The sequence below is a fragment of the Pseudomonas sp. MF6396 genome, from assembly GCF_002018915.1.
Lineage (GTDB): Bacteria > Pseudomonadota > Gammaproteobacteria > Pseudomonadales > Pseudomonadaceae > Aquipseudomonas > Aquipseudomonas palmensis.
In genome coordinates this window covers 1-92,517 of the sequence record NZ_MVOK01000025.1, presented here as the reverse complement: position 1 = coordinate 92,517, position 92,517 = coordinate 1, and the positions used below count along the sequence as shown (strand labels likewise).

The following is a 92,517-nucleotide window of genomic DNA, read 5'->3' as shown; positions in this document are numbered from 1 at the left end:
TTCCTCAGAGTCTGTCAAGCGTTTATTTTGAAGTTTTTCGTTTCACTTCAAACACTTGACTCGCTTCGATCTCTCGTAGCGGGAGGCGAATTCTACAGCGTTACAACCTGCTGTCAACCACCTTTTTTCACCGCTGACGATCTTTCGATCGAAGCACCTCCAGCCTGACCTGAAACGTCCAACTCACTGATATTCAAGGAGTTTTTCGTTCCTGCTACGCTGGAAGTGGGGCGAAGTATAAAGACTTCTGGAAACCCGTCAAGCGCTATTCGCAATAAATCTGTCACATCGGTCAAAAACGCTGAAAAACAAAAGAGGGAGGCCTTGCGGCCTCCCTCCTTTCAGCCCGACCTCAAAGGCTTGGGAATGCGAACTGCGATGCTTCATGGCTGGCGCGCTGCGGCCAACGCTGGGTGATCGCCTTGCGCCGGGTATAGAAGCGCACGCCATCCGGGCCGTAGGCATGCAGGTCGCCAAACAGCGAGCGCTTCCAGCCACCGAAGCTGTGATAGGCCACCGGCACCGGCAACGGAACGTTGACCCCCACCATGCCCACTTCGATCTCGTCGCAGAACAGACGCGCCGCTTCCCCATCACGGGTGAAGATGCAGGTGCCGTTGCCGTATTCATGATCGTTGATCAACTGCATGGCCTGCTCGAGGCTGTTCACCCGTACCACACACAGCACCGGGCCGAAGATCTCTTCCTTATAGATACGCGTCTCGGGGCTGACCCGATCGAACAGCGTACCGCCCACGAAGTAACCTTGCTCATGCCCCGCAACACTGTAGCCGCGGCCGTCCACCACCAATTCGGCACCGGCAGCCAGGCCGTCATCGATATAGCCAACCACCTTGTCGCGCGCAGCCGCAGTCACCAGCGGCCCCATGTCCAGACCGCAACTGGTACCGGCACCGATCTTCAGCGCCTTGATCTGCGGCACCAGCTTGGCCACCAGTGCATCGGCCACCTGGTCACCCACGCACACCGCTACCGAGATTGCCATGCAGCGTTCACCGCACGAACCGTACGCCGCGCCCATCAGTGCGCTGACCGCGTTGTCCAGGTCGGCATCGGGCATCAGCACCGCGTGGTTCTTCGCACCACCCAGCGCCTGCACACGCTTGCCACGACGAGTGCCCTCGGCATAGATGTACTCGGCAATCGGCGTGGAGCCCACAAAGCTCAGCGCCTTGACCTCTGGGGCTTCGATCAGCGCGTCCACCGCCACCTTGTCGCCATGCACCACGTTCAGCACGCCCTTGGGCAAGCCGGCTTCCAGCAACAGCTGGGCAATGAACAGCGACGAGCTCGGATCGCGCTCGGACGGTTTGAGAATGAAGCAGTTGCCACAGGCAATCGCCAGCGGGTACATCCACAGCGGCACCATGGCCGGGAAGTTGAACGGGGTGATCCCCGCAACGATGCCCAGCGGCTGGAAGTCGGACCATGCATCGATGTTCGGGCCCACGTTGCGGCTGTATTCGCCTTTGAGCACTTCGGGGGCAGCGCAGGCGAACTCGACGTTCTCGATACCGCGCTTGAGTTCACCCGCCGCATCCTCGAGGGTCTTGCCATGCTCTTCGCTGATCATCTGCGCAATGCGCGACTCGTTCTGCTCAAGCAGTTGCTTGAAGCGAAACATCACCTGGGCCCGCTTGGCCGGCGGGGTATTGCGCCAGGCCGGGAATGCCGACTTGGCCGAATCGATGGCCTGCTGCACGGTTTCCCGGCTGGCCAGCGCCACCTTGCGTACCGCCTGGCCGGTGGACGGGTTGAACACATCGGCGGTGCGCTCACCGCTTGAAACCATTTCACCGTGGATCAGATGCTGAACAATGCTCATGCAGAACTCCAGAAAGGGGGTTCAGGCGCGGCACCGCGCGCCTGCTTATATAAAGAGAGGGATCAGCCGACCTGGTTGATCGCTTCGCCCACCGCATCGAACAGGCGATCCAGTTCTTGCGGGGTGGTGTTGAAAGTCGGGCCGAACTGCAGGGTGTCGCCGCCGTAGCGAACATAGAAGCCGGCGTTCCACAGCTTCATGGCGATCTCGAACGGACGCACGATGGCATCCCCGTCCCGCGCGGCAATCTGGATGGCACCGGCCAGGCCGTAGTTGCGAATGTCGACGATGTTCTTCGCGCCCTTGACTCCGTGCAGCACACGTTCGAAATGCGGTGCCAGGTCGGCAGCCGACTGCACCAGGTTCTCCTTCTCCAGCAGGTCGAGTGCAGCCAGGCCGGCAGCGCAGGCAACCGGGTGCGCGGAGTAGGTGTAGCCGTGCGGGAATTCGACCGCGTATTCCGGGGTCGGCTGGTTCATGAAGGTCTGGTAGATCTCGCTGCTGGCGATCACCGCGCCCATCGGGATGGCGCCGTTGGTAACCTGCTTGGCGATACACATCAGGTCGGGCGTCACACCAAAGGCGTCGGCACCGAACATGGCACCCATACGGCCAAAACCGGTGATCACTTCGTCGAAGATCAGCAGAATGTTGTGCTGGTCGCAGATCTCGCGCAGGCGCTTGAGGTAGCCCTTGGGCGGTGGCAGTACACCGGCGGAGCCGGCCAGCGGCTCGACGATCAGTGCCGCGATGTTCGACGCATCGTGCAGCTCGATCAGCTTGAGCATCTCGTCGGCCAGGGCGATACCGCCCTCCTCCGGCATCCCCTTGCTGAATGCGTTGCCCGGCAGCAGGGTGTGCGGGATATGGTCCACATCCAGCAACTGGCCGAACATCTTGCGGTTGCCGTTGACGCCGCCCAGGCTGGTGCCGGCGATGTTCACGCCGTGGTAGCCACGGGCACGGCCGATCAGCTTGGTCTTGGTCGCCTGGCCTTTGAGGCGCCAGTAGGCACGCACCATCTTCAGCGCGGTATCGGCGCATTCGGAACCGGAGTTGGTATAGAAGACGTGGTTCAGGTTGCCCGGGGTCAGGTCGGTGATCTTCTCGGCCAGCTGGAACGACAGCGGGTGGCCGAACTGGAAGGCCGGCGAATAATCCAGCACACCCAGCTGACGCGACACCGCTTCCTGAATCTGCTTGCGGGTATGCCCGGCGCCGCAGGTCCACAGCCCCGACAGCGCATCATAGATCTTGCGCCCCTTGTCATCCGTCAGGTAGCTGCCTTCGGCGGCGACGATCAGGCGCGGGTCGCGCTGAAAGTTGCGGTTGGCGGTATAGGGCATCCAGTGCGCATCCAGCTTGAGCTGGCTGGCAAGGCCGAGGGGAGCGTTTTCAGGCAGATTCATGGGACAAACCTCGCAAGGCAATGAGCAACATGAGGGAGGCAAACGTTGTTGCAGCTAAGTTGTCACGGGGATAAAGTCTGAAAAAGCCTACTTTTCTAATCTTCAGTTAGCTGGACACTAAACTATGAGCCGTCGCCCGGAGCCGCTTGCGCAGGTCAGTGATTTCGACATCCGTCTGTTGAAAATCTACCGCAGCGTGGTGGAATGCGGCGGCTTCTCCGCAGCCGAGAACGTGCTGGGCATCGGCCGCTCGGCCATCAGCCAGCAGATGAGCGACCTGGAGCAACGCCTGGGCCTGCGCCTGTGCCAGCGCGGCCGTGCCGGGTTCTCGCTGACCGAAGAGGGCCGCGAGGTGTACCAGAGCGCCCTGCAACTGCTCGGCGCGCTGGAAAGCTTTCGCACCGAGGTCAACGGCCTGCACCAGCACTTGCGCGGCGAGCTGAACATCGGCCTCACCGACAACCTGGTGACGCTGCCGCACATGCGCATCACCCATGCCCTGGCGCAGCTCAAGGACCGGGGGCCGGAGGTACGCATCCAGATCCGCATGATCGCTCCCAGCCAGGTCGAACAGGGCGTGCTCGACGGCAGCCTGCACGTCGGCGTGGTCCCCCAGACCAGCCCGCTGTCGGGGCTCGAGTACCAGCCACTGTACAGTGAGCGCTCACTGCTCTATTGCGCGGTCGGGCACCCGCTGTTCTATGCCGATGACCGCCAGCTGGACGACGACCGCCTCAACAGCCAGGACGCGATCGCCCCCACCTTCCGCCTGCCGGCCGAGATCCAGGCCCAGTATCAGGACCTGCACTGCACCGCCAGCGCCTCGGACCGCGAAGGCATGGCGTTCCTGATTCTTACCGGGCGCTACATCGGCTACCTGCCCGACCACTACGCCAACGCCTGGGTACAGCAGGGGCGCCTGCGCGCCCTCAAACCCGACGAACGCTTCTATGACCTGAGCCTGTGCTGGGTTACCCGCAAGGGACGGCGCCCGCACCTGGTGCTCGAGAGCTTCCTGGACAGCCTGGCGGCCACCCGCTGATGCGGTTTATCGGCTTTTTCGCCGATGAGCGCTTGCCCGCCTGCCACGGCTGGGTTATCAGTGCATGTGCCACACTACCCCGCTCTGTCCGGAATCGCCCATGACCTTCGAAGTCCCCGCACACCGCCTCCAGGCTGCCAGGCCTGCCGGCCGTATCCGCCAGAAGAACGAGCAGGCCATCATCCAGGCTGCCGAAGACGAGTTCGCCCGTCATGGCTTCAAGGGCACCAGCATGAACACCATCGCGCTGAACGCCGGGCTGCCCAAGGCCAACCTGCACTATTACTTCACCAACAAGCTGGGCCTGTACGTGGCGGTGCTGAGCAACATCATCGAGTTGTGGGACAGCACCTTCAACACCCTGAGTGCCGACGACGACCCGGCCGAGGCGCTGAGCCGCTACATTCGCGCCAAGATGGAGTTCTCGCGGCGCAACCCGCAGGCCTCGCGGATCTTCGCCATGGAGATCATCAGCGGCGGCCAGTGCCTGACCGACTACTTCAGCCAGGACTACCGCGACTGGTTCAAGGGCCGGGCCGCCGTGTTCGAAAGCTGGATGAATGCCGGCAAGATGGACCGCCTCGACCCGGTACACCTGATCTTCCTGCTCTGGGGCAGCACCCAGCACTATGCCGACTTCTCCACACAGATCTGCCAGGTAACCGGCCGCAGCCGCCTGACCAAGCAGGACATGGAAGACGCCAGCAACAACCTTATCCACATCATCCTCAAAGGCTGTGGCCTGACCCCACCGAACTGAACCCTGCTTATGCCTTTTACCCTGTTGGACACTTGCGAGTTTCGCGAAGAGATCCGCAAGAGCCGCTTCATCACCCTGGCCGGCCCCATCAGCAGCCCGGCCGAGGCCCAGGCCTTCATCGAACGGCACAGCGACCTGGCCGCCACCCACAACTGCTGGGCCTGGAAACTGGGGGCGCAGTACCGCAGCAGCGACGACGGCGAACCCGGCGGTACGGCCGGGCGCCCGATCCTGGCGGCCATCGAGGCGCAGGACTGCGACCAGGTAGTGGTGCTGGTGATTCGCTGGTACGGCGGCATTCAGCTGGGCACCGGTGGACTGGCCCGGGCCTATGGCGGTGGCGCCAACAAGTGCCTGCAACAGGCCGAAAAGCGCCTGCTGGTAAGCCGTGTCGAGCTGCACTGCAGTTGCGCATTCAGCGAACTGGCCCTGCTCAAGCTACGCGTCGCCGAAGCCGACGGCCTGGTGATGGACGAGCAGTTCACCGCCAACGGTGTCGACCTGTTGCTGGCGCTTGGCGAGGAGCAGATCGAACCGGTGCAACGACAACTGGCCGACCTGAGCCGCGGGCGCATTCTGCTCGAACGGCGCTGACACTTGCCCACATCCACTGTGGGCCCGGCTGTGGATAACCTCTTAGCACTCGGCTGCAGCCCTTCTGGATCAAGGCTCACAGAGAAACGATCATATTTTGATCAAGGTTTGATGACAGGCCATCAAGCGGCGTCGAATCAGTGACTTATCCCCAGCCAGGTGTCCTTTAGGGCCGGCTCCATGGCCACAGAACCGTGCCTGGCGCTTGCACACAAATACTGTGGAGCAAGCTGTGGATAAACCGTGAGCGCCTGCGCCAAAGGCCTGCCGGCCAATGCTCAGCGTCGATTGATCATTTTATGAGCAGCCTCCAGGCCATGCTACGCTGCGTATCCTCTGCCCACCTGTACGGAGTTATCCCATGACCGCCCCCAAAACCGCACTGATCATTGGCGCATCCCGTGGCCTGGGCCTTGGCCTTGTGCAGCGCCTGCGCGAGCAGGGCTGGAACGTGACCGCCACCGTTCGGGACCCTGCCAAGGCCCCTGCGCTGGCCGCGGTGCCCGGCGTACAGGTCGAGACCCTGGAAATGAACAGCACCGATCAGCTCGATGCACTGCAGGCGCGCCTCAAGGGTCAGACCTTCGACCTGCTGTTCGTCAATGCGGGGGTCAAGGGCCCTGATGACCAGAACCCGGAGCGGGTACAACTGGCGGATATCGGCGAACTGTTCATGACCAACAGCGTCGCGCCGATTCGCGTGGCGCAGCGCTTGAGCCCGCAGCTCAACGACAAGGGTGGGGTCATCGCCTTCATGAGCTCGGTGCTGGGCAGCGTGAGCATCCCCGACGCGCCCGACCTGGCCCTGTACAAGGCCAGCAAGGCTGCGCTCAATTCCATGATCAACAGCTTCGTCGTGCAGCTGGGCGACACCGGCCTGACCGTGCTGGCCATGCACCCGGGCTGGGTCCAGACCGACATGGGCGGCGAAGGCGCTGAAATCGACGTGCCTACCAGCACGGGCGGGATGGTTGAACAGGTCACCCTCAACAGCGGCAAGGGTGGCCTGCATTTCATCAACTACAAGGGCGAGAAACTGATCTGGTGATCTGACGCGCGGTGGGTGTAGACTCGGCCCTTCGCCCACCGCGGCGGACCTGGATCAGCAGACAGGGCAACACTGAGCTGGCTAACCTGAACCCACTTTCAGAGGAGCCGGCACCATGCCTGCGACCCGTATCTGGTTGAAAAACCCGCTTGCCATCTTTACCGCCAACACCCTCGACGCCCGTGGCGGCCTGGTGCTCGAAGGCGGCATCATCCGCGAAGTCCTCGGCCTCGGCCAAACCCCCGCCACACCTTGCCAGCAAACCTTCGATGCCCGTGAGCACGTGGTACTGCCAGGCCTGATCAACACCCACCACCACTTCTACCAGACCCTTACCCGTGCCTGGGCTCCGGTGGTCAACCAGCCGCTGTTCCCCTGGCTCAAGACGCTGTACCCGGTGTGGGCCCGGCTCACCCCGGCCAAGCTGGAGCTGGCGACCCAGGTAGCCCTGGCCGAACTGCTGCTGTCGGGCTGCACCACCGCTGCCGACCACCACTACCTGTTCCCCGACGGCCTGGAAAACGCCATCGACGTACAAGTGGAGAGTGTGCGCAAACTCGGCATGCGCGCCATGCTCACCCGCGGTTCCATGAGCCTGGGTGAAGCCGATGGTGGCCTGCCACCGCAGCAGACGGTGCAGCAGGGCGAGGTGATCCTGGCCGACAGCCAACGACTTATCCACAGTTACCACGAGCGTGACGCGGGCGCGCAGATCCAGATCGCCCTGGCCCCCTGCTCACCGTTCTCGGTCACGCCCGAAATCATGCGCGCCAGCGCGACCCTGGCCCAAGAGCTGGACGTGCGCCTGCACACGCACCTGGCCGAAACCCTCGACGAGGAGGACTTCTGCCTGCAGCGCTTTGGCCTGCGTACCGTCGACTATCTGGACAGTGTCGGCTGGCTCGGCCCGCGCACCTGGCTGGCCCACGGCATCCACTTCAACCCCGACGAGATTGCCCGCCTGGGCGCTGCCGGCACCGGCATCTGCCATTGCCCCAGCTCCAACATGCGCCTGGCATCGGGCATCTGCCCCACCGTGGATCTGACCGACGCGGGTGCGCCAGTGGGCCTGGGTGTGGATGGCTCGGCCTCCAACGATGCGTCCAACATGATCCTCGAAACCCGCCAGGCCCTGTACCTGCAGCGCCTGCGCTACGGTGCCGAGGCCATCACCCCCGAGCGCGTGCTGGGCTGGGCCACACGAGGTTCGGCGCAACTGCTGGGGCGCGACGACATCGGCGAGCTGGCCGTGGGCAAGCAGGCCGACCTGGCCCTGTTCAAGCTGGATGAACTGCGTTTTTCCGGCAGCCATGATCCGCTCTCGGCCCTGCTGCTGTGCGGTGCCGACCGGGCCGACCGAGTGATGGTCGGCGGCCGGTGGCGAGTGATCGATGGCCAGATCGAAGGGCTGGACGTGAAGGGCCTGATCGCCGATCACCGCCAGGCCGCCGCGCAACTGATCGCCGGCTAGGCAGCTACAGGCCCAGCAGCGCCAGCATGATGAACGTGGCGAACAGCACGAAGTGGGTCATGCCCTCGATCGCGTTGGTTTCGCCATCGTTCAGGTTGATGGCGCTGACGATCAGCGTGATGAAGATCATCACCGTCTGCACCGGGGTCATGGCCATCTGGAACGGCTGACCGGTGTACAGGGCCATGGCCTCCATCAGCGGCACGGTGAGGATCACCGTCGACAGCGAGGCCCCCAGGGCGATATTGACCACCGATTGCATGCGGTTGGCCAGCGCCGCGCGCAATGCGGTGAGAATCTCCGGCGCGGCAGAGATGGCCGCTACCACGATTGCCGTCAGTACCGGCGGTGCTCCGCTGCCCTCCAGGCCATAGTCCAGGGTCTTGGACATGACTTCGGCCAGCAGGCCGATCACCACCACCCCCGAAATCAGAATCGCGATCGATCGCGCCTTGTGGCCGCCCGGCGTCCCTGCCACCGGGTCGCGGCGTTTCTTCTGCGGGTAGCTGTAGCTGAAAAAGTAGCTGTGCGGCCCCACCTGCATGCGCAGAAACAGCGTATACAGCACCACCATCGCGCCGATGGTGAAGGCCGAATACAGATGCCACTGGGCTTCGGGGATGAACTCGGGCACCACCATCGACACGCCCATCGCGGTCATGATCATCACGCTGTAGGTGCGTGCCGAATCGTCGTTGTAGCTCTGCTCGCCGTGCTTGAGCCCGCCCATCAACGCGGCCAGGCCCAGGATCCCGTTGATATCGAGCATCACCGCCGAGTAGATGGTGTCGCGCACCAGCGTCGGCGAAGCCTCATTGCTCATCATGATGGCCAGGATCACCACCTCCACCAAGACCGCCGACAGGGTCAGGATCATGGTGCCGTAGGGGTCGCCGACCTTTTCCGCCAGCAGCTCGGCATGCTGTGCAACCCGCATCGAGGCGCACACGATCGCCCCCACCAGCGCGAACCCGGCCAACAACGCCACGCCATGGCCGTGCCCCAGCAACAACGGCTCCAATGGCCAGGCCAGCAGGGCGGTCACCACGGCCAGCAGCAAGAGCTTTTCCTGGGTCAGTAGCTTGAGCATCGGCGGCCTTGAACAGAAGGGGTGTGGCTAGAGACTGTAGCTGCTGTGGAAGGTTTCCTGCTGCCGGACCATCCGGCCAGGTTTCGCGCCGCCCCTCGTCAACCGCTGTAGAATGGCGCGCAACCGCACCTTGATGAGAACACGCTATGTACGACTGGCTTAACGCGCTGCCCAAGGCAGAATTGCACCTGCACCTGGAGGGATCGCTCGAGCCCGAACTGCTGTTCGCTCTGGCCGAACGCAATGGCATCGCCCTGCCCTGGAACGATGTGGAGGCCCTGCGCGCGGCCTATGCGTTCAACAACCTGCAGGAGTTCCTCGACCTGTACTACCAGGGCGCCGACGTGCTGCGCACCGAGCAGGACTTCTACGATCTTACCTGGGCCTACCTGCTGCGCTGCAAGGCACAGAACGTGATCCACACCGAACCGTTCTTCGACCCCCAGACCCATACCGACCGGGGCATCCCGTTCGAGGTGGTACTGGCCGGCATAAGCGCAGCCCTCAAGGATGGCCAGCGCAAGCTGGGCATCAGCAGTGGCCTGATCCTGAGCTTCCTGCGCCACCTGAGCGAAGACGAGGCCCACGCCACCCTCGATCAGGCCCTGCCCTTTCGCGATGCCTTCATCGCCGTGGGGCTGGACAGCTCGGAGCAAGGCCACCCGCCCAGCAAGTTCCAGCGCGTGTTCGACCGCGCCCGTAGCGAAGGCTTCCTGACGGTCGCGCACGCCGGCGAGGAAGGCCCGCCCGAGTACATCTGGGAAGCCCTGGACCTGCTCAAGATCCAGCGTATCGACCACGGCGTGCGCGCCATCGAGGACGAGCGCCTGATGCAGCGCATCATCGACGAACAGATCCCGCTGACCGTCTGCCCTCTGTCCAACACCAAACTGTGCGTGTTCGACCACATGCGCGAACACAACATCCTCGAGATGCTCGAGCGTGGCGTGAAGGTCACGGTGAACTCGGACGACCCAGCCTATTTCGGTGGCTACGTGACCGAGAACTTCCATGCCCTGCATACCCACCTCGGCATGACCCAGGACCAGGCCAGGCGTCTGGCGCAGAACAGCCTGGATGCGCGCCTGCTCAAGCCCTGACCTCTGCGCGGGCAGGTCGACCCATCACCGGTGGGTCGGCCTTGCCCGCCACCTGCGGCTACTCCCCCACCGCCAACGGCATGGGCGACTGTGCAATCAGCGGGATTTCACGCAACCCGGCGGGGGTGACGTGCAAGGCGCGCGAGTCACCGTTCATGCGCACCCAGCCCGACTGCACGAAAAGCCTGAGCAGGCTGCTGCCCAGAGCCCCGCCCAGGTGCGGGCGCTGCTCGCTCCACTCGCTGCAGCAACTGCACGCGCTGCAGGCTCTGCCCTCGCGCAGTGCCAATGCCTCGACGAAGATGCCAAAGTCGGCAAAGTGCAGGCGCCCCAGCGAGCTGACCTCCAACTGGCGGTCGCAGAGCTCCAGCCACTTGGCCTCCTGCAAGCGCTGGTACAGGTCGGCCGCCAGCTCACCGCCCAGGTGGTCACGGCACAAGCGTGCGCGGCGCATCGCCAGCGGGATCCCCGGCGCCTCCCGGCTGACACGCACGCCCTGACGAAAATGCTCGCGCACCGGCACACTGGCCAGCGCCTCCACAGCGGCGCCCACCTCCGGGGCTGCCAGCCGAAAATACCGTTTGCGCCCGCGCGCCTCTATCTTCAGCAACCCCCCTGCCAGCAGGCGCCCAAGGTGAGCGCAGGTGGAAGAAGGTGTCAGGCCGGTCATCCTGGCCAACTCGTCGGAGGGGCGGGCCAGACCGTCGATCAAGGCCCACAGCATGGCGCTGCGCTTGGGGTCAGCCAGCAGGCTGGCGATCACACTGATACTTGCTACAGGTTTCATATCTGCACTCCCTGCGGATTCCGAAGACGTAACTTGCCCGCCCCTGCAATGGAAACGTCTCTTGCTGGTAACGACTGCGGGGGCAAGTATATGCCGGCCTGTAAGCACTTAAACGGCCTCTATCTCCGGCAAAATTGCCCGTTTTGGGCAACCATGTGGCCTTCTGCAAAGGTCACTTTCGGGTGGCGGGCCTTCCGCCCCTGGCACCACAGCCGCATGGGGGCGGCTTTCCCTGCAGAGCGAGGGTTGCGCTCAAGGGCCGATGAGCGCGCAACGCCCTACATCCAAGGTAAACAAGTCACTCAACCTAAAATGAAATGTATGACCCTGATCCAGCGCCCGACAGCCGGCCCTGCCTAGCCGGTCATCGCCAGCAGCGGCTCCAGCAGGTGCCGGCATCTGGCCTTGAGTTCGTCGCGCAGCAACTGCACAGGCTTGCCGAGCTGCGCCCGGTGGGTGCACAGCAGATTCAGCGGCGCAGCTTCACCCCGCACCCCGGGCAGCAGCACTTCGAGGCGCCCGGCCTTCACATCGGCTGCCACATCCAGCCATGACTTGTAGGCAATGCCCACACCTGCCACGGCCCAGCGCCGTACCACGTCGGCGTCGTCGCAAAAGCGGTCGCCACGCACCAGCACCGTCTGTGTCGCGGCCCCGTCACTGAAGCGCCACTGGTCATGCACACGGCCACCCAACTGGTACAGCAGGCAGTTGTGCTCGGCCAGCTGTGCAACCGTCGCCGGTTGGCCATGGCGCGCCAGATAATCAGGTGCGGCGCACAGCACCCGGCGGTTGTCGGGGCACAGGGGCAACGCCACCAGGCTCGAGTCTTCGGGGGTGCCGTAGCGCAGCGCCACATCCACCGGCTGGCGAAACAGGTCGGCATTGCGATCGCCCAGCAGCAGGCGCACGTTCAGCAATGGGTGCGCCTGCTGCAACTGGTCCAACCAGGGCAACAGCACATTGCGTCCGAAATCCGACGGTGCCGACAACTGCAGCACGCCGCTCACCTCGGCCTGGCCCTGAGCCAACGCCCGCCGCCCCTCCTCAAGGCTGGCCAAGGCTACCCGGGCGTGGTTGAGGAACCCCTCGCCTTCAGCGGTCAGGCGCAGACTGCGCGTCGAACGGGCCAGCAGGCGCACCTTCAATTGCGCCTCAAGGCGCTTGAGCGCTGCGCTCGCCACTGCCGGCGAAAGGTCCAGCTGGCGCGCAGCGGCCGACAGGCTGCCCAGTTCCGCAGCGCGCACGAACAGTTGCAGATCATCGGTACGCAGCACTTGTCGGCCTCATTATCAAAAACAAATTGAAAGTATCTGCCGTTTTATCGGGTTTTAACCCCAAGTGAAAGCACTGATGATGGCGGCACTCCCCCCTCAAGGACCTCTTCATGAAAGCCATTGCCTACTATCAATCGTTGCCGATCGCCGACCCCGCCGCGCTGCAGGACATCGAGCTGCCCGCCCCGCAGCCTGGCCCGCGCGACCTGCTGGCGCAGGTGCACGCCATCTCGGTCAACCCGGTCGACACCAAGGTGCGCCAGAACGTGCAACCCGAGGCCGGCGTGGCCAAGGTGCTGGGGTGGGACGTTGCCGGTGTGGTCAAGGCGGTGGGCAGCGAGGTCAGCCTGTTCCAGCCTGGCGACAAGGTCTACTACGCAGGCTCCATCGCCCGCGCCGGGGGCAACAGCGAGCTGCACGTGGTCGACGAGCGCATCGTCGGGCACATGCCCCGAACCCTGGGTTTCGCCGAAGCCGCCGCATTGCCGCTGACCGCCATTACCGCCTGGGAGCTGCTGTTCGAACGCCTGCAGATCGCCGAAGGCAAGGCCGACCTGGGCCAGAGCCTGCTGATCGTCGGTGGCGCCGGCGGCGTCGGTTCGATCCTGACTCAACTGGCCAGTCAACTGACCGGGCTCAAGGTCATCGCCAGCGCTTCACGTCCCGAAACCCAGGCCTGGGTAAGGGAGCTGGGCGCCGATGTGGTAGCCGATCACCGTCAGCCACTGGCCCAGGCCCTGAAGGCGCAGGGTATCGATAGCGTTACCCACGTTGCCAGCCTGACGCAGACCGACCAGCACCTGGACCAGCTGGTCGAGGCACTCGCCCCGCAGGGCAAGCTGGCGCTGATCGACGACCCCAAGCAGTTGGACGTGACCAAGCTCAAGCGCAAGAGCCTGTCGCTGCACTGGGAATTCATGTACACCCGCTCGCTGTTCGAAACCGCCGACATGCAGGCGCAGCACACGCTGCTCAACCGCGTGGCCGAGCTGATCGACGCAGGCACCCTCAAGACCACCCTGGGCGAGCATTTCGGCCCGATCAATGCAGCCAACCTGCGCCGGGCCCATGCGCTGCTCGAAAGCGGTGCAGCCAAGGGCAAGATCGTGCTGGAAGGGTTCTGAGCCCCTCCGGGCCCCGGCATGACCGTCAGTCAGTACACTGACGCCGGTCATGCCGGGGCCCGGTCGCGGCGCTACAATGCTGCTGCATTTACCCAACCACACAGGTAGGCAGCGATGAAGATTATCGTCAGTGCATCAGCCCGCAAACCCGGGTGCCCGTGGCAGGTTCAGCTCGACCAGCATGTGGTCAGCTTTCGCAGCGAGGCCGAGGCTCGCGCCTTTGTCGACACCCTGCAACAACGCTTGCGGGCCCCGCACCCGCTCAAGCAGGTCGGCTGAGCTGCAGGCGTCGGGTCAACATAGCCACGCCCACCGCCGCCGCACCGCACAGGCTGATGACCAGCGCCATCGGCAGCGCGCTGCCGTCATGCAGCACTCCCACCAGGGCAGCCGCACCCGCCGCCACGCTGAACTGCACGCACCCCAGCAACGCCGAGGCACTGCCGGCGCGGGCACCCTGCCCGCTCATGGCGCAGGCCGAGGCGTTGGGGATGATGCAGCCAAGGCTGGCAATGCACACGAACAGCGGCACCAGCAACGGCCACAGCGCCTGCGTATGCAGCGCGCTGATTCCCAGCAGCACCAGCCCGGCCGCCAGGTATACCCACACCGTGCGGGCCAGCAAAAAGGCAGGCCCACGCTTGGCCAGCAATCGCGCATTCACCTGCCCCACCAGGATGAAGCCCGCCGCATTGCTGCCGAACAGCCAGCCGTAATGTTCGGCCGGTACGCCATAAAGCTTGATGAACACGAAGGGCGACCCGGCGATATAGGCGAACATGCCGGCAATCGCGATGCCGCCGGTCAGTGCATGCCCCATGAACACGCGGTCCTTGAGCAGGCGCCCGTATTGGCGCAACGCCCCCGACAGCGGCTGGCGTGGTTGGTTGGAAGGCAGGCTCTCCGGCAGGCCCAGGGCAACGGCCAGCGTACAGCCGGCGCTGAACAGGGTGAGCGCGAGGAAGATCGACTGCCAGCCATACAGGTTGACCAGCACCCCGCCCAGCATCGGGGCAAGGATCGGCGCCAGGCCCATCACCAGCATCAGTTGCGAGAACACCTTGGCCGAAGCCACTGCATCACACTTGTCGCTGACGATGGCCCGCGACAGCACCATCCCTGCGCAACCACCCAGGGCCTGTACAAAACGCGCGGCGATCAGGGCGTCCAGGCTCGGTGCAAAGGCACAGGCCAGCGACGCCAGGGTAAACAGGGTCACCCCGACCAGCAGCGGAATGCGTCGACCGAAGCGGTCGGCCACCGGGCCATAGGCCAGCTGCCCCAGCGACAGGCCCAGGAAATAGGCAGCCAGAGTGGTCTGGATGTGTTTTTCGTCGGTCGCAAAGGCCAGGGCCATTGCCGGGAAGCCGGGCAAGTAGAAATCGATCGCCAACGGCCCGAACGCACTGAGTGCGCCGAGGATCAGGATGGTGCGCAGGTTCATCGGGAATCCATAGCAGGCTAAGCAAGTGCCTTAGTCTAACCGGGCTGCCATGGATAAGCCGCGAATCTTTTGCCGAATTCGCTGGCACGTGCGCCCCTTGTTGGAGCCGGCCTTGCCGTCGACCGAGCGCGCAGCGCTCGCACACCGGAATGCACAGTGCAGCAGACACACCGCCCATGCAGGGTCGGTAGCCGCTTCGCGCCGGTTCGCCAGCAAGGCTGGCTCCTACAGGCGAAGCGGCTACCGGCTTGTTCAGGCCACAAGCTCGGCCTTGTAACCCTCATCGACAATCGCCTGCACGATCTGCGGTGCCTGCAGCGAACTGTCGACGCGCACCTGCTTGCTGGCCAGATCCACCTCTACGATGGCCTGTGCATCCTGGCTCTGTACCGCACGGGTCACGGCCTTCACACAGTGGCCACAGGTCATGCCTTGAACAGTGAATACTTGCATGGGAACTACCTCCTTGGGATTTGAGCGCAGTCTCAAGCTTGCCATCGGGGCAAGGTCAAGTGCATGCCGAACTGGAAATCCGCGCCAAGCTCGGCCAAGCTGCGCCCTTGTCGAACGATCAGCAGGAGATTCATTCATGGGCAGGGCAGCATTGGGCCTTATCGGTTTGCTCGGGTTGTGCAGCATCGTGCCCCTGGCCAGCGCCGAAGGGCCGTCGGACTACAGCGTGTTGATCATTTCCCGCGAGCGTCTGGAGGTCGCCACGTCCTGCGAGATCGGCATCTATCTCAACGACCAGCTGTCGGCGCGACTGTTCCAGGAACACTCCACCTCGTTCAACCTGCCGGGCGGCCCGGTGAACGTGCGCCTGCGCCTGCTTCCCGGGCAGGCACCGGGCTGCAACAACGGCATCGAGAACCAGCGCAGCACGCGAATCAACGTACTGGCGGGCCAGGTCAACAAGTACCGCATCGTCATGGACAACAATGGCCTCAGCCTGAAGAAGGCCGCTCTGGGCTATTGACCTTGCCAATGGGGTAAGGTTGATGCTTGGCGCCTGTCCAAGGAGGAGAGCCCCATGTCCGCATCAACCACCTTCGATCTGCCGATTCAAGGCATGACCTGCGCCAGCTGCGCCGGTCGTGTCGAGCGCGCCCTGCGCAAAGTCGCCGGCGCCGAACACGTCAGCGTCAACCTCGCCACCGAACACGCCCGGGTGCAAGCCCCTGCCGACGCCCTGCCGGCACTGGTCGACGCCGTCAGCCAGGCCGGTTACAGCGTGCCCGCCCAGAGCCTCGAACTGCAGATTGGCGGCATGACCTGCGCCAGCTGTGCCGGGCGCGTGGAGCGGGCCTTGAACAAGGTGCCCGGCGTACAGCGGGTCAGCGTCAACCTGGCCAACGAGCGCGCGCACATCGAGCTGCTGGGGCAGGTCGACAGCGCGCTGCTGATCGACGCGGTGACCCAGGCAGGTTACACGGCCAGCCTGCCGCAAGCGGGCAAGGCCGACCAGGCCGACGCCGAGCGACGCCTGCGCAAGGAGCGCTGGTCGGTCGGCCTGGCCATACTGCTGGCCCTGCCGCTGGTGCTGCCGATGCTGCTGCAGCCCTTCGGCATCCACTGGATGCTGCCGGCCTGGGCACAGTTCGTACTGGCCACCCCCGTGCAGTTCATCCTGGGCGCACGCTTCTATGTCGCGGCCTGGAAGGCGGTACGCGCCGGGGCCGGCAACATGGACCTGCTGGTAGCCCTGGGCACCAGCGCCGGTTACGGCCTGAGCCTGTACGAATGGGCACGGGCCACTGCAGGCAGCATGCCGCACCTGTATTTCGAAGCCTCGGCGGTAGTCATCGCCCTGGTGCTGCTGGGCAAGTACCTGGAAAGCCGCGCCAAGCGCCAGACCGCCAGTGCCATCCGCGCCCTCGAAGCCCTGCGCCCTGAGCGCGCCCTGCAGGTGATCGACGGCCAGGAGCGCGACGTACCCATCAGCGCCCTGCGCCTGCATGACCTGGTGCGCGTGCTGCCTGGCGAACGCTTCCCGGTGGACGGTGAGGTGATCGAGGGCCAGAGCCATGCCGACGAAGCCCTGATCAGCGGCGAAAGCCTGCCCGTGCCCAAGCAGCCGGGCGACCGCGTGACCGGCGGCGCCATCAACGGCGAAGGCCGCCTGCTGGTAAGTGTGCTGGCCCTGGGTACTGAAACCGTGCTGGCGCGCATCATCCGCCTGGTCGAAGACGCCCAGGCCGCCAAGGCCCCCATCCAGAAACTGGTCGACCGGGTCAGCCAAGTGTTCGTGCCAGCCGTGCTGGTGCTGGCCCTGGCAACCCTGGTCGGCTGGTGGCTGGCCGGCGCGCCAATCGAAACCGCGCTGATCAATGCCGTGGCCGTGCTGGTCATCGCCTGCCCCTGTGCCCTGGGCCTGGCCACACCCACCGCGATCATGGCCGGTACCGGCGTGGCCGCGCGCCACGGCATCCTGATCAAGGACGCCGAAGCGCTGGAGCGTGCCCATGCAGTCAACCGCGTGGTGTTCGACAAGACCGGCACCCTCACTTCCGGCAGCCCGCGCATCGTTCACAGCAAGGCCCAGGGCATCGAGGCAGGCGAACTGCTGCAACTGGCCGGCGCCCTGCAACGCGGCAGCGAACACCCGCTGGCCAAGGCGGTACTGGATGCCTGCCAGGAGCAGGGCCTGACCGTACCCGACATCGACGACAGCCAATCGCTGACCGGCCGCGGCATCGCCGGCCACCTCAATGGCCGCGACCTGGCCCTGGGCAACCGTCGCCTGCTGGAAGAAAGCGGCCTGCAACCGGGTGAACTCGCCACCAGCGCCCAGGCCTGGGAGGCCGAGGGGCGCACCTTGTCGTGGCTGATCGAGCGCGGTGCGCAACCACGGGTGCTGGGCCTGTTCGCCTTCGGCGACAGCCTCAAACCTGGCGCAGACGCCGCCGTACGCCAGCTGAGCCAACAGGGCATCAGCAGCCACCTGCTGACCGGCGACAACCGCGGTAGCGCCAAGGTGGTGGCCCAGGCCCTTGGCATCAATGACGTATACGCCGAGGTGCTGCCGGCCGACAAGGCCGCCACTGTTCTCGAACTGAAGAAATCGGGTGTGGTAGCGATGGTGGGTGATGGCATCAACGACGCGCCGGCCCTGGCCGCCGCCGACATCGGCATCGCCATGGGTGGCGGCACCGATGTGGCCATGCAGGCCGCCGGCATCACCCTGATGCGCGGCGACCCGCGCCTGGTACCGGCCGCCCTGGAGATCAGCCGCAAGACCTACGCCAAGATCCGCCAGAACCTGTTCTGGGCCTTCATCTATAACCTGATCGGTATTCCGCTGGCGGCCTTCGGCCTGCTCAACCCGGTGCTGGCCGGTGCGGCCATGGCCCTGTCGAGCGTCAGCGTGGTCAGCAACGCCTTGCTGCTCAAAACCTGGAAACCGCAAACGCCGCCACAGGACGATGCCCCATGAACATCGGACAAGCCGCCAAACGTACCGGCCTGAGCGCCAAGATGATCCGCTACTACGAGTCCATCGGCCTGCTCAAGCCGGCCTCGCGCAGCGACAGTGGCTACCGCCTCTACCAGCAGGACGACCTGCACGCGCTGGCATTCATCAAGCGCTCGCGAGACCTGGGGTTTTCATTGGAGGAAGTGGCCAAACTGCTGACCTTGTGGCAGGACCGCCAGCGCGCCAGCGCCGACGTGAAAGCCCTGGCCAACGAGCATATAGCCGACCTGAACCGGCGCATCGACGAGCTGGTGAGCCTGCGCGATACGCTGAGCGAGCTGGTCGCCCACTGCCAGGGGGACGATCGCCCCGACTGCCCGATCCTCAAGGACCTGGCAGCCGGCAGCTGCTGTCACTAGCGCGTTACTGCATCCACGGCGGTGGCGGTTCCTCGGCCTTGGCCGGGCCGTTCTCCGCCTCGGCGCGTGCAGCCTGCCGGCGCGCCTCGTCCAGGCGCGCCGCTTCGATCTCGCGCATCACCCCGTCGACATCGGCGCTGTGCTCGTCCTCCGCGAACTGCCCGCTCAGCGGGCTTTCCGGAGTCAGCTCGCCGGCCTCGTACAACGCCCACATTTCCTTGGCGTAGCGGGTGGCCTTGAGCTCCGGGGCAAACTGGCCGAAGTACCCGGCCATGTTCCCCACATCGCGCTCGAGCATGCTGAACGCATGGTTGTTGCCGGCCGCATCCACCGCCTGGGGCAGGTCGATGATCACCGGGCCGTCAGGGCCGAGCAGCACGTTGAATTCCGACAGGTCGCCATGCACTAGGCCGGTGCACAGCATCAGCACGATCTGGCGGATCACGAAGTCGTGGTACTCGCGGGCCTGATCGGCCTCCAGGTGCACGTCGTTCAGGCGTGGCGCCGCATCGCCATGGGCATCGGACACCAGCTCCATCAACAGCACGCCATCGAGAAAGTCGAACGGCTTGGGTACCCGCACGCCGGCACTGGCCAGGCGAAACAGGGCTGCCACCTCGGCATTCTGCCAGGCCTCCTCGGCCTCTTTGCGCCCATACTTGGAGCCCTTGGCCATGGCCCGCGCCTGGCGGCTGTTGCGCACCTTGCGGCCCTCCTGGTATTCGGCGGCCTGACGGAAGCTGCGCTTGTTGGCCTCTTTGTAGACCTTGGCGCAGCGCAGCTCGGTACCGCACCGCACCACGTACACCGCGGCTTCCTTGCCACTCATCAGGGGTCGGATGACTTCATCGACCAGCCCGTCTTCTATCAGTGGTTCTATGCGTTTTGGAGTCTTCATCGGCTTTTGTTCTGGGTCCTGTTTTGCCAAACACACGGGTATCACGGGTTGCCGGCCATCGTCTCACAGCCATGAGCCAGATGCGCGCTCACGATACAACAAGGCCCTCAAAGGAAGTGGACCCGATAATGTCCAAATAATTTAATCCCGCCTGCACCGAGTGCCTCGTGGCTTCCCGAACATGGCAGACACTCACTGCCTGAACAGTTCCCCCGGCGTCGCCCCGAACAAGCCCTTGAACGCCACGATGAACGCCGACGTCGACTCATAGCCGCAACCCAGCGCCGCCTGGGTCACGCTCTGCCCCTGCTCCAGCGCCTGCAGCGACGACAGCAGGCGCATGCGCTGGCGCCAGCCGCGAAAGCTCAGCCCCGTCTCGCGCTGAAACAACCGCATCAGGGTCTTCTGCGAACGCCCCAGGCGCTCGGCCCAGTAGGCCAGGCCGGCGTCCCGCTCCGGGTGCGCCAGCAATGCATTGCACACCTCGAGCAGGCGCGGGTGCTGCGGCAGCGGCAACGAAAAACCCACCTCGGGCAGCCCCTGCAACTGCTCCAGCAGCACCTGCACCAGATGTGCCTCGGGGCTCTCGCCTTCGGCGTAATCCACCGGGAACAGGCAGAACTGCTTGATCAGCTCACGGGCCAGCGGCGTCACCTCCAGCACCCGGCAGCGCGGCCCGGCCCACGCCGCATCGGCCTGACGCACATACAGGCTGCGCATTTCGGCACGAGTCGAGGTAATCACCTCATGCTCCACCCCGGCCGGTATCCACACGCCCCACTGCGGCGGCGCAAAAAAACTGCCCTCGGCGGTGTACACCCCCAGCACCCCGCTGATCGCATAGGAAAACTGTATCCAGTCGTGTCGATGACGCGGCGTCCACGAGCCGGCCCCCAGGCTTTCGGCACGCGCATACAGTGGCCGCGGCAGGGCATCGAGCAGCGGGATTGGGCGTGGCAGCAGATTTTGTCCGTTACTCGGCATCGCTTGGCCTTGTGTCGCGAGACGGAAGAATGGCCACAGGTTAGCCTGCCGCTTCGTTATTACAAGATGATTCGCAGGCCCGCCTATGCAAGCTCACCTCAAGCGCGTGGTAACCGACTGGTTCCTGTGCGGCATGTTTCTCGCCACCTTCCTCGCCTGGCTGTTCCCGCACTTCGGTGCCAGCGGCGGCTCGATGCACGCCGAATACGTGATCAACATCGGTGTGTTCGTGGTGTTCTTCCTGCACGGCATCAACCTGTCCAGCGAACAGATCCGCCATGGCCTGAAGAACTGGCGCCTGCACCTGATGGTGCAGGGCTTCACCTTCGTGGTGTTCCCGCTGCTGTGGTGGCTGGGCAACAGCGTGCTGGGCAGCCATGTGCCAGCGCTGCTGATGCTGGGCTTTCTGTACCTGTGCGCCCTGCCCTCGACCATCTCCTCGTCGGTGGCGCTGACCGGCAGCGCCGGCGGCAACGTGCCCGCCGCGATCCTCAACGCCAGCCTGTCCAGCGTGCTGGGCATCTTCCTGACCCCGTGGCTGGTGAGCCTGGTGGTGGGCAACGGCAGCGATGGCATCGACCTGGGCGCCACCCTGCTCGACCTGTGCGCCATGCTCCTGCTGCCGCTGGTGCTGGGGCAGTTGCTGCGCCCGTGGCTGGGCCGCTTCTTTGCCCGCCACAAGCGCTACACCAACGTGATGGACAAGGTGGTGATCCTGCTACTGGTGTACGCGGCGTTCTGCAACTCGATGATCTCGGGGCTGTGGCAGCAGCAGGGTGGCTCGGTACTGCTCACCGCCGTTCTGGGCAGCGCCTTGCTGCTGGCGCTGATCCTGTGGCTGACCACCCGCAGCGCGCGGCTGCTCAGGTTCAGCCCGGCCGACGAGATCGCCGCAGTGTTCTGCGCCAGCAAGAAATCCCTGGCCGCCGGCGCACCGATGGCCGCATTGATCTTCGGCGCCCATCCCGGGCTGGGGCTGATTCTGCTGCCGATCATGATCTATCACCCGCTGCAGTTGATCGTGTGCTCGATCATGGCCGAACACTACGCCAACCGCCCGGCGCCCCTGGCCAAGGAGGCGCCGCTGGTCAGCGCTCGATAATCGCGGTCACGCCCTGCCCGCCCGCGGCGCAGATCGAAATCAGCCCGCGGCCCTGGCCGGCCTCGTCCAGCAGCTTGGCCAGGTTGGCCAGAATGCGCCCGCCGGTGGCGGCGAACGGGTGCCCTGCAGCCAGCGAACTGCCCTTGACGTTGAGCCTGTCGCGGTCGATGGCACCCAACGGCTCGCTCAGGCCCAGCCGGCTCTGGCAGTAGTCGGCGTCTTCCCAGGCCTTCAGCGTGCACAGCACCTGGGCGGCGAAGGCTTCGTGGATCTCGTAGAAGTCGAAGTCCTGCAGGGTCAGGCCGTTGCGCTCCAGCAGTCGAGGTACCGCATAGGCCGGCGCCATCAGCAGCCCCTCCTGGCCTTTGACGAAATCCACCGCAGCATTCTGACCATCGAGAAAATACGCCTTGATCGGCAGCCCGCGCTCGCGCGCCCACTCTTCGCTGGCCAGCAGTACCACCGAAGCGCCATCGGTCAGTGGCGTGGAGTTGCCCGCCGTCAGCGTGCCCTTGGCGCTGCGCTCGAACACCGGCTTGAGGCTGGCAAGTTTCTCCAGGGTCAGGTCCGGGCGCAGGTTGTGATCGCGGGTCAGGCCCAGGAAGGGCGTGAGCAGGTCATCCTGCCAGCCTTCGGCAAACGCCCGGGCCAGGTTCTGGTGGCTGCGCAAGGCCAGCTCGTCCTGCTCGGCACGGCCTATCTGCCAGGTCTGCGCCATCAGCTCGCAGTGCTCGCCCATCGACAGCCCGGTACGCGGCTCGCCATTGCGCGGCAGCTCGGGCTTGAGGTGCCAGGGCCTCAGTTGCAGGAACACCTTGAGCTTGTCGCCCGTGGTCTTGGCCCGATTGGCCTGCAGCAGCAACTTGCGCAGCCCCTCGTTCACCGCAATCGGCGCATCGGAGGTGGTGTCCACACCGCCGGCAATGCCGCTGTCGATCTGCCCCAGGGCGATCTTGTTGGCCACCATCAGCGCGGTTTCCAGCCCCGTGGCGCAGGCCTGCTGCAGGTCATAGGCCGGGGTCTGCGGCGACAGCCGCGAGCCCAGCACGCATTCGCGGGTCAGGTTCATGTCGCGCGAGTGCTTGAGCACCGCGCCCGCCGCCACTTCGCCCAGTTGCAGGCCATGCAGGCCGAAACGCTCCACCAGCCCTTCGATTGCCGCAGTCAGCATCGCCTGGTTGCTGGCCGTGGCGTAGGGCCCGTTGGAGCGGGCGAACGGGATTCGATTGCCGCCGATGATCGCGACCCGACGTAAAGCGCGCATGCACAGACTTCCTTATTCCGAGACGGGATAGACCCGCTATAGCGTAGGTGTTTTTTCGCCAGTCGAACGACCGAAGGCGAAACATGGTCCACACTTTGGTGCTTAATTTCCGGGAGACGTTCACATGAGCGACCGCTATATCGACTTCGCCAACTCTTCATTCGGTCGGCGCGTGGCCGGTGCCGTCGGCCTGCCCACCCCCGCCCGCCTGGAGCGCTGGGAAGCCGGCAGGCTGCGCCCGGTCGAAGGCGCCCTGCTGCTCGGCGGCGGGCCGCTGGTGACGAACGTGGCCGCCTTTGCCAGGCGCCTGACCGACGAGGTCTACAGCTATGCCGATGAAAGCCTCGAACTGCCGGCCTGGGTCGCGGGCCTGGGGCCCAAGCTCAAGGCCGTGGTGTTCGACGCCAGCCACCTGAACGACAGCGACCAGCTCAAGCAACTGCGCGAGTTCTTCCAGCCGCTGCTGCGCAGCCTGGCTGCCAGTGCGCACATCGTGCTCCTGGGGCGCGCGCCCGAATCGCTGGACGACCCGCTGGCCAGCGTGGCGCAGCGGGCCCTGGAAGGTTTCAGCCGTTCGCTGGCCAAGGAACTGCGCAACGGCGCCACCCTGCAACTGCTGTATGTGGACCAGGCCGCGCAGGACCAGCTCGAAGGCGCGCTGCGCTTCTTCCTCTCGCCCAAGAGCGCCTTCATCAGCGGCCAGGTGCTGCGCCTGACCGCCTGCGCCACCCAGGTACAGGACTGGTCGCGCCCGCTGGCCGGGCGCAAGGCGCTGGTCACCGGTGCGGCCCGCGGCATCGGCGCCGCCATCGCCGAAACCCTGGCCCGTGACGGCGCCGAGGTGGTGCTGCTCGACGTGCCCCAGGCCAAGGCCGACCTCGACGCCCTGGCCGCGCGCCTGGGTGGGCGCAGCGTGGCGCTGGACATCTGCGCCAGCGATGCATCGGCGCACCTGCTCGAAGCGCTCCCCGAGGGCATCGACATCGTCGTGCACAACGCCGGCATCACCCGCGACAAGACCCTGGCCAACATGACCCCCGAATACTGGGACGCCGTGCTCGCGGTCAACCTCAAGGCCCCCCAGGTGCTGACCCAGGCGCTGCTCGACGGCGGCGCGCTGCACGACAACGCACGCATCGTGCTGCTGGCCTCGATCAGCGGTATCGCCGGCAACCGCGGGCAGGCCAACTATGCCGCCAGCAAGGCCGGCCTGATCGGCCTGGCCCAGGCCTGGGCGCCGCTGCTGGCCAAGCGGGGTGCCAGCATCAATGCGGTGGCCCCCGGCTTCATCGAAACACGCATGACGGCGGCCATCCCCTTCGCCCTGCGCGAAGCCGGGCGACGCATGAGCTCCCTGGGCCAGGGCGGCCTGCCGCAGGACGTTGCCGAAGCCGTGGCCTGGCTGGGACAGCCCGGCAGTGGCGCGGTCAACGGCCAGGTGCTGCGCGTATGCGGCCAGGCCGTGATGGGGGCATGAGCATGGACCGACACTGGCACGATCTGCACCGCACGCAAGGGCTGAGCGGGCTGTACCTGAAGGCTGCGCGCAAGCGCAGCATCACCGGCGACAGCCTGCCCGCCAGCGGCCTGCACTGCGCCATCGGCGTGAATCCACAGCGCCTGCAGGCCTACCGCAAGCTCTGCCACTTCGGCGACGACAGCCACCTGCCGCCGACCTTCCCCCATGTGATGGCGTTCGCCCTGCAACTGCAACTGCTGACCGCCGACGACTTCCCGTTCCCGCTGCTGGGCCTTGTGCACCTGAACAACCGCATCCGCGTGGTGCGCCCGCTGGGTGGCATCGGCACGCTGCGCTTCAGCGTGTTCGTCGACAACCTGCAGCCCCACGCCAAGGGCGCGACCTTCGACCTGATGACCGAAGCCGAAGACAGCCTGGGGCTGCTCTGGCACGAGCGCAGCCGCATGCTGTGTCGCGGCGTCAAGCTCGAAGGCGAACCACCCGCCGTCGACACCCCTGAATCGCTGCCTCTGGGCGAGCTGACCCGCTGGTATGCCGACAGCGACATCGGCCGGCGCTACGCCAAGGTCTGCGGCGACTACAACCCCATCCACCTGAGTGCGCTCAGCGCTCGCCTGTTCGGGTTTCCCCAGGCCATCGCCCATGGCATGTGGAGCAAGGCCATGGCGCTGGCCGCGCTGCGCGGGCACCTGCCGCTCAGCGGCTACGAGGTGGACGTGGCCTTTCACAAGCCTGTGCGCCTGCCCAGCGAAGTGGTGCTGGAGGGCAGCGCAGTCGCACCCGACGGCCAGTTCCGCCTGGTGGGCCACGGCGACCTGGTGCACATGACCGGCAGTTGGCACACGCTGCACGAATCTTCTAGACCTGCCTGACGGACCGGGCGATAACGGTTTTCTTTGCCGGTAGCACACGATGAACAGCAACTGGATAGACCTGCGCCAGGAGCCCGATACCGGCATCGAGACCTTGCGCGCGCATTTTCGCGGGCATGCCTATGATCCGCACTGGCACGACAGCTACCTGGTGGGCGTGACCGAACAGGGCGTCCAGCAGTTCACCTGTCGCCGCGCCCGCCACCAGAGCACACCGGGCAAGGTGTTTCTGCTCGAACCCGGCGAGTTGCACGACGGCGATGCGCCCAGCCCCGAGGGCTTCACCTACCGCATGCTCTACCTCGACCCGCAATGGCTGGAGCGCGAGCTGCGCGGCTTTACCGAGCATGCCCCGCCCGCCAGCCAACCCGGTTTTGCCCACACCCTGGCCAGCGACCCGCGCCTGGCAGCGGCCACCGCTTGCGCCTTCCAGTCGCTGCACGAACCGGAGCTGCGCATGGTGCGCCAGGCGGCACTGGACCAGTTGCTGGAGCACCTGAGCGGGCATCTGCAATGGCGCCGCCGGCTCGACCCCGACCCGCGCCTGCCGCTGGTGGCACAAAGGGCGCGCGACTACCTGCATGCACACCTGCACCACGACATCGGCCTCGAGCAACTGGCGGCGGCGTGCAACATCGACCGCTTTCGCCTGAGCCGCGCCTTCAAGGCCGCGTTCGGCCTGGCGCCCCACGCCTACCTGGTGCAACTGCGCCTGGCCCATGCACGCCGGCTGCTGGCGGCAGGGTCGAGCCCGGCACAGGTGGCGCCAGCGCTGGGCTTTGCCGACCAGAGCCACCTGGGGCGCTGGTTCCTGCGCGCCTATGGCATGACCCCGGCACAGTACCGCAAGCGCTGCACAAAGCTTCCAGACTGACGCGCGCCAACACGCGAGCATGCAAGCCCCTCTACCAAGGAGCCTGCCCAATGCTGGCCTTCATGCTGTTTGCCTTCGTTGCGTCCATCACCCCCGGGCCGACCAATTTCCTGGTACTGAGCAACAGCGCCAGCCATGGCCTGCGCGCTGCATTGCCAATCATCCTGGGGGCCGGTGCAGGGGCCGCGCTGATCGTCTGGCTGGTGGGCAGCGGTATGGGCGAGGTGCTGTTCCGGGCCCCGGCGGTACAGCCGCTGCTCAACGGGCTGGGCGTGGCCTGGCTGACCTGGCTGGCCTGGAAGATCTTTCGCAGCCCAGTGCAGGTGCAGCAATCGGGCGCGACGTCGGCCAGGCTGGGCCTGTGGGGCGCGGCGGCGTTGCAGGTGATCAACCCCAAGACGTGGATGATGGCGCTGGCGGTGGCCAGCGTGTTCATCGATGCCGCAGCCAGCGACCGCCTGCTGCAGGTGACGCACCTGAGCCTGGTGTTCTTCGTGATCGCGCTGCCGTGCCTGGGTGCCTGGGCCTTGCTCGGCAGCGGGGCGCGGCGCCTGAGCGGTTCGCCGGTGGTGCTGCGCCGGGTCAATCAGGGGCTGGCGCTGCTGTTGCTGGTGTCGGCCTGGGCCAGCCTCTGGCAGTGAGGCCCCATGCACCTGACACAGGGCTTGCAGGAGCCGGCGTTGCCGGCGAACAGGCCAGCACAATCCCCTGAAAAACCCGCCGACCCGCGCTAAGCTACGCCGCACGAGGAGAGCCCCCACCCATGAACCTGCAAGAACTCACCACCCGCCTGCACACCATCCGCGACAACAACGACTGGCGCGGCTTCCACAGCCCCAAGAACCTGGCCATGGCCGCCAGCGTGGAAATGGCCGAGCTGGTGGAGATCTTCCAGTGGCTCAGCGAGGACCAGTCGCGCCAGCTGTCCCCCGAGCAGCTCGAACACGCCGGCCAGGAAGTCGGCGACGTGGTGCTCTACCTGTTGCTGCTGTGCAGCGAACTGGGCCTGGACATGGACCAGGTGGTGCGCAGCAAGCTGGCCGACAGCGAACGGCGCTTCGCCCGATGAAAGACCGCCACTTCGACGCCCTGGCGACCCGCTTCGCCGAAAAGATCTACGGCGGCGCCAAGGGCGCCATCCGCCTCGCGGTGCTCCAGGCCGACCTCGCCGAAGCCCTGCCCGACCGCCCCCTGCGCGTGCTCGACATCGGCGCGGGCCTGGGCCACATGGCCCTGTGGCTGGCCGAGCGTGGCCACCAGGTGACCCTGGCCGAACCCGCCGCGCCGATGCTCGAGGGCGCCCGCGAACGCTTCGCCGCCGCCGGCCAGCCGGCCACCTTCATCCAGGCGCCCTGGCAGGAACTGCTCGGCCAGCTCACCGAACCCTACGACCTGGTGCTGTGCCACGCCGTGCTCGAATGGCTGGCCGAACCCGAGACCATCCTGCCGGTGCTGCACCAGCTCACCCGCGCCGACGGCCTGCTGTCGCTGGCCTTCTACAACCGCGACGCACTGGTGTATCGCAACCTGCTCAAGGGCCATTTCCGCAAACTGCGCGGGGCCAGCCTGGCCGGTGAAAAGCAGAGCCTGACCCCGCAAAAACCACTTGATCCGCGCGAACTCCGGGCGCACCTTGAAGGTCTGTGGGATATACACAGCGAGAGCGGTGTACGGGTGTTCCACGACTACATGCCCGTCGAGTTCCAGGCCAAGGCAGAACTGCTCGACCTGCTCGAAATGGAACTGGCGCACCGCCGCCACCCGGCCTTCGCCGGCCTGGGCCGCTACCTGCACTGGATGTGCCACCCACGCTGAGTACCGAGCCGTGTCTGCCGGGAGACTGCCATGCCGTACCGTTTGACCCTGGGCCTGTTGTGCCTGGCCCTGGCCGCCTGCCAGGGCAGCAACCCGTATGTGGCCAGCTCCCGACCGCTGCCGCCGGCCCCGCCCCAGGCGGCCACCACCTTCGACGCCAGCGCCTACCCGGCACCGGCCCGTGACTATGGCCGTTACCGCAGCTGGTCATGGCGCAACGGCCAGCTCCCGGCCGGCAGCGCCTCCAGCGACCCGGCCGAGCTTGCCGACGCAGTCAGCGCCGCCCTCGACCAGCGCGGCCTGCGGCCTGCGCGCAACACCCGCAGCGACCTGCTGGTCAGTGCCGACCTGCGCATGGAACGGCGCCTGCGCCAGGTGCGCGACGATTACTACCCCTATGACGACTACGGCTACGGGGGCATCGGCTACAACCGCTACGGCGGCTATCGCAACGGCTATGGTGTGTATGGCAGCGTGCCGATCATACGCACCTACCAGGTCGACGTGATGGTGGTGCGCCTGGACCTGTTCGATGCCGGCAGCGGCCAGCCGGTCTGGAGCGCCAGCGCAGAAACCACCAGCCAGGGCTCACCGAGCGAGCGCGCCCGCGCCCTGCGCGATGCCGTGCACAAGGCCCTGGATGGCTACCCCCCAAGCTGAAGGCAACCGGAGAATCATCATGCTGCGCCGTCTCGCTCTACTCCCCCTGTTGGCCCTGCTGGCGCTGCTCGGCGCCTGCCAGAGCAACAACGTCACCCAGGACTTCGATGCCAGCCGCGACTTTGCGGCCTACCGCAGCTGGAGCTGGCAGGAGCCGGCCCTGCAATATCGCCCGGACGACCCGCGAATCAAGAGCGACCTCACCGAGCAGCGCATCCGCCAGGCCGTCAGCGAACAGCTCGACCAGCGTGGCCTGCGCCCGGCCCAGGGCAACGCCAGGGGTGACCTCAAGGTGCAAACCTACCTGATCGTCGAAAACCGCCAGCAGCAGATCACCACCAACTACGGCGGTGCCTGGGGCGGTTACTGGGGTGGCTACTGGGGCGGCCCGGCCTACAACGAGACCCGCAGCGTCGACTACAAGGTCGCCACCATCCAGGTCGACCTGTTCGACAGCCGCGACGGCAAGCTGGTATGGCGCGGCAGCGCCGAGCAGATCATGAACAACTACCCGCCCGGCCCCACCGAGCGCAACACCGCGATCCAGAATACCGTGGCCAAGGTACTGGCCAACTACCCGCCCCACTGAGCCGGCGATGGCCGGTCGCCACCTCAAGGCGACTGGCCATTATCTTGACTACACTTCTTTGACGCATGCGTTCGCGCACGGCCTGGTGCCGGCAAAGGAGTGCTCGTGGCTACCCGATTCCCAACCCGGCAGCGTGGCGCGATCGGCCTGATGGCCGCCCTGACACTGGCCCTGGCGCTGGTGTTCGCCCTGTTGGTGATCGATAGCGGGCGGCTCTATCTGGAACAGCGTTCGCTGCAGCGGGTGGTCGACATGGCCGCCCTCGAAGCGGCTGGGCAAAGTGCGGTGTGCACCGGCAGCGGCCCGCAGGCGGCGACCGTGGCCCAGGCCAGCGCCGCACGCAACGGCTTCGCGCCCGGCGCCAAGCATACCCTGGCCACCACCTGCGGCACCTTGCAGACCGGTGCCGGCAGCCGGCGCACCTATACCGTCAACCCGAGCAAGAGCGAAGCGATCCGGGTCAGTGCCAGCAGCACCGTGGCCACCAGCATTGCCGCCGGTGTACAGGCCCTGCTGAGCGGCGTCGCCGTGCCGGCCACCACCACCCTGCACGCCAGTGCGGTGGCCTCGCTGCCCAAGCCACCGCAGGCGATGCTGCGTCTCAAGAGCACCCTGCTGACCATCGACACACGCAAGTCCGATGTGCTCAACGCCCTGTTCAAGGCCCTTGGCGGCAACGTCAACCTCGACGTACTGGGCTGGCAGGGCATCGCCGACGTCAACGTCGACCTGCTGAGCTTTCTCGATGCCCTGGCCATCAAGGCCGGGGTGCAGGTGGGCAATTACGATGAACTGCTGGGCAAACAGCTGCACCTGACCGACCTGCTCGATGTCGCCGTCGACCTCGCCCGGCGCGGCGGCGCGGCGGCCCAGGTGGTGACTGACCTCGGCAAGCTGGTACTCGGTGCCGGCAACAACCCGCTGGTCAAGCTGGGCGATATCCTCGACATCCAGAACGGCGCGGTCCAGTCCGGCCTGGATGCCCAGATGCAACTGCTGCAACTGCTCAAGGCCTCGGTGATGCTGGCCAACAAGAACACTGCGGCCACCGCCGAGGTGCCGCTCAACATCCCGCCGCTGGTCAAGGCCAACCTGCGCCTCAAGGTCATAGAACCCGAACAGATCTCCGCCGTGGGCAACCCGCAGTACGACACCATCAAGGTGCACACCGCTCAGGTCCGTGCGCTGGTCAGCCTGGAGCTGCCGCTGCTCAACAGCATCACCGGCCTGCTCAACGCCGTGCTCGACCTGGCCGAACCGCTGACCAACGTGGTCAGCAACCTGCTCAGCCTCAATCTGGTGGCCACGCTGGAGTCGGTGTTCTGCCTGCTGGCGATCCCGTGCAAGGTCAGCGACGTCCGTTTGCTGCCTGGGGTGGTACACCTGGACATCGGCCTGGAAGTCGCCAGCGCCAGCAGCCAGGTCACCCGCTACAGCTGCAAGCCGGACAAGACCCTGACCGCCAGCACCCGCAGTTCGGCGCTCAACGTTTCGGTGGGCATGTTCAGCGATCCCCAAGCCTTTTTCAGCACGGGCAACACCGCCATCTCGCCGCTGCCGCTGATCGACATCGGCAGCAAATACTGCACGCGCTTCCTGATACTGCCGTCCACCTGCGGCGCGCGCACCGCCTTCGCTGGCGGTGGCGTAGGGCTCAAGGTCGATGCGCCGCTGCTGGGCAGCAACTCCACCGGGCCTGCCACCGACCTGCTGTTTCGCAACGCCAGCGCACCACCGGACATCGACCTGCCACCGGCCTACATGGCCACCTCGGCCAGCGATATCGTGCAGAGCCTGAACAACACCATCAATGGCATCGAGCTGCAGGTGTACCGCCCGCTCAACGGCAACCTGCTCGGCAACGTGCTGGTGGTGGCCGGCAACCTGCTCGATGACGTCAAGGCGCTGCTGCAGCCAGTGATCAGGAACCTGCTCGGCAAGTTGGTCGACCCGCTGGTCAACACACTGCTCAAGGCACTGGGGCTGGACCTGGTGAACGTCGAGGTCGGTGCCAACCTCACCTGTGACGGCAACCGCGCTCAGCTGATGCTCTGAACCGGCAGCTCGATCACGAAACACGCGCCCTCGGCGCCATTGTGTGCGCTGAGCAACCCGCCCATGCCCTCGATGATTCCGCCACTCACCGACAGGCCCAGCCCGGTCCCCACGCCGCTGGGCTTGGTGGTGAAGAACGGCTCAAAAATCCGCTCCAGCAGCCGCGGGTCGATGCCGCCGGCATTGTCGCGCACCTGCAGGCGCACCCCACCCGCCACCGGCTCGGCCTCCACCGCGATCCAGGGGCGCAACTGCGGGTCGGCCTCACGACGGCCCAGCAAGGCGTCGCGGGCATTCACCACCAGGTTGATCAGCACCTGCTCCAGCTGATCGGCATGGCCGCGCACATGGCAGCCGCTCAGCGCCGGGCCCAGGTTCAGCGCCACGCCCTTGCCAGCCAGGCCGTCGGCCAGCAACGACACGGCACCCTCAACCGCTTGCCAGGGCTCGAACAGTTGCTGTTCGACCTCCGAACGCCGCCCGAACACGCGCATGTGGTCCACCACCTTCGAGGCCCGCAGCACCTGCGCATCGATGCGCCTGAGCTTGTCCTGCAGGTATTCCACCTGCACGTCGCCGTTCTCCAGGCGCTTGAGCGCGTTGACCACCGCCATGCGCATCACGTTCAACGGCTGATTGATCTCGTGGGCGAGGCCGGTGGCCATTTCGCCCAGGGTGGCCATCTTCGCGCTCTGCAACAGCTGCTGCTGGCTGCGCCGCAGCGCCGTGTTGTCGCGCCCCACCGCCTGTACCTCCAGCAGACGGCCCTGCTCATCGAACAGGCCGCGGTCGGACCACACCCACCAGGCATGTTCGCGCCCCGGCAGCTCCAGGCAGATTTCGGCACTGCTCACCGGCTGCTGCGGGGTCAGGCCGGCCAGGCGCTGCACGAACGCCTCGCGCTGGGCCGGCGACATCCACTGCCCCAGGTCGCTCCCGGGCAACTGGTCAGGTAGGCACTCCAGGTAGTCGGCCAGCGGGCGGTTGCCGAACAACACAGTCAGGTCGGGCCGGTAGCGGCAGATCATCGCCGGCGAGTCCTCCACCAGCACCCGGTAACGTTCCTCGCTCTCGCGCACCCGCTCGGCGGCCAGGGTCGCCTCGGTCACGTCGAGCCAGATACCCACGGCTTCCACCGGCAGGCCCAGGTCGTCACGCAGCAGGCGCGCTTCATCCAGCACCCAGTGGTAGATGCACTGCGCATCGCGCAGGCGGTAGCGGCTGCGCACCTGGCCCTCGCGCAGCAGGTCGCGGGTACGTTGCAGCCACAGCGCCTGGTCGTCGGGGTGTACCCAGTGCGCCGGTTGCAGGTCGGCAGCGGGCGTCCAGCCAAGCAGCGGCTGCAGGCTGGCACTGAAGAATTCGGCCTGCAGCGCACCGGCGTCATAGCGCTGGATATAGATCACTGCCGGCGAGCTGGCGATCAGGTTGTCCAGCCGTGCGTGCGCGGCCCTGGCCTGCTGCTCCTGGGCCTTGATATCGCTGATGTCGAGCATGAAACCCTGCAGACGTCGCTGCTGCCCCAGCCCGTGCACATCGCCACAGATGCGGTACCAGCGCAGCGACGCGGCCTGCAGGCGCACGCACAGTTGCAGGCTGCAGCCCTCGCGCTGCAGCGCCTCGAACGCCAGTTGCGCCGCCTCCCGGTCGGCCGGGTGCAGCAGCGCCCACCAGGCCGGCAGCGCCAGTTGCGCACTCACGCCGAAACTGGCCGCCAGCCCCGGTGCCAGGTGCAGGTAGGGCTCGTGCAGCGACCACTCCCACCAGCCCGCACCGAGCAACCCCTGTACATTGTTCAGGCGCTGCTGGCTGGCCTGCAGCCGGTCGCCGGCCAGGCGCGCCAGCAGCGGCTCGGCCATGGCATCGAGCAGCAGGGGGGCCGCCTCGGGCCGGGCCTGCCCGCCCTCGTCCGCGCACAGCAGCCAGGCCTGGGCCTGATGCTGCTGCGCATGGCCCACCACATACAGCGGGTGAGTCGGGCAGAGCACCTGCAAGGCCGGAAACTCGGCGCTGCACAGCACGCGCCCCGACGGCAGGTGGTCGAGTACCGCGCTCAGGCGTGCATCGTCGGCCCAGGGCACGCTCGATGCGTCCCGCGCGAAGGTGTGCCAGCCGCCAGGGGTGCGCAGCAGCAGCGCCGCCCAGCCCATGCGCCAGTGCCAGGCCAGGCGCTGCAACTGCTCGGCGGCCACCTGGGGCAGGCGCTCCAGGCTGCAATCGCGCAGTGCTGCGCCGACCTGGCGGGCCAGTTGCTGCTGGCGCCGGGCATCCTGGCCCTGCTGACGCTGCTGCAGCAGATCGCCCACATCGAATAACTGCAACAGCCAGTCCTCGCCCTGGGCCAGCAACCAGCCGCGGGTGTGCAGGGTGCTGCCATTGGCGGTTCTGAAGTCCAGGTCCAGCGGTTGTGCCTGCCAGTCGGCGGGCTCGCCTTCGAGCACCAGCAGGCTGTGCGCCTGCACGTAATCCTGCACCCGCGCAGCAGCCTGCGCGGGCAGCGCCAGGGCACTGCGCAGCGGGCCGCCCAGGCGCAGCACGCGGCCCTTGTCATCGAGCCACAGCTGCAGGCCCACCGCCGCCGGTACCGGGGCCTGCGGTGCGGCCACCGCGGCGGCCGGGCGCCCGCGCCAGCGCTCGAACAGGCCGTGGCCACCGCTCAAAGCTGAAGGCTCGCGGTGGCGCCAAGGGTTGCCGGCAGGCGTGGCACCTCGCCCACCACCGGCAGGTCGAGCACCGGCAGCACCGTCGTGAGCCGGGCCTTGGCGTAGTTGATGCGCACGGTCAGCAGGTTGGTGTTGCTCAGGGTCACGACCGCGTCGGTGCCGGGCTGGAACTTCAGCGTTCCCGGCATCCACGCCAGCTGCTGGGCCAGTACCTCGCGGGCCAGTGCCGGCACATCGGTGCGGTAGGTGGCGCTGGTCGGGTCCAGCGCCATGCAGCGACGCACCGCCTCGCTGCTGGCCTGGTGGAACGACTGCAGCATCAGCAGTGGTAGGGCGTAGCTGACCACCCCGTAGAACACCGCGAAGAACACCACGAACACGGCGGCGAATTCGATCGCCGCCGCACCTTTTTGCCGTCTTGCAAGGCCTGCTTTCATGATCGCGTCTACCCTGACAATGACACCCGCAATCAAGCATAGAATCAATCACGACCAAGGGATGGCATTTCGCCTATGCAAAGCATCGTCCTGCTGCTGTGGCTCGCATTGTGTGCCGAACAGGATGCCCGAGAAAGGCAGATCAACAACACCTTGACCCTTGGCGCCGCAGCCTGCGCCCTGGCCTATCTCTTCATCACCGGACACACCTGGATCGGCGCCGATGCCAGCGAAGGCGGCTGGGCGCTGCTGATCGTGATGCTGCTGACCCTGCCCGGCTACATGCTCGGGCGCCTGGGCGCCGCCGATGTGAAACTGCTGGGTGCGCTGGCGCTTGCCACTGATCGGATGTACCTGCTGGGCACCTTCATCGGTGCCGGGGTGGCGGTGGTGATCTGGTTGCTCAGCCGCCGCTGGCTGTGGTCCCTTCTGAGTCAGAAGGTTAAGCAACGCTTCAGGCAGGTGATCGAAGAAGCGTCAAAAAAACAGCCCTTCGCCCCCTTCGTGCTGGCCGGCTTTTTATTGGCTGCGGTATGGATCCATTGATCGAACAACCCGTCTAACCTGCTGTACATACGTTGTACATAGCCGCCAACTGCGTCTATTTTTCTAGTCACTGCCCCTCGATACCACAAGCTTCATGGCCGTACCAGGAAGGGCACGTCAGCAGGGAGTTGCGTGTGAACAAGCCAGTGAGTCCATTCAAGGTGTTGATCGTCGACGACCAGCCGTTGATCGTCGAAGAGCTGTGTGAATTCATCGAGGGCAGCGGGTACCGGTGCGTACCGTGCCACAGCAGCCAGCAGGCCATCGAGCGGTTTACCGAAGACCCGGCAATCGGCCTGGTGCTGTGCGACCTGCACATGCCCGAGCGTGACGGCATCGAGCTGGTCAAGGCGCTCAAGGCCATTGCCGGCAAGCAGCGGATCTTCGAGGCGATCATGCTCACCGGGCGGGCCGAGAAGCAGGATGTGATCAAGGCGCTGCGCGAGGGGTTCGCCGACTACTACCAGAAGCCGGTGGACCTCCCCGAATTGCTCGAAGGGCTCAAGCGCCAGGAGACCGCGTTGCTGGAGCGGCAGAAGAACTTCCAGCACCTGGGCCACCTCAACCAGAAGCTGCAGTACCTGGCCGAATCCATCGACGACCTCTACCAGGACCTGGGCAAGGCCCGCGAGCAGGTGGTGGGCACGGGCCTGGGTGGCGAGGATGCAACGGCAGCCGAGAGCATGCCGGCGATCTTCGACCAGCTGTCACCGCGCCAGCTGGACGTCGCGCGGCTGGTGGGCAAGGGCCAGACCAACTATCAGATCGCCTGCGAGCTGGGCATTACCGAGAACACGGTGAAGCTGTATGTGTCGCAGGTGCTGCGCCTGACCCACATGCACAACCGCACCCAGCTGGCCCTGGCGCTGGCGCCCAACCCCTCGGCGCTGCGTCAGCGCATAACGGCGCATTGAACAGGTCACCGCTGCCTTCGAGCCTTCGAAGGCAGCGGTGAAACCTGAAACAAATTGGATATGCCAGCCCCCTTGGGCTATGCAAGAATCCGGGCCACTTCTCGTCGATGTGTGGCCTGCTCAAGCATGACTTCATTTCTCAAAGGGCTGTTTGCCCCCAGCGGTGCGTTCTTCGGCTCTATCGCCATTTTCGCTACCGTTCTGGTGGGTGCTTACATCTCCCTTTACAGCTCGGCAATAACAGGACAGTTCAACAACCTGTGCCTTGGGCTGTTACCCACCTGCGAGGGGGCGCCGCTGAATGAAGCGTCCACGGCATTCAGGCTGTTGCTCTACCTCGGCCTGTTCCTGTTGCTACGGGAAATAGCCGTCAACCGGGAAAACAACTCGGCGCGCAGCCAACTGCACAGTTACATAAAAAGCACTCCGTCAAAGTCGTTTCTCGGAAACTACTCTGCCTACATGCGTATCCTCGGCGCCCGGCGTCTGGAAATCAAAGCGGAGCTCAACAGCGAGGCGCCCAAACCCGACGTGGTCCACAAGCTGATGCGCGAGTGCCTGCACGGTGTGTTGTCGCTGGCCAAGGACTGGGATGGCAATGAAGGCAAGTCGTCGGTCTATCGAGCCAACATCATGACCCTGGTGCCGTCGGGTTTTCTCGATACGGTAACGCTTGCCGACGGCAGCATGGACAACATTGCCCGCATCATCGATTCCAGCAAGCTATTTCTGTACAACAACTCAACACTTGGCAAACTTGCAAAGTGCAGTGGCATCCTGGTGCTTGAAGATACGACTTTCACAGTGTCTACCAAAGTCGAGTTCGGCGAGCGGGACGACTTCATAAAAGAGCCGATTTGCTTCCCTTATGTCGAACAGGGTTATGCCGGTGTCACAACGCAACCCATCATCCCCGGTGCCCCCATGTGCGCCAGTTTCGGTATGGCGCAATACCTGCACCATACCCAAAGCGAAATATCTCTGTTTCTGGACAATCTTGCATACAAGAACCGCGAGTTCTGCAATCGCTTCAAACATGATGTACTGGAGTATTACAACGATATAGAAGAAGCCCAGTCGATACTCTCCATTCCCATTCAGGTTCGACGCGAGGCGGATGCGGAACAACTACCTGTCTATGAAACCATCGCCGTAATGAATATATACCGCAACAAAAAGGGGATTTTCCGCGATGAAGACAGCGCGATGAACTTTGCTCAACTTCTGGAGCCGATTTGCTATCATTTCGGGAAAATGCTAGTATCCCTAGCGCAAATAGAACCTGAAACATGACACTCAGCGTATATTTCCATTACTTTCAGGAGCCGTAGATGACCTCCCTAAAAGTACTAAAAACCAGATACAAGGAAGAGAGCCCCAGCAAGCGCTCCTCCGAGCAAACCCGGGAAGCCCTCAAGAGCATGGTGCTCAGAAACTTCTCCGCCAAGCCCAAATCGTGAATGAAGCCCAGCCGACGCTGGGCTTTTTCTTGGGCATGACTCACTTGTCGCTATTGCTGGTCTTCTCCCACCGGAAGAAATCCGGGATCACGTATTTGTAGGTATCCAGCCAGCGTTGCATGCTCTGGTCGCGCTCCTTGGGGGTGGCGCTCTGCGGGGTCTTGGAGGCCTGCGCGCCGCTGGCCTGCACCTGCAACCACGCCTCGGTGGCCGACTGTGCCCTAGACGAAGGCCCGGGCTCGATCGCCTGGGCCAGGCCCGGCAGCACTACCAGCATCACCAGCATCCGACTGTTCATGACGACCTCTGCACGGCAGCCACACTGCCAGGTTTGAGTTGTTGGGCGCGCGCCTGCGCTTCGTTGAATTGCGCCGCACTCAGGCCCAGCCGGCTCACCAGGTCGGCCGCCTGCTGCCACTTGTCCTGGTACAGCAGCAAGGTCACCAGGTTGACCGCCGCCAGACGGTCGCTGTCCTTGAGTTCGATTGCGGTCAGAAACTCGAAGCGCGCCTGCTCCAGCTTGCCCTGGTTCAGGTACACCACCCCCAGGTCGTTGCGGATCTTCTCGTCGGTGGGGGCCAGTTGCATGGCCCGTTGCAGATGCTGCAGCGCCTGCGCGTTGTCGCCACGGGCCGCCGCCATCTGCCCCAGCCCATGCTCACCCTCGGCCGCCAGGCACCCGCCGAGCAGGCTGCGGTACAGCGGCTCGGCCTCGCTGCGTCCAAGCAGGCGCAGCACCTTGGCCTTGCGCACCCGCACCTGGGCCAGATCGGCCGGCAGCGCCTCTAGGTGCGCAAGGCTGGCATGCGGGCGCCCGTCGGCAAGCATCTCGTCGGCCATGTTCAGCGACAGCTCCTGGCTCGAATCGGGCTTGGCACAACTGGCCGTCGAGCCCGGCATGGCCAGCCACGGCGCCGAGCCATCCGTGGCGCAACCACCGAGCAACAACAACCCCAGCGCCGCGATGCATGCCTTCATTGCGTCCACTCCTCTCAAGCCCCGAATGCCCTGGCCAGGGCGGTGAAGCCCGGGCCGGCGAGTACGATCAGCAACGCCGGGAACAGAAACAGCATCATCACTGCCGACATCTTTCCCGACATCTTCGAAATCCGTTCCTGCAAGGTGGTCAGGCGCCGGTCATCGAGCAGTTGCTTGAGTGCCAGCAGCGACTTCATCGCCCCGCCCCCCTGGGTCAGCAACTGGCGCAGGATGATGCAGGTGTCGCTGAACGCCTCCACCCCCAGCAACTGCGCGCTCTTCTCCAGCTCCGGCGCCAGCGCCAACCCCGAATCGACCCGCGCCAGCAACAGCCGCAACTCCTCGCTCAACACGGGCAGCAGGCGCTGCCCCTCCAGGCTCAGCAGGCGCAGGCTCTGCTCCACCGCCAGGCCCGACTCGAACATGATGCGCAGCAGCGGTATGAAGGTCGACACCTCCTGCGCCACCTGGCGCTGACGGCGTGCCGCCAGCAGCGCCAGCAACCGCTTGGGCAGCAGGTAGCCCAACCCCAGCCCCATCAGCGGGAACAACCAGGGCGAACGGCTCTCGCGAAAGAACACCTCCTGCACCAGCACCGCCGCCCCCATCAGGCATAGCGGCAAGCCCACCTGGCAGGCCGCGAACAGCGAGCGCTGGCGCGAACGCCGCCAACCCACCCGGTCGAGCAACTGGCGGGTCTCGCCGTCCAGGTTCAGCGAACGCTGCCCCAGCCGGCTGTCGCCCATGCGCTGCAACCAGCCGCGCAGTGCCGGCTCGTCCGGCGCACGCCCCTGCAGGCGTTGCTCCACCAGGCGCTGGCTGCGCCGCTGACGCAGCCACTGACCCAGCAGCAGGGCGAACGCGCCAAACAACAACACCGCACTGAGCAACAAGGCCATCTCAGATACTCCGCAACATGCGCCACAGCGCCAGACACCCCAGCGCCTGCAGCACGAAGGCACTGAACAGCAGGCGCTGCCCGACACTGTCATGCCACATGGTCAGCAGGTAATTGGGGTTGCTGAAAATGAAGTAGCCGGCCACGCTGACCGGCAGCACCGCCAGCACCACGGCGGTGATGCGGGTTTCACCGGTCATCGCGCGCAGCTGCCGCGCGCCCTGCTCGCGCTCGCGAATCACCTTGATCAGGTTCTCCAGCAACTCGCTGGCATTGCCGCCATAGCGGTGGTTGATGCGCAGGCCCAGGGCGAACAGGCGCAGCTCTTCACGCGCGTACAGTTCGGCCAGATCCGACATCGCATCGTCCAGGCTCACCCCCAACTGCACGTTGCGCTTGACCCGCTGCATGGCCCCCAGCAACGGCTCGCGCGAGGCATCGATGGCCCCCAGCACCGCATCGCTCAGCGTGCGCCCGGCCTTCAGGCTGCGCACGCAATGGTCGAGCAGCACCGGCAACTGTTCGATAAGGCGGCGTACCCGGTGCTGGTAGCGCCAGGCCAGGAACAGGCGCAACAGCAACGGCCCCGCCAGCAGCACCAGCAGCAGGCCAGGCCAGCCGCCGTACAGCCCGGCGCACACGGCCAGCAGCAGCCAGCCTGCCACCCACGCCATCAGCCGATCATTGCGGCGGTCGAAACCTGCACGCAGCAGCATCAGCTCGAGCCAGTCGGGGCCACGTGGCCCGCTGTTGTCGGCGGCCTGCTGGTGCTGGCCCAGGCGCTGCAGAATGCGTTCGTTGCCCGAGCGGTGCAGGCTGGTATAGAACAGGCGCATCGAGATGCCGAGCATGACCACGCCCCCCAGCCACAACCACACCGCGCCGCTCACGGCCCGGGCTCCGCATCGTTGAGGTCACGACGCAGCTTGTCGCTGGCCGGGTTGACCGCCTCGCGCAGGAAGGTGTCGCCGCCGCGCCGGTCGAGGCGAAACAGCGTGTTGGTGACATACACGTCGTCGCGCACCCCCACCACCTCCAGCACCTCGCTCACGCAGCGACGGCCATCGGGCAGGCGGGCCAGCTGGATCACCACGTCGAGCGCGGCGCAGATCATCTGGCGCAAGGTCTTCTCGGCCACCTGGCGACCGGTCAGGCCCACCAGGGTCTCCAGGCGCAGCAGCGCGTCCTGCGCGTTGTTGGCGTGCACCGTGCTCATCGAACCGTCGTGGCCGGTGTTCATCGCGGTCAGTACATCGAGCACCTCGACCCCGCGGATCTCGCCCAGGATGATGCGGTCCGGACGCATGCGCAGGGCGTTGCGAATAAGCTCGCTGGCCTTGATTTCGCCATGCCCCTCGGCATTGGGCGGGCGGGTTTCCAGGCGTACCACGTGCGGGTGATCCAGCTGCAGCTCGGCCACGTCCTCGATGGTCACCAGGCGTTCACGGGGGCTGATCAACTGGCTGAGAATGTTCAGCAAAGTGGTCTTGCCGGTGCCGGTGCCGCCGCTGACCAGGATGTTGCAGCGCTTGCCCACGGCTCGTTGCAAAAAGTCGAGGATCGCCTGGTCGATGGCGCGGGTGGCCAGCAGGTCGGCGCTCTTGAGCATGTCCTTGCGAAACTTGCGGATCGACAGGCACGGCCCGTCCAGCGCCACCGGCGGGATGATCGCATTCACCCGGCTGCCGTCGGGCATGCGCGCATCGACCATCGGCGACGACTCGTCCAGGCGCCGCCCCAACGGCGCGAGGATGCGCTGCATCACACGCTCCACGTGATGCGCGTCGATAAAGCGCAGGTCGGTCTGCTGCAGCACGCCCGCGCGCTCGATGAACACCCGGTGCGGGCCGTTGACCAGGATCTCGGTGACGCCCGCATCGCGCAGCAGTACCTCAAGCGGGCCGAAGCCGGTGAGCTCGTCGACGATCTCCTCGGCCAGGCGCTCCATCTCGTAGCGCGACACGGCCAGGTGCTGACGCGCGATGTAGTCGCCCACCTGCTCCACCACGAACTGCGCCAGCGCCGGGCGGGCGCCCTCCAGCAGGTTGAGGCCGGTGTCCTCGATGGCATCGATGATGTGCCGGTGCAAGGCCCGCTTGAGCCCCTGCGGGTCGCTGCCCGGGTTTTGCCGCGGGCCGCCGAACAGCTCGTCGCCGCTCATCTACTTGTGCCCCCACAGGCGCTTCATCCAGTTGCCCGCCTTCGGTTGCAGGCTTTCCGAACGTCGTGCCAGCCGCTCGCCCAAGGCCTTGAGCGCCTGGGTCAAGGCCTCGCGCGGGGCCACCTCGAACAGCGACAGCCCCTGGTTCTTGGCGTTCAGGCGCACCTCGGGGCTGTAGGGCAGCACCACCAGCACCGGCAGGCCATAGCGCTTGCCCAGCGCGTCGGAGTCGGGCGCCACGCTGCGCAGGTAGCGGTCCACCAGCAGGCTCGCGTGTTCCAGTTTCATGCCCTTCTCGCGCCACAGGGTCAGCACCTCCAGGTTGCGCCGGCAGTCCAGCACGTTCTGGTCGGTGTACCAGATCAGCTTGTCGCAATGGCTGACGAAGGTGCGCAAGGGCTCGCTGTCGGGCTGCCCGGCCAGGTTCACCACGATGTGCTGGAAGTGCTGGCGCAGCGCGCTGAGCAGCATGTACAGCTCGGCCGCGCTGGTGCGCTCCAGTGCCTCGTCGCTGTCGGTATAGGCCAGCAGGCGCAGGCCCGAGGGTTCGCGGGCGAACGCGCTGTCGATCAGGGTGGCATCCAGGCGGCGCAGGTGGCGCAGCGCATCACCGAAGTGAAACGAGGCCTCTAGCCCCAGCAGCGCCAGGCTGTCGCCACGGGGCAGGCCCAGGTCCAGCAACAGGGTCTGCTGACCACTGCCCTGCACCACCCGCGCCAGGTGACTGGTGAGCAGGGCGCCATCGCTGGCGCACTGGGTGCCGTACAGCACCGTCAGGCCGCCCAGGTGCGGGTTGCTGGTCACCGGTGGCAGGCGCTTGCTCAGGCGGCGCACCAACCCGGCCACTTCGCTTGAGCGCGACCCGTAGGCGACGAAGTCCCGCGCACCGGCGCGCATCGCATTGAGCACCAGCTGGTTGTCCATGCCATCGCCCAGGGCAACGATCGCCAGCATCGGCTTGGCCTCCAGCACCCCTTCGATCAGCGCGCACTGGCTCACCACCTGCTCGCGGTCCAGGCCCACGAACACCAGGTTGGCGAAGGTCACATCCACCAGTGCGAGCAGTTCGTCGAGGCTGCCGCTGCCGGCCCCCACCACCTGGCCCAGCGGCGCCAGGGCGGTTTTCAGCCACTGCAGGTCACCGTCGTCACGGGTGATCGCAAGGAAGGTCTGGCTCAGGCTCTGGCTCATTGGCTCAATCCACTGCGCTGTTCGAAGTTGCCGTTCTCGAGAAAGAACAGACGCCCCCAGCTCGGGTCATAGGTGCGCAGGCGCTCGCCGGGCAACTCGGGCAACTTGGCATTGGCCGCCAGCGGCTGCACCAGGCGCGGGGTCACGATCATCAGCAGCTCGGTCTCCTCACGGCTGATCGACGACTGGCGAAAGAACGCGCCCAGGATCGGCACGTCGCCCAGGCCCGGAAACTTGTCCACCGCCGAGCGCGCACTGCTGCTGATCAGGCCGCTGATGATGAAGCTCTCGCCATCGGCCAGCGATACGCTGGTGTCGGTGCGCCGCACCGTTAGGCCCGGCACGGTGACGCCGGCGATGCGCACTGCGTTGTTGTAGTCCAGCTCGCTGACCTCCGGCGCCACCTTGAGGGTGATGCGGTCGCGGCTGACCACCGTGGGTGACAACGCCAGGCGAATGCCGAACTCCTTGTACTCGATGGTCACCGTGTCGCTGCCGGTGCTGGGCACCGGAATGGGGATTTCGCCGCCGGCCAGAAAGCTCGCGGTCAGGCCGCTGAGTACCACCAGGCTGGGGCGCGCCAGGGTGTAGGCGAAGCCGCTGCTCTCCAGCGCATCGATGGCCGCCAGGAATCGGCTGCTGCCGCCGCCCCACACGATATTGAACACATCGTTGTTCAGCGGGATGCTCGGGCGCACCTTGACCAGCCCGCCAACGCCGCCACCGTCGGGGCTGGTCACCGCACCCGGCACGTAGCCCGGCGACACCGTGGTGTTGGGCACGCTGCCCGGCGAACCGAACAGCGAGTTGTTGGAGCCCTTGAAGAACAGCCGCGTACCGGCCTCCTTGAGCTTGGTGCGGCTGACCTCGACAAAGCGGATATCGGCCTGCACCTGGCTCGGCAGCAAGGGGTCGAGGCTGGGCGGCAAGGCGCTGTCGGCCATCTCGGCAGTGGCCCGGCCCTTGATGAACAGCATGCTCTGGCGCGGCACGCTGGCGCATGCGGTCCACAGCATCAGGCTGGTGGCACCGGGGCCCACGGCGCTGACCACCACGCCGCGCTCGCCACTGGCCTGCACATCGGCGATGTTGGGGTCGCCAACCGCCGCCCGGGTGATCGGCACCGGCAGGCGGATCTCCTGCTGCAGGCCCTGGTCCAGCTCGATGCTGGCCGGCACCGGGCTCAGCCCGGCACAACCCGACGGCGCCGCCAGGGCATGGGCAGCCGGCCCCCCCAGCAACAACAGGGTCAGGATGGAACGCTTGAACATCAGCTCGGAACGACTGCTCATCAACGGGCATCCTTGCTTCGATCAGGGGGTGGGCGTTGAAGCCTGGGGGCCTCGAATGATCTGCATCTGGTGCCTGGGCGCCTGGCCTGCAACCGGGGTTGCGGCCGGGGTCATGGCCAGTTGACTGAAGCGAAAGAGGTCGCGGTTGGCGTTGTCCAGTTGCGGTGCAGCGGCCTGCGGGTCGGCCCAGTAGCTGGCCAGGCGTTTCTCTTCGGCGCTGCGTACCGCCAGGCGCAGGCTGCCTGCCTGGGCGGCCAGCAACAGGCGGCTGGCCAGGGCTTCAGGTACCGCCAGCACCACGGTGCGCGCCATGGCGCGACGCTGTTCCTGGGCCGCCTTGGCATCGGTGTCGGCCTCCGGCGGGCGGCCATCGTTGGCCAGCCCCAGTTGCTCGCCCACGCTGAGCAGGCGCAAGGCCGGCACGGCCACCTGGGCCGAGGCCTGCGGGTTGAGGTTGTCTTCGCGCAGGTACAGCAGCACATCCACGTAGTCGCCGGGGCGTAGTTGTCCGGCGGCGCCGACCACTTCGTCCACCGCCACCGCCAGGGCGCGCTCGCCGGGGTGGATCATGCGCGCCAGCGGCCCACCGGCCTCGAAACTGCTCTCCTCCAGCCAGGTACCTGCAGGCAGGGCCCGCCAGCTGGTGCGGCCCAGCACCTGCTCGGGGCGCTGGAAGCTGCCGGCCGGGGCCACCAGCAGGCGCTCGACACTCAGATCCTCGGCTGTCAGCACGGTGTAGGCGGGTACGTCGCGGCGCAGCACCAGCACGGGCTTGCGCAATGCGTCGGTGCCAGCCTCCATGGCCTGGTCCACCGGCTGAGCCGTGTCGGCCGGCCCTGGCGCCGCCGCTTGCGGCGGCTCCGGCGCCTCGGATGCACGGCTGAGCACCAGCCCCCAGTAACCTGCCAGCACGGCACCGATCAGGAACAGCACGGCAAGGATCATGGTGATGCGACTGCTCATGTCGGCGCTCCCTCTGCCTGAACATCCCTTCGGCCGCGCGGTGTGCGAACTGGCCCGCAAACATGAAGTTGCAAGTAACTATTTCGCTATTTGACGGTAGCGCAGCTAGGACAAAACGCCATTACCCGTCAGTTTTTTTTCGGTCCGAAACCCGACACCCCCTGAAAACAACAGCTTATTGGCGCCAGCGTTGACACCCTTACTTTGGTATTAATGCCTTCTTACATTTGCCGGTTTCGAACCGCTTGACGATGCTGTGATGGCAAAGGGGAATCACCGTTTCCGGGCCCCATTACCCGCGCCTGTGGCGCAAGGAGAAGTACCATGGTCCTTTCCCGCATCCTCAAGCACTGCAAGCTGTTCTTCCATCGCAAGGACGGCGCGTCCGGTATCGAATATGCCATCGTGGCCGCCATGGTGGCCGTGGTGATCATCGGGGTCTCGACCGATGTGGGGGGCGGGGTGAAAAAGGTCTTCGACGACATCGTCGCCGCCCTGCCCTCAGCCTGATGACAGGAACTGAACATGCCGGCTTCCCACTCACGTCAACAGCTGCTGCTGGTGGATGACGAAGAAGACGCACTGCTGGAGCTGGCCGAGCTGCTGGAGGGCGAGGGCTTCTGTTGTCACACGGCAACCTCGGTCAAGCTCGCCCTGCAGCAGTTGACGCGACATCCCGACATTGCCCTGGTGATCACCGACCTGAACATGCCGGAAGAGAGCGGCATCTCGCTGATCAGGCGCCTGCGCGAGCACACGGCGCGTCAGCACCTGCCGGTGATCGTCACCTCGGGGCATGCCGACATGGATGCGGTCAGCGATCTGCTGCGCCTGCAGGTACTCGACCTGTTCCGCAAGCCGATCTACCACCTGCGCCTGCTGGAAACCCTGGACAACCTGTTCCCCAAGCCCCGCCTGCAACTGGTTCAGTAACGCCTGGCCGCCACGCGGCCCTCGCGGGTCAAGCCCGCTCCCACCGGTAGTGCGCGTACCTTGTGGGAGCGGGCTTGACCCGCGATCGGTCGTCACAGCTGGTAACTGAAACTCAACGTGTACCGTGGCCGCCGATTGAAGCTGTCCAGCGCGATATCCGACATCGGCTTGGCCGCCTCCAGCGAGATGTTGTAGTAGCGCGCATCGCCAAAGCGCAGCCCCAGCGCCGCCGACGACAATCGTGAATCACGCACCGCCAGCTCGTTGAACCATGTACGCGCGGCGTCCACCACCACGTACGGCTGCAGTACCTTGAGCCAGCTGCCATCGCGCTTGAAACTGTAGTTGACCTCGTATGCCGCACCCCAGCCCTTGTCGCCGGAAGCCTGATCGCTGGGGTAGCCGCGGCCGAAGTTCTGCCCGCCGAACACCGCGCGCTCGCTGTCGGGCAGGCTGTCGTCGGTCCAGTACAGCGCCGCCGATGCCACCCCCTGCCAGTTCTGCAAGAACCGGTCGCTCTGCACCCCCGACAGGCGCAGGCGCAAAAAGTCCAGGTCGTAGTCGCTGTCGGTCTTGGCACCGAAGTGATCGAGGCCCTGGTACACACCGGCACTGAGTATGCGCAGCTGCTGCGCGTCCGACTTGCTCCAGTCTGCCTCGAAGGCAAAGGCGCGCACATCGGTGCGGGTACTGACCTTCAATGGCAGGCCGACCACCCGGTAGTCGGTGCTGTCGTTCACCGCATAGAAGCGCGCTGCCACGTTCAGCCATTCGTTGCTCGAGGCGATCAGCGCCTGGCTCAGGCCGATGGAGTAACGGTCGTTCTCGCGGTGCTGCTTGAGGTCTATGCCGTTCTCCAGGCGCACCCGCGCCGCCGGGTTGCTGCGGTAGGTCGAGGCCGAAAGATTGAGCTGGGTGCCTTCGGCGTCCACGTACTGCGAGTAGTCGAGACGGTAGTAGCGTTCGTCATCCTGCCCCGGCGGGAACAGCGCGCTGAAGCTCAACTGCTCGGCCACCGCGGTCTGGGCGTTGCTGTTCAGGCCGAGCAGCGCCTGGGTGTCGTCGCGGCTGCCGTCGGTGAGGCTCAAGGTACTGGTGAACGGCTTGCGCGAGGCCTGCGCGATCAGCCGCGTGGCGCCGTCGGTGGTGCCCGGCGGCGGCACCTGGGCCTGCAAGGTCAGGCCCGGCACCCGGCTCATCAGCGCGGTGTAGCGTTCGAAGGTCTTGCGGGTGAGCGGGCGCTCGGCCTTGAGCTTGCCCACCAGCTTGTCGAGGTAGGCCGACACCGGCCCCACATCGCCCTGCAGTTCGTAATCACGTATGTAGCCTTCCACCAGCACCACGCGCAGACGGCCTTCGGCGAAGTCCTGCGGCGGCAGGTAGGCATACGACAACAGGTAGCCATCCTGCTGGTAGCGCTGGGTGAGGCGGCGGGTGGCCTCGATCAGCTCGCCCAGGGTCACCTCGCGGTCGAGCAGGCCCTGGTAGTTGTCGCGCAGTTCGCTGAGCGGGTAGATGGTGCCGCCTTCGATGCGCACCCGCTGCACGCGCACCCGCGTGCCCATCAGCAGCGGCTGTGGCTGCTGGCCGGCATCCGGTGCGGGCAGGTTCAGTTGGGGAGTGACGGGGCGAAAGGCATCGGCGGGCAGGTTGGGCGCTGGCAGCTTGCGCTCGGTCTCGTTGCTGTTGAGGAAGCTCGGCAGGGGCTCGGCATGCAGCGAAGCCACCCAGGACAGACCCAATAACGCGACGAACATCGATCGCATAGGACACTCCATGATCCTGAAAAATACGAGGGAACCAAAGACGGTTCCCTCGTCAGCCTCAAGCGTAGGTGTTGCCCGCAAAATCGTCTAATCGATGATGGCCATTTAGTTACTTGTTACCCCCGAGGCCGCCTTTCAGGCCGGTGGTCAGGCCATTGAGCAGACCGCCCACGCCGCCGCCCCCTTGCCCGTTGCCGTTGACCAGGGTACCGACCTGGCCCACGGTGCCGCCCACGGCATTGACCGTCGCCCCCAGCTGGGTGGTGACCGGGTTGTTGCCGGCTGCGGCAATCTGATTGCCCACCCCGCTGACTGCGCTGCCCACCTGGGTGACCAGGCCGTTGACCGGCGCACCGATGCCGGTTGCCGCGCCCACCTGCTGGGTAACGCTGGTCACACCGCTCACCACCGGGGTGAGGCCGGCGCCCACGCTGTTGCCCAACGCAGCGGTGGGCACCCCGGCCGGCACGCTGGCCACGCCATTGCCGCCCAGTACCGGCCCCAGCGAGGCCACGGTCTGGCCCACCTTGTTGACCGTGCTGCCTGCGGCGTCGAGCAGGCCGTTGCTGCTGCCGGCGCCGAGCCCGCTGCCCAGGCCCGCCACGGCGCCACCGGCGGTTTCCAGCAGCCCCGCACCGGGGGCGCTGCCACCGCTGCCGGTGCCGGTGTTGACCAGGCCACCGCTGGTGCCGACCGCCGTGCCGACATGGCTTACCAGCCCGCCGACGGCGGTGGTCAGCGGGTTGCCGTTGCCGGCACTGGCGACCTTGTCGCCCACCCCGTCGACTGCGCTGCCAACCTTGTTCAACAGGCCGCTGACCGGTGCACCCACCCCGGTGGCATCACCCACCTTGCCGGTGGCGCCTTCCACCAGCGACACCACCTTGACCACCTGGTTGCTCAATTGCTGGTTCAGGTTGCCCAGCTTGCCGGTGGTGCTCTGGGTGCTGAGGGTATCGCCAAGCATCACCACCACGTCGCCGACCTTGTCCACCACACCGTTGACCACGGGTATCTGTTCGATCAACTGGCTGCTGGCCACCGACTTGACCCCGCCGCCGATATCCGACACCCCGTTGCCCACGCCCTTGACCGTCTCGCCCAGGGCATTGCTGCCAGTGCCAAGCGTACCCAGGCCCTTGCCCAGGCCATCGCCGATGCTGGTGACGGCGTTGCCGGTGGCCGTCACCAGGTCGCCGGCACCGGTGCTGCCCACTACCGGTACGCCGCTGACGGCGTTGCCCACGCCGGACACGCCCGTGCCCACGCCCGACACGCCGCTGCCAACCTGGGCCACCACCTGGCCGACGACCGTGGTCGAGGTCGTGCCACCACCGTTGTTGCCGCCACCACCGTTGTTGCCACCACCATTGTTGCCACCGCCGCCATTGTTACCGCCACCGCCGTTGTTGCCACCGCCGCCATCCGTACCGCCACCGCCGGTGCCACCACCGCCGTCCGTACCGCCACCGCCAGTACCACCACCACCGCCGTCCGTACCGCCACCGCCAGTACCACCACCGCCGTCCGTACCGCCACCACCGTCAGTACCGCCGCCGGTACCGCCACCACCACTGCCGCCATCGGTACCCGAATCGGGTGTGGAACTGCTTACGTGACTCTTGTGACCGCCACCGCCGCTGCTGCAACCGGCCAGGCTCACGGTCAAGATCAACATCACTGCCGTACTTGCTTTGATCCACGCTTGAGTTTTCATGGCGACTCCCTGCTACTGCTGCCGCTGCTTTTATAGGTGTGAAGCACCGGGTTTCCGGCCACTCCACGTCCGTTGCAGCTATCTGAGCGCGCAGGCGCAAGGGGAACAATTCTGAGCTTGGTATTAACCCGATATATACAGTCGCAGCACCAGCAAAAGCCCTTTTGCTTCAGGCACTTGAAAGCAAGGGGAAGGTGCTTTGGCAGCCCTTCCCCTTTCGCGTTATATCCATCTTACGGGTGCACGGTCAGTCGTTGACCTGGAACTCGACCCGCGCGGTCTGCCCGCTGGCATCCAGCACGCTGAGCTCGTAGCGCCCCACCTCCTCCAGGTTCACGGCCAGCGCCGCCTGGGCTGTGGTCTCGCCCAGGGGTGCGCCGTTGAGGAACCACCAGCGCTGGCCTTCGCCACCCAGCGCCGAAACGCTCAGGTGCAGGGCATCGCGGCTGGTGGCGGGACGACGCAACTGGTCGCCCGGGCGTATCCCCACCACCGACAACGGCGCGGCACTGGCCGGTACCTGCGGCGGGCAGCTCGGGTCGATGGCCGGCAAACGCGCCTCGCGCCGCTCCAGGCGCGGCAACCACGGGTCCAGTGGTGCCGGCCACAGCGCGATGTCGCGCGGCGCGGCCCCCGCACAGGCTGCATCCACCCGCAGGCCCCGGGCATTCACCCATACCTTCTCCAGCAGCCCCACACCCAGGGGCTGGTCCTGCGCGAGCAGGGTCGGCGGCGTGGTGTTGTCCAGGGTCCAGGCAAAGCGCTGGCGCCGGCAGTTGGGGTCGGTGCGTGCCATCGGCTGGCCCAGCGGCCAGCAGATCGCGGCCACCCCGACGTTGCCCGGCACTGCCGGCACCGGGGCGGCAATGCCGCGCTGGCTGTCGCGGTTGCTCAGCACGTCATGCACCTGCAGCATCAGCGGCGCGGCCGAGGCCAGGCCGAACTGCCCCGGCACCGGGGTGCCGTCGGGGCGGCCGATCCAGATGCCGATCAGGTAGCGCGGCCCCACGCCGATCGACCAGGCATCGCGAAAGCCGTAGCTGGTGCCGGTCTTCCAGGCCAGCTGCGGGCGCTGCACCAGTTCGGCGTGCGGGTCGCGGTCGGGACGCGCCTGGCCACTGAGGATGCGCCGGATGATCCACGCCGAGCCCGGCGACAGCAGCCGGCGCTCGACCAGCGGCGCATCCGGTTGCAGGCGCAGCGGCGCGCTCATGCCGTCGCGGGCGAACGCACTGTAGCCACTGACCAGGTCTTCGAGGCGGCTGCCGGCGCCGCCCAGGATCAGCGACAGGTTCGGCTCGGCCGCCGTCGGCAGGCTCAGCGGCATGCCGCCCATGCGCATCTGCGCGGCAAAGCGCTTGGGCCCGTAGGCTTCGAGCAACTGCACCGCCGGCAGGTTGAGCGACAACGCCAATGCCGAGCTGGCCGCCACCGGGCCACTGAAACCCATCGAGAAATTGCCGGGGCGATAGTCGCCATAGCGGCGTGGCACATCCTGCAGCAACGACTCCGAATGGATCAGGCCGTCATCCATGGCCATGCCGTACAGAAACGGCTTGAGGGTCGAGCCCGGCGAACGCAGGGCAGTGATCATGTCGACGTGGCCGAAACGGCGCTCATCGCCAAGGTCCACCGACCCCAGGTAGGCGCGCACTGCCATGGTCTGCGACTCCACCACCAGGATCGCCGCCGAAGTGCGCTCGGGCAGGCGTGCGCGCCAGCCCAGCAGCAGGTCTTCCAGGCGCCGTTGCAGCGCAGCGTCGAGGGTGGTGTGGATCAGCGGCGGGCTGTCGGCACGGTTCAGCCGGCGAGCCAGCAGCGGAGCCAACGCCGGCTCCTGGCGTGGTGCCAGCAGCAGCGGTTCTTCCTGCGCTTCGGCGATGCGCTGCTGCGGCCACACCTGGTACTCGCCCAGGCGTTGCAGCACCTTGTCCCGGGCCAGGCGCGCGCGCTCCGGGTGGCGGTCGGGGCGCAGACGGCTGGGCGCCTGGGGCAGCACCGCCAGCAGCGCGGCCTCGGCCGGGGTCAGTTGCAAGGGCGACTTGCCCAGGTACGCCCAGCTGGCCGCCGCCACACCCTGCAGGGTGCCGCCGAACGGTGCGCGGTTGAGGTACAGCTCCAGGATCTGGCGTTTGGACAGGTGCCATTCCAGCTGGGCGGTGCGCCACACCTGGCGCAACTTGCCCGGCAGCGTGCGCGAGTGCGGGTCGAGCAGGCGCGCCACCTGCATCGACAGCGTGCTGCCGCCCGACAGCACGCGCCCGCCCGTGAGGTTCTGCCAGGCGGCACGGCCCAGGGCCAGCGGGTTGACCCCGGGGTGCCGGTAGAACCAGCGGTCCTCGTAGGTGAGCAAGGCTTCGAGGTAGTAAGGCGACACCTGATCGAGGGTGACCGGGTAGCGCCACACGCCCTCGGCATCGGCAAAGCGCCACAGCGGCGTGCCGTCTTCGGCCAGCACCACCCGCGCCAGATCGTCGGCCGGCATCGGCAATGGCCACAGGCGATCAGCCAGCCACAGCAACAGCACGCAGGCAAAGGCGGCGCACAGCAGCCGGGCGATGCGCGAGCGGGGTCGGGCTAAGCTGAACATCAGGCGCGGACACCTTTTTGCGTGGGTGAGGAACCGAGCCGGCAGGATGATGGCCAAAGCTCTGGGCACGGCGACTGCGCCGTAGCGTCGATCAGGAAGCGATTATGCATGTAGAAGGTTTTTTCGAATGGCTGGGGCAAGCGCTCGGCGCGGTGATCCGCTTCGTGGTGGATGCCCTGAGCGGGTTGTTCAATCTGCTGGCCAATGCCGGCGGCAACTTCATCGACGGCCTGGCACGCACACTGGGCATGGACACCTCGCTGGTCAGCATCCTGATGCTGGTGATCGGCCTGCTGTTGCTGTACTCGGCGGTGCGCGCGTTCATGCGCGCCTCGATCATCATGGGGATCATCTGGCTGATGCTGGGGTTGTGGGTGTTGAGCTGGGTGGTGCGCTAGAAGCTTCGCCGGCAAGGCCGGCTCCTACAGGCGTCTGCAGGAGCCGGCCTTGCCGGCGAAGGGGCAACTGCTAGCGCCCCAGAATCACCATGTCACCCGGGCTCTCGCCCACCGCCTGCCAGTTGGGCCGGTACATCGACTCCACCTGCACCGGCGGCACGCGGTAGGTGCCCGGCGTGACCGCACGGGCCAGGTACAGCAGGTGCGTCACGCCGTACGGGTCGACGTTCATCGCCGCCACGTAGCGGTCATCGCGAAACTCCTGGTGCACCACGTTGGCGTTCTGCATTGCTTCACGCCATTCCTTCACTGCACTGCTGGCGTTGTCCAGGCTGGCCGCACTTTGCGCCAGGTTCTGGTTTTCCAGCTCCAGGCCCGCCGGCAGCAGGTCGACGATCAGCGCGTCCGGCACCCGCTCGTTGGCGCGGATACCAATGTGCACCAGCACCAGGTCGCCACTCTTGAGCGACTTGATGTTCAGTGCCCGGCCATTCATGCCCAGGTACTCGCGGTAGATGCTCATGTTGGTGCCCACCGCACGGGGTGCGAAGCGCGGGTAACCCGACACGGTCTACTGCTGGTACACGGTCTTGTCGCTGGTGTTGGTCACGGTCAGCGGCGAGGCCAGCAACGGCCCCTCCAGCTTGAGCCCGGCCTGGGTCGGGCCCAGGTCGCGCAGCTCGCCCGCGCTGTCCAGGCGTGCACTCCAGCGGCCTTCAGGCTGCTTGAGCATGCCACGCCCGGCCATGAACAGCGCATTGCGCTCCTGGGTGGACAGGTACGAGCTGCTGGCCATCTTGTCCGACAGCTCGAACAGCCGCTGGTCGAGCTGGTCGGTGGCCAGCTTGTTCTCTTCGAGCAGGGCCAGGATCAGCGCCTCGTCACGTACCGGGCTGCCATAGTCGCTCAGCCACACGTCCTGACGCTTGACCGCCAGGCCCGCCTGCAGGGCCTGCGCCGAGCGCGGCTTGTCGCCCATCTTGTCCAGTGCGATCGACAGCTGTACCAGCGGCAGGCCCGAGCGTGCATCGGCGCGGCGCTCGAACAGGCTGCGCAGGGCACCCAGCGGGGCCTGCTGGGTACGCGCCAGCACCAGCGCCGCATACGCCTGTACCGCGAAGCGGCTGTGCTCGGCGTTACTGGTGTAGTACGGCTCGATCAGGTTGCGTTCCTGCAGGTAGCGCAGCAGGCGTTCGTTGGCCTTTTTCAGCGCCTCGGGCGGCACCGCATAGCCTTGCTCGCGGGCACGCTGCAGGAAGTCGGTGACATAGGCGGTCAGCCAGTACTCCTCGCTGTCGTCCGCGCTCCACAGGCCGAAGCTGCCGTTGTAGCGCTGCATGCCGAGCAGGTGCTCGATGCCCATCTCGATCTTGCGCTGGCGCACCTTGGGCTCTTCACCCTTGATGCCCAGGCGCTTGAGCGTCTCGGCATCGGCGTACAGCGACGGGTACAGCCCGCTGGTGGTCTGCTCCAGGCAGCCATAGGGATAAGCCTCGAGGGCACGGATCTGCTCGGCGATGTTCAGCGGCGGGCGGCTCGACAGCGACAGCATCGCCTCCAGGCCCTGGGGTTCGAACGCGGCCAGGTCCTCGGCGGGCAAGGTCCATGGCTGGTCCTTGAGCGCGGCGCGGTAGTGCCTGAGCTGCGCCGGGTAGGCCGGGCGAATGCCCAGGGTCCACTCGCGGGTGAAGGCGGTGTTCGGTTCGCCCGGCAGCACCAGGCCGCTGACCTGCACCTTGACCTTGCCCTGGCCCAGGCCACCCACGGCCTGCACGCCCAGCAGCGAGGTCACGCGCTGGCCGTCACGCAGGCTCAGTGGCTGCTCGGACGGGGTCAGCAGGTTCAACTGGCCCTCGGTGGTCACCTTGACCGTGAACTTCTGCGCCTTGCCCGACAGGTTGGACAGGTCCAGCGCCAGCTCGGTACGGTCGCCGCCGGCCAGAAAACGCGGGGCCGACAGTTCGGCGATCAGCGGCGCGGCGACCACGGTCTTGGCCTCGGCCATGCCGAAGCGCTCGTCGGTCCAGGCCTGGGCCATCACCCGAAGCTCGCCGTTGAAGTCGGGGATGTCCACCGTCGCCTGACCTTCGCCCTTGGCGTCCAGGGTCACCGGGGCGCTCTGCAGGGCCACGATGGTCACGCTGGTGCTGGGACGCTTGCCGCCCTTGGCCATGGCCGCGTCACCGCCGAATGCCAGGCTGGCCAGGCGGCCCTGCCCGGCTTCGATCAGCTGGCCGTAGATATCCAGCTGGTCGGCGCCGTAGGCCTTGCGGCCGAACATGCCGGTGAACGGGTCGGGGGTGGCGTAGCTGGTGATGTTGAGAATGCCCACGTCCACCGCGGCCAGCAGCACCTGCACCTGCTTGGGGATGCTGCCATCGGCATTGCGCGCCTGCACCTTGACGGTGAGCGGCTGCTTGGGACGCATCTTTTCCGGGGCCTTGAGGGTCAGCGCCAGCTTGCGCTCGGCGCGATCCAGCGGCAGGTGCAGCACGCCCACGGCACGTTTGGGCGTGGCATTGGCCTTGCGCTCGCCGGGGCGGATCACCAGGGCGCTGACGTACAGGTCGTGGCGGGCCCATTTGGGGTCGAGCTTGACCGCGTAGGTCTTGCCTTCGGCAGGCACGTCGATTTCTTCCCACCACAGCGGGCCGTCATTGCCCTCGACGATCAGGTAGCCCTTGCCGGCAGCCGGCGGGGTCACGGTGATCTGCGCGGTGGCGCCATCGGCGTAGGCCGGCTTGTCCAGCGCCAGCTTGACCTGGTCGGGGCGCACGGCGCCGCCGTCGGTGTTGTCCTGGGCACGCCAGCCAGCCCAGAAGCGCACGCTGCTGGTCACGCCGGTGCTCGGGTCTTCGACCTCGACACGGTACGGGCCCCATTCCACCGGGAAGCTCAGCTTGGCAGTGCTGCCGGCCTTGATGCTGACCGGCTGCTCGGACTGCAGCAGGAATTTCTCGTTGTAGTTGTAATCCCAGCCGTCACTGGAGGAATAGTTCCAGTAGTAGTCGCGGCGCTCCTGAATCAGGCGCACCTTGAGGTTGTCGGCGGCCAGCTTGTGGCCGTCACGGTCGGCCATCAGCAGTTCGAACTCGACCGGGGTGTTGCCGTCGACCTCTTCACCGTCGAACAGCCCACGCAGGCCGGGCATGCGCTCGGCCGGCCAGATCGGCTGCTCCAGGCGCCGGGTGATCGGCCGGCCACCGGACTCCTGCAGGCTGGCCTGCACGCTCAGTTGCAGCGGCGAATGCGCCTCGGACCAGCGGCTTTCGATCTGCAGCGTGGCATCGCCCGACGCGTCCAGGGTGGTTTCGTCCAGTTCCAGGTCGTGGCTCAGGTCTTCCTCGGTGATCGAGCCGAACTGGTAGCCCGGCAAGGCCGGCACCGCTTCGCGCAGCGGGCGCACGTAGGCCTGGCCGCTGAGGCGGTTGCCCGAGGCCGGGGCGCCGTAGAGGTAGCGGCCATTGACATGGATTTCAGCGGTTTCGCCCGGGCTCAGCGGGGTCGCGCTGCCCTTGAGTTCCAGGGCCAGGCGCTCGGGCATGAAGTCTTCGACAAGGAACTCGAACACCTGCTTCTTGCCGCCGCCCAGGTCGAACACCAGCTGCCAGCGCCCGGTCGGGGCTTCGCTGGCCAGTTGCAACTGGTACTGGTAGAAGCCGTTGGCATCGGCCTCCCACACGAACTTGCGGCTGACCTGTTCATCCGGACGACGCACCTCGACACTGACCGGCTGGGCTTTCACCGGCTTGCCGTCCTGGTCGCGCAGCAGGCCGTTGAGCAGCACGGTTTCACCCGGGCGATAGAGGTCGCGCGGGCCGAACACGAAAAACTGCAGCGGGTTGGCCTGCGGCCCGGTCAGCGCGAATTCGGAGAGGTCGAGCGCGGCGCTGTTCAGGCGCAGCAAGGTGGTGTGCACGCCCTGCTTGGCCAGCAGTACGTCGGCCTTGGGCGGCATCGGCAATTGCGCATGGCCATCGCCGTCGGTCTTGGCCTGGGCCAGCAGCTTGCCTTCGCGGTCGAGCAGTTCGAGGTTGACCCCGTCCAGGGCCTTGCCGCCGTCCAGCGCCTGGGTGAACACGTCTAGGCGGTTGGTGTAGCGATGCGCCGACAGCCCGATGTCACTCAGGGTGAACAGGGTGGCCGGCTGCGAATAGTTGTAGCGGCCCGAGGCGCGCATCACCGCCAGGTACACCCCAGGTTCCTGCAACGGCTTGATCCCGGCAATCGGCAGCAACAGGGTTTCGCGGGTGTTGCGCACCGGGTTCAGGTCGAAGCGGCCGGCATACACCAGGTCGGCCTTGCTCAACAGTTCTTCGGAGTTGTAGTACTCGAGCGAGGTGTTGCGGCCCCAGCTGGCCAGGAAGCTGGACATCGACTCGGGCTTGATGCGGAAGAACTCGACGTCCACCTTGTCGATGTTCAGCGCGATCACCGGCAGGCCTTCGGCCAGGCGCGTGGGCAGCAGCGAGCCGCGGCTGGCGAAGCCCACGGTGGGCTGCATGTCGCGGGTTTCGAGGCGGCTGACGTACTCGCTGGGGAGCTTCTTGCCGTTTACCCCGAGCAGGCCGGCATCCACGGTCAGCACCAGCTTGCGCTGCGGCTCCAGGTGACGCAGGCGCAGCTCCATCTGGTTTTCGCTGAGCTCCCAGGCGCCGTCGAGCTTGCCCCGGGTGGTGTCCACCAGGTGCACGCGCTCGGCAAGGTTCTGGTCCTTGTCCAGCGGCACCGAGAAGGTCACCGACAAGGCGCTGGCACCGTCGACCTGCACTTCGGAAACGTCTACCACCGTCAGCTCGCGACCGGCGTAGCGCTCGCCCAGGCTCGCCTGGGTGGGCGCCGGGGTCGCCGCCGGGGCCGGTGCAGCTGCGGGCGCGGCCGGTTCGGCGGGGGCCGGCGCCGGGGCTACCGGGGCGGCCTGTTCCGTTGGCGCGGGGGCCGGGGCCGGTTTATCAGTAGACGAGTCGCAAGCACTGAGCAGCGCCATGGCGCACGCCAGCCACAATCCTTTGTTGAGCATGGAGGGTAACTCTTCCGGTAGCAGGGTCTGAGACGAGCACTATATAGCAAGCTCGCGGGCATCGCTGATCGAGGCGCCCGGCGTGAGACAGCGTTCACCAGTTTTAGTGCCGGGGGCGGCTACAATGCCGGTTCTCAAGGAGCCTGCATGTCCCGACTACTCAGCGACTGGCGCGACCGTCCGACCCACCACAGGGTCTGGGCGCTGGCCGCGCCGATGATTCTTTCCAACATTTCCGTGCCCATGGTGGCGCTGGTGGACAGCGCCGTGATCGGCCACCTGCCCCACGCGCACCAGCTCGGCGCCGTGGCGGTGGGCGCCAGCCTGTATACCTTCCTGGCGTTTCTGATGGGCTTCCTGCGCATGGGCTCCACCGGCTTTGCTGCCCAGGCGGCCGGACGCGCCGACGGCGCCGCGCTGCGCCAGGTGCTGGTGCAGGGGCTGCTGCTGGCGTTGCTGTTCGCCGTGCTGCTGGGGGCACTGGCGATTCCCTTCAGCCACCTGGCACTGGGCCTGATGCAACCGAGTGCCGCGCTGCAGGAAAACACCCTGGCGTTCTTCCACACGCGCTTGCTCGGCCTGCCGGCAGCGCTGGCCAGCTTTGCCCTGGTGGGGTGGTTTCTGGGTACGCAGAACGCCCGTGCCCCGCTGGCGATCCTGCTGACCACCAACCTGCTCAACATCGTGCTCAACCTGTGGTTCGTGCTGGGGCTGGACTGGGGTGTGCTGGGCTCGGCGCGGGCGTCGGTTATCGCCGAATGGTCGGCCGCGCTGCTCGGCCTGGCGCTCACGCGCCCGGCCCTGCGCGCCTACCCCGGGCAGGTGGCCTGGGCGCTGCTCAGGCGCTGGCAGAGCTGGCGCCCGCTGCTGAGCGTGAACCGCGACATCTTCATTCGCAGCCTGGCGTTGCAGGGAGTGTTCTTCCTGATCACCGTGCAGGGTGCGCGCCTGGGCGAGGCGACGGTGGCGGCCAATGCGCTGCTGCTCAACGGCCTGCTGCTGACCGCGTATGCACTGGACGGCCTGGCGCATGCGGTGGAGGCACTGTGCGGGCATGCGATCGGCGCCGGGGACCGCGGCGCATTGCGCCGTTCGATGACGGTGGCGTGTGGCTGGTCGTTGATCGTCAGCCTGGGGTTTGCCGGGGTGTTCCTGCTGGGCGGGCACTGGTTCATCCAGTTGCAGACGGATATCCCCAGCGTGCGCGAGACGGCGTTCGAGTACCTGCCATACCTGGCGCTGCTGCCACTGGTGGCGGTGTGGAGCTACCTGCTCGACGGGTTGTTCATCGGCGCGACAAGGGCACGGGAGATGCGCAACGGCATGCTGCTGAGCGTGGCGATAGCACTGCCGTTCGCCTATGCGGCCAGCGGGCTGGGCAACCACGGGCTGTGGCTGGGCTTTCTGCTGTTCATGGGGCTGCGGGCGGTGACGCTGGGGGTGATGGGGTGGCGGTTGCAGCGTAGGGATGGGTGGTTTGTGGCGTGAATGACGGCCTCTTCGCCGGCAAGGCCGGCTCCTACAGGGTATTGCATGAACCTGTAGGAGCCGGCCTTGCCGGCGAAAGCGGTCAGGAGGACAGGTAGGACGAGCGGGTCAGCCCAAGGCGCAAGGCATCCAGGAACTGGGTACGCTCACGCGCCGTGATCTTCGCGCTGGCGCATTTGTCGCGGTAGTGGGTCATCAGCTCTTCGGGCGACAGGTGCACGTAGCGCAGCATGTCCTCGATGGTGTCGTGGGTCTCGATGCCGGCGTGGTACACGCTGCCGTTGGGGTTCTGGTAGATGTTCACCGAGTCGGTGTCACCGAACAGGTTGTGCATGTCCCCGAGGATTTCCTGGTACGCGCCCACCAGGAAGATCCCCAGCAGGTAGTCCTCGCCCTCGTTGATGGCGTGTACCGGCAGGCTGGTCTCGATGCTCTGCTCGTCGACGTACTGGTTGATCTTGCCGTCCGAGTCGCAGGTCAGGTCCTGCAGCACCGCACGGCGCAGCGGCTCTTCGCCCAGGCGATGCAGCGGCAGGATCGGCAACACCTGGCCGATGGCCCAGGTGTCGGGCAGGCTCTGGAACACCGAGAAGTTGCAGATGTACTTGTCGGCCAGCTTGTCGTTGAGTTCGTCCAGCACCTGGCGGTGCGAGCGCTGGCGTGCCTTGAGCGAGTTGTGCAACCGGCGGCACACGGCAAAGTAGCACTGCTCGGCCAGGGCCTTCTGCGCGAGGGTGATCTTGCCGTCGGCGTATTGCGCGGCCACGTCGCTCATGTAGTGGGTGGCACGCCAGTAGGTCTCGGTGACCATCTCGATGTCGGTCGGGCCCAGCAGGTCGGCCAGCCACTGCACGGTTTCGGGCAGGCTCTGCTTGTCCTCGATCTCGGGTACTTCGTCGTTGTGCTTCTCGACGTCGGTTACCTGCACCACCAGCATCGCGTGGTGCGCGGTCAGCGCGCGGCCGCTCTCGGAGAAGATGTGCGGGTGCGGCAGGCCCTGCGCGTCGCAGAACTCCTTGAGCATGCCCACCACCACGCCGGCGTAGTCGTCCATGTCGTAGTTGATCGAGCTGGCATTGCGCGAGTGGGTGCCGTCGTAGTCCACGCCCAGGCCGCCGCCCACGTCGATGTGGTCCACTGGCAGGCCCAGCGCACGCAGCTCGCCGTAGTAGCGGATGGCTTCCTTGAAGCCGTGCTGGTAGTCCGCCAGGTTGGCGATCTGCGAGCCCATGTGAAAGTGCAGCAGGCGAATGCCCTGGTCCAGGCCGGCATCGCGAAAGCGCTGCACTACCGAAATCAGCTGCGCAGCCGACAGGCCGAACTTGGACTTCTCGCCGCCGGTATCGGCCCACTTGCTCGAAGCCAGCGACGACAGGCGCACGCGCAGGCCGACCTGCGGCTTGACCTTGAGGTCGGCGGCTTCCTCGATCACCAGTGCCACTTCGGATTCTTTCTCGATCACGATGAACACGTTGTGACCCAGTTTCTGCCCCATCAGCGCCAGGCGGATGAACTCGCGGTCCTTGTAGCCGTTGCAGACGATGGTGCCGCCCTTGGGCGCCAGCGCCAGCACCGCCAGCAGCTCGGGCTTGGAGCCGGCCTCAAGGCCGATGGACACGTTCTGCGTGGCGATGATGTTCTCCACCACCGCTTCCTGCTGGTTGACCTTGATCGGGTACAGCGCGGTGTACTGGCTCTGGTACTCCAGGCGCGCGATGTTGGCGTCGAATGCGCCGGTCAGCTGGCGCACGCGGTGTTGCAGGATGTCGGGGAAACGTACCAGCAGCGGCAGCGACAGGCCGCTCTGGCGCAGCTCGTCGACCTGCTCGTACAGGTCGATCGGCGCACTGTCCGGCCCGTTGGGGCGTACTTCGACGCGCCCGGCCTCGTTGATCGCGAAGTAACCCGCGCCCCAATGGCGAATGCCGTAAACACTGCGGCTGTCGGCCACGGTCCATTGGCTGCCATCGTCTTTGCGTGTGCGTCGTACGGACATCGAAGTCCCCTATAAAGAAAGTCGTGAACACCGGCCAGGGCGTGCTGGCCAGTGTAGAAAATGAAGATGACGATTCTCCCTGTTCAGGCATAGACCCCTGCCCAGGGAACGAGTTTAGAAGTGCTGCAGGAAAAACCTCGCAGCGGCCATCAGCCGCCGGACTTTTTCGCCTTGAAGCCTTGCTTGATCAGCTCGGCCAGCAACAACTCGACGTGGTCGCCCTGGATCTCGATGACGCCGTCTTTCAACGCGCCGCCCGTACCACAACGCCGCTTGAGCGTGGTGGCCAGTTCCTTGAGTTGATCCAGGGGGAGCGGTACGCCACTGATGGTGGTCACCGTCTTGCCGCCACGGCCTTTGCTTTCACGACGCACACGGGCAATGCCGTCGCCTTCGGGGATGAGTGTCTGCTTGCAGATGCAGGCATCGACGGGTTTGCTGCAGTCCGGGCAATGCCGGCCTGCATCGGTGGAGAACACCAGGCCACCGAGGGCGGCGAATGATGCGGCTTTCTTGGCCACTTTTGATCCTCTGCGTTGAGGACAAAAACTGGTCGATGCCCCGGGGCGAGGTACCGACCGCGAAGCCCCACTCTGGCAGGGGCAGCGCACCTGCCGCGGCAAGCCGTGGCAGGGTGAAAAGGCCGCGCAGTGTAACCACAATTGCGCCGAATGCTAAGTGCAAAACTGCGCCATTTTGCTTGGCTTTCGCGACGTCAGCCGCGCCGCGCCACGAAACGGTTCAGCGCCGCCAGTGAGTCGGGGCAGTAGGGGGTGCTCAGGCTGTCGTCCAGGGCTGCCTGCAAAGGCATGAAGCGGGCCTGGCTGACCTCCTCGGGCTGCAGGCGCAAAGGCCCGTCCCAGACCGCCGAGAACACCGCGCACCAGAGCCGGTTGCCAGGCTGGTCGAAGAAGAAGCGCTCGTGGAAGCTCAGCGACACGCCGCTCACCCCCAGCTCCTCGGCCAGCTCGCGCGCGGCGCAGCGCTCGTAGCTTTCGTGCTCGTCGACCATGCCGCCGGCGGCCACATCCCAATAGCCGGGGTAGATCGCCTTGCTCAGGGTGCGCTGGTGCACGCACAGCTCGCCGGCACTGTTGAACAGCAGGATGTAGGTGCCCCGCCCGATCAGCCCCTGCTCGCGCAGCTCGGCCCGCGGCTTGGCGCCGAGCAGGTTGTCCTGCTCGTCGACCCAGGCGATGCGCTCGGCATCCGAGGCGGCGCGGTGCGCCGCCTCGCTCTGGCTGAACAGCATCAGCCCTGGGACAGCAGCTGGCGCAGGTCGATCACTGCGGCGTTGGCGCGGGAAATGTAGTTGGCCATCACCAGCGAGTGGTTGGCCCACATGCCGAAGCCGCTGCCGTTGAGTACCATCGGGCTCCACAGCGGCTCCTGCGAGGCTTCCAGCTCACGGATGATCTGGCGCACGCTGACGGTGGCGTTCTTCTTGGCCAGCACGTCGGCGAAGTCGACCTCGATGGCGCGCAGCAGGTGCGACAGCGCCCAGGCCTGGCCACGGGCTTCATAGAACACGTTGTCGATCTGCAGCCACGGCGTCTCGACCACTTCCTCGTCCAGCTGCGGCACCTGGCCCGGCACCACCGATTCGGTCTTGAGGGTGGTGTTGAGCTTGACCCGGCCCACGCTAGCCGACAGGCGCTGGGACAGCGAGCCCAGGCGCGTGGCCACGTCGCCCAGCCAGTTGTTGAGGTTGTCGGCACGGGTGTAGAACAGCGCGCCCTGCTGGTCGGGCGAAGCCAGGCGCTTCTGGTAGCGGTTCAGTGAATTGATGCCTTCCTGGTACTCCGACTCGCTCGACGGCAGGATCCAGCTCTTGTTGTCGAAGTTGAAGCGCGGCTCGGCCTTGGCAAGGTCGGCGTCTTCGGCCGACTGCGACTGCGAACGGGCGAAGTCCTTGCGCAGGGCACGGCTGAGGTCACGTACCTGCACCAGCACGCCATATTCCCAGCTGGGCATGTTGTCCATCCACAGGCCCGGCGGGAAGCGGTCGTTGGAGATGTAGCCGCCTGGCTTGTCGAGCAGGGTGGCAACCACGGTCTTGAGGGTTTCGACGGTGGTGTAGCCGACGACCATCTGCTGGCCGTTGCGCTCGGCGGCGGCCTGGGCGTTCTGCTGCACCGGGAACAGGTCGGGCTCCTGGCTCCAGTACCAGCCCAGGGCGATGGTCACCAGCAGGTACAGACCGATCAGGGTGCCCAGCGCCCGGCTGAACAACAGCCCGCCGAAGTAGCTGCGGGTGCCCGAGCCACGGGCGTCCACCCGCTCGCGTGCCTCGGCTTTGCCTGTACGGTTTTTCCAGTCCAGCATGGCGTTGTCCTTTCTGTCAGGTCGTGTCCAGGGTTCGACCGCGCGGCCCCCGCTTCGTGCCCACGCCGGCCAGCATTGTGTGCCAGCGTGCGCGGCCGGGGCGCCAGCCAAGCCTGCACTATAAATCAAGCGCGCCGCTTCGCATAAGTGACTAACGGGTCAGGAAAGGAATTTAGCGCCACCCCAGTTAATTGATGCAGCACACTCGATTGCCGGAAAAGTGGTGCTAGCATAGAGCCATCACTCGAATTGCCTCACCCCTTACAAGTAGTCAGGACATGACCGAGCCAGAAGACCCGAATCGTGCGCGCCTCAAGCAACACTTTGCCCAGCGGGTCATTCACCAGGCCCGGCAAATTCTCGAGATCTGGCAGCGCCTGCAGCGCAGCGAGTGGACCAGCTGCGACCTGAGCGAGCTGGGCGAGGCCAACCTGCGCCTGCAGCGCTACGCCGAACGCTTCGAGCAGCCCGAGCACAGCCTGCTGGCCGATGCCATCGGCCAGACCCTGGCGGCGGTGGAGGCCAACAGCGCGCGCCTGAGCAGCAGCCTGATCAACGAACTCAACCGCCTGATGCAGCGCCTGTCGCGTACCGGGCTGCGCCAGGGCGACCAGCTCGAGCGCACCCCGCTGCCGCCGCTGCGCAAGCCCATCTACGTGATGCTGCAGGACCACGAGCGCGCCGAGCGCCTGGCCAAGCAGCTGGAGTTCTTCGGCCTGGGGGTCGAGCCGCTGTACAGCCCCGAGGCATTCCAGGCCTCGATGGCCGAGCGCCTGCCGGCGGCGATCGTCATGGATGTCGACTTCGGCGGCCAGGGCCAGGGCCTGCAGCTGGCTGCCCAGGCCCAGCAGGGCCTGGAGCAGCGCGTACCGCTGCTGTTCTTCAGCCTGCACGAAACCGACACCCCCACCCGGCTTGCCGCGGTACGCGCCGGCGGCCAGGAATTTCTCACCGGTACCCTGGAGGCCTCCAGCCTGCTGGAAAAGGTCGAGCTGCTCACCAGCGTGACCCAGTACGAACCGTTCAAGGTGCTGGTGATCGACGACTCGCGGGCCCAGGCACTGCACACCGAGCGCCTGCTCAACAATGCCGGCATCGTCACCCGCACCCTCACCGATCCGATCCAGACCATGGCCGAGCTGGCCGACTTTCAGCCCGACCTGATCATCCTCGACATGTACATGCCCGCCTGCACCGGCACCGAGCTGGCCAAGGTGATCCGCCACAACGACCGCTATGTGAGCGTGCCGATCATCTACCTGTCGGCCGAGGACGACCTGGACAAGCAGCTCGATGCCATGAGCGAGGGTGGCGACGACTTCCTCACCAAGCCGATCCGTTCGCGCCACCTGATCACCACCGTGCGCAACCGTGCGGCCAGGGCGCGCAACCTCAAGGCGCGCATGGTGCGCGACAGCCTCACCGGGCTGTACAACCACACGCACATCCTGCAACTGCTCGAAGACTGCAGCTTCCGGGCGCGGCGCGAAGACCGCCCGCTGAGCTTTGCCATGCTCGACATCGACCACTTCAAGAAGGTCAACGACAGCCACGGCCACCCCATGGGCGACCGGGTGATCAAGAGCCTGGCGCTGTTTCTCAAGCAGCGCCTGCGCAAGACCGACTTCATCGGCCGTTATGGCGGCGAAGAGTTCGCCATCGTGATGCCCAACACCGACCTGCACGCGGCGCACAAGGTGCTGGACGAGATTCGCCGGCGCTTTGCCGAGATCCACTACCCGGCGCAGCCGCGTGACCTGTCGTGCACCTTCAGTGCCGGGGTGGTGCAACTGAGCGACGGGCTGGATGCGCTGAGCATGGCCACCGCAGCGGACGAGGCGCTGTACCTGGCCAAGGGTGCGGGGCGCAACTGCGTACAGCGGGTCGAGGCCTGAGCCTTTTCGCCAGCAACCCGGCCGCTGTAGGAGCCGGCGTTGCCGGCGAAAGGGCCACCATATAGCCACTTTATTTCGCAACAACCCTGCCATCGTCATAACCACGTCATAAAAACGCAATAACTTCAGGCACTTGCCATCCCACCGTTGGTAGAGCCCGCTCATGCGCCTGAAGTTGCTGACCAATCTGAACACCCTGCTGCTGGTAACCGTGTGCCTGGCCCTGGGGGCGACCCTGTGGTGGTCGCAACGCGCCCTGGAACAGCCCTACCTGTTGATGGAGCGTTACCTGGCGCTGTCCCAGCAGTTCCAGAACCAGGTGGCCCGCAACACCCAGGATTACCTGAACAGTGGCGATGCCCTGCGCCACGCCACCGCCCTGCAAAGCACCCAGGACCTGCAACAGGAACTGGCCCAGCTGCCCGATGAGCTGGCCGCGCAACTGCGCCCCAGCCTCGACACCCTGCAGGCATTCACCGCCAATGAGCTGCTGGCCGCCGGCAAGCTCGCCGGCGACCCCCAGGCCCTGTTGCTGCAGGCCGAACGCGAACTGGGCGCCAACCTCGAACAGCTAGCCCGCTACGCCCACGACAGCGGCCACCCCGAGGCGGCGCACTACCAGTCGGCACTGCTGGAAGCCAGCCTGCACCTGGGCCGCCTGTCGCTGGCGCGTGACAAGCTGGTGAGCAGCGGGCGCAGCGAGCTGGCCGACGAGGTGGAGCGCGAACTGCAACTGATCATCACCCAGGCCAAAGCCCTCGACGCCCTGCCATTGCTGGGCGTGACCGCGGCGGTGGAATCCGGCGCCGACGACTTCGCCGCGATGATGGGCCTGCAGAGCGAGGCCACCACCAGCGCCGAAGACGTCGGCGTGGCCCTCAAGCGCGAGCTGGGCAGTTTGCTGGCGCGCTACCCGGCAGAACTGCAGCGCACCCGCGCGCAGATCGAGCGCCGTACCGAACTGGCCACCACCACCCAGGCGCGCATGGCCGCCGTGCAGCAGGCCATCGCCGACCTGGAACCGGGGGTGCGCGCGCAGCATGGGCAGATCCAGGGCGAAGTGCGGGTGATCCAGGGCCTGATGATCGGGTTGATCCTGCTGATCGCCCTGCTCATCGACACCTTGCAGCGGCGCCTGGCGCGGGTGCTGGGCAACCTGGCGCCGGCGCTCTCGCAGTGGGCCGGCGGCGACTTCAGCCAGGCCATTGCGCTGGGGCGCAGCAACCGCGAAATGCACGACATCCAGGACTCGCTCAACCGCCTGCGTGCCTACCTGGTGGACCTGGTGGACACCATCCGCAGCAACGCCGAGCAGGTGGCCGGTAGCAGCCACGCCCTGGCCGGCATGAGCAGCGCGCTGCACGACGGCGCCGAGCGCCAGGCCGGCGACACCGCGCAGATCCGCGATGCGCTGGGCGAACTGGAGGCCACCATCACCCAGGTGGCCGGCGATGCCAGCCAGGCCGCCGACGCCAGCCGCCACGCGGGGCTGGCGGTGGAACAGGGCCAGGCGGTGATCGGCCAGAGCCTGAGCGGGCTGCGCCTGCTGGTGGACGAGGTGCAGGGCAATGCACAGATGATCGAGGGCCTGGCCCAGGAGTCGGCGACCATTGGCGGCGTGCTCACGGTGATCCGCTCGATTGCCGAACAGACCAACCTGCTGGCCCTGAATGCGGCCATCGAGGCGGCAAGGGCCGGCGAGATGGGCCGCGGCTTTGCCGTGGTGGCCGAGGAGGTGCGTTCGCTGGCCCAGCGCACCACCGGAGCCACCGGCGAGATCCAGACCCTGATCGCGCGCCTGCAGCAGGCGGCACGCGAATCGGTGGAAGGCATGCGCGCGCAACTGGAGCACGCCGAGGCCACTGCCCAGCAGGCGCAGTCTGCCGATGGAGCGCTGGACGAGATTGTCGCGGCGATCCAGACCATTGCGCAGACCGCCGTACGCATCGCCGACGTGACCGCGCAGCAGAGCGGCGCGGTGAGCGAGATTCGCGACCATAGCGAACGGATCCACGAACTGGGCGCGGACAACCTGGAGCGCATTGGCGAGGGGCGCGAGCAGGGTGAGCATCTGCTGCGCCTGGGCGGGGAGCTGAACACCGCCGTGCAGGCGTTCCGGGTCTGATCCAGGGGACTCTCGCGGGTCAAGCCCGCTCCCACAGGTATGCATCCTGATTGAGCCAGATGCATTGTCTGTGGGAGCGGGCTTGACCCGCGATGGGTTCAACTCGATTGCTCCTGCTCAAACTCCGTTATCATTGCCCCCACGTTCCCCCCAGCGAGACCGCTCATGCGTCGCCTGCTTTGCCTCCTGCTTCTGGTCCTGGCCCTGCCCGCCATGGGCGCCGGGCTGCTCGACAACCGCCCCAGCGCCACCCTCGGCGCACCGGGCCTGAACAACAGCGCCGACTTCCTGCCCGTGCGCGAAGCCTTCAAGCTCAACCTGATCCAGGGCGACGCCCAGGCCATCAAGCTGCGCTTCGTCACCACCGAGGGCTACTACCTCTATCGCCACCGCTTCCAGTTCCGTACCGAACCTGCCGACATCGCCCTGGGCACCGCGCAGCTACCTGCCGGCGAGGCCAAGCACGACGAGTACTTCGGCGACGTCGAGGTGTACCACGGCATCCTCGACATCGACCTGCCACGCACTGCCGACCAGCGCCCCTTCACCCTGGTGGTGAGCTATCAGGGCTGCGCCGACAAGGGCCTGTGCTACCCGCCGGAAACCGAGCGCCTGAGCATCGACGGCGTCGCCGCAGCGTCCACCGCCGACGCCCCGGCCAGCAGCAACGCCTGGAGCTGGAAGGAAATGCTGCTGTTCTTTCTTGCCGGCGTCGGCCTGACCTTCACCCCCTGCGTGCTGCCGATGCTGCCGATCCTTTCCGGGGTGGTGCTGCGTGGCCAGGTCGGTGGCGGGCGCGGCCTGGCCCTGTCGCTGGCCTACGTGCTGCCGATGGCCGCCTGCTTCGCCCTGCTCGGCGCGCTGATGGGCCTGTTCGGCGCCCAGCTCAACTTGCAGGCACGCCTGCAATCGGCCTGGGTGCTGGTGCCCTTCGCGGCATTCTTCGTGGTATTCGCCCTGGCCATGTTCGGCCTGTTCGAACTGAAGCTGCCGCAGTTCATCAGCAGCCGCCTGGACCGCGTGGCCGGGCAGACCAAGGGCGGCTCGCTGCTGGGCGCCGCCGTACTCGGGGTGGTTTCCAGCCTGCTGGTCTCGCCCTGCGTGTCGGCGCCACTGGCCGGTGCGCTGCTTTATATAAGCGCCAGCGGCGATGCGATCGGCGGGGCGCTGAAACTCTTCGCGCTGGGCCTGGGCATGGGCGCGCCGCTGCTGCTGGTGGCCACCGGCGGTGCGGCCTGGCTGCCCAAAAGCGGGCCGTGGCTGGTCACGGTGAAGAACGCCATCGGCGTGCTGCTGCTGGGCCTGGCCATCGGCCTGCTCAGCCGCGTGCTGCCCGGCCCGCTCACCCTGCTGCTGATCGGTCTGCTGGCAGCCGGCGTGGCGCTGTTCCTCGGCGCCCTGGAATTCGGCGTGAAGACCACCGGCCAGCGCCTGGCGCAGCTGCTCGGCCTGTTGCTGCTGGCCTACGCGCTGGCCTGCTGGTACGGCGCCTTCAGTGGCCAGGCCGACCCGCTGCGGCCACTCCCCGCCCCCGCCAGCACCCCCTCGGCCGCACCGGTCAGCGCCTGGCAGACGGTGAACACCCCCGCCGCCCTGGATGGCCTGCTGGCCGAAGCCAGGGCGGCCGGGCAACCGCTGCTGCTGGACTGGTACGCCGACTGGTGCATCAGTTGCAAGGTGATCGAGCATGACGTGCTCGGCAATCCGGCCGTGCAGGCGCAACTGCAGGGCTACCGCCTGGTACGGTTCGACATCACCCAAAGCAACGCCGAGCAACGCGCGCTGCTGGACCGCTACCAGCTGTTCGGCCCGCCGGGCTTCCTGGTGTTTGCCGCGAACGGCAGCGAAAAAACCGACAGCAGGGTGATAGGCGAGGTAAAAGCCGGCGAATTTGCCGAACACCTGGCGCGCATTCGCAGCGAAGTGGGTCTATAACTGCTGGGGCCGCTTGAAAAGCGCCACGGATGACCGAAATTGGCAAGATAGTCATAAATTTCGCGCGAATCTCGGTCATCGTGCTGGCTATTGCAGGTAACTGGACAGTGCTCGGCAGTTTGCGGCATAGTCGCCGCGCTACGTTTTTGCCCGACAATAAAAGGAACCGCAGATGGCAACGCTACTGGTGCTGCATGGCCCCAACCTGAACCTGCTAGGCACCCGCGAACCGGGCGTCTACGGGGCCGTGACCCTGGCCCAGATCAACCAGGACCTGGAGCAGCGTGCACGCGCCGCCGGCCACCATCTGCAATACCTGCAAAGCAATGCCGAGTACGAACTGATCGATCGCATCCACGCCGCACGCAACGAAGGGGTGGACTTCATCCTGATCAATCCGGCGGCTTTCACGCACACAAGCGTCGCATTACGTGACGCATTGCTGGCGGTGAGCATCCCATTCATCGAAGTGCATCTGTCCAACGTGCACAAGCGCGAGCCGTTTCGCCACCACTCCTACTTTTCAGACGTCGCCGTAGGGGTGATCTGCGGCCTGGGCGCCACCGGCTATCGCCTGGCCCTGGAGTCCGCCCTGGAACACCTGGCAGCGCACGCCAAACCCTGAATAACCGAAGCCTGGCCGCAGGCCGGGCCGTGTACGAACGTTAACATTCACGTTTATACGACCCTGACCGACCCTTGGGAGTTGATGATTAATGGATATCCGTAAAGTCAAGAAACTGATCGAACTGCTGGAAGAGTCTGGCATCGACGAGCTGGAGATCAAGGAAGGCGAAGAGTCCGTCCGTATCAGCCGCCACAGCAAGACCCCGGCCCAGCAGTACTACGCGCCAGCCCCGATGGCTGCCGCACCGGCCGCCGCCCCTGTGGCCGCCGCTGCCCCGGCTGCCGCCGAAGCGCCAGCCGCGCCGAAGCTCAACGGCACCGTGGCCCGCTCGCCAATGGTCGGTACCTTCTACCGCAAAGCCTCGCCTACCTCGCCTGCCTTCGTCGAAGTCGGCCAGACCGTGAAGAAAGGCGACACCCTGTGCATCGTCGAAGCCATGAAAATGATGAACCACATCGAAGCTGAAACCAGCGGTGTGATCGAATCCATTCTGGTAGAAGACGGCCAGCCGGTTGAGTACGACCAGCCGCTGTTCACCATCGTTTGAACCGCGGAGAACCAACGATGCCAGCCAAGTTGGAAAAAGTCCTGATCGCCAACCGCGGGGAAATTGCCCTGCGGATCCTGCGCGCCTGCAAAGAGATGGGCATCAAGACCGTCGCCGTGCACTCCACCGCCGACCGCGAGCTGATGCACCTGGGCCTGGCCGACGAATCGGTATGCATTGGCCCGGCTTCGGCCACCCACTCCTACCTGCACATCCCGGCGATCATCGCAGCCGCTGAAGTGACCGGCGCCACCGCCATTCACCCAGGCTACGGTTTCCTCGCGGAAAACGCCGATTTCGCCGAGCAGGTCGAGAACTCCGGCTTCGCCTTCATCGGCCCCAAGGCCGACACCATCCGCCTGATGGGCGACAAGGTGTCGGCCAAGGACGCGATGATCAAGGCCGGCGTACCGACCGTTCCGGGTTCCGACGGCCCGCTGCCGGAAGACGAGGAAGAAGCCCTGCGCATCGGCCGTGAAGTCGGCTACCCGGTGATCATCAAGGCCGCCGGTGGCGGTGGTGGTCGCGGCATGCGCGTGGTGCACAAGGAAGAGGACCTGATCGCCTCGGCCAAGCTGACCCGCAGCGAAGCCGGCGCCGCCTTCGGCAACCCGATGGTGTACCTGGAGAAGTTCCTGACCAACCCGCGTCACGTGGAAGTCCAGGTACTGTCCGACGGCCAGGGCAACGCCGTGCACCTGGGTGACCGCGACTGCTCGCTGCAGCGCCGCCACCAGAAGGTGCTGGAAGAAGCGCCAGCCCCGGGCATCGACGAAAAGGCCCGCCAGGAAGTCTTCGCCCGCTGCGTCAAGGCGTGCATCGACATCGGCTACCGTGGTGCCGGCACCTTCGAGTTCCTCTACGAGAACGGCGCGTTCTACTTCATCGAAATGAACACCCGTGTTCAGGTGGAGCACCCGGTTTCGGAGATGGTCACCGGTATCGACATCGTCAAGGAGATGCTCAGCATCGCCGCTGGCAACAAGCTGTCGTTCACCCAGGATGACGTGGTGATTCGCGGTCACTCGCTGGAGTGCCGGATCAACGCCGAAGACCCGAAGAAGTTCATTCCGAGCCCGGGTACCGTCAAGCATTTCCACGCACCGGGCGGCAACGGCGTTCGCGTCGACTCGCACCTGTACAGTGGCTATGCGGTACCGCCGAACTACGACTCGCTGATCGGCAAGCTGATCACCTACGGCAAGGACCGTGACGAAGCCATGGCGCGCATGCGCAATGCGCTGGACGAGATCGTCGTCGACGGCATCAAGACCAACATCCCGCTGCACCGCGAACTGGTGCGTGATGAAGGTTTCTGCAAAGGTGGCGTGAACATTCACTACCTGGAACACAAGCTCGCCAACGACGAGTGATGCAGGTGTGATGTGAAAAAGACCCCGGCCTGGTGCCGGGGTCTTTTTTTTGTGTTGCCTTCTTCGCCGGCAAGGCCGGCTCCTACAGGGGAACGTCGAATCTGTAGGAGCCGGCCTTGCCGGCGAAGGCGCGCCGCCTAATGCTGCCCCATGCGCGGCATCTCGATGCCATGCGCATTCACCCGCCGGTACAAGGTGGCCCGCGAAATACCCAGCGCCTTGGCCGCCTCCCCCGGTTTCCAGCGATGGCGTACCAGCGCCTCCAGCAGCACCTGGCGCTGCGGGCTCATGCTGGCCTGCACCTCGCCCTGCACCTGCGCCCCGCGCACATCCGCCGGCAGGTCCTGCAACTGCAGCGTGCCACCGGCGCACACCGCGCAGGCGTAACGCAGCACCTGGCGCAACTGGCGCAGGTTACCCGGCCAGCGATACCCCAGCAGGCACTCCAGCGCTGCCTCGCTCAAGCCCACGTCCACCCCGCAACCGGCCGCCTCCTCGGCCAGCAAGCGGTTGATCAAGGCCAGCCGGTCACTGCGCTCGCGCAGCGGCGGCAGCTCGAAGCGCGCATTGGCCAGACGAAAGTACAGGTCTTCGCGAAAGCGCCCGTCGGCCACCCGCGCCGCCAGGTCGCGGTGCGTGGCGCAGATCACCTGGATATCCACACGCTCGCGCCTGGCCGCACCCAGCGGTGCCACCTCGCCTTCGGCCAGCACCCGCAGCAGGCGGGTCTGCAAGGCCAGCGGCATGTCGCCGATCTCGTCGAGAAACAGCGTGCCGCCATCGGCCTGCTGCAGCAGCCCGCGCATGCCCTTGCTGGAGGCCCCGGTAAACGCCCCGGCCACATAGCCGAACAGCTCGCTCTCGATCAGGCTCTCGGGAATCGCCGCGCAGTTGAGCGCCACGAACGGCTTGCCGGCCCGCGCGCTGCGTTCATGCAACTGGCGCGCGAACACCTCCTTGCCCGCACCGGTCTCGCCCACCACCAGCACCGCCAGGTTGCAGTTCTTGACCCGCACCGCCAGGCGCAGGCTTTCCTCCACCCGTGCATCCACCCCGCCCGGCACCGGCACCACCCGCGCCGGACGCTGTGGCGAGCTGACCCGCACATGCAGCGCATCGCCATCGGCGCTCCAGCTCAGGCGCTGCGCCGACTCGTCGGTCACCGCGCGCAACTGGTCCAGGTCAAACAGCTGGCCGATATGCGCCGGCAGCTCGCCGTAGCGCGAGAGCAATGCCGAGCGCGCCAGGCTGTTGAGCGCCTGCAGGCGTCCGTCGGCATCCCAGGCCAGCAGAAAGTCCGGCTGGCTGTCCACATACCCCGGCGCGCTGTGCGCCCGCAACACCCAATGCGCCTGGGCGTTGTGCATGAAAAACGCGTTCTCGATCTCCCGCGCGGTCTGCACCACCAGTTGGCGGATCAGGTGCTGGCTGCGCCGGTCGTCCGGCGACTGCAGCGCCGACACGTCGACCACCCCCAGCAGCTTGCCCTGCGGGTCGAACACCGGCGCCGCCGAGCAGGTCAGGCCGATGAACGCGGCGCGAAAGTGATCGCGCTTGTGCACCGTGACCGGCACCTGGCTGGTCAGTACCGCCGCCACCCCGCAGGTGCCCTCCTCGCCTTCCGACCAGCAGGTGCCCAGGTACAGGCCGGCCTTGCGGCAGTCGTTGCGCAGCGCGGCGTCGACGCGGTAGTCGATGGTGCGACCCTGCGCGTCGGTCAGCAGCACGCAGTAGTCGGCCCCGCGCACCCGCTCGTGCAGGCGCGCCACCGCATCGCTGGCAATGCGCATGAACAGCTCGGCGCGTTCGCGGCATTCGTTGAGCAGGGTTTGCGACAGGATGCGCGGCCCTTGCTGCGAGGAAGGGTCGAGGCGGTGCTGCTCCATCGAGCGGCGCCAGGAGTCGAGGATCAACGGCGGTACCGGCGCCTGGGGCTGGCGGTCGGCATTCTTGAGCACACGGCTGACACAGTCGACGTGGGCTCTGGAGTTCGCGGCAAGCATGGGGCCTCCGGTTCTCGTGTTCTTGTCGTTATGCGGCCCATTAAGCGCCGTTTGCCAGGCCCCGACAAGCACCGCCTGGGCAAGCGGCGCCGTGAGACGCAGCGTCTCGGCGTCTCGCCGCGGCGCTGCCCGCACTGCAACGCAGCGTCTTGCCGACACCCCGCGAGTACGCCCCTGCAATGCTGCACAAAGGCTCTGGGTCAAGCCTTTCACCCAACCTGGCACCACCCTTGCTCCAGCCCTGGTACACAAGAACCAGAGGTGCGCCATGAGCCATCCCGCCCCCACCGTGGGCATCATCGTCAACCCGGCCTCGGGCCGCGACCTGCGCAGGCTTACCGCCAGCGCCGGCCTGTACTCCAGCACCGACAAGGCCTCGGCCGTGCAACGCCTGCTGGCCGCCTTCGCCGCCACCGGCATCCGGCGCGTGCTGCTGCCGCCGGACATGACCGGCATCGCCGCCGCCGTGCTCAAGGCCAGCAACGGCCCGCAGGCCGCCGGCCAGCGCTGGCCGCAACTGGACATCCTCGACATGCCGCTGCGCCAGACCGTGGAGGACACCCGCCTGGCCGCGCGCCAGATGCTCGCCCGCGGGGTCGCACTGATCGCCGTGCTCGGCGGCGACGGCACCCATAAGGCGGTGGCCGCCGAGGTCGGCGACATTCCGCTGCTGACCCTTTCCACCGGTACCAACAACGCCTTCCCCGAATTGCGCGAGGCCACCAGCGCCGGGCTGGCCGGCGGGCTGTTCGCCGCCGGGCGCATCCCGGCCCAGGTGGGCCTGCGCCGCAACAAGCGCCTGCTGGTGCGCGACCCGGCGCGGGAGCTGTGCGAATGGGCGCTGGTGGAAGTCGCGGTGTCGCCGCAGCGCTTCATCGGCGCCCGCGCCCTGAGCCGCGCCGAAGACCTTGCCGAAGTCTTCGCCACCTTCGCCGAACCCCATGCCATCGGCCTCTCGGCGCTGTGCGGGCTGTGGTGCCCGGTGTCGCGCCACGCCGCCGAAGGGGCCTGGGTGCGTCTTAACGGCCAGGCCGAACAGGCGCTGCTGGCGCCGCTGGCCCCTGGCCTGGTGCAAGGCTGCGGCATCACGGCCGCCGGCCCGCTGGCACCGGGCGTCGCCTACTCCCTGAGCCTGTCCAGCGGCACCCTGGCGCTGGACGGCGAGCGCGAGATCGAGTTCAGCGAGCACGACCGCCCCACCGTCACCCTCGACGCCCACGGCCCCCTGAGCATCGACGTGGAGGCCGTACTGGCCTTCGCCGCCCGCCATCGCCTGCTGGCGGTAGGCCGCGAACACCCGCAACACCCTGCGCACCCTCAGTGCTGAGACAACCCTGGAGAACAACAAGATGTCCACTCACCTGAACACCGAGCAACTCCTGCATGCCTACCGGGTCATGCGCACCATCCGCGCCTTCGAAGAGCGCCTGCACATCGAGTTCGCCACCGGCGAGATCCCAGGCTTCGTGCACCTGTATGCCGGCGAAGAGGCGTCGGCCGCCGGGGTCATGGCGCACCTGCGCGACAGCGACTGCATCGCCTCCAACCACCGCGGCCATGGCCACTGCATCGCCAAGGGCGTGGACGTGCACGGCATGATGGCCGAGATCTACGGCAAGAAGACCGGCGTGTGCGGCGGAAAGGGCGGCTCGATGCATATCGCCGACCTGGAAAAGGGCATGCTCGGCGCCAACGGCATCGTCGGCGCCGGCGCGCCCCTGGTGGCCGGCGCTGCCCTGGCGGCCAAGCTCAAGGGCACCGATGACGTGGCCGTGGTGTTCTTCGGCGACGGCGGCTCCAACGAGGGTGCGGTGTTCGAGGCCATGAACCTGGCCGCGATCATGAACCTGCCGTGCATCTTCGTGGCCGAGAACAACGGCTACGCCGAGGCCACCGCCTCCAACTGGTCGGTGGCGTGCGACCACATCGCCGACCGCGCCGCCGGCTTCGGCATGCCCGGGGTGACCATCGACGGCTACGACTTCTTTGCCGTGCACGAGGCGGCCGGCGCCGCCATCGAGCGTGCCCGCAGCGGTCAGGGCCCGTCGCTGGTGGAGGTCAAGCTGACCCGCTACTACGGCCACTTCGAAGGCGACGCGCAAACCTACCGCGCCCCGGACGAGGTGAAGAACCTGCGCGAAACCCGCGACTGCCTGATGCAGTTCCGCCAGCGCACCACCCGCGCCGGGCTGCTCGGCGACGCCCAGCTGGACCTGGTGGATGCCCAGGTCGAGGACCTGATCGAAGACGCCGTGCGCCGCGCCAAGTCCGACCCCAAGCCCCAGCCTGCCGACCTGCTCAGCGACGTGTACGTCGCCTACCCCTGAGCACGCTGCCCTTACAACAAGAACAATCGGAGAATCATCATGGCGAGAAAAATCAGCTACCAGCAGGCCATCAACGAAGCCCTGGCCCAGGAAATGCGCCGCGACCCCACGGTGTTCATCATTGGCGAGGACGTCGCCGGCGGTGCCGGTGCACCGGGCGAGAATGACGCCTGGGGCGGTGTGCTCGGCGTCACCAAGGGCCTTTACGGGCAGTTCCCCGGCCGCGTGCTGGACGCGCCGCTATCGGAAATCGGCTATGTGGGCGCAGCGGTCGGCGCCGCCACCCAGGGCCTGCGCCCGGTGTGCGAACTGATGTTCGTCGACTTTGCCGGCTGCTGCCTGGACCAGATCCTCAACCAGGCAGCCAAGTTTCGCTACATGTACGGCGGCAAGGCGGTCACCCCGCTGGTGATGCGCACCATGGTCGGCGCCGGCCTGCGCGCCGCCGCCCAGCACTCGCAGATGCTCACGTCGCTGTGGACCCACATCCCGGGCGTGAAGGTGGTGTGCCCGTCGTCGCCGTATGACGCCAAGGGCCTGCTGATCCAGGCGATCCGCGACAACGACCCGGTGATCTTCTGCGAGCACAAGCTGCTCTACAGCCTGCAGGGCGAAGTGCCGGAAGAGGTCTACACCGTGCCGTTCGGCGAGGCCAACTTCTTGCGTGACGGCGACGACATCACCCTGGTGACCTACGGGCGCATGGTCCACCTGGCCATGGAGGCGGCGGCCAACCTGGCGCGCCAGGGCATCGACTGCGAGGTACTCGACCTGCGCACCACCAGCCCGATGGATGAAGACAGCATTCTCGAAAGCGTGGAAAAGACCGGCCGCCTGGTGGTGATCGACGAAGCCAACCCGCGCTGCTCGATGGCCACCGACATCAGTGCGCTGGTGGCGCAGAAAGCCTTCGGCGCACTCAAGGGCCCGATCGAGATGGTCACTGCGCCGCACACCCCGGTGCCGTTCTCCGACGCGCTGGAAGACCTCTACATCCCCACCGCCGCCAAGATCGAGGCTGCCGTGCACACAGTGATGAAAGGGAGGAACGCGGCATGAGCCAGATCCATACCCTGACCATGCCCAAGTGGGGCCTGTCGATGACCGAGGGGCGCATCGACACCTGGCTCAAGCAGGAAGGCGAGCACATCAGCAAGGGCGACGAGGTGCTGGACGTGGAGACCGACAAGATCTCCAGCAGCGTCGAGGCCCCGTTCAGCGGCGTGCTGCGCCGTCAGATCGCCAGGCCCGACGAGACCCTGGCAGTGGGGGCGCTGCTGGCCGTGGTGGTCGAGGGCGAGGCCAGCGACGCGCAGATCGATGCGGTGGTGCAGCGCTTTCAGGCCGATTTCGTGCCCGGTGACGGCGCCGAGCAGGACAGCGGCCCGGCGCCGCAGAAAGTCGAGCTGGGCGGGCACCGGGTGCGCTACTTCGACCTCGGCGAAGGCGGTACGCCGCTGGTGTTGATCCACGGCTTCTGCGGCGACCTTAACAACTGGATGTTCAACCACCCGGCGCTGGCCGCCGAGCGCCGGGTGATCGCCCTCGACCTGCCCGGGCATGGCGAGTCGGGCAAGCACCTGCAACGCGGCGACCTGGATGAGCTGAGCCAGAGCGTGCTGGCCCTGCTCGATCACCTGGACCTGGGGCGCGTGCACCTGGCCGGGCACTCCATGGGTGGTGCGGTGGCCTTGAACCTGGCGCGGCTGGCACCTGCGCGGGTGCAGTCGCTGAGCCTGATCGCCAGCGCCGGGCTGGGGCGCGAGATCAATGGCGGCTACCTGCAGGGCATCGTTGCGGCGGCCAACCGCAACGCCCTGAAGCCGCAGATGACGCAGCTGTTCTCCGACCCCGGGCTGGTGACCCGGCAGATGCTCGAGGACATGCTCAGGTTCAAGCGCCTGGAGGGGGTGGACGAGGCCCTGCGACAACTGGCCGACGCACTGGCCAGCGACGGCGTGCAGCGTCACGACCTGCGCCCGGTGGTGGCGCAGCAGCCGACGCTGGTGCTGTGGGGCAGCGATGACGCGATCATCCCGGCCACCCATGTGGACGGCCTGCCAGCCGAGGTGGCGATACTGCCGGGCCAGGGGCACATGGTGCAGTTGGAAGCGGCCGAGCAGGTCAATGCGCGACTGCTGGCGTTTTTGCGCGGGCACTGACCAGCACCGGTTTGTGTCTCGAGGGCTGCTCTGCAGCCCGATCGCGGGTCAAGCCCGCTCCCACAGGGATCACTGCCGTCTCTGTGGGAGCGGGCTTGACCCGCGATCACGCCAGTACAGACACTGCAGCGCCCCCGATACAAACCCCTCGCACTCAAGTAAACTGGCGCGCTTCGCGCAGTCCCCAGCGGCTGCCCTCCACGAATTACCCAAAGGTGCCCGCCATGCCCTGGCTGCAAGTACGTCTGGCCATCAGCCCGGAACAAGCCGAAACCTACGAAGATGCCCTGCTCGAAGTCGGCGCCGTCTCCGTCACCTTCATGGACGCCGAAGACCAGCCGATCTTCGAACCGGACCTCAACACTACCCCGCTGTGGTCGCACACCCACCTGCTGGCCCTGTTCGAAGCCGACGCCGAACCCGAGGCAGTGTTTGCCCACCTGCAACTGCTGACCGGGGCCGCCCTGCCCGAGCACCAGGCCGAAGTGATCGAAGACCAGGACTGGGAACGCAGCTGGATGGACAACTTCCAGCCCATGCGCTTCGGCCAGCGCCTGTGGATCGTGCCCAGCTGGCACGCCGCCCCCGAGCCGGACGCCGTCAACCTGCTGCTCGACCCGGGCCTGGCGTTCGGCACCGGCACCCACCCGACCACCGCCCTGTGCCTGGAATGGCTCGACGGCCAGGACCTGAACGGCACTGAAGTACTCGACTTCGGCTGCGGCTCAGGCATCCTCGCCATCGCCGCGCTGCTGCTGGGCGCACGCAAGGCGGTGGGCACCGACATCGACGTGCAGGCCATCGAGGCCTCGCGCGACAATGCCGGGCGCAACGGCATCGCCGACGCGCTGTTCGACCTGTACCTGCCCCAGGACATGCCGGCCATGCAGGCCGACGTGCTGGTGGCCAACATCCTCGCCGGCCCGCTGGTCTCGCTGGCCCCGCAGTTGTCCGGCCTGGTACGCCCCGGCGGCCTGCTGGCGCTGTCGGGCATCCTCGCCGAACAGGGCGATGAAGTGGCCGCCGCCTACGCCAAGGACTTCGACCTGGACCCGATCGCCGTGCGCGATGGCTGGGTACGCATCAGTGGTCGCCGGCGCTAACTGCGCCTAGACTACAACTCTGCACAACCCGGACCGCCGCATGACCGACAGTTTCGTCACCCAGTGCCCGCATTGCCAGACCAGCTTTCGCGTCAGCCACACTCAATTGAGTGTGGCCCGCGGGGTAGTGCGCTGCGGCAATTGCCTGCAGGTATTCAACGCCGCCAAGCAGCTGCTGGAGCAGAGTGCAGCGCAACAGGCGCTGCAGGTCGCCCCCGCGCTGCCGCCGGCAACGCCGTTGCCTGCGCCGGTGGCCGAACCCGAACATGCACCGCAGCCAGCGCCGTCGGCCCCCGCGCCGATCAGCCAGCGCGAATGGACGGCCAGCGCGCTGGACGTCGACCTCGACCAACTGGACCTCGACCAGGAACTCGCCCGCCTGGAGCAACGCGAAATCCAGCCGATCAGCGAGTTCAAGCGCAGCCAGGCCGAAGACTTCGACCTGGCGCCACGCCGCGAGGACAGCCTCAGCGCCCAGCGCGACGGCCCGGACGACACCTCGTACACCGACAGCCTGTTCAGCAGCCCGGCCGACGAACGCGAAGCCCAGGCAACGCCGCAGCCGCCGCTGGTCGACGAACCCGTCCCGGCTACCGTGGCGCTGCCGGGCGAGCGCACCGAACCCTCGCTGTCGCTGGACCTGGACGGCCTGGATGACGAGCCCCCGCTGCGCGAGCAGCCCCTCCACGACCCCGACGTGGTGGCCGAGCACCTTTCGGCACGCGACCCGGGCGATGAGCCCGACGCGCCGGACCCGGCGTTCGACGACGCCCCGAATACCCGCCACGAACCCGACCTTGGCCCGATGGCTGCACGCTCGCCACGCAAGCCGGCGCTGGTCGACATCGTCGACGACCCGCTGCAGCTCGACTGGCAGAAGCCGCGCAGCCACTGGGGCCGGCGCCTGCTGTGGGCGCTGCTGACTCTGCTGGCTGGCGCGGCACTGGCTGGCCAGTACATCGCCTATCACTTCGACGAACTGGCCCGCCAGGACCAGTACCGCCCCTGGTTCCAGCAGCTGTGCCCGCAACTGGGCTGCGAAGTGCCTTCCAAGGTCGACATCGCCCGCATCAAGAGCAGCAACCTGGTGGTCCGCAGCCACCCGGACTTTGCCGGCGCGTTGATCGTGGACGCGATCATCTACAATCGTGCGCCCTTCTCGCAGCCATTCCCGCTACTGGAGCTGCGGTTTGCCGACCTCAACGGCCAACTGATCGCCAGCCGTCGCTTCAAGCCCGGCGAGTACCTGAGCGGCGAGCTGGCCGGCAAGGCCGAAATGCCCAGCCAGACCCCGATCCACATCGCCCTGGACATCCTCGATCCGGGCCCGAAGGCGGTCAACTACAGCCTGAGCTTCCGCTCGCCGGAGTAAACCCAGCGACCAGCGGCAAGCTTCAGGCGGCAAGAGAAAAGCGCGGTATCACGCCACTCCTGCTTTTGGCTGGGGCTTGAAGCTTGTCGCTTGCCGCTCAAACTGTTCATATTTTATCCAGATCGACCTTTATCCGGTCACCGAGAGCGGGTATCATGCCCACCCTTTTTCGAACTCTAAGATCGGCCCCCACAACAGGGAACTCCTATGTCGGCGGTACGCATCGGCCCATACACACTGCAGAACGCCCTGATCCTTGCCCCGATGGCCGGGGTCACGGACCAGCCTTTTCGTCAGCTGTGCCGACGAATGGGCGCAGGCCTGGTGGTGTCCGAAATGGTCAGCAGCGACATGAGCCTGTGGAACAGCCGCAAGTCGCGCCTGCGCATGATTCACGATGGCGATCCCGAGCCCCGCTCGGTGCAGATCGCCGGCGGTGACGCGCAGATGCTCGCGGCCGCGGCCCGGGCCAATGTCGAGGCCGGCGCGCAGATCATCGATATCAACATGGGCTGCCCGGCAAAAAAAGTCTGCAACAAAGCTGCAGGCTCTGCTTTATTGAAGGATGAAGTACTGGTCAACGAGATCCTCCAGGCGGTGGTCGCCGCCGTGGACGTACCCGTTACCCTCAAGATCCGCACCGGCTGGGACCGGGACAACAAGAATGGCCTGACCGTGGCGAAGATCGCCGAGCAGGCAGGCATTCAGGCACTGGCCGTACATGGCCGCACCCGTGCCGACCTGTACACCGGCGACGCCGAGTACGACACCATCGCCGCCATCAAGCAGGCGGTGTCGATACCGGTATTTGCCAATGGCGACATCACGTCGCCGCAAAAGGCCCGACAGGTGCTCGACGCCACCGGCGCCGACGGCCTGCTGATCGGCCGCGCCGCCCAGGGGCGGCCGTGGATCTTTCGCGAGGTCGAGCACTACCTGCGCACCGGCGAGCTGTTGCCGGCACCGCAGTTGGCTGAAGTGGAACGAATTCTGCTGGAGCACCTGGCCGCGCTGCACGCCTTCTATGGCGATGTGATGGGTGTGCGTATCGCCCGCAAGCATGTGGGCTGGTACCTGGCAACGTTACCGGGCGCCAGGGAGTTTCGCGCCCGCTTCAATGGTTTGGAAGAAACACACGCGCAGTGCGCCGACGTTCGCGAGTTTTTCCGCGAACGTGAACAGAGCCTTGAGACAGAGGACGGACAAGGGGTGGCCGCATGACGATGATGACCGAGACTTTAGTGAGTGGAACAACGCCCGTGAGCGACAACGTCAACCTGAAACAGCACCTGAACACCCCGAGCGAAGAGGGCCAGACCCTTCGCGGGAGCGTGGAGAAGGCGCTGCACAACTACTTTGCGCACCTCGAGGGCGCTGCTGTCACGGACGTGTACAACCTGGTGCTCTCTGAAGTCGAGGCACCCTTGCTCGAAAGCGTGATGAACTACGTCAAGGGCAACCAGACCAAGGCCAGCGAGCTGCTGGGGCTCAACCGGGGCACCTTGCGCAAGAAGCTCAAGCAGTACGATCTGCTGTAACAACGAATCCACACCAGAAAAGGCGGCTCCCATTCGATGAGGTCGCCTTTTTTGCTGACTCCACCGCGTTATGGAATCTGAAATGACCGACCAGACTACCCGCCTGCCGATCCGCCGCGCCTTGATCAGCGTTTCCGACAAGACCGGAATCCTCGAATTCGCCCGTGAGCTGCAACAGCTCGGCGTCGAGATCCTGTCCACCGGTGGCACCTTCAAGTTGCTCCAGGACAATGGCGTCGCCGCGGTGGAAGTTGCCGACTACACCGGCTTTGCCGAAATGATGGACGGCCGGGTCAAGACCCTGCACCCCAAGATCCACGGTGGCATCCTCGGCCGTCGCGGTACCGATGACGCCATCATGGCCGAGCACGGGATCAAGCCGATCGACCTGGTCGCCGTCAACCTGTACCCCTTCGAAGCCACCATCTCCAAGCCGGGCTGCGACCTGCCGACCGCCATCGAGAACATCGACATCGGCGGCCCGACCATGGTTCGCTCGGCGGCCAAGAACCACAAGGACGTGGCCATCGTGGTCAACGCCAGCGACTACGGCCAGGTACTCGAGAGCCTCAAGGCCGGTGGCCTGACCTACGCCCAGCGCTTCGACCTGATGCTCAAGGCGTTCGAGCACACCGCCGCCTACGACGGCATGATCGCCAACTACATGGGCACCGTGAACCAGTCGGCCGACACCCTGAGCACCGAAGACCGCAGCCAGTTCCCGCGCACCTTCAACAGCCAGTTCGTCAAGGCCCAGGAAATGCGCTACGGCGAGAACCCGCACCAGAGCGCGGCGTTCTACGTCGAGGCCAAGCCGAGCGAGGCCGGCATCGCCACCGCCACCCAGCTGCAGGGCAAGGAGCTGTCGTACAACAACGTGGCCGACACCGACGCCGCGCTGGAATGCGTCAAGAGCTTCGTCAAGCCGGCCTGCGTGATCGTCAAGCACGCCAACCCGTGCGGCGTGGCCGTCAGCCCGGACGCCGAGGGCGGCATCCGCCAGGCCTACGAGCTGGCCTACGCCACCGATACCGAATCAGCCTTCGGCGGCATCATCGCGTTCAACCGCGAGCTGGATGCCGAAACCGCCAAGGCCATCGTCGAGCGTCAGTTCGTCGAAGTGATCATCGCCCCGAGCGTGAGCGAAGAAGCCCGCGCCGTGGTGGCCGCCAAGGCCAACGTGCGCCTGCTGGCGTGCGGCCAGTGGTCGGCCGAGCGTGCCGCTGCCTGGGACTACAAGCGCGTCACCGGCGGCCTGCTGGTACAGAGCCGCGACATCGGCATGATCACCGAGGGCGACCTGAAGGTGGTGACCAAGCGTGCGCCGACCGAGCAGGAAATCCACGACCTGATCTTCGCCTGGAAAGTGGCCAAGTACGTCAAGTCCAACGCCATCGTCTATGCCAAGAACCGCCAGACCATCGGTGTCGGCGCCGGCCAGATGAGCCGCGTGAACTCGGCGCGCATTGCCGCGATCAAGGCCGAGCATGCCGGCCTGCAGGTACAGGGTGCGGTCATGGCCTCGGATGCGTTCTTCCCGTTCCGCGACGGTATCGACAACGCGGCCAAGGTGGGTATCACTGCGGTGATCCAGCCGGGCGGTTCGATGCGTGATGCCGAGGTGATTGCCGCGGCCGACGAAGCCGGCATCGCGATGGTGTTCACCGGCATGCGCCACTTCCGTCACTGATCCACTGCGTGTAGGAGCCGGCGTTGCCGGCGAATGGGCCCGCCCGGTCAACGCGGTGCGACCTTCGCCGGCAACGCCGGCTCCTACAGTTACTCTCCGAATTAGCGTCATCGAGGTTTTGACATGAACGTTTTGATCATCGGTAGCGGCGGCCGCGAACACGCCCTGGCCTGGAAAGTTGCCCAGGACCCTCGCGTCGAGACTGTCTTCGTCGCCCCCGGCAACGCCGGCCCCGCCACCGAAGCCAAGTGCAAGAACGTCGACATCGACGTCACCGCCCTGGACCAACTGGCCGACTTCGCCGAGAAGTACGTCGCCCTGACCATCGTCGGCCCCGCGGGCCCGTTGGTGGCCGGCGTGGTCGACCCGTTCCGCAGCCGCGGCCTGGACTGCTTCGGCCCCACCAAGGGCGCGGCGCAGCTGGAAGGCTCCAAGGCCTTCACCAAGGACTTTCTGGCCCGTCACAAGATCCCGACCGCCGACTACCAGAACTTCACCGAAGTGGAGCCGGCCCTGGCCTACCTGCGCGAAAAAGGCGCACCGATCGTGATCAAGGCCGACGGCCTGGCCGCGGGCAAGGGCGTGATCGTCGCCATGACCCTGGCTGAAGCCGAGGACGCGGTACGCGACATGCTCGCCGGCAATGCCTTCGGCGACGCCGGTTCGCGCGTGGTCATCGAAGAGTTCCTCGACGGCGAGGAAGCCAGCTTCATCGTCATGGTCGACGGGCAGAACGTGCTGCCGATGGCCACCAGCCAGGACCACAAGCGCGTCGGCAACGCCGACACCGGCCCCAACACCGGCGGCATGGGCGCCTACTCGCCAGCCCCGGTGGTCACTGCCGAGGTCCACCAGCGCGTGATGGACCAGGTGATCTGGCCGACCGTCAACGGCATGGCTGCCGAAGGCAACGTGTACACCGGCTTCCTGTATGCCGGGCTGATGATCGACAAGGCCGGCAACCCCAAGGTCATCGAGTTCAACTGCCGCTTCGGCGACCCGGAAACCCAGCCGGTGATGCTGCGCCTGGAATCGAGCCTGGTGCTGCTGATCGAAGCGGCGTTCGCCAAGGCCCTGAACAAGGTCGAAGCGCAGTGGAACCCGCAGCCGAGCCTGGGCGTTGTACTGGCCGCCGGCGGCTACCCGGGCGACTACGCCAAGGGTGCACCGATCAGCGGCCTGGACGCCGCAGCCAAGCTCACCGGCAAGGTGTTCCATGCCGGTACCGCCCTCAAGGACGGCCAGGTGGTCACCAGCGGTGGTCGCGTACTGTGTGCCACTGCCCTGGGTGAGACCGTCGAAGCCGCGCAGCAGCAGGCCTACCGCCTGGCCGCCGAAATCGAGTGGGACGGCAGTTTCTACCGCACCGACATCGGCTACCGCGCCATCGCCCGTGAACGTGGCGAGCACCAGGAGTAAGCTGACACGGCAAGGCTCCAAAGGGGCCTTGCCTTCGGCTTGGCACGCCGCGCATAGTTGCAAACCGGCATTTGGCTAGGAAGGGATATCTCGTGCGTTGGCTCAGGATTGCCATTGGACTCACCGTCAGCCTGCTGACTCTGCTCTGCCTGTTCCCGGCCACGGCCGATTCGGGCAGTGGGTGGTCGGTATTGCTCGACGATCAGGCCAACCTCCAACTGAGCGACATCCGTTCCGAGCGTTACCGTAACCAGTTCAGTCCCATCGAGCTCAACCAGCTCGATGCCGCCGAGCCCCAGCAGGCGCTCTGGCTGCATTACCACCTGCCCCCACACCAGCCCGAACAGGTACTGCGCCTGTTCGCCCCGGACCTGTCGCACCTGAACCTGTATGTGGTCGACGGCGCCCGGCTGATCGAGCAGTCCCACAACGGCCGCCCGGACACCAACGGCCCGGTGAGCCTGACCACCAACGATCACCTGCTGGCGGTGCCGAGCAGCGACCAGGCCCAGGACCTCTACCTGCGGCTGGTCTCCGAGCACCAGCTGCGGCCCGGCATCAGCCTGATGCCCGCCGTGAGCGCCGCCGCCGACCAGCGCCAGCCACTGCTGTTCGGGTTGCTGTTCGGCTGCATGGGCATGCTGATCCTGCACAACCTGGTGCGCTTCGGCTATTCGCGCTCCACCAGCAGCCTGTGGCTGGCCGGCTACCACAGCCTGATGCTGCTCAGCGCGCTGATCCTGCTCAACCTGAGCGGGCCGTGGAACCTCTGGCAGACCTCGCAGACACCGGCCGCCTACCTCACTGCCCTGCTCGCCAGCCTCTGCGGGCTGGCCTTCACCCTGCGCTTCTTCGCCCCCCTGCAGCAGCCGCGCCTGGCCCGCCTGCTGCAAGGCGAGATCCTGCTGATCGCCATCGGCGGCCTGTTGCTGCTGTTCGTCGACACCTTGCCGTTGAACCTGGCCACCTACGCGCTGGTGGCCCTGGCCAGCCTGAGCATGCTGATCACGGCCGTTTGCCACTGGGTGCGCGGCTTCGCCCCGGCGCGCCTGTTCAGCCTGGCCATGCTGGTGTTCAACCTGGGCTGCCTGGTGGTGCTGCCGGCGCTGCTGGGCCTTACCCGCACCCCCACCGAATGGCTGCTGTTCATACTGCTGGGGTTCACCGCCTTCACCGGCCTTCTGCTCAACATGGCCCTGGGCGAGCGCCTGCGCAGCATCAGCGAGGCGCGCTTCAGCGCCAGCCGCGAGCTGGCCGCCAGCACCGCCGAAATCAACGCCAAGGCAGAGTTTCTGGCACGCATCAGCCACGAGATCCGCACCCCGATGAACGGTGTGCTGGGCATGACCGAACTGCTGCTGGGCACCCCGCTGTCGGTCAAGCAGCGCGACTATGTGCAGACCATCCACAGTGCCGGCAACGAGCTGCTGACCCTGATCAACGAGATCCTCGACATCTCCAAGCTCGAGTCCGGCCAGATCGAGCTGGATGACGTGCAGTTCGATCTCAACGCCCTGATCGAGGACTGCCTGAGCATCTTCAGGGCCAAGGCCGAACAGCAGAACATCGAACTGATCAGCTTCACCCAGCCACAGGTGCCGCGGGTCATCAGCGGTGACCCCACGCGCCTGCGCCAGGCCCTGCTGAGCCTGCTGGAAAACGCCCTGAAAAAGACCGAGCAGGGCGAGATCCTGCTGGTGGTGGCACTGGACCAGCGCGGCAGCAGCCCGCGCCTGCGCCTGGCCGTGCAGGACAGCGGCGAACCGATCCCGCCCAGCGAGCGCGAGGCACTGCTGCAGGCCGAGTTGCACAGCGAGCACGTGCTGTCGAGCAACAAGCTCGGCGGCCTGCTTGGCCTGGTGATCGCCAAGCAACTGATCGCCCTGATGCAGGGCGAGTTCGGCATCAAGACCAGCCACAACCAGGGCAACACCCTGTGGATGACCCTGCCGCTGGACCCGCAGCGCCTCGAACAGCCCGCCGCCGACCTCGACGGCCCGCTGCGCGATGCCCGGGTGCTGGTAGTGGACGACAACGACACCTGCCGCAAGGTGCTGGTGCAGCAGTGCAGCGCCTGGGGCATGAACGTGAGCGCCGTGCCCTCGGGCAAGGAAGCCCTGGCCCTGCTGCGCACCAAGGCGCACCTGCGCGACTACTTCGATGCCGTGCTGCTCGACCAGAACATGCCCGGCATGACCGGCATGCAACTGGCCGCCAAGATCAAGGAAGATCCGAGCCTGAACCACGACATCCTGATCATCATGCTCACCGGCATCACCAATGCGCCGAGCAAGGTCATCGCCCGCAACGCCGGGGTCAAGCGCATCCTGGCCAAGCCCGTGGCCGGCTACACCCTCAAAACCACCCTGGCCGAAGAACTGGCCCAGCGCAGCAAGGGCCAGATGCGCGGCATGCAGCCGCCCAGCCTGGCCACCCCGCTGGACGTGCCCGCCGACTTCCGCATCCTGGTGGCCGAAGACAACAACATCTCCACCAAGGTGATCCGCGGCATGCTCGGCAAGCTCAACCTGGAGCCCGACACCGCCAGCAACGGCGAGGAAGCCCTGCAGGCCATGAAGGCGCAGCGCTACGACCTGGTGCTGATGGACTGCGAGATGCCGGTGCTGGACGGCTTCTCGGCCACCCAGCAGCTGCGCGCCTGGGAGGCGGTCAGCCTGCGCCCGCGCACGCCGGTGGTGGCGCTGACCGCGCACATCCTGGCCGAGCACAAGGAGCGCGCACGCCAGGCCGGCATGGACGGGCACATGGCCAAGCCGGTGGAGCTGTCGCAACTGCGCGAACTGATCGAATACTGGGTGGCCCACCGTAAGCCCCACGAGCAGCCCGACAACGCGCCCGTCCCCCACTGATACACTTGCCCAACGCCCCCTTTGCCGCGAGCCCACGCCATGCTCCATGAGTTGTTCAGCGTCTACCTGAAGATGCTCGTGCTCTACAGCCCGTTCTTCGTCCTGTCCTGCTTCATCAGCCTGACCCGCGGCCACTCCAGCAAGGAGCGCAAGCAGCTGGCCTGGCGCGTGGCGCTGGCGGTACTGATCGCCAGCGTGCTGCTATACCTGTTCGGGCGGGCAATCTTCGGCATCTTCGGCATCACCCCCGACGCGTTTCGCATCGGCGCCGGCAGTGTGCTGTTCATCTCGGCGCTGGGCATGGCCCAGGGCAAGTCGGCGGTCAACACCGACAACGTGCAGCAGGACGTGACCATCGTGCCGTTGACCATCCCGCTGACCGTCGGCCCCGGCACCATCGGTGCGCTGCTGGTGATGGGCGTCAGCCAGCCGCACTGGGACGACAAGCTGCTGGCCATCGTGAGTATCGCCCTGGCCAGCTTCACCGTTGGCCTGGTGCTGTTTCTGTCGCACCGCATCGAACGGCTGCTTGGCGACCAGGGCCTGCAGATCGTCAGCCGGCTGATGGGCCTGTTCGTGTGCGCCCTGGCGGCGCAGATCATCTTCACCGGGATCAAGGGCTACCTGGTGCTCTAGCCCCTACCGGTCCTGGAAGAAACCTTCCGAGAGTGCCCGGGTCTGGGCCAGTACGAACGTGCGATGGCTCGCGTACGCCTGGCGATCGAACAGGTAGCAGCCACCATGGGGCGTCAGGGTCACGTAGCGCCGGTAGGTATCGGTCAGAAAGCCGTGTTCGACGTCCACTTCAAAGCGCATCACCAGCCCGCAGAAACACAGCATGGGCTGGTTGCGTCGATCGGTGAAACAGGGCGTGACCTTGCAGTGCATGGCCTTCTCCACGTCGCGCCTGGGCATGGCCGAAGACTCGAAGTGGCGTCGGGCCTTGGTCTCCAGGTCGAGGTCGCGCAGCGACTGGCTGATCACCTGGTGAAACAGCACCTCGGCGTCCCGCTGTACCACCGTGACCTCGAAGGCACGCACCTGCGCCAGGTCGTGGGCAGCCGTGGACACCGACGACAGAAAGCTGATCAGACGGCAACCATGCCGCAGCAGGCAGGCATGGTGGAACTCATTCCAGGCCTGCGGCGAGGCATGCTGGCCAACCGCTTTGCTGGCGTACATCTCGGCGTACACCATCAGGTCCATCATGTCCTGCATGTCGGCAGGGTCCATGCCCTCACCGAACGACACCCGGTTGTCGCCGATCACCTGCGAACGTTCAGTGGAGGTCATGGGTGCCCCCTTGCAACGAGCCGTCGGCCTTGGCCTTGGCCTGCGGCACCACCCGCCTGAGCACAACGGCATCGTCCTCCAGGGCTGCCACCGTCATGTCGCGCAGTCGCGCATAGCGCGCAACCGACAACTGCTTGTGGCTGTAGAAGAACAGCGCGTCGCCCGGGCTGTCGACCCCGCAGAACGTCTGGTGCAGAAAGTCCTGCTGAAGCGGCACCACCAGCGCCAGGCTCACAAACAGGCTGAACACCTGGTCTGGCGCAGTACACGCACTGAGCTGGAAGTTGATCGCCGTGCGCTGGCTGGCCTGGCTGTGCGCGAGCACCTGGGCACGAAACAGCTGGCGCGCCGGGTGCTCGTAGGCCAGTTCGCAAATCTGCTCCAGCATGTCGGTCATCTGCCGCACGATGGCCGCAGGCAACTTCTTCTTCAGGTGCCTGGTCACCAGCGCGACGATGCTCAGGTCATCCAGGCCGGCGAACCTGGATACATCGGACTGCACGGTCTGGGTGCTCCACATGAGCTGGCCCAGGCCGTCCACATTGCGCTTGAACCAGGCCCGGGGGTTGGCGGTGACCAGGCCGTCCTGGTTGGCCGACACCTGCGCCAGCAAGTGGGAGTTCAATACATCATCCCTGTCCGGTGCGCTCAACCCGCCGGGAAATGAAATCAGCTGCGCACCATTGACCCATGTCTCGTACTGCATTGCCATGCCTCGACTCCTTGAGGATAGCGGCACCGGCGCCTTGACACCGGTGCCGGTAGAATTACTTCTTCTTGATTTTCCTGAAGAAGTTATCCGAGGAAATACCCATGTAGTCGTGGATGTCGTCTTTGTTGCGCTGATAGACACGTTCGTTCCAGTTGACCATGGTGGCCACCTGAGTGATGTCCATGGTTTCATTGTCCCACTTCCAGAACAGTGCGCCGCCCTTGTCGGTACGCTTGTTGTATTCAAGCCCTATGAACAGTGTCACGGCTTCGCCGTTATCCGTTTCAAGGCACGGCAGAATGCGGCAACTGTCCTTGCTCGCGCCGGTGCTGTTGTTGTTGAACAGGGTGATCATGTCCTCGTCGCCCTTGAGCTTGTCGAGGGCCCTGGAAACCAGCGGGATCATGGCGGCTGCGTTGCCACCGGCCACCGAGGCGACGATTTCCAGCACAACGCTGTCCATGGTGATGTCGCGCTTGCTGGTGTTGTAGCTCTGACGGTCCGAACTGGTCATGAACCAGCCGGCGTGCAGCATGGCCTCCCGGTAGGCTGCCAGCCATTGCAGGGGCTGCTCCTGGATACTGCCCGAGGTGTTGGCCACCATCTCGGCGAACAGGGTGGCGTCCTTGGCCATCTGGCGCTTGTCCGCCGACAGCTTGTCGGCAAAGGTCAGAATCGTCGGGCCTTCGCTGGTCATCAGTGCCACTTCGCCCGCTTCGTCATCGAGCCCTTCACTGGCCAGCAGCCCGCGCATGGACAGCGGCGAATGCTGAAGATCCGGTACTTCCAGGTTGCTGAAGAATTCAGCGCTTTTTTCCGCGCAGGGAAACACAGTCGAGTTATCCATAACATCATCCTTGTTCAGTTTTGGTTTGCCGCGGCACAGCCAGGCCACTGCAAACTATCACCGGGCCTGCATGAAAAAAGGTGCGCCCGTTTCCAGGCGCACCTTTTTTTCCCTACGAGACCCTGTGGCTATCCAGGGCGGCCGGCGCCATACCAACGCGGCGTGTACACCCACTCGCCACCGTCGGCACGCGCGAAGGTGCAGGTGGTGGACGACCCCACCAGCACCATGGTGCGCATGTCCACCTGCTCTGGCGTCAGCTCGCCCAGGGTCAGGGTGCGCAGGGTCTGGCCGGGGCGGCCGATGTCACGGCCCAGCACCACCGGGGTGGCTGGCGTGCGGTGCTGGCGCACGATCTCCAGGGCACGCCCCAGCTGCCAGGGCCGCGAGCGCGAGATCGGGTTGTAGAAGGCCAGCGCCAGGTCGGCCTGGCAGGCGAGGTCCAGGCGTTTCTCGATGATGTCCCAGGGCTTGAGGTTGTCCGACAGCGACAGCACGCAGAAGTCATGCCCCAGCGGCGCACCGGCCTGCGCGGCGGTGGCCAGCGAGGCCGAGACGCCCGGCAGCATCTGCAGCTCGACGCTGTGCCACTGCGGGTCCGTCGACTCGTGCAAGGCTTCGAGCACCGCCGCTGCCATGGCGAACACGCCCGGGTCGCCCGACGACACCACCACCACCGAGCGGCCTTGCGCGGCCAGCTCGAAGGCATGCCGTGCGCGCTGCATTTCTTCGCGGTTGTCGGTGCAGTGCAGCACCTGATCGGCGCGGAACGGGCCGGCCATGCGCACATAGGTTTCATAACCCAGCACGTCATTGGCGCGTGCCAGCTCGGCCTTGACCGCCGGCACCATCAGGTCGGCGGCGCCCGGGCCCAGGCCGATCACCGCCAGGCGGCCACGGGCGCGCCCGATCCGTTGCGGGTCGATCGGCTGGCCGGCCACCGCAATCGCCACGCCCTCGCCTGCGCACTGCGGCGCCAGCAACTGCGGCCAGGCCTGCGCGGCCAGCTCGGCAACGCTGCCGGCCGCCGGGGCGAAGCGCAACGGCACGCCCAGCTCGGCCGCTGCCGCGTGCAACGCCGGGCTGGCCATCTCGCTGTCGGCCGCCAGCAGGCAGGCCAATGCCGGCTCGGCGATCTTCGCGCGGTGCAGCGCCGCACGCACCGCTGCAGCCAGCTCCGGCACCTGGGCACTCACGGCCACCAGCACGCAGCGCGGGTAGATCACCAGCTCGTTGGCGTCGGCCTCACGTGCATCGCAGCCCACGTGAATGGCCAGCTGCGCCTGCTCGCTCTGCGGCAGTTGCGCCTGTTCGAGCCACGGCGCGGCGCCATCGATGCGCACGCTTTCACCGGCCAGCAGGTCGGACACGAAACGCTTGCCCAGCTCCAGGTCGGCCAGCGCATAACCACTGGGCGGGTTGAGCAGGCAGGTGCCGAAGCGCAGCTCGCCGCTGGTGGTGATGGCCGGCGCCACGCCGAGGCCGGCGGCGATCTCGCGGGCCAGCCCGTTGACCCCGCCCAGTGG

Annotated in this window: 79 protein-coding genes and 1 pseudogene; 47 read left to right on the top strand and 33 right to left on the bottom strand. The window is 66.2% G+C overall.

Features of this window, described 5'->3' with window-relative positions:
* Positions 1-352: 352 nt before the first annotated feature.
* Both MF6396_RS22105 and MF6396_RS22100 read right to left on the bottom strand, forming a co-directional pair.
* Positions 353-1,846, bottom strand: a complete 1,494-nt coding sequence (locus MF6396_RS22105; protein WP_078481572.1) for a CoA-acylating methylmalonate-semialdehyde dehydrogenase — start codon at positions 1,844-1,846, stop codon at positions 353-355.
* Positions 1,847-1,908: 62 nt separating this feature from the next.
* Positions 1,909-3,255 (bottom strand): aspartate aminotransferase family protein, encoded by a 1,347-nt coding sequence (locus MF6396_RS22100; RefSeq protein ID WP_043860969.1) that lies wholly within the window; start codon positions 3,253-3,255, stop codon positions 1,909-1,911.
* A 124-nt stretch (positions 3,256-3,379) separates the two neighbouring features.
* Here MF6396_RS22100 and MF6396_RS22095 point away from each other — a divergent pair, with 124 nt between their 5' ends.
* The 5 genes from MF6396_RS22095 to MF6396_RS22075 all read left to right on the top strand — a co-directional run bounded on the left by MF6396_RS22095 (position 3,380) and on the right by MF6396_RS22075 (position 8,170).
* Positions 3,380-4,297, top strand: a complete 918-nt coding sequence (locus MF6396_RS22095) for a LysR family transcriptional regulator (protein WP_043860968.1) — start codon at positions 3,380-3,382, stop codon at positions 4,295-4,297.
* A gap of 100 nt (positions 4,298-4,397) precedes the next feature.
* The gene (locus MF6396_RS22090; RefSeq protein ID WP_043860967.1) at positions 4,398-5,057 is read left to right on the top strand and encodes a TetR/AcrR family transcriptional regulator; all 660 of its coding nucleotides are present in this window, start codon (positions 4,398-4,400) and stop codon (positions 5,055-5,057) included.
* A gap of 9 nt (positions 5,058-5,066) precedes the next feature.
* Positions 5,067-5,651 (top strand): IMPACT family protein, encoded by a 585-nt coding sequence (locus MF6396_RS22085; RefSeq protein ID WP_043860966.1) that lies wholly within the window; start codon positions 5,067-5,069, stop codon positions 5,649-5,651.
* A 361-nt stretch (positions 5,652-6,012) separates the two neighbouring features.
* Complete coding sequence (locus MF6396_RS22080; protein WP_058540774.1) at positions 6,013-6,699, top strand: SDR family oxidoreductase; 687 nt, start codon at positions 6,013-6,015, stop codon at positions 6,697-6,699.
* A 115-nt stretch (positions 6,700-6,814) separates the two neighbouring features.
* Positions 6,815-8,170 (top strand): 8-oxoguanine deaminase, encoded by a 1,356-nt coding sequence (locus MF6396_RS22075; RefSeq protein ID WP_078481571.1) that lies wholly within the window; start codon positions 6,815-6,817, stop codon positions 8,168-8,170.
* A 4-nt stretch (positions 8,171-8,174) separates the two neighbouring features.
* Here the strand turns inward: MF6396_RS22075 and MF6396_RS22070 are convergent, their stop codons facing one another.
* Positions 8,175-9,260, bottom strand: coding sequence for a calcium:proton antiporter (locus MF6396_RS22070; RefSeq protein ID WP_043860963.1), 1,086 nt, complete (start codon positions 9,258-9,260; stop codon positions 8,175-8,177).
* A 146-nt stretch (positions 9,261-9,406) separates the two neighbouring features.
* Between MF6396_RS22070 and MF6396_RS22065 the strand changes: the two genes are divergently transcribed.
* Positions 9,407-10,360, top strand: a complete 954-nt coding sequence (locus MF6396_RS22065) for an adenosine deaminase (RefSeq protein WP_054916632.1) — start codon at positions 9,407-9,409, stop codon at positions 10,358-10,360.
* Between the two features lie 58 nt (positions 10,361-10,418).
* Here MF6396_RS22065 and MF6396_RS22060 read toward each other — a convergent pair whose 3' ends face one another.
* Positions 10,419-11,147 (bottom strand): ArsR/SmtB family transcription factor, encoded by a 729-nt coding sequence (locus MF6396_RS22060; protein WP_043860961.1) that lies wholly within the window; start codon positions 11,145-11,147, stop codon positions 10,419-10,421.
* A 356-nt stretch (positions 11,148-11,503) separates the two neighbouring features.
* Positions 11,504-12,424, bottom strand: coding sequence for a LysR family transcriptional regulator (locus tag MF6396_RS22055; RefSeq protein ID WP_043860960.1), 921 nt, complete (start codon positions 12,422-12,424; stop codon positions 11,504-11,506).
* 110 nt (positions 12,425-12,534) lie between these two features.
* Between MF6396_RS22055 and MF6396_RS22050 the strand changes: the two genes are divergently transcribed.
* Positions 12,535-13,548, top strand: a complete 1,014-nt coding sequence (locus tag MF6396_RS22050; RefSeq protein WP_078481569.1) for a zinc-binding alcohol dehydrogenase family protein — start codon at positions 12,535-12,537, stop codon at positions 13,546-13,548.
* A gap of 114 nt (positions 13,549-13,662) precedes the next feature.
* Positions 13,663-13,827 carry a sensor domain-containing protein gene (locus tag MF6396_RS28700; RefSeq protein WP_116052671.1) on the top strand — a complete coding sequence of 55 codons (165 nt, stop codon included), beginning with the start codon at positions 13,663-13,665 and terminating at the stop codon, positions 13,825-13,827.
* On the opposite strand, the gene MF6396_RS22045 is transcribed toward MF6396_RS28700, so the two are convergent.
* Together MF6396_RS22045 and MF6396_RS22040 are read right to left on the bottom strand one after the other, a co-directional pair.
* The gene (locus tag MF6396_RS22045) at positions 13,811-14,992 is read right to left on the bottom strand and encodes a multidrug effflux MFS transporter (protein ID WP_078481568.1); all 1,182 of its coding nucleotides are present in this window, start codon (positions 14,990-14,992) and stop codon (positions 13,811-13,813) included. The genes MF6396_RS28700 and MF6396_RS22045 overlap by 17 nt on opposite strands.
* A 252-nt stretch (positions 14,993-15,244) precedes the next feature.
* Positions 15,245-15,445, bottom strand: a complete 201-nt coding sequence (locus tag MF6396_RS22040) for a heavy-metal-associated domain-containing protein (protein WP_043860957.1) — start codon at positions 15,443-15,445, stop codon at positions 15,245-15,247.
* A gap of 136 nt (positions 15,446-15,581) precedes the next feature.
* Between MF6396_RS22040 and MF6396_RS22035 the strand changes: the two genes are divergently transcribed.
* From MF6396_RS22035 to cueR, 3 genes are read left to right on the top strand one after another with little or no spacing between them, the layout of a single operon-like run.
* Positions 15,582-15,968 carry a hypothetical protein gene (locus tag MF6396_RS22035; RefSeq protein ID WP_054916634.1) on the top strand — a complete coding sequence of 129 codons (387 nt, stop codon included), beginning with the start codon at positions 15,582-15,584 and terminating at the stop codon, positions 15,966-15,968.
* Positions 15,969-16,022: 54 nt separating this feature from the next.
* On the top strand, positions 16,023-18,425 hold the full coding sequence (locus MF6396_RS22030) for a heavy metal translocating P-type ATPase (RefSeq protein ID WP_058540777.1): 2,403 nt from the start codon (positions 16,023-16,025) through the stop codon (positions 18,423-18,425).
* Positions 18,422-18,823 (top strand): Cu(I)-responsive transcriptional regulator, encoded by a 402-nt coding sequence (gene cueR, locus MF6396_RS22025; protein ID WP_043860954.1) that lies wholly within the window; start codon positions 18,422-18,424, stop codon positions 18,821-18,823. Before MF6396_RS22030 ends, cueR begins: the two co-directional genes overlap by 4 nt.
* A 4-nt stretch (positions 18,824-18,827) precedes the next feature.
* Here the strand turns inward: cueR and MF6396_RS22020 are convergent, their stop codons facing one another.
* Both MF6396_RS22020 and MF6396_RS22015 read right to left on the bottom strand, forming a co-directional pair.
* Positions 18,828-19,721: a PA4780 family RIO1-like protein kinase gene (locus MF6396_RS22020; RefSeq protein WP_043860953.1), complete on the bottom strand. Its 894-nt coding sequence runs from the start codon at positions 19,719-19,721 to the stop codon at positions 18,828-18,830.
* A gap of 192 nt (positions 19,722-19,913) precedes the next feature.
* Complete coding sequence (locus tag MF6396_RS22015) at positions 19,914-20,705, bottom strand: AraC family transcriptional regulator (RefSeq protein WP_054916636.1); 792 nt, start codon at positions 20,703-20,705, stop codon at positions 19,914-19,916.
* An 85-nt stretch (positions 20,706-20,790) separates the two neighbouring features.
* Here MF6396_RS22015 and MF6396_RS22010 point away from each other — a divergent pair, with 85 nt between their 5' ends.
* Positions 20,791-21,807 (top strand): bile acid:sodium symporter family protein, encoded by a 1,017-nt coding sequence (locus MF6396_RS22010; RefSeq protein ID WP_043860951.1) that lies wholly within the window; start codon positions 20,791-20,793, stop codon positions 21,805-21,807.
* On the opposite strand, the gene MF6396_RS22005 is transcribed toward MF6396_RS22010, so the two are convergent.
* On the bottom strand, positions 21,794-23,071 hold the full coding sequence (locus MF6396_RS22005) for an acetyl-CoA C-acetyltransferase (RefSeq protein WP_043860950.1): 1,278 nt from the start codon (positions 23,069-23,071) through the stop codon (positions 21,794-21,796). The two genes, MF6396_RS22010 and MF6396_RS22005, sit on opposite strands and share 14 nt — an antisense overlap.
* A 124-nt stretch (positions 23,072-23,195) precedes the next feature.
* Here MF6396_RS22005 and MF6396_RS22000 point away from each other — a divergent pair, with 124 nt between their 5' ends.
* The 9 genes from MF6396_RS22000 to MF6396_RS21960 all read left to right on the top strand — a co-directional run bounded on the left by MF6396_RS22000 (position 23,196) and on the right by MF6396_RS21960 (position 31,416).
* Positions 23,196-24,548 (top strand): 3-oxoacyl-ACP reductase, encoded by a 1,353-nt coding sequence (locus tag MF6396_RS22000; protein WP_078481566.1) that lies wholly within the window; start codon positions 23,196-23,198, stop codon positions 24,546-24,548.
* A 2-nt stretch (positions 24,549-24,550) separates the two neighbouring features.
* Positions 24,551-25,423 carry a MaoC family dehydratase gene (locus tag MF6396_RS21995; RefSeq protein ID WP_058540782.1) on the top strand — a complete coding sequence of 291 codons (873 nt, stop codon included), beginning with the start codon at positions 24,551-24,553 and terminating at the stop codon, positions 25,421-25,423.
* Between the two features lie 40 nt (positions 25,424-25,463).
* Positions 25,464-26,297, top strand: coding sequence for an AraC family transcriptional regulator (locus tag MF6396_RS21990; RefSeq protein ID WP_078481565.1), 834 nt, complete (start codon positions 25,464-25,466; stop codon positions 26,295-26,297).
* A 50-nt stretch (positions 26,298-26,347) separates the two neighbouring features.
* Positions 26,348-26,938 (top strand): LysE family translocator, encoded by a 591-nt coding sequence (locus tag MF6396_RS21985; protein ID WP_078481563.1) that lies wholly within the window; start codon positions 26,348-26,350, stop codon positions 26,936-26,938.
* Between the two features lie 122 nt (positions 26,939-27,060).
* Positions 27,061-27,366: a MazG-like family protein gene (locus MF6396_RS21980; protein ID WP_043860945.1), complete on the top strand. Its 306-nt coding sequence runs from the start codon at positions 27,061-27,063 to the stop codon at positions 27,364-27,366.
* On the top strand, positions 27,363-28,112 hold the full coding sequence (locus MF6396_RS21975; protein WP_054916639.1) for a methyltransferase domain-containing protein: 750 nt from the start codon (positions 27,363-27,365) through the stop codon (positions 28,110-28,112). Before MF6396_RS21980 ends, MF6396_RS21975 begins: the two co-directional genes overlap by 4 nt.
* A gap of 30 nt (positions 28,113-28,142) precedes the next feature.
* The gene (locus MF6396_RS21970; RefSeq protein WP_078481562.1) at positions 28,143-28,772 is read left to right on the top strand and encodes a DUF4136 domain-containing protein; all 630 of its coding nucleotides are present in this window, start codon (positions 28,143-28,145) and stop codon (positions 28,770-28,772) included.
* Positions 28,773-28,791: 19 nt separating this feature from the next.
* Positions 28,792-29,361, top strand: coding sequence for a DUF4136 domain-containing protein (locus MF6396_RS21965; protein ID WP_043860942.1), 570 nt, complete (start codon positions 28,792-28,794; stop codon positions 29,359-29,361).
* Positions 29,362-29,466: 105 nt separating this feature from the next.
* Complete coding sequence (locus MF6396_RS21960) at positions 29,467-31,416, top strand: pilus assembly protein TadG-related protein (protein ID WP_238596462.1); 1,950 nt, start codon at positions 29,467-29,469, stop codon at positions 31,414-31,416.
* Here MF6396_RS21960 and MF6396_RS21955 read toward each other — a convergent pair.
* On the bottom strand, positions 31,401-34,076 hold the full coding sequence (locus MF6396_RS21955) for a PAS domain-containing sensor histidine kinase (protein WP_078481561.1): 2,676 nt from the start codon (positions 34,074-34,076) through the stop codon (positions 31,401-31,403). The genes MF6396_RS21960 and MF6396_RS21955 overlap by 16 nt on opposite strands.
* Positions 34,073-34,516, bottom strand: a complete 444-nt coding sequence (locus MF6396_RS21950) for a TadE/TadG family type IV pilus assembly protein (RefSeq protein ID WP_043860940.1) — start codon at positions 34,514-34,516, stop codon at positions 34,073-34,075. Before MF6396_RS21950 ends, MF6396_RS21955 begins: the two co-directional genes overlap by 4 nt.
* A 75-nt stretch (positions 34,517-34,591) precedes the next feature.
* Between MF6396_RS21950 and MF6396_RS21945 the strand changes: the two genes are divergently transcribed.
* The 4 genes from MF6396_RS21945 (at position 34,592) to MF6396_RS29235 (ending at position 37,436) form a co-directional block, all read left to right on the top strand.
* Positions 34,592-35,062, top strand: a complete 471-nt coding sequence (locus tag MF6396_RS21945) for an A24 family peptidase (protein ID WP_043860939.1) — start codon at positions 34,592-34,594, stop codon at positions 35,060-35,062.
* 134 nt (positions 35,063-35,196) lie between these two features.
* A complete protein-coding gene (locus MF6396_RS21940) occupies positions 35,197-35,976 on the top strand; it encodes a response regulator transcription factor (protein WP_043860938.1) in 780 nt (259 codons plus the stop codon).
* Between the two features lie 126 nt (positions 35,977-36,102).
* A complete protein-coding gene (locus MF6396_RS21935) occupies positions 36,103-37,269 on the top strand; it encodes a hypothetical protein (RefSeq protein ID WP_058540787.1) in 1,167 nt (388 codons plus the stop codon).
* A 38-nt stretch (positions 37,270-37,307) separates the two neighbouring features.
* Positions 37,308-37,436, top strand: a complete 129-nt coding sequence (locus MF6396_RS29235; RefSeq protein ID WP_256582768.1) for a hypothetical protein — start codon at positions 37,308-37,310, stop codon at positions 37,434-37,436.
* Between the two features lie 40 nt (positions 37,437-37,476).
* Here MF6396_RS29235 and MF6396_RS21925 read toward each other — a convergent pair whose 3' ends face one another.
* From MF6396_RS21925 to cpaB, 8 genes are read right to left on the bottom strand one after another with little or no spacing between them, the layout of a single operon-like run.
* Positions 37,477-37,734 (bottom strand): DUF3613 domain-containing protein, encoded by a 258-nt coding sequence (locus tag MF6396_RS21925; protein WP_078481559.1) that lies wholly within the window; start codon positions 37,732-37,734, stop codon positions 37,477-37,479.
* Positions 37,731-38,414, bottom strand: coding sequence for a tetratricopeptide repeat protein (locus tag MF6396_RS21920; RefSeq protein ID WP_043860936.1), 684 nt, complete (start codon positions 38,412-38,414; stop codon positions 37,731-37,733). Before MF6396_RS21920 ends, MF6396_RS21925 begins: the two co-directional genes overlap by 4 nt.
* Before the next feature lie 14 nt (positions 38,415-38,428).
* A complete protein-coding gene (locus MF6396_RS21915; RefSeq protein WP_078481558.1) occupies positions 38,429-39,313 on the bottom strand; it encodes a type II secretion system F family protein in 885 nt (294 codons plus the stop codon).
* A gap of 1 nt (position 39,314) precedes the next feature.
* Positions 39,315-40,163: a type II secretion system F family protein gene (locus tag MF6396_RS21910; RefSeq protein ID WP_078481574.1), complete on the bottom strand. Its 849-nt coding sequence runs from the start codon at positions 40,161-40,163 to the stop codon at positions 39,315-39,317.
* 35 nt (positions 40,164-40,198) lie between these two features.
* A complete protein-coding gene (locus MF6396_RS21905) occupies positions 40,199-41,473 on the bottom strand; it encodes a CpaF family protein (protein WP_043860934.1) in 1,275 nt (424 codons plus the stop codon).
* Positions 41,474-42,664, bottom strand: coding sequence for a pilus assembly protein (locus MF6396_RS21900; protein ID WP_043860933.1), 1,191 nt, complete (start codon positions 42,662-42,664; stop codon positions 41,474-41,476).
* The gene (locus tag MF6396_RS21895; protein ID WP_054916708.1) at positions 42,661-43,956 is read right to left on the bottom strand and encodes a type II and III secretion system protein family protein; all 1,296 of its coding nucleotides are present in this window, start codon (positions 43,954-43,956) and stop codon (positions 42,661-42,663) included. Before MF6396_RS21895 ends, MF6396_RS21900 begins: the two co-directional genes overlap by 4 nt.
* A gap of 21 nt (positions 43,957-43,977) precedes the next feature.
* Complete coding sequence (gene cpaB / locus MF6396_RS21890) at positions 43,978-44,919, bottom strand: Flp pilus assembly protein CpaB (protein WP_078481556.1); 942 nt, start codon at positions 44,917-44,919, stop codon at positions 43,978-43,980.
* Positions 44,920-45,243: 324 nt separating this feature from the next.
* Between cpaB and MF6396_RS21885 the strand changes: the two genes are divergently transcribed.
* Positions 45,244-45,429 (top strand): Flp family type IVb pilin, encoded by a 186-nt coding sequence (locus MF6396_RS21885; RefSeq protein WP_043860930.1) that lies wholly within the window; start codon positions 45,244-45,246, stop codon positions 45,427-45,429.
* Positions 45,430-45,444: 15 nt separating this feature from the next.
* Positions 45,445-45,852: a response regulator gene (locus MF6396_RS21880; RefSeq protein ID WP_043860929.1), complete on the top strand. Its 408-nt coding sequence runs from the start codon at positions 45,445-45,447 to the stop codon at positions 45,850-45,852.
* Between the two features lie 92 nt (positions 45,853-45,944).
* Here the strand turns inward: MF6396_RS21880 and MF6396_RS21875 are convergent, their stop codons facing one another.
* The 3 genes from MF6396_RS21875 to pbpC all read right to left on the bottom strand — a co-directional run bounded on the left by MF6396_RS21875 (position 45,945) and on the right by pbpC (position 51,925).
* A complete protein-coding gene (locus MF6396_RS21875) occupies positions 45,945-47,618 on the bottom strand; it encodes a ShlB/FhaC/HecB family hemolysin secretion/activation protein (protein WP_043860928.1) in 1,674 nt (557 codons plus the stop codon).
* Between the two features lie 109 nt (positions 47,619-47,727).
* The gene (locus MF6396_RS21870; RefSeq protein ID WP_321141388.1) at positions 47,728-49,296 is read right to left on the bottom strand and encodes a collagen-like triple helix repeat-containing protein; all 1,569 of its coding nucleotides are present in this window, start codon (positions 49,294-49,296) and stop codon (positions 47,728-47,730) included.
* Between the two features lie 286 nt (positions 49,297-49,582).
* Positions 49,583-51,925, bottom strand: coding sequence for a peptidoglycan glycosyltransferase PbpC (gene pbpC / locus MF6396_RS21865; RefSeq protein WP_043860926.1), 2,343 nt, complete (start codon positions 51,923-51,925; stop codon positions 49,583-49,585).
* 104 nt (positions 51,926-52,029) lie between these two features.
* Between pbpC and MF6396_RS21860 the strand changes: the two genes are divergently transcribed.
* The gene (locus MF6396_RS21860) at positions 52,030-52,323 is read left to right on the top strand and encodes a hypothetical protein (RefSeq protein ID WP_043860925.1); all 294 of its coding nucleotides are present in this window, start codon (positions 52,030-52,032) and stop codon (positions 52,321-52,323) included.
* A gap of 70 nt (positions 52,324-52,393) precedes the next feature.
* Here the strand turns inward: MF6396_RS21860 and MF6396_RS21855 are convergent.
* Positions 52,394-57,343 (bottom strand): annotated as a pseudogene (locus tag MF6396_RS21855) (alpha-2-macroglobulin family protein).
* 147 nt (positions 57,344-57,490) lie between these two features.
* Between MF6396_RS21855 and MF6396_RS21850 the strand changes: the two are divergent.
* Complete coding sequence (locus MF6396_RS21850; protein WP_078481555.1) at positions 57,491-58,831, top strand: MATE family efflux transporter; 1,341 nt, start codon at positions 57,491-57,493, stop codon at positions 58,829-58,831.
* An 82-nt stretch (positions 58,832-58,913) separates the two neighbouring features.
* Here the strand turns inward: MF6396_RS21850 and speA are convergent, their stop codons facing one another.
* From speA to MF6396_RS21830, 4 genes are all read right to left on the bottom strand, one after another.
* Positions 58,914-60,827: an arginine decarboxylase gene (gene speA, locus MF6396_RS21845; RefSeq protein ID WP_043860454.1), complete on the bottom strand. Its 1,914-nt coding sequence runs from the start codon at positions 60,825-60,827 to the stop codon at positions 58,914-58,916.
* Between the two features lie 149 nt (positions 60,828-60,976).
* Positions 60,977-61,348, bottom strand: coding sequence for a translation initiation factor Sui1 (locus MF6396_RS21840; protein WP_043860455.1), 372 nt, complete (start codon positions 61,346-61,348; stop codon positions 60,977-60,979).
* A 194-nt stretch (positions 61,349-61,542) separates the two neighbouring features.
* Positions 61,543-62,079, bottom strand: coding sequence for an NUDIX hydrolase (locus tag MF6396_RS21835; RefSeq protein WP_043860456.1), 537 nt, complete (start codon positions 62,077-62,079; stop codon positions 61,543-61,545).
* The gene (locus MF6396_RS21830; RefSeq protein WP_043860457.1) at positions 62,079-63,152 is read right to left on the bottom strand and encodes a DUF2333 family protein; all 1,074 of its coding nucleotides are present in this window, start codon (positions 63,150-63,152) and stop codon (positions 62,079-62,081) included. Before MF6396_RS21830 ends, MF6396_RS21835 begins: the two co-directional genes overlap by 1 nt.
* Before the next feature lie 278 nt (positions 63,153-63,430).
* On the opposite strand from MF6396_RS21830, the gene MF6396_RS21825 reads away from it, so the two are divergent.
* The 6 genes from MF6396_RS21825 (at position 63,431) to accC (ending at position 71,655) form a co-directional block, all read left to right on the top strand.
* Positions 63,431-65,047 carry a response regulator gene (locus MF6396_RS21825; protein WP_043860458.1) on the top strand — a complete coding sequence of 539 codons (1,617 nt, stop codon included), beginning with the start codon at positions 63,431-63,433 and terminating at the stop codon, positions 65,045-65,047.
* A 163-nt stretch (positions 65,048-65,210) separates the two neighbouring features.
* Positions 65,211-67,172 (top strand): methyl-accepting chemotaxis protein, encoded by a 1,962-nt coding sequence (locus MF6396_RS21820; protein ID WP_078481554.1) that lies wholly within the window; start codon positions 65,211-65,213, stop codon positions 67,170-67,172.
* Between the two features lie 165 nt (positions 67,173-67,337).
* Positions 67,338-69,107, top strand: coding sequence for a protein-disulfide reductase DsbD (locus MF6396_RS21815; protein ID WP_078481552.1), 1,770 nt, complete (start codon positions 67,338-67,340; stop codon positions 69,105-69,107).
* A gap of 172 nt (positions 69,108-69,279) precedes the next feature.
* Complete coding sequence (aroQ, locus tag MF6396_RS21810; RefSeq protein ID WP_043860461.1) at positions 69,280-69,732, top strand: type II 3-dehydroquinate dehydratase; 453 nt, start codon at positions 69,280-69,282, stop codon at positions 69,730-69,732.
* 91 nt (positions 69,733-69,823) lie between these two features.
* Complete coding sequence (accB, locus tag MF6396_RS21805; protein WP_043860462.1) at positions 69,824-70,282, top strand: acetyl-CoA carboxylase biotin carboxyl carrier protein; 459 nt, start codon at positions 69,824-69,826, stop codon at positions 70,280-70,282.
* 17 nt (positions 70,283-70,299) lie between these two features.
* Positions 70,300-71,655: an acetyl-CoA carboxylase biotin carboxylase subunit gene (accC, locus tag MF6396_RS21800; RefSeq protein WP_043860463.1), complete on the top strand. Its 1,356-nt coding sequence runs from the start codon at positions 70,300-70,302 to the stop codon at positions 71,653-71,655.
* A 137-nt stretch (positions 71,656-71,792) separates the two neighbouring features.
* Here the strand turns inward: accC and MF6396_RS21795 are convergent, their stop codons facing one another.
* A complete protein-coding gene (locus tag MF6396_RS21795; protein ID WP_078481551.1) occupies positions 71,793-73,658 on the bottom strand; it encodes a sigma-54-dependent Fis family transcriptional regulator in 1,866 nt (621 codons plus the stop codon).
* 268 nt (positions 73,659-73,926) lie between these two features.
* On the opposite strand from MF6396_RS21795, the gene MF6396_RS21790 reads away from it, so the two are divergent.
* The 12 genes from MF6396_RS21790 (at position 73,927) to MF6396_RS21735 (ending at position 88,775) form a co-directional block, all read left to right on the top strand.
* Positions 73,927-74,985 (top strand): ATP-NAD kinase family protein, encoded by a 1,059-nt coding sequence (locus MF6396_RS21790; protein ID WP_043860465.1) that lies wholly within the window; start codon positions 73,927-73,929, stop codon positions 74,983-74,985.
* Positions 74,986-75,007: 22 nt separating this feature from the next.
* Positions 75,008-75,985, top strand: coding sequence for a thiamine pyrophosphate-dependent dehydrogenase E1 component subunit alpha (locus MF6396_RS21785; protein ID WP_043860466.1), 978 nt, complete (start codon positions 75,008-75,010; stop codon positions 75,983-75,985).
* Between the two features lie 39 nt (positions 75,986-76,024).
* Complete coding sequence (locus MF6396_RS21780; protein ID WP_078481549.1) at positions 76,025-77,044, top strand: alpha-ketoacid dehydrogenase subunit beta; 1,020 nt, start codon at positions 76,025-76,027, stop codon at positions 77,042-77,044.
* Complete coding sequence (locus MF6396_RS21775; protein WP_078481548.1) at positions 77,041-78,147, top strand: acetoin dehydrogenase dihydrolipoyllysine-residue acetyltransferase subunit; 1,107 nt, start codon at positions 77,041-77,043, stop codon at positions 78,145-78,147. The genes MF6396_RS21780 and MF6396_RS21775 overlap by 4 nt, the downstream gene beginning before the upstream one ends.
* Before the next feature lie 224 nt (positions 78,148-78,371).
* A complete protein-coding gene (gene prmA, locus MF6396_RS21770) occupies positions 78,372-79,250 on the top strand; it encodes a 50S ribosomal protein L11 methyltransferase (RefSeq protein ID WP_043860469.1) in 879 nt (292 codons plus the stop codon).
* Positions 79,251-79,290: 40 nt separating this feature from the next.
* Positions 79,291-80,622 (top strand): DUF3426 domain-containing protein, encoded by a 1,332-nt coding sequence (locus MF6396_RS21765; RefSeq protein WP_058541561.1) that lies wholly within the window; start codon positions 79,291-79,293, stop codon positions 80,620-80,622.
* Between the two features lie 207 nt (positions 80,623-80,829).
* Positions 80,830-81,843 carry a tRNA dihydrouridine synthase DusB gene (dusB, locus tag MF6396_RS21760; protein WP_043860471.1) on the top strand — a complete coding sequence of 338 codons (1,014 nt, stop codon included), beginning with the start codon at positions 80,830-80,832 and terminating at the stop codon, positions 81,841-81,843.
* Positions 81,840-82,160 carry a DNA-binding transcriptional regulator Fis gene (gene fis, locus MF6396_RS21755; RefSeq protein ID WP_003186237.1) on the top strand — a complete coding sequence of 107 codons (321 nt, stop codon included), beginning with the start codon at positions 81,840-81,842 and terminating at the stop codon, positions 82,158-82,160. The genes dusB and fis overlap by 4 nt, the downstream gene beginning before the upstream one ends.
* Positions 82,161-82,242: 82 nt before the next feature.
* Positions 82,243-83,850: a bifunctional phosphoribosylaminoimidazolecarboxamide formyltransferase/IMP cyclohydrolase gene (gene purH, locus MF6396_RS21750; RefSeq protein ID WP_058541562.1), complete on the top strand. Its 1,608-nt coding sequence runs from the start codon at positions 82,243-82,245 to the stop codon at positions 83,848-83,850.
* A gap of 123 nt (positions 83,851-83,973) precedes the next feature.
* Positions 83,974-85,269, top strand: coding sequence for a phosphoribosylamine--glycine ligase (gene purD / locus MF6396_RS21745; protein ID WP_078481547.1), 1,296 nt, complete (start codon positions 83,974-83,976; stop codon positions 85,267-85,269).
* Positions 85,270-85,361: 92 nt separating this feature from the next.
* On the top strand, positions 85,362-88,139 hold the full coding sequence (locus tag MF6396_RS21740) for a hybrid sensor histidine kinase/response regulator (RefSeq protein WP_078481545.1): 2,778 nt from the start codon (positions 85,362-85,364) through the stop codon (positions 88,137-88,139).
* Between the two features lie 39 nt (positions 88,140-88,178).
* Positions 88,179-88,775: a MarC family protein gene (locus tag MF6396_RS21735; protein WP_043860475.1), complete on the top strand. Its 597-nt coding sequence runs from the start codon at positions 88,179-88,181 to the stop codon at positions 88,773-88,775.
* Positions 88,776-88,778: 3 nt separating this feature from the next.
* Here the strand turns inward: MF6396_RS21735 and MF6396_RS21730 are convergent, their stop codons facing one another.
* From MF6396_RS21730 to cobJ, 4 genes are all read right to left on the bottom strand, one after another.
* The gene (locus MF6396_RS21730; protein ID WP_043860476.1) at positions 88,779-89,432 is read right to left on the bottom strand and encodes a hypothetical protein; all 654 of its coding nucleotides are present in this window, start codon (positions 89,430-89,432) and stop codon (positions 88,779-88,781) included.
* Positions 89,419-90,144 (bottom strand): hypothetical protein, encoded by a 726-nt coding sequence (locus MF6396_RS21725; RefSeq protein ID WP_078481543.1) that lies wholly within the window; start codon positions 90,142-90,144, stop codon positions 89,419-89,421. The genes MF6396_RS21730 and MF6396_RS21725 overlap by 14 nt, the downstream gene beginning before the upstream one ends.
* Before the next feature lie 55 nt (positions 90,145-90,199).
* A complete protein-coding gene (locus MF6396_RS21720) occupies positions 90,200-90,991 on the bottom strand; it encodes a hypothetical protein (RefSeq protein WP_058541565.1) in 792 nt (263 codons plus the stop codon).
* Between the two features lie 128 nt (positions 90,992-91,119).
* On the bottom strand, positions 91,120-92,517 hold a 1,398-nt coding region (cobJ, locus tag MF6396_RS21715; protein ID WP_102063827.1), incomplete at its 5' end, for a precorrin-3B C(17)-methyltransferase.

Bases quoted from the DNA above. Each gene is read 5' to 3' on its own strand.
- prmA (WP_043860469.1), top strand. From the start codon at position 78,372: ATGCCCTGGCTGCAAGTACGTCTGGCCATCAGCCCGGAACAAGCCGAA.
- MF6396_RS22090 (WP_043860967.1), top strand. From the start codon at position 4,398: ATGACCTTCGAAGTCCCCGCACACCGCCTCCAGGCTGCCAGGCCTGCC.
- MF6396_RS21830 (WP_043860457.1), bottom strand. From the start codon at position 63,152: ATGCTGGACTGGAAAAACCGTACAGGCAAAGCCGAGGCACGCGAGCGG.
- MF6396_RS21985 (WP_078481563.1), top strand. From the start codon at position 26,348: ATGCTGGCCTTCATGCTGTTTGCCTTCGTTGCGTCCATCACCCCCGGG.
- MF6396_RS21820 (WP_078481554.1), top strand. From the start codon at position 65,211: ATGCGCCTGAAGTTGCTGACCAATCTGAACACCCTGCTGCTGGTAACC.
- MF6396_RS22075 (WP_078481571.1), top strand. From the start codon at position 6,815: ATGCCTGCGACCCGTATCTGGTTGAAAAACCCGCTTGCCATCTTTACC.
- purH (WP_058541562.1), top strand. From the start codon at position 82,243: ATGACCGACCAGACTACCCGCCTGCCGATCCGCCGCGCCTTGATCAGC.
- accB (WP_043860462.1), top strand. From the start codon at position 69,824: ATGGATATCCGTAAAGTCAAGAAACTGATCGAACTGCTGGAAGAGTCT.
- MF6396_RS22095 (WP_043860968.1), top strand. From the start codon at position 3,380: ATGAGCCGTCGCCCGGAGCCGCTTGCGCAGGTCAGTGATTTCGACATC.
- MF6396_RS21965 (WP_043860942.1), top strand. From the start codon at position 28,792: ATGCTGCGCCGTCTCGCTCTACTCCCCCTGTTGGCCCTGCTGGCGCTG.
- MF6396_RS21935 (WP_058540787.1), top strand. From the start codon at position 36,103: ATGACTTCATTTCTCAAAGGGCTGTTTGCCCCCAGCGGTGCGTTCTTC.
- MF6396_RS21850 (WP_078481555.1), top strand. From the start codon at position 57,491: ATGTCCCGACTACTCAGCGACTGGCGCGACCGTCCGACCCACCACAGG.
- MF6396_RS21735 (WP_043860475.1), top strand. From the start codon at position 88,179: ATGCTCCATGAGTTGTTCAGCGTCTACCTGAAGATGCTCGTGCTCTAC.
- MF6396_RS21975 (WP_054916639.1), top strand. From the start codon at position 27,363: ATGAAAGACCGCCACTTCGACGCCCTGGCGACCCGCTTCGCCGAAAAG.
- MF6396_RS21790 (WP_043860465.1), top strand. From the start codon at position 73,927: ATGAGCCATCCCGCCCCCACCGTGGGCATCATCGTCAACCCGGCCTCG.
- MF6396_RS21720 (WP_058541565.1), bottom strand. From the start codon at position 90,991: ATGGATAACTCGACTGTGTTTCCCTGCGCGGAAAAAAGCGCTGAATTC.
- MF6396_RS21990 (WP_078481565.1), top strand. From the start codon at position 25,464: ATGAACAGCAACTGGATAGACCTGCGCCAGGAGCCCGATACCGGCATC.
- MF6396_RS21880 (WP_043860929.1), top strand. From the start codon at position 45,445: ATGCCGGCTTCCCACTCACGTCAACAGCTGCTGCTGGTGGATGACGAA.
- fis (WP_003186237.1), top strand. From the start codon at position 81,840: ATGACGATGATGACCGAGACTTTAGTGAGTGGAACAACGCCCGTGAGC.
- pbpC (WP_043860926.1), bottom strand. From the start codon at position 51,925: ATGTTCAGCTTAGCCCGACCCCGCTCGCGCATCGCCCGGCTGCTGTGC.
- MF6396_RS21995 (WP_058540782.1), top strand. From the start codon at position 24,551: ATGGACCGACACTGGCACGATCTGCACCGCACGCAAGGGCTGAGCGGG.
- MF6396_RS21920 (WP_043860936.1), bottom strand. From the start codon at position 38,414: ATGAAGGCATGCATCGCGGCGCTGGGGTTGTTGTTGCTCGGTGGTTGC.
- MF6396_RS21925 (WP_078481559.1), bottom strand. From the start codon at position 37,734: ATGAACAGTCGGATGCTGGTGATGCTGGTAGTGCTGCCGGGCCTGGCC.
- MF6396_RS22005 (WP_043860950.1), bottom strand. From the start codon at position 23,071: ATGCGCGCTTTACGTCGGGTCGCGATCATCGGCGGCAATCGAATCCCG.
- aroQ (WP_043860461.1), top strand. From the start codon at position 69,280: ATGGCAACGCTACTGGTGCTGCATGGCCCCAACCTGAACCTGCTAGGC.
- MF6396_RS28700 (WP_116052671.1), top strand. From the start codon at position 13,663: ATGAAGATTATCGTCAGTGCATCAGCCCGCAAACCCGGGTGCCCGTGG.
- MF6396_RS21825 (WP_043860458.1), top strand. From the start codon at position 63,431: ATGACCGAGCCAGAAGACCCGAATCGTGCGCGCCTCAAGCAACACTTT.
- MF6396_RS21795 (WP_078481551.1), bottom strand. From the start codon at position 73,658: ATGCTTGCCGCGAACTCCAGAGCCCACGTCGACTGTGTCAGCCGTGTG.
- MF6396_RS21785 (WP_043860466.1), top strand. From the start codon at position 75,008: ATGTCCACTCACCTGAACACCGAGCAACTCCTGCATGCCTACCGGGTC.
- MF6396_RS22030 (WP_058540777.1), top strand. From the start codon at position 16,023: ATGTCCGCATCAACCACCTTCGATCTGCCGATTCAAGGCATGACCTGC.
- MF6396_RS21970 (WP_078481562.1), top strand. From the start codon at position 28,143: ATGCCGTACCGTTTGACCCTGGGCCTGTTGTGCCTGGCCCTGGCCGCC.
- MF6396_RS22040 (WP_043860957.1), bottom strand. From the start codon at position 15,445: ATGCAAGTATTCACTGTTCAAGGCATGACCTGTGGCCACTGTGTGAAG.
- MF6396_RS21775 (WP_078481548.1), top strand. From the start codon at position 77,041: ATGAGCCAGATCCATACCCTGACCATGCCCAAGTGGGGCCTGTCGATG.
- MF6396_RS22015 (WP_054916636.1), bottom strand. From the start codon at position 20,705: ATGCCGAGTAACGGACAAAATCTGCTGCCACGCCCAATCCCGCTGCTC.
- MF6396_RS22050 (WP_078481569.1), top strand. From the start codon at position 12,535: ATGAAAGCCATTGCCTACTATCAATCGTTGCCGATCGCCGACCCCGCC.
- MF6396_RS21815 (WP_078481552.1), top strand. From the start codon at position 67,338: ATGCGTCGCCTGCTTTGCCTCCTGCTTCTGGTCCTGGCCCTGCCCGCC.
- MF6396_RS21730 (WP_043860476.1), bottom strand. From the start codon at position 89,432: ATGACCTCCACTGAACGTTCGCAGGTGATCGGCGACAACCGGGTGTCG.
- MF6396_RS22080 (WP_058540774.1), top strand. From the start codon at position 6,013: ATGACCGCCCCCAAAACCGCACTGATCATTGGCGCATCCCGTGGCCTG.
- dusB (WP_043860471.1), top strand. From the start codon at position 80,830: ATGTCGGCGGTACGCATCGGCCCATACACACTGCAGAACGCCCTGATC.
- MF6396_RS21860 (WP_043860925.1), top strand. From the start codon at position 52,030: ATGCATGTAGAAGGTTTTTTCGAATGGCTGGGGCAAGCGCTCGGCGCG.
- speA (WP_043860454.1), bottom strand. From the start codon at position 60,827: ATGTCCGTACGACGCACACGCAAAGACGATGGCAGCCAATGGACCGTG.
- MF6396_RS22070 (WP_043860963.1), bottom strand. From the start codon at position 9,260: ATGCTCAAGCTACTGACCCAGGAAAAGCTCTTGCTGCTGGCCGTGGTG.
- cpaB (WP_078481556.1), bottom strand. From the start codon at position 44,919: ATGAGCAGTCGCATCACCATGATCCTTGCCGTGCTGTTCCTGATCGGT.
- MF6396_RS21875 (WP_043860928.1), bottom strand. From the start codon at position 47,618: ATGCGATCGATGTTCGTCGCGTTATTGGGTCTGTCCTGGGTGGCTTCG.
- MF6396_RS21910 (WP_078481574.1), bottom strand. From the start codon at position 40,163: ATGCTCGGCATCTCGATGCGCCTGTTCTATACCAGCCTGCACCGCTCG.
- MF6396_RS21895 (WP_054916708.1), bottom strand. From the start codon at position 43,956: ATGAGCAGTCGTTCCGAGCTGATGTTCAAGCGTTCCATCCTGACCCTG.
- MF6396_RS21980 (WP_043860945.1), top strand. From the start codon at position 27,061: ATGAACCTGCAAGAACTCACCACCCGCCTGCACACCATCCGCGACAAC.
- MF6396_RS21835 (WP_043860456.1), bottom strand. From the start codon at position 62,079: ATGCTGTTCAGCCAGAGCGAGGCGGCGCACCGCGCCGCCTCGGATGCC.
- MF6396_RS21945 (WP_043860939.1), top strand. From the start codon at position 34,592: ATGCAAAGCATCGTCCTGCTGCTGTGGCTCGCATTGTGTGCCGAACAG.
- MF6396_RS22020 (WP_043860953.1), bottom strand. From the start codon at position 19,721: ATGAAGACTCCAAAACGCATAGAACCACTGATAGAAGACGGGCTGGTC.
- MF6396_RS22085 (WP_043860966.1), top strand. From the start codon at position 5,067: ATGCCTTTTACCCTGTTGGACACTTGCGAGTTTCGCGAAGAGATCCGC.
- MF6396_RS22100 (WP_043860969.1), bottom strand. From the start codon at position 3,255: ATGAATCTGCCTGAAAACGCTCCCCTCGGCCTTGCCAGCCAGCTCAAG.
- MF6396_RS22035 (WP_054916634.1), top strand. From the start codon at position 15,582: ATGGGCAGGGCAGCATTGGGCCTTATCGGTTTGCTCGGGTTGTGCAGC.
- MF6396_RS21915 (WP_078481558.1), bottom strand. From the start codon at position 39,313: ATGGCCTTGTTGCTCAGTGCGGTGTTGTTGTTTGGCGCGTTCGCCCTG.
- MF6396_RS22000 (WP_078481566.1), top strand. From the start codon at position 23,196: ATGAGCGACCGCTATATCGACTTCGCCAACTCTTCATTCGGTCGGCGC.
- MF6396_RS22060 (WP_043860961.1), bottom strand. From the start codon at position 11,147: ATGAAACCTGTAGCAAGTATCAGTGTGATCGCCAGCCTGCTGGCTGAC.
- MF6396_RS22010 (WP_043860951.1), top strand. From the start codon at position 20,791: ATGCAAGCTCACCTCAAGCGCGTGGTAACCGACTGGTTCCTGTGCGGC.
- MF6396_RS22045 (WP_078481568.1), bottom strand. From the start codon at position 14,992: ATGAACCTGCGCACCATCCTGATCCTCGGCGCACTCAGTGCGTTCGGG.
- MF6396_RS22065 (WP_054916632.1), top strand. From the start codon at position 9,407: ATGTACGACTGGCTTAACGCGCTGCCCAAGGCAGAATTGCACCTGCAC.
- purD (WP_078481547.1), top strand. From the start codon at position 83,974: ATGAACGTTTTGATCATCGGTAGCGGCGGCCGCGAACACGCCCTGGCC.
- cueR (WP_043860954.1), top strand. From the start codon at position 18,422: ATGAACATCGGACAAGCCGCCAAACGTACCGGCCTGAGCGCCAAGATG.
- MF6396_RS21780 (WP_078481549.1), top strand. From the start codon at position 76,025: ATGGCGAGAAAAATCAGCTACCAGCAGGCCATCAACGAAGCCCTGGCC.
- MF6396_RS29235 (WP_256582768.1), top strand. From the start codon at position 37,308: ATGACCTCCCTAAAAGTACTAAAAACCAGATACAAGGAAGAGAGCCCC.
- MF6396_RS21905 (WP_043860934.1), bottom strand. From the start codon at position 41,473: ATGAGCGGCGACGAGCTGTTCGGCGGCCCGCGGCAAAACCCGGGCAGC.
- MF6396_RS21870 (WP_321141388.1), bottom strand. From the start codon at position 49,296: ATGTTGATCTTGACCGTGAGCCTGGCCGGTTGCAGCAGCGGCGGTGGC.
- MF6396_RS21885 (WP_043860930.1), top strand. From the start codon at position 45,244: ATGGTCCTTTCCCGCATCCTCAAGCACTGCAAGCTGTTCTTCCATCGC.
- MF6396_RS22105 (WP_078481572.1), bottom strand. From the start codon at position 1,846: ATGAGCATTGTTCAGCATCTGATCCACGGTGAAATGGTTTCAAGCGGT.
- MF6396_RS21950 (WP_043860940.1), bottom strand. From the start codon at position 34,516: ATGAAAGCAGGCCTTGCAAGACGGCAAAAAGGTGCGGCGGCGATCGAA.
- MF6396_RS21900 (WP_043860933.1), bottom strand. From the start codon at position 42,664: ATGAGCCAGAGCCTGAGCCAGACCTTCCTTGCGATCACCCGTGACGAC.
- accC (WP_043860463.1), top strand. From the start codon at position 70,300: ATGCCAGCCAAGTTGGAAAAAGTCCTGATCGCCAACCGCGGGGAAATT.
- MF6396_RS21765 (WP_058541561.1), top strand. From the start codon at position 79,291: ATGACCGACAGTTTCGTCACCCAGTGCCCGCATTGCCAGACCAGCTTT.
- MF6396_RS21725 (WP_078481543.1), bottom strand. From the start codon at position 90,144: ATGGCAATGCAGTACGAGACATGGGTCAATGGTGCGCAGCTGATTTCA.